The organism is Streptomyces sp. MS19 (assembly GCF_047200595.1).
GTDB lineage: Bacteria > Actinomycetota > Actinomycetes > Streptomycetales > Streptomycetaceae > Streptomyces.
In genome coordinates, this window is sequence record NZ_JBJZOH010000020.1 from 1 (window position 1) to 107,061 (window position 107,061).

Here is a 107,061-nt window from a genome sequence, read left to right on the forward strand (position 1 = left end):
TCTCGTCTGCTGCTGTCCGCTCATCCGGGCGCCGTGGTCAGGCGGCCGGTCCCGCCGCCGCGCGTTCCCGCTCCCCGGCGGCCGCGAGGAGCGACGCGTGGGTGGGCGCGTCCGGCACGTCGGCGGGCCGTCCCTTGGCGAACTCCTCGCGCAGCACGGGCACGACCTCCTCACCGAGGATGTCCAGCTGCTCCAGGACCGTCTTCAGCGGCAGGCCCGCGTGGTCGACGAGGAACAGCTGCCGCTGGTAGTCGCCGAAGGTCTCGCGGAACGTCAGCGTCTTCTCGATGACCTCCTGCGGGCTGCCGACGGTCAGCGGCGTCTGCTCGGTGAACTCCTCAAGCGACGGGCCGTGGCCGTACACGGGCGCGTTGTCGAAGTACGGGCGGAACTCGCGGACGGCGTCCTGCGAGTTCTTCCGCATGAAGACCTGCCCGCCGAGGCCGACGATCGCCTGCTGCTCGCTGCCGTGCCCGTAGTGCGCGTACCGGCGGCGGTAGAGGTCGATGAGGCGCTGGAAGTGCTCCTTCGGCCAGAAGATGTGATTCGCGAAGAATCCGTCGCCGTAGAACGCCGCCTGCTCGGCGATCTCCGGGCTGCGGATGGAGCCGTGCCAGACGAATGGGGGTACGCCGTCGAGCGGGCGCGGCGTGGAGGTGAAGCCCTGGAGCGGGGTGCGGAAGCGCCCCTCCCAGTCCACGACGTCCTCGCGCCACAGCTGGTGCAGCAGCGCGTAGTTCTCGATGGCGAGCGGGATGCCCTGGCGGATGTCCTGGCCGAACCAGGGGTAGACCGGGCCGGTGTTGCCGCGCCCCATCATGAGGTCGACGCGTCCGTCCGCGAGGTGCTGGAGCATCGCGAAGTCCTCGGCGATCTTGACCGGGTCGTTCGTGGTGATCAGCGTCGTGGAGGTGGACAGGATCAGCCGCTCCGTGCGGGCGGCGATCCAGCCGAGCATGGTGGTGGGCGAGGAGGGGACGAACGGTGGGTTGTGGTGCTCGCCGGTCGCGAAGACGTCGAGCCCGACCTCCTCGGCCTTGAGCGCGATGGCCGTCATCGCCTTGATGCGGTCGTGCTCGCTCGGCACCGAGTGGTCCGTCGGGTCGGGCGTGACGTCGCCGACGGTGAAGATCCCGAACTGCGTTCCGGCCTGCATGGCACCCACCTCCACATTGTTCATCGTTCAACTATCCAGCGGAACGATACCCGCCGCGCGGCTATTCCCTTCCTTCCAGGGGGAAGGGGCCCGTCAGCCGGGGCCGTACACCTCGCCGCCCAGTTCGAACCGCGCCGCGCCGCCCGTCGCCCCGGCCAGCCACGCGCGGAACGCCTCGACGTCCCCGGCGGGCAGGCCCACCCCGATGGTGACCTCGGCGCCGTACTCCACCTCCCGCACCGCGTGCCCGGTGGCCCGCAGGTCGTTCTCCAGACGCCCGGCCCGTTCGTGACCGACCGTGACGGTCGCGAGACGGAGCCTGCGGCGCGTGGCCGTGCCCGCCGCGTCGAGAGCCGCCCCCACCACGCCGCCGTAGGCGCGGATGAGGCCGCCGGCACCCAGCTTGATGCCGCCGAAGTACCGGGTGACCACCGCCGCGGTGAACCGAACCTCCCGGCGCAGGAGCATCTGGAGCATCGGCAGCCCGGCCGTGCCGCCAGGCTCGCCGTCGTCGCTGCTGCGCTGCACCCCGGCGTCGGCGCCGAGGACGTACGCCCAGCAGTTGTGGTTGGCGGCCGGGTGCGCGGCGCGGACCTCGGCGACGAACGCCTGGGCGTCCTCCTCGGTGCCGACGGGGGCCAGGGCGCACAGGAAGCGCGAGCGGTTGATCTCGGTCTCGTGGACGGTGCGGCCCGCCACCGTCTCGTACGCGTCACGCATCGGGCCAGCCTATGGGTCGGGGGAATGGCGCGGCCCGGCCGGTCGTTGTGCGGGGCATGTATGGCGACCGAGAGACCGCGCAGCGCATCCTGACCGAGTCCGGCGACACGTGGGCCGTCGTGGGGCTGTCCAGCAATCCGAGCCGGGCCGCGTACGGCGTGGCGGCGGTGCTCCAGCGGTTCGGCAAGCGCGTCGTGCCGGTGCACCCGAAGGCGGAGACCGTCCACGGCGAGCAGGGGTACGCGTCGCTGGCCGACATCCCCTTCCCCGTGGACGTGGTCGACGTCTTCGTGAACAGCTCCCTCGCCGGGGCCGTGGCGGACGAGGCGGTGGCGGCGGGGGCGAAGGCGGTGTGGTTCCAGCTCGGCGTGGTCGACGAGGAGGCGTACGCGCGCACCCGCGCCGCCGGGCTCGACATGGTGATGGACCGCTGCCCGGCGATCGAGATCCCGCACCTGCCCGCGCGCCCCTGACCCGGGCGGCGGGCCACCGGGCGGTCAGGCGGGGCCCGGGTGCTCCCCTGGACGACCAGCCGGGTCGCCGGCTCGGCCGTTCACCCAGGGCCTCGACACCTCGGGGCGACAGCTCTGTTGTGGTTCCGGCCGGACGCGGGCGCCACGTTCACCGCCGTCCACCACCGGATCGACGGCGGGCAGCAGCTCAACCACATGATGGCGTGGAACGCCGCCGCGCGGCGCTGGGAGCAGCCGGTCCCCGGGCTGCGGCCGGGGACCGAGGTCCGGTACTGGTTCGACCACCAGCCGGCCACGCAGACATGGGGGATCACCACCGGCGAGTTCACCGCGCGCCACTGAACACCGGGCCGCTGCCCGCCGCTCCCGGTGGCGGGCAGCGGCGCTCTCCGCTCACCCCGCCTGATGGGAAGTGTTTGATTCTCGGGCGTTCCTGATTGGTTCCGTTCGGCTCTGTCCCATGTTACGTTCCTCCCCGTCCGGACCACGCTCCCTCGTGGACCGGCACGCGGGGCCCGCCCCGCGCCCGCACCGCTCGCCAGCCCCGCACGGACCCCCGGCCGCTGCTCGTGCTGCGCCGGACTCCGCGCGCCCCCCCAGCCCTGGAGGAGTCTGATGCGACGCATCATCACCTTCCTGGCGGTCTTACTGGTGACGGCCGGAGGACTGTCCTTCGCCGGCACCGCCTCGGCCGCCATCATCCCCAAGACCCCGCCCCTGACGACCCCGTGGACCCACCAGGTGTCCACCACGAACCCGCTCCCCGAGTACCCGCGACCGCAGATGACGCGGCCGGACTGGCAGTCGCTCAACGGGGAGTGGCAGTTCCTCAACCCGGCGGTCGACAGCTCCGGCAACGTCAACCGCAACGCGGCGCCCCCCATAGGCCAGACACTGCCCGAGCGCATCCTCGTCCCCTACCCGGTCGAATCGGCGCTCTCCGGCATCATGCGCAACGACAACCGGGACCTGATGTTCTACCGGCGCACGTTCACCGTCCCGCCGGACTGGAACGGCGACCGCGTCCAACTGCACTTCGGCGCCGTCGACTACGAGGCCACGGTCTGGGTCAACGGCACCCAGGTCACCACGCACCGGGGCGGCTACGACCGGTTCGAGGTGGACATCACCGATCAACTGGGCGGTGGCACGAACGAGTTGATCGTGCGCGTCTACGACCCCACCGACGCGCGGGGTGAGAAGCAGCCGCTCGGCAAGCAGGTCAACAACCCCGGCGGCATCTTCTACACCCCCAGCTCCGGCATCTGGCAGTCCGTCTGGCTGGAGCCCACGCCCGCCTCGTCGATCTACTCCGTCGACATCAGGGCCGACCTGGCGACCAGCACCGCCCGGGTCAGGGTCTTCACGCGCGGCAACGTCGGCGGCCACACGGTCCTCGCCGAGGCGATGTCCGGCACGCAGGTGGTCGGCCAGGCCACGGGCGGCTTCACCGAGTTCTCGGTCCCGGTGCCCGACACAAGGCTCTGGTCGCCCGACGACCCGTTCCTCTACAACCTGCGCGTGACCCTGCGGGATCAGTCCGGGGCCGCCGTCGACCGCGTGACGAGCTACTTCGGGATGCGGGAGATCGGCACCCGGATGGTCAACGGGACGCTGCGGCCCACGCTGAACGGCGAGTTCGTCTTCCAGATCGGGACGCTCGACCAGGGCTTCTGGCCGGACGGCGTGTACACGGCGCCCACCGACGCCGCGCTGGCCTCCGACATCCAGCGGCACAAGGACCTCGGCTTCAACATGGTCCGCAAGCACATCAAGGTCGAGCCCGCGCGCTGGTACTACCACGCCGACCGGCTCGGTCTGCTCGTGTGGCAGGACATCCCCTCCACCCCCGCGTCCGGCCAGAACCGCACCGCCGCGCAGATCGCCCAGGTGGAGACGGAAGCACGGGAGATCATCGACGAACACCGCTTCTCCCCCGCCGTCGTCACCTACGTGCCCTTCAACGAGGGCTGGGGCGAGTGGGACCTCGCGGCCACCCGCCGCGTCACCACCGAGCTGGAGAACTACGACCCGTCGCGCCTGATGAACGCGCACAGCGGCTACAACTGCTGCACCTCGCGCGGCGACCCGGGCACCGGCGACATCATGGACTGGCACGTGTACACCGGACCCGACGCGCCACGGCCCTCGAACACCCGCGTCTCGGTGCTCGGGGAGTTCGGCGGCATCGGCCTGCGGACACCGGGCCACGAGTACAGCCCGAACGGCCAGTTCTTCGCGTACGAGCAGGTGTTCAGCCGTGAGCAGCTCGACAACCGCTACACCGGCATGGTCCGCGACGTGCAGCAGCTCATGACGACCAAGGGGCTCTCCGCCTACGTCTACACGGAGATCACCGACGTCGAGGGCGAGTACAACGGCCTGTTCACCTACGACCGGCAGGTGCAGAAGGTGGACACCGCGCCGGTGAGGGCGGCGCACAGCGCGCTCATCGCGGCCTCGCGCAACCTCAACGCGGCCGTTCCCCTCACCCTGGAGCACGTGCGGTCGTTCCGGGTGACCACGCCGGACCACACCAACCGCTACCTGCGGCACGCGGATTCCCTGGCCCGCACCGACGTGCTGACCTCCGCGTCCGCCGACGGCGCCCGCCAGGACGCGTCGTTCCGCACGGTGCCCGGCCTGGCCGATCCGCGCTGCTACTCGTTCGAGGCGGTCAACCAGCCGGGGCGCTACCTCAGGCACGCCGGCTACCGGGCGCGCATCGACGCGGACACGGGCGGCTCGTTCGCCGCGGACGCCACCTGGTGCACCCGCACCGGGCTCGCCTCCGGCGGCGCCTCCCTGGAATCGCTCAACTTCCGCGGCCACTACCTGCGGCACTACGCGGACAACGTGTACCTCGCCCGCAGCGGCGGACCGAACGCCTGGGACACCCCGGCCTCGTTCGCCGCCGACGCCACCTGGAACCTCGGCGAACCCGCGCTGTGGCGCAGCTCCGTGCCGCTCGCCACCGACGCACGCCAGTCGCTGCGCGTCACGACTCCGGGCTACACCGACCGGTACCTGCGGCACGCGGGCGGTCTCGCCTACACCGAGGTCGTCAACGCGGGGAGCGCCGCCCTGCTCCGGCAGGACGCGACGTTCACCGTACGGCGCGGGCTCGCCGACTCGTCCTGCTACTCGCTCGAATCGGTGAACCAGCCGGGCCAGTTCCTGCGGCACGCCGACAGCCGGGTCCGGCTCGCGGCGAACGACGGCTCGGACCTCTTCCGCCAGGACGCCACCTTCTGCGCGCGGCGCGGCGTGAACGCGACGGGCGTCACGTTCGAGTCCATCAACCAGCCAGGATCGTTCCTGCGCCACTACGCGTCGGAGGTGTGGATCACGAACGGCGGCGGGGCGGAGAACGCCTTCGGCCGGCCGCAGTCCCTGACAGCCGACAGCAGCTGGCAGGTCAGCACCCCCTGGGCGCCCTGACCGAGTCCCGCTGGAACGTGTGCCCCCGTCCTCGGCGGGGGCACACGCGTCGACCCGGCGGCGGAACTCCCCATGCGGCATGCCGCACGGGGCGCGGAACGTCACCCGGGACCGCCGGGAACGGCGACGGGCAGGCCCCGCGAGCCGCCGCGGTGCGCAGGCACCCACCCCTGGCAGGAGGCCGACGATGGCCAAGCAGCGCGACCTTCTGACCTTCGAGGCAGAGCGGCACACGATCACGGCACTGACCGCCGGTCCCGCCCGGCCGACCGGCAAACCCCTGATCGCCGCCCTCCACGGCGGCACGTACTCCGCGCAGTACTTCGACGTCGGGGGCGGGTCCGCAGGGTCCTTCCTCGACGCCGCCACCGCGCACGGCCACCGCGTGGTGGCCTTCGACCGCCCCGGCTACGGCGGCAGCACGCCGCTCGAACCGGACGCCAACACGTTCTCCCGCCACGCCGGACTGCTCGGCGGCGCCGTGGCCCAGGCGTCCGCGCGCTTCGGGGCCGAGGGCGTGCTCCTGGTCGGCCATTCGATCGGCGGCATGCTGGCCCTGATGATCGCCGCCGCCGGTCCCGGCCTCCCCCTGATCGGCGTGTCGGCGACCGGAATGGGGGCCGTCATGCCGAGCGGCGGCGCGGCCGAGGCCCTCGGCTCCCTGCCCCCGACCTGCCGTACGAGGAGCGGGACAAGGTGATGTTCGGACCGGCGCACGTTGCGGCCGAGCCGGTCGACCGCTGCGGCCACAAGCCCGTCGTACTTGCCCCGTTCGTCACGGAGCCACGGGCCGAGCTTCGGACGGGTCATCGGGTCGGTGGCGCCGGACACCTCCCAGTCGTCCGCCCAAGCGATGATGTGACCGCCTACGGCTGCGGCAGCCGTCAGCACGTCCTCACGCTGCCGCTCGGGCGAGGTCGTCGCCGCCTTGACCCGCGGCAGCCGACGTACGCCGAGCAGGCACTTTCCGCAGCCGTCGTACGGCCGCTCGATCCCGTGCATGCCGGTACCGCGCGACCTCGTCCCGTTTCGCCGGAGCGTGCGGAGATCCGGCGGCCACGCCCAGGACGATCCGGATCGGCCCGATCAGCCCAGGAAGGACAACCGGACCTGCCGGTCGGGGTTGTCACCGTTGGTGTCGACCAGGCAGATGGACTGCCATGTGCCGAGTTCCAGGCGGCCTGCGATGACCGGGAGGGTCGCGTGGGGTGGGACGAGGGCGGGGAGGACGTGGTCGCGGCCGTGGCCGCGTGAGCCGTGGCGGTGCCGCCAGCGGTCGTCGGGCGGCAGCAGGTCGCGCAGGGCGGCGAGGAGGTCGTCTTCGCTGCCCGCGCCCGTCTCCAGGATGGCGATGCCCGCCGTCGCGTGGGGCACGAAGATGTTCAGCAGGCCGTCCGCGCCCGCCGCGGTGTCGGCGAGGAACGACTCGCACTCGCGCGTCAGGTCCTTGACGGTCTCGCGGGAGCCGGTCGTGACGTGGAGGACCGTGGTCCTGAAGGCGTCGTTCATGGGGTCCACGCTACGAGGTGGCGGGCGGCTCAGCCGCGCGCGGGGCGGCTCGACTCGCGGACGACCAGCTCGGGGTCGAGGACGATCCGCCGGTGCCGGTGGGCGGCGGCCTCGCCCGTCTCCTCCAGGAGCAGTTCGGCGGCCTGGTGCCCCATCCGGGCGGCCGGCTGGCGTACGGAGGTCAGCGGGACGGCGGCCGCGGCGGCGAACTCGATGTCGTCGTACCCCACCAGGGCGATGTCACCGGGCACGCCCACGCCCGCCGTGAACAGGGCCTGGAGCACGCCGAGGGCCAGCAGGTCGTTCGCGCAGAAGACGGCGGACGGGCGCGGCGACAGCGCCAGCAGGCGGGCGCCCGCCGCGCGGCCTGAGGCCACGTCGAGCCGTTCCTCCTCGACGTGCTGGAGCGCCGAGGCGTCGAGCCCGGCCCCGGTGAGGGCGGCGAGCGCGCCGTCCCTGCGGTCGCGGCACTGCTGGAGCGACATGGGCCCGCTGACGTAGGCGACGCGCGTGTGCCCCTGGTCGAGCAGGTGGCGGACGGCCAGGGTGCCGCCGAGCACGTCGTCCACCGAGACCGAGCAGCCCTCCTCGCTGGGCAGGACGCGGTCCACCAGGACGAACGGGATGCCGTGCCGCCTGAAGCCGGCGACTGTGCGGCCCGACATGTCGGCCGGGGTGAGGAGGACGCCGCGGACGCGCTGCTCGGCGAACAGGCCCAGGTAGTCGGCCTCCTCCGACGGGCTCTGGGCGCTGTTGCACAGCATCACGCCGAGGTGCGCGGCGCGGGCGACGCGTTCGGCTCCGGCGGCGACCTCGACGAAGAAGGGGTTGGCCATGTCGAGGACGAGCAGGGCGATGATGCGGCTCTGCCCGGCGCGGAGCTGGCGGGCCGACTCGCTGCGGACGTAGCCGAGTTCGGCGATGGCGGCCTGCACGCGTCCGCGGGTGTCGCCGGCGACGGCGTGGGGGCGGTTGATGACGTTCGAGACGGTGCCGACCGAGACCCCGGCGTGCCGGGCGACTTCCTTGATCCCCACCGTCCGCGCCATGTGCTGTGTCCCGCTCCTCGTCGTCACGTGCCGCCCGCCGCCGGGTCATCGTACGCACCGGCGGGCGGAACGCGGTCGCATCTGGTCGGTGGCACCCCTGACCTGCGCAGTCTCCTTGCCAGTACCGGGCGGCGCCCCTGGCGTCACTTTCGATGAAACGATTCATTCCCACCATCGCCCAGGAGCCCTGATCGCACGCCCGTCCCTTCGGCCGTCACGGCGGCCCTGACCTCCCAGGCCGTGGAGACCCCCTCATGGGCCTACGGGAACTCCGGCACCCGCTTCAAGGTCTTCGCCCAGGAGGGCGTGCCCCGCACACCGCGGGAGAAGCTGGAGGACGCGGCCCAGGTCCACCGCCTCACCGGCGCCGCGCCCGGCGTGGCCCTGCACATCCCCTGGGACCGGGTGGACGACTACGCGGCGCTCGCCGCCCACGCGCGGGACCTCGGGCTGCGCGTCGGCACCATCAACGCCAACGTCTTCCAGGACGACGCGTACCGCCTCGGCAGCGTGTGCAGCCCCGACCCGGCGGCGCGGCGCGCGGCGCTCGCGCACCTGCTGGGCGCGTGCGTGGTGGTCGCGGATCTGAACGGTGACGCCGCCGCGCAGGTGGCCGGGGAACTGGGCGGTCCCGACAGGGCGGTGGCGGTCACGGTGGACGTCACGTCGGAGGAGCAGATCGGGCGGGCGTTCGCGGCGGCGCTGCTGGCCTTCGGCGGGGTGGACCTCGTGGTCAACAACGCGGGCATCTCGCTGTCCAAGCCGCTGCTGGAGACGGCGGCGGAGGACTGGGACCTCCAGCACGCGATCATGGCGCGCGGCTCGTTCCTCGTGTCCAGGGCGGCCGCCAGGGTCATGCTGGAGCAGGGCATGGGCGGCGACATCGCGTACGGCGCGGCGAAGGCCGACCAGGCGCACCAGGTGCGGCTGCTGGCCGCCGAGCTGGGGCCGCACGGTGTCCGCGTCAACGGGGTGAACCCGGACGGTGTGGTGCGCGGCTCCGGGATCTTCGCCGGCGGGTGGGGGGCGCGGCGGGCGGCGGTCTACGGGGTGCCGGAGGAGAAGCTCGGCGAGTACTACGCGCGGCGCACGCTGCTGAAGCGTGAGGTGCTGCCCGAGCACGTGGCGAACGCCGCGTTCCTGCGCTGACGCCCCCCGTCTGCACCCGAGGTGAACCGTGTCCCCTTCCCCCGCCGTCCCGGGCCGTCCGTTCGCGGCCGTCGACCTGGAGGCGTCCAGCGGGCGCGTGATGCTGGGAGCCGTGACGGACAGAGGCGTGTCCCTGCGGGAGGTGCACCGCTTCCCCAACCGGCCGGTACGGGTGGGCGGGACGCTGCACTGGGATGTCCTGGCGCTCCACCGCGGGGTGCTGGACGGCCTGCGCGCGGCGGGCAGCGCGGTGGAAGGGGGGCCGGCGGGGATAGGGATCGACTCCTGGGCAGTGGACTACGGGCTGCTCGACGGCACGGGGCGCTGCTGGGGAATCCGGTGCACTACCGCGACGAGCGGACGGCGGGTACGGCGGAACGGGTGGCCGCCGTGCTGCCGCCCGGTGAGCTGCACGGGGCGACGGGCGTGCAGCATCTGCCGTTCAACACGGTGTACCAGCTCGCGGCGGCGCAGGGCAGTCCGCAGCTCGCGGCGGCGGAACGCCTGCTGCCGAGACCTGATGGCCTACTGGCTGACGGGAGTGGCGGGCACGGAGCTGACCAACGCCTCCACGACCCAGCTGATCGACCCCCGCGTCCGCGACTGGGCGCGCCCGGTCGCGGACGCGCTCGGCATCGACCTGTGCATGTTCCCGCCGCTGCGCTCGCCGGGTGATCCCGCGGGGGAGCTGCTGCCCGGGGTGCTCGCGGAGACGGGGCTGACCGGGCCGGTGCCGGTGACGGCCGTGGGGTCGCACGACACGGCGTCGGCGGTCGCTGCGGTCCCGGCGGCCGACGGGCGGTTCGCGTACATCGCCACCGGCACGTGGTCGCTGGCGGGCGTGGGGCTGGACGCGCCGGTCCTCATGGAGGAGAGCCGCCGGGCGAACTTCACCAACGAGCTGGGGGTGGACGGGACCGTCCGTTTTCTGCGCAACGTCATGGGGCTGTGGCTGCTCCAGGAGTGCCTGCGGGAGTGGTCGGTGCCGGACGGCCCCGAGGGGCTCGCGCCGCGGTGGACGCGGGTGACCCGATGTTTATCGCCCCCGGGGACATGCCTGACGGAATTGTGGGAGCATGCCGCGACACGGGGCAGCCGACCCCGCGTGATCGGGCCGAAGTCGTCCGATGTCTACTGGACTCCCTGGCGCTCGCGCACAGGGCCGCCGTGCTGGACGCGCAGCGGTTGTCGGGCCTGGAGGTGAAGGCGGTGCACATCGTGGGCGGTGGCGCCAGGAACGAACTGCTGTGCCGGCTGACGGCCGACGCCTGCGGCCTGCCCGTGGTGGCGGGCCCGGCGGAGGCGGCGGCGGCGCTGGGCAACGTGCTGGTGCAGGCGCGCGCGGCGGGAGCGGTGCGCGGCGGGCTGACGCTGCGGCAGCATGAACCGTCGGGTGATCGGACGGCCTGGGACCGGGCCGCGGCCAGGGTCGCCGTGGCCGGGAAGGACTGAGGATGCGCGTCGCACTGTTCGTCACATGCGTCAACGACACGCTGTATCCACGCACGGGCCGCGCCGTGGTCACGCTGCTGGAACGGCTGGGCGTGACGGTGGATTTCCCCCTGGAGCAGAGCTGCTGCGGCCAGCCCCAGTTCAACACCGGGTACCGGCACGAGACGGAGCCCCTGGTCCACCGCTTCCAGCGGGCCTTCGAGGGCTACGACCACATCGTCACACCGTCCGGTTCCTGCGCCGCGATGGTCAGGGACAACTACCCGCGCATCGGCGCGAAGGCGGCGGCCGAGGAGCGGGGCGACACACTGACCCGCATCGCGGAGTCGGTCGTACCCAGGACGTACGAGCTGACCGAGTTCCTGGTGGACGTGCTGGGCGTGACGGACGTCGGCGCGTACTACCCGCACACCGTCACGTACCACCCGACCTGCCACGGCCTGCGCATGCTGGGCCTCGGCGACCGGCCGCGGCGGCTGCTCGGCGCGGTCGGGGGACTCGAACTCGTCGACCTGCCGGGCGCCGAGGAGTGCTGCGGCTTCGGCGGCACCTTCGCCGTCAAGAACGAGGCGGTGTCGGCCGCCATGGGCGCGGACAAGGCGCGCAACATCACCGCCACCGGCGCGTCGGCCGTCTGCACCGTGGACAACTCCTGCCAGATGCACATCGGCGGCACCCTCGCCCGTCTCGGCTCGACCGTCCGCCCCGTGCACATCGCGGAGATCCTGGCCAGCACCAAGGAGGCACCCCTGTGAGCGGCACCTACCTCGGCATGCCCCCCTTCCCCCAGGCGGCCGCAGTGTCGACCGAGAACACGCGGCTGCGCGCCAACCTCACCCACGCCACGCACACCATCCGCGACAAACGCGCCGCCGCCGTACGCGAACTGCCCGACTGGGCACGGCTGCGCGCCGCCGGGGCCGCCGTCAAGGACCGTACGCTGCGGCACCTCGACCACTACCTGGAGCAGCTGGAGGCCGCGGTCACGGCGGCGGGCGGCACCGTCCACTGGGCCGCGGACGCGCGTGAGGCCAACCGCATCGTGACCTCCCTGGTCCGCGCCACGGGCGAGACGGAGGTCGTCAAGGTCAAGTCGATGGCCACGCAGGAGATCGGTCTCAACGCCGCGCTGGAGGCGGCGGGCATCCGCGCGTACGAGACGGACCTCGCCGAGCTGATCGTGCAGCTCGGCGACGACCTGCCGTCCCACATCCTCGTCCCGGCGATCCACCGCAACCGGGACGAGATCCGCGACATCTTCCGGGAGCGGATGGCCGACTGGGGCCGCCCCGCGCCCGAGGGGCTGACCGAGGAGCCCGGGGTCCTCGCCGAGGCGGCGCGGCTGCACCTGCGGGAGAAGTTCCTGCGCGCCAAGGTGGGCGTCTCGGGCGCGAACTTCATGGTCGCCGAGACGGGCACGCTCGTCGTGGTCGAGTCCGAGGGCAACGGGCGGATGTGCCTGACGCTGCCGGAGACGCTGATCTCGGTCGTCGGGATCGAGAAGATCGTGCCGACCTGGCAGGACCTGGAGGTGTTCCTCCAGCTGCTGCCGCGCTCCTCCACCGCCGAGCGGATGAACCCGTACACGTCCATGTGGACCGGCACCACGGACGGCGACGGGCCGCGGACGTTCCACCTCGTGCTGCTCGACAACGGGCGCAGCGACACGCTGGCGGACACCGTGGGCCGCCAGGCGCTGCGCTGCATCCGCTGCTCGGCGTGCCTCAACGTCTGCCCGGTGTACGAGCGCGCGGGCGGGCACGCGTACGGCTCGGCGTACCCCGGGCCGATCGGCGCGATCCTGACGCCGCAGCTGCGGGGCGTCGGCAGCGAGCTGGACGCGTCGCTGCCGTACGCGTCGTCGCTGTGCGGCGCGTGCTACGAGGTGTGCCCGGTGGCGATCGACATCCCGGAGGTGCTCGTGCACCTGCGGGAGCGCGTCGTGCAGGGCGGGGAGGCGACGGTGCGCGGCGTGCGGACGCGCATCCGGCCCGCGAAGGGGCACGCGGCCGAACGCGCCGCCATGCGGGCCGCCCGCTGGGCGCTCGACCATCCGCGCACGGCGCTGCGGGCGGGGCAGTTGCTCGCGGCGCGGACGCGGCGGTTCCATCCGCGGCGGCTGCCCGGCCCCGGGCGCGCCTGGACGGCGAGCCGCGAGGTGCCCGCGGTGCCGGCGGAGTCGTTCCGCGACTGGTGGCGGCGCGAGCGCGGCGGGAACGGGCACGGCGGGAAGGCGACGCGATGAGCAGCAGGGACGCGATCCTCGGACGGGTGCGGCGGGCGCTGGCGGACGTGCCGCGCGACGAGGCGCCGGACGACGTGCCGGTGGTGCGGGACTACCTGCGCACCCACTCCCCCGCCGACGCCGTGGAGACGCTGGCGGAGAACCTGGCGGACTACCGCGCCGTCGTGCACCGCACCGACGCGGCGGGCCTCCCGGAACTGATCGGCCGGCTGCTGGCCGCGCGCGGGAGCCGCAGCGTGGTCGTCCCCGAGGGCCTGCCGGAGGAGTGGCTGCGGGCGGTGGAGGGTGTGCGGCGGGTGCCGGACGCGCCGGACGCGACGCCGGGCGAACTGGACGCCGTGGACAGCGTGGTGACGGGCTGCGCCGTGGCCGTGGCCGAGACGGGCACGCTCGTGCTCGACGGCTCGCCGGGCCAGGGCAGGCGGCGGATCTCGCTGATGCCGGACCACCACGTCTGCGTCGTGCGCGTACCCGGGCAGGTCGTCGACTCGGTGCCGCAGGCGCTGCCCCGGCTCGTGCCGACCAGGCCGCTCACGTGGATCTCCGGCCCCTCGGCGACCAGCGACATCGAGCTGGACCGCGTGGAGGGGGTGCACGGTCCGCGTACGCTTGAGGTCGTTCTGGTGACCGACTGATCGCACACCGACCCGGAGGAGAACGCACCGTGGAACTGCTCGACGGCTTCCGTCAGGGACTCGACGAATTCGGCACGCGCGTGCACGAGGTGGGTCCCGACCAGTGGGCGTCCGGCACGCCGTGCGCCGAGTGGTCGGTGCGCGACCTGGTGAACCACCTCGTGGGGGAGCACCTGTGGGCGCCCTGGCTGCTGCGCGGCGCGACGCTCGCGGAGGTCGGCGACCGGTTCGACGGCGACGTGCTGGGCGACGACCCGGTCGCGGCCTGGGACGCGGCGGTCGCGGAGTCGCGCGAGGCCGTGGACCGCCCCGGGGTGCTGGAAGGGACCGTGCACACCGGCGCGGGCGAGATCCCGGCCGAGGAGTACCTGCGCCAGATGACGCTCGACCTGACCGTGCACGCATGGGATCTCGCCAGGGGCACCGGCGCCGGCGACCGGCTCGACCCGGACCTCGTCGCACTCGTGTACGGCCACGCCGCCGAGCTGGCGCCCCGGTGGCAGGGTGTGGGGATCTTCGCGCCGCCGGTCCGGGTGCCGGAGGACGCGCCGCTCCAGGACCGGCTCGTGGGCCTCATGGGCCGCCGCCCCTGACCCGGGCCCGGCCTCCCGCCCGACCCCGGGATTGCATCATCATGCAAGAAGACGCATACTCTTTCTGTGTCCAAGGTTCTCACCTCCCTGCCCACCGGCGAACGCGTCGGCATCGCCTTCTCCGGCGGCCTCGACACCTCTGTCGCGGTCGCGTGGATGCGCGACAAGGGTGCCGTCCCGTGCACCTACACCGCTGACATCGGCCAGTACGACGAGCCCGACATCGCGTCGGTCCCCGGCCGCGCGACGTCGTACGGCGCCGAGATCGCGCGCCTCGTCGACTGCCGCGCGGCGCTCGTCGAGGAAGGCCTCGCCGCGCTCGCCTGCGGCGCCTTCCACATCCGCTCAGGCGGGCGCGCGTACTTCAACACGACGCCGCTCGGCCGCGCCGTCACCGGCACCCTGCTCGTCCGGGCGATGCTTGAGGACGACGTGCAGATCTGGGGCGACGGGTCCACGTTCAAGGGCAACGACATCGAGCGGTTCTACCGCTACGGCCTGCTCGCCAACCCGCACCTGCGCATCTACAAGCCCTGGCTCGACGCGGACTTCGTCGCCGAGCTGGGCGGGCGCAAGGAGATGTCGGAGTGGCTGCTCGCCCACGGCCTCCCCTACCGCGACAGCACGGAGAAGGCGTACTCCACCGACGCCAACATCTGGGGCGCCACGCACGAGGCCAAGACCCTGGAGCACCTCGACAACGGCGTGGAGACCGTCGAGCCGATCATGGGCGTCCGGTTCTGGGACCCGGCGGTCGAGATCGCGGCCGAGGACGTGACGATCGGCTTCGACCAGGGCCGCCCGGTCACGGTGAACGGCAAGGAGTTCGCCACCGCCGTGGACCTCGTCATGGAGGTCAACGCGATCGGCGGCCGGCACGGCCTCGGCATGTCCGACCAGGTCGAGAACCGCGTGATCGAGGCCAAGAGCCGCGGCATCTACGAGGCGCCCGGCATGGCGCTGCTGCACGCCGCGTACGAACGCCTGGTCAACGCGATCCACAACGAGGACACGCTCGCCCAGTACCACAGCGAGGGCCGCCGCCTCGGCCGGCTGATGTACGAGGGCCGCTGGCTCGACCCCCAGGCGCTGATGATCCGCGAGTCCCTCCAGCGCTGGGTGGGCGCGGCGGTCACCGGCGAGGTGACGCTGCGGCTGCGGCGCGGCGAGGACTACTCGGTCATGGACACCACGGGCCCGGCGTTCAGCTACCACCCGGACAAGCTGTCCATGGAGCGCACCGAGGACTCGGCGTTCGGCCCGGTGGACCGGATCGGCCAGCTCACGATGCGCAACCTGGACATCGCCGACTCCCGCGCGAAGCTGGAGCAGTACGCGGCGCTCGGCATCGTCGGCAACACGCACGCGGGGCTGGTCGGCGCCGCGCAGGCCGCGTCCACGGGGCTGATCGGCGCGATGCCGCAGGGCGGCGCCGAGGTCATCGCCTCCCGCGGCGAGACGGACGACGAGGACCAGCTGCTCGACCGGGCCGCGATGGAGCTGGGCAACGACTGACGTCCGGAACGGCGGGCGGCGCGCGGAACCACCGTGCGCCGCCCGCCGTTCCGCGTCCCGGGCCTCGTCCCGTGGCCCCGCGCCCAGCGGACTACGACCAACGGGCCGCGGGTCTGCGTCCGCCGCCCGTTCCGGCCCCCGCGGCGCGCGCATAGCGTGCCGGACATGAGGGAAACGACTGCCGCGCACGGCGACGGTGACACCGGGACGCTGGACGAGGCGCTGGAACGGCTGCACGCGACAGGACCCGAGTTCGAGGGCTGGCTCAGCAACCACGCCCCCATGGCCGTCGAGGCCCTGGTGCGGCACGGCCAGGGCGCGCGCGTCCACCGCTGGCTCGACGACTACGGCGACCGCCTGGAGGAACTGCCGGGCGCGTACGGCCGCATCACGTCGGAGAACTGGCGCGACGCCCTGGGCGACGCCCGCCATCTCGCGGACTGGCCTGTCTTCTTCGCCGAGCGCATCGGCGAACGCCCCTGGCGCGACGTCCTCGCCGAGTGGTGGCCCCGGCTGCTGCCCGGCATCACGGCGAGCGCCACCCACCCGGTGATCCGCGTGGGCCACGCCGTCCGCGCCCTGCGCGAGGGCGGGGAGACCGCGCCGCGCCTCGCCGAACTGGCCCACGCCCTGGGCTACTGGGCCGCCCGGCACCAGGTGCTGCCCCGCGACGTCGCCCCCCTGCCCGCGCCGGGCGCCCCGGGAGCGGCGCTGCGGGCGGTGCCGCGGGTGGCCGATCCGAGCGGCGGCATCAACCACCGCCTCGGCCAGATCACGGCCCTCCCCGCCTGGCCCGGCGGACTGGCGGGCGGCCCCGAGGCGGCCGAGGGGCACCTGCGGGCGCTGGTGCGGGACGCCGTCGGCCACTACGCCGCCCACGCCCACGGCAACCCGGTCATGCTGGTGCACGCCGCGACCGCGCCGAACGCCGTCCTGCGCGTCCTGCCCGACCTGCCGGTGGAGCTGTGGCCGGCCGGCGTGGCGGCGGCGTGGACGGCGAGCGCGGGCGTCGTCGCCGCGTACCGCCCGGACGCCCCGCGCCCCGAACCGGCGGAGGGCGCCCGTACCGGCGCCGGCGAGCTGTTCGACCGGGCCGCCGCGCACGGGGACGAGCACGCCATCAAGCTGGTGGACACGGCGCTCGACGTGGCGGCGTACGCGCCGGAGACGGCCGCCCGCGCGTACGGCGCCGGGCTGCGCGCCGTCGAACTGATCGCGCCGCTGGACTGAGCCGCCGGGCGCAGGAACGCTCAGCCGCGCCCCGGCAGTTCGGCGCCGAAGACGGCGAAGGCCCGTGCGTCGAACAGGACGAACCGCACCTCCTCGAACGCGCCGTCCGCCGTCTCCTCCCGCACCGTCCGCACGGCGATCCGCGCGCCGTCGTCCGGCGGCCAGCCGTAGACGCCGGTGGAGACGGCAGGGAACGCGACGGTGGAGGCGCCGAGTTCACGCGCGACGCGCAGCGACGACCGGTAGCAGGACGCGAGGAGCTCCGAGCGGTCCTCACCCGCCGCGTACACGGGCCCGACCGTGTGGACGACCCAGCGCGCCGGGAGGCGCCCGGCGGTCGTGGCGACGGCCTCGCCGGTGGGCAGCCCCTCGCGGTAACGGCCCGCCCGCAGCGCGCGGCACTCGGCGAGGATGCCGGGGCCGCCCCTGCGGTGGATCGCGCCGTCCACGCCGCCGCCGCCCAGCAGGGAGGAGTTGGCGGCGTTGACGATGACATCGACGCGCTGCTCCGTGATGTCGCCGAGGACCCGGGTGAGGGCGGTCACGGGGTCACTCCCCGATCCGGGCGGCCCACAGCAGGCCGCCGAGCAGGTGCTGCCGGAAGACGGGCTCCGCGTACGACTCGGCGCGGTGGCCGAGCGCCGTGTAGAACGACCTGCCGCCCGCGTTCTCGTGGCACCAGACGAGCGGGTGGTCGGCGCCCATGCGGCCGCCGGAGTACGTCGACTCGTCGGCGCTCGCGAGGACCCGTACGCGCCCGCTCGGGCTCGCCTTGAAGTCGTACCACTCGTCGGTGACCTCCCAGCGCTCGGGGAGGTGGGCGGTCGCCGGGTGGTCGCGGTCGGCGACCACGGCGGTGCCCTCCTGGACCGGCGGGTGCCCGTCGAAGACCGCGCCGACGAGGTCGTCGCCGTACCAGGGCCAGTCGTACTCGGTGGTGGAGGCCGCGTGCACGCCGACGAAGCCGCCGCCGCCCGCCAGGTGGGCGCGCAGCGCGTCACGCCCCGCGCCGGTGAGGACGGCGCCGCTCGTCGAGAGGAAGACGACGGCCGCGCTGCCCGGGATGCGGGCGGCGAGGACGTCGGGGTCCTCGGTGGCGGTCACGTCGATGCCGCGCCCGGCGGCCAGTTCGGAGAAGGCGGTGACACCGGCCGGGATGGAGTCGTGGCGGTATCCGGTGGTGCGCGAGTAGACGACGATGTGTGGTGCGCTCATGGGGCCCCATGGTAGGAGGGCGTGTCCCCGGGGGCGGCAACACGTTTGCGCGCGGATTCCCTTCGGGGCATATTCACCGGCCGGGTCTTCCGTTCCGCGGTCGTCGGGCCGCATGATCATGGGCATCGCCAGTGAGGAGTACAGATGCCCCGTGAACACGTTGCCCAGGTGTTCAGCCGGCAGGCCGACGCCTGCGGCCGGCTCGGTTCGCCGCTGTACGCGGCGCTGTTGGCCCGCGTGGCGCGGGACGTGCGCGACGGCGGACCGTGCGCCGGCGCGGTCATGGGGTACGAGGACAGCGGCCACGACGCCGCGCTCCCGCTGCGGTTCATGGCCGCCGTGCATTCCCTGGCGCTGACCGGACGGGCGCCGGAGGTCGCCGCCCATTTCCCGAGCGCGGGCGGCGAGTTCGACCCCGGGCGCCCGGACGCGGCGTGGCCCGCGCTGCTCGCGGCCGTCACCGCGCACCCCGAGTGGGTCGCCGACTGGCTGACGCGCCCGCCGCAGACGAACGAGGTGGGCCGCGCGCACCTGCTCGTCGCCGGGCTCCTGCACAGCGTGCCCACCGCGCAGCGGCCCATCCGGCTGTTCGAGCTGGGGTCGAGCGCGGGCCTCAACCTCCGCGCGGAGCAGTTCCGTTACTCCGCCGACGACTTCGCCTGGGGACCCGTCGACTCGGCCGTGCGGCTGACCGGTGTGTGGGAGGGCGAGGTGCCGGACTGGCTGCGCGCCGGCGCGGAGCGGCACCAGGCGCTGCGGATCGTGGAGCGGCGCGGCTGCGACCCGGCGCCCATCGACCCGCTGTCGTCCGACGGGGCGCTCGCGCTGCGGGCGTACATGTGGCCCGACCAGGTGGCGCGCATGCGGCGGCTCGACGGGGCGCTGGCGATAGCGGCGAAGGTCCCGGCCACCGTCGAGGCGGCGGGGGCGGCGGAGTTCCTGTCCGCGGTCGAGCTGGAACCGGGGACGCTCACCGTGGTGTGGCACTCCGTGATGCAGCAGTACGTGGCCCCGGAGGAGTGGGCGCTGGTGCGGGGGGAGCTGGACCGGCTGGGGAGGTCGGCGACGGCGGAGGCGGGCTTCGTGTACGTGTCGTTCGAGCCGCGGGCGGTGGACGGCGAGCACGCGTTCTGGCTCGCGCTGCGGGACGGGGCGGGTCCTGAGCGGCTGCTGGCCAGGGCGCAGCCACACGGGCTGCCCGCCCGGTGGCCGGTCGCCCGGGGATGACGCAGGATGGGCCCATGGCGCACAGGATGACGGACAGCGAGTGGCGGGCGTTCCTCTCGGGGGGTACGCGGACGGGGAAACTGTCCACCGTGCGGGCCGACGGGTCGCCGCACATCGCGCCCGTCTGGTTCGCCCTGGACGGCGGTGACCTGCTGTTCACGACCGGCAAGGACACCGTGAAGGGTCGGAACCTGCTGCGGGACGGGCGGGTGGCCCTCTGTGTGGACGACGAGCGGCCGCCGTTCGGCTTCGTCCTGGTGCACGGCACGGCCGAGGTGAGCGAGGACCTGCCGGAGATGCTGTTGTGGGCCACCAGGATCGCCGCCCGTTACATGGGCCAGGAGAAGGCCGAGGAGTACGGCGCGCGCAATGCCGTCCCCGGGGAACTGCTGGTGCGGGTGCGGCCGGACAAGGTGGTCGCGCTGGCCGACGTCGCGGACTGACGCGGCGCGCGAGGTGTCGGGCGACGTCACGGGGGCCGGGGAACGGGTGCGCCACCCCTGGTTCGCGCAGGCGTGGATGCGGGTGGGGCCGATGCTGGACAGGCGCGGGCTCGCTCCCTGGCGGTCCGCGCTGCTGGGCGGGCTGGCGGGCGAGGTCGTGGAGATCGGGGCGGGCGACGGGCGCAACTTCCCGCGTTATCCGCCCGCGGTGACACGGGTGGTCGCGGTGGAGCCGGAGCCGGTGCTGCGCAGGGCGGCACGGGTGCGGGCGGTGGAGTGCGGCCGGGGGCCCGGGGGGCGGCTGGGGCGGGTCGAGGTCGTCGAGGGGGTGGCGGGGCGGCTGCCCGCGGACGACGCGTCGTTCGACGCCGTGGTGGCGTGCCTGGTGCTGTGCACGGTCCCGGACCAGGAGGCGGCGCTGCGGGACGCGTACCGGGTGCTGCGGCCGGGCGGGACGCTGCACTTCCTGGAGCACGTCGAGGCGCCGTCGCGCGGGATGCGGGCGGTGCAGCGCGCCGTGGACGCGACGCTGTGGCCCCGGCTGGCGGGCGGCTGCCACACGGGCCGGGACACCGTCGCGGCGGTGGAGCGGGCCGGGTTCACCCTGGCGGAGGTACGGCGCTTCCACTTCCCCGTATGGCGCACGCCCGCGTCGTTCCACGTGCTGGGCACCGCGCGCCGTCCGCCCGCCGTGCCGGGCGGACCCGGGTCCGTCACGGTGCGTTGAGAGGGGTGCCGCTTTAAGCTCACGGCATGTCAGCAGCACGCTTCAAGGACCTGGCACTCGACGCCCTCGACCACAAGGCGCTCGCCGACTGGTGGTGCACGGCCATGGGGTACGAACGGGTGCCGCCCGCCGACGGCGCCGCCGACCGTCCCGGCAACTGGCCCGTACCCATCCGCGACCCCGCGGGCAGGGGCCCGCTCATCTGGTTCAACCCGGTGTCGGAGCCGAAGACCGTGAAGAACCGGATGCACCTCGACGTCTTCGGCGACCCGGACGCCCTGCTGTCGCTCGGCGCGACGCTGGTGCGGCGCAGGAGCGACGGCATCGAGTGGGACATCCTCGCCGACCCGGAGGGCAACGAGTTCTGTGTCTTCGCGCCGCGCCCCTGACGGGCGGGCGGGCGGGCCCGGCCGGGTGTCGGACCCCCGTGCCATGATCGGGGGCGGACGGCGCGGCAGCGCGGCGGTGTGACGGCGGAAGGGTGCGGGGCATGGACGCGACGGGTGTGACGGACGGCGTGGGCGGCGCGGAACGGGCGCGGCGGGTCATCGACACCGTGGCATGGGTGCACCTGTCGGAGGGCCGCATCCTCGGCGCGCGTTCGCGCGGCAAGGATGTCTTCTACATCCCGGGCGGCAAGCGGGATCCGGGCGAGAGCGACATCGAGACGCTGACGCGCGAGGTCCGCGAGGAGCTGACCGTGTCGCTCGTCCCCGGCACGGCCGAGCACGTCGGCACCTACACGGCGGCGGCCCACGGGCACCCGGACGGGACGCTCGTCACGATGGCCTGCTACACCGCGCGCTACGAGGGGACGCTCACCGCGAGCAGCGAGATCGAGGAGATCGCCTGGCTGCGCCTCGCGGACCGCGACCGGACCGCGCCGGTGGACCACGCGGTCTTCGACGACCTCGCGCGGGCCGGGCTGCTGCGCTGACGCGCCCGGCCCACCTGCCGCGGTCCGCCCGTACGATGGGCCGGGCAGACGGAGGGAGACACGCGGTGGCCGGTGCACGGACCGACGGGCGGGTGGCGCGGGGCGACGCGACGCGGCGCCTCGTGCTGGGCCGCACCATGGCCATCGCCTCGGTCGAGGGCCTGGAAGGGCTGTCGATCGGACGGGTCGCCGGGGACCTCGGGCTGAGCAAGAGCGGGGTGTTCGCGCTCTTCGGGTCGAAGGAGGAATTGCAGCTCTCCACGATCCGGGCGGCGCGGGCCGTGTTCGTGCAGCATGTGGCGCTGCCCGCGCAGGAGGTGCCGGCGGGGGCCGGGCGCGTGTGGCGGCTGTGCCGCGCGTACCTCGACTACTCGCGCGGGCGTGTCTTCCCCGGCGGTTGCTTCTTCTCCGCCGTCTCCGCCGAGTTCGGCGGCCGGGAGAGCCGGGTGCGGGAGGCGATCGCGGCGGCCCGTACGGAGTGGCTCGGCTACATCCGCACGGTGCTCACCGAGGCCCGGGACGCCGGCGGGCTCCGGGAGGGGACCGACCTCGACCAGCTGGTGTTCGAGATCTCGGCGCTGGTGGAGACGGCGAACACGACCTCCGTCCTGCACGGCGAGGACGGCGGCTACGACCGGGCGGCCACCGCCGTCCTCGCCCGGCTGCGGGCGGTGGCGGCCGATCCGGGCGAGCTGGACGGCGTCTGACGCGGACCGCTCAGGCCGCCAGGTCCGGCGCGTGGCCGCCCGCGGCCGCGAAGGCCAGGACCGCCTCGACGACGCCCGGGTCGGCGAGGATGCGCCGGTGGCCGAGGCCGTCGGTGGCGAACAGGTCGGCGCGGTCGGCGTAGGCGGCGACGAGCCGCTCGGCCTCCCCGAAGGGGACCGCGCGGTCGCGCCGGTCGTGGACGGCCAGCACCGGCAGCCGGAGCTGTTCGGGGCGGTGGACGGGCGAGAACCGGTTCCACAGGTCGTCCTCGCCGGGGAAGAGGCGGCGTTCGAGCGTGCGCCGCAGGGCGGGCTTCACGCTCTCGCCCACGCCGGTCATGGCGCAGAAGCTGTCGACGACGTGCGGGAAGGACGACGGGGTGGAGACGGTGACGAGCCGGTCGGCCGTCACGCGCCCGCGCAGCGCGAGGAACGCGCCGAGGCCGCCGACCGAGTGGCCGAGGACGGCGGCGAACCGGCCGTGGCGGGCGTGGAGCAGCTCGGCCGCCCGCACGTGGTCGAGGATCGTCGAGGCACGGCCGCCGGAGGCGCCGTGGCCGGGCGCGTCGAAGGCGACGGGGGTGAAACCGCGGGCCACCAGGGGCGCGACGAAGGCGCTGAAGCAGGCGGCGCGTGACTTCCAGCCGTGGATCATGAGGACGGGCCGGGCGCCGTCGCCCCAGGTGTGGACGGTGACCGGGTGGCCGCCGACCTGGATGACGTCCTGGGCGGCGAGGGCGAGGACCGCCGTCTCGTCCCGGCTCAGCGGCAGGCGGGCCAGGGGCCTGGAGAAGAAGGGCGCGACCGCGCGGGCGGCCAGCGAGGGGGCGACGCGGCCGGTGACGCCGACGGCGGCGTGGACGAGGCGGGTGGCGAGGGGCATGGCGGACGTCCCTTGGGTCGGCGGCGGAGTGCCCAGATATTAGCACGACCGTTCGCACACTTTTAGGGCCGCGGACGGCCCGGTCCGGGAAGGACCGGCCGGGATCAGGGGGTGACGGGGGCCGCCGCGCGCGTCTCGCTGTCGCGGCGGACCAGGGCGGCGTACCGGCCGTCGCGCGCGAGGAGTTCGTCGTGCGTGCCGCGCTCCGCGATGCGGCCCGCCTCCAGGACCACGATCTGGTCGGCGTCGCGGACGGTGGACAGCCGGTGGGCGATGGTGAGGGTCGTGCGCCCGGCCGACAGGGTGTCGATCGCCCGCTGGACGGCCTGTTCCGTGCGGGTGTCGAGCGCGCTGGTCGCCTCGTCGAGCACGAGGACGGGCGGGTCACGCAGGATCGTCCGCGCGATGGCGAGGCGCTGCTTCTCGCCGCCGGAGAACCGGTAGCCCCGTTCGCCGACGACCGTGTCGTAGCCGTCGGGCAGGGCGGCGATGTGGTCGTGGATCTGCGCGGCGCGCGCGGCGGCCTCGATCTCCTCGCGGGTCGCGTCCGGGCGGGCGAACCTCAGGTTGTCGGCGACGGTGGCGTGGAAGAGGTACGTCTCCTGCGAGACGACGCCGACCGCGCGGGCGAGCGAGGCGAAGTCGAGGTCGCGCACGTCCACGCCGTCGAGGGTCACGCGGCCCGCCGTGACGTCGTAGAGCCGCGGGACGAGGTAGCCGAGCGTGCTCTTGCCAGCGCCCGTCGGGCCGACCACGGCGAGCGAGCCGCCGGCGGGAACGGTCAGGTCGATGCCGTCGAGCGTGCGCGGGGCGGCGGGGTCGTACGTGAAGGAGACCCGCTCGAACCGCACCTCGCCGCGCGCCCGTTCGATGCCGATCGGGTCGGGGCGCTCGGTGATGTCCACCCGCAGGTCGAGGTACTCGAAGATGCGCTGGAAGAGGGCGAGGGACGCCTGGATGTCCACGCCGGTGGACAGCAGGGAGACGGCCGGGCGCAGCAGGCCCTGCTGGAGGCTGACGAAGGCGACGAGCGTGCCGATCGACGGCGGGGTGTTGCCCAGGGCGAGCATCGCGCCGGCCGACCAGTAGAGCAGGGCGGGGATGGCGGCCATGATCATGCCGATGGTGGCCATGCGCCAGCGCCCGGCCATGCTGGTGCGCACCTCCAGGCCGACGAGCCGCTCCGACTCCCCGGAGAACTCCTTCGTCAGCGCCTCGGCGCGGCCCATCGTGCGGCCCAGGAGGATGCCGCTGACGGACAGCGACTCGGTGACCATCGCCGCCATGACGGCCATCTGCTTCTGCCGCTGGGTGGTGATGCGCTTGCGCTCCCGGCCGACCCGGCGGGCGATCCAGACGAAGCCGGGCAGGAGGACGAGCGAGACGAGGGTCAGGCGCCAGTCGAGGGCGAGCATGGCGACGACGGTGGCCGTGACGGCGGTGACGTTGGAGACGAGGGACGTCGCGGTGGACGTCACCGTGGCCTGCATGCCGCCGATGTCGTTCGCGATGCGGGACTGCACCTCGCCGGTGCGGGTGCGCGTGAAGAACGCGAGCGGCATCTGCTGGAGCTTGCCGTAGACGGCGGTCCGCAGGTCGTGCATGACGTGCTGGCCGACCGTCGTGGAGACGAGGGTCTGGAGGACGCCGAAGACGCTGCTGGTCACGGCCGTGGCGATCATGCCGAGGGCGAGGAGGGCGAGGAGGCCGGTGCGGCGTTCCGGCAGCGCGGTGTCGATGATCTCGCGGAGGAGGAACGGGGAGGCGACGGCGACGAGCGAGGAGGCCCCGACCAGCAGGGCGACGAGGAGGAGACGGCCCCGGTAGGGGCGGAAGAGGCGGAGGACGCGGCGGATCTGCGCCGGTGGGACCGGCGGGGCCGGGGTGACCTGGATCCCGGCCTGGGCCGCCCTGGCCATGGTGTCGTGCGGCATGGGCTCCTTCGGGGCCGCGTTCGGGCTGATAGCCCTCCAGCCTACGTCGCCGGAGGGCCGGTCAGGAGCCGTCGCGCGGGTCGGCGAACGTGCGCCGGGCGTACACGATCTCCTCGAAGCGGACCGGGAGGCCCGCGCCGGTCGGCGACTGGGCGAGGAACCCGGCCTCCGGCGGTGTGCCGTCCGGGAGCGCGAACCAGCGCACGAGGTGCCGGAACCGGCCGTCCATGGCGGTGTGGAGGCGCACGCCCCGCCGACGCGGGCCGCGCGCAGCCAGATGCCGCCGCTCTCGACGGGGAACGCGGTGGCGTCGTCGGAGACGCCGCGGGTGACGACCGTGACGACGGTGGGCCTGCCCTGGGGGACAGTTCGAGGGCGAGCTCGGCCCAGGAGCCGGGGCCGGCGTACAGAGGAGGAGCGCGCCCGCGTCGTAGGTGGCGGACAGGCCGGCGCGTACGCGGGCGCTGAGGACGAAGTCCCCGGCGTGCGGTGTCGTGAGGAGCGCGGGCGCGTCAGTGAACCGGCCGGGACTGCCCGGGTCGGCGAAGAGGTCGGTGCACGGACCGGCGGCCAGAGTGAGGGCAGCCGGGCCGGTCACCCGCGCCTCGACCGGGCTGCCCAGGGGGCGCAGGGGCGCGGGCATCACCGGCAGCGTCAGCGTCAGCGGGTCGTCCATCGGTGGTCCTCCCGTCCCGGACGGCGAGCGTCGGGTGACGCCGGACCTTGGCGGGAGAAGGGGTGGCCGGCCAGGGGGCGGCGCCGGAGGGCGGCCGTGACACTGGCCGGGGGCCGCGGGGGCGTGCTACCAAGGGCCATGCCTGCTGCGACCGGATCTCCCGCCCTGTCCGCGTACGACGCCGTGATCGTCGGCGGGGGTCACAACGGCCTGGTGGCCGCCGCCTATCTGGCGGGGGCCGGCAAGCGGACGCTGGTGCTCGAACGGCTGGGGCGCACGGGCGGGGCGGCGGTGTCGGAGGAGCCGTTCCCCGGCGTGGCCGCGCGGCTGTCGCGCTACTCGTATCTGGTGAGTCTGCTGCCGCAGCGGATCGTGCGGGACCTGGGGCTGCGGATCACCCTGCGCAAGCGGGGCATCGCTTCGTACACCCCGGCGGTGCGGGGCGGGATGCCGACGGGGCTGCTGGTCGGGGGCGGCGAGGCGCGGACGCGGGAGTCGTTCGCCCGGCTGACGGGTTCCGACCGTGAGTACGAGGCCTGGCTGCGGTTCTACGCGATGACGGCACGGGTGGCCGAGCGCGTGTTCCCGACGCTGACGGAGCCGCTGCCGACGCGGGAGGAGCTGCGGGCGCGGGTGGGCGACGGGGAGGCGTGGGAGGCGCTGTTCGAGCGGCCGCTGGGCGAGGCGGTGGAGGCGGCGTTCGCGGACGACCTGGTGCGCGGCGTGGTGTTCACGGACGCGCTGATCGGCACGTTCACGCACGCGCACGATCCCACGCTGTTGCAGAACCGCTGCTTCCTCTACCACGTGATCGGCCAGGGCACCGGGGACTGGGACGTGCCGGTGGGCGGGATGGGCGCGGTCACCGGCGCGCTCGCGGCGGCGGCGCGCGCGGCCGGGGCGGAGATCGTCACGGGGCACGAGGTGACGGCGGTCGCGGCGGACGGCGCGGCGGCCGAGGTGACCTTCCACGACGGTCTGTGCGAGGGCCGGGTGGGGGCGGCGAAGGTGCTGGTGAACGCGTCGCCGCGCGAGCTGGCCGCGCTGCTGGGGCGGCCGGCGCCGCCGGTGGCGGAGGGCGCGCAGTTCAAGGTGAACATGCTGCTGGAGCGGCTGCCCGCCCTGCGGGACCCGCGCACCGATCCCCGGGAGGCGTTCGCCGGCACGTTCCACATCGCGGAGGGATACCGTCAGTTGGAGGACGCGTACCGCGAGGCGGCCGGGGGGACGCTGCCGCGGGTCCCGCCCGGCGAGGTGTACTGCCACTCGCTGAGCGACCCGACGATCCTCTCCCCCGCGCTGGCGGCGCGCGGCCGGCAGACGCTCACGCTCTTCGGACTGCACACGCCCGCGCGGCTGTTCGCCGGGGACGGGGCGGCGGTGCGCGACCGGCTGCTGGCCGACACCCTGGCCGCGCTGGACGCGCACCTGGCCGAGCCGATCGCCGGCTGTCTCGCGCGGGACGCGGACGGACGGCCGTGCGTCGAGGCGAGGACACCGCTGGACCTCGAACGGGAGCTGCGGCTGCCCGGCGGGCACATCTTCCACGGCGACCTGGCGTTCCCCTGGCGGGACCAGGCCGGTGCCGCGGAGGACGGGGCGGCGGAGGACGCGGCGGCCCGCTGGGGGGTGTCGGGCGGGTACGCGAACGTGCTCCTGTGCGGGGCGGGCGCGGTGCGCGGCGGCGGGGTGAGCGGCATCGGCGGGCACAACGCCGCGATGGCCGCGCTGGGCCGCTGACCGGGGCTTTCAGGGGCTGTTGAGCGCTGTGGGACAGGCGCGGCGTACCGCGCGCGGGCGTGCGGACGCCACCCTCCCATTGGTCTGGACATGACCAAAGAGGGCCAGTACCGTCAGACTTGGTCTAGACCGCACGACCCGACCCGAGCGCTCACCCCCCACGGATCTCCGGGAGCCAATCATGCGTAAAAGGATCACCACCGCAGTGGCCGGCGTTGGCATGGCCATGACCATGGTGCTGGGCACCGGCGGCAGCGCCCAGGCGCACGGCTACACCACCAGCCCGACGAGCCGTCAGCTCTTCTGTGCCCAGGGCGCGGTCAGCGACTGCGGCTCCATCATCTGGGAGCCGCAGAGCGTCGAGGGCCCGAAGGGCTTCCCGCAGGCGGGACCGGCCGACGGCACCCTCTGCGCGGGCGGCAACTCCCGCTTCTCCCAGCTCGACAACCCGCGGGGCGGGTCCTGGCCCACCACGCGCGTCAGCAGCGGCCAGCGGTTCACGTTCAACTGGACCTTCACGGCCCGCCACTCGACGACCGACTTCCGCTACTACATCACCCGCAACGGGTGGAACCCCAACCAGCCGCTCACCCGGGCCCAGCTGGACACCACGCCGTTCCTGACCGTCCCGCTGAACGGCAGGCAGCCCGGCCAGACCGAGAGCCACGCGGGCACGCTGCCCAGCCGCTCCGGCCGCCACGTGATCCTCGCCGTCTGGAACGTCGCGGACACGGGCAACGCGTTCTACTCCTGCTCCGACGTGCAGTTCTGACCGCACGGGCGGACGTGACCGGCCCGGCCGGAGGCGGACCGCCTCCCGCCGGACCGTGTCCGCCGGGCGTGCGACATGGAACGCGGGTGCGCGGGAAGGCCGCCGTCCTCTCCCCGCGCACCCGCCGCCTGAGGGGTGCGCGCTGTGCGGACCAGGTCATGTCGCGGGTCCTGCCTGGCGCGCGCGGCCCGGTCACCGCACTTCGCCGCGTTACCGCATCGCCCGGGTACGCCCGGTACGCGTGGCGATCCGGTGCCTTGCGAGGCACGGAGTCCGACGACGCGGACCGATCCGCCAAGACCCGAACGACACGGCCTAGCGGAGCCAGGAGTGGCGGCGGACCAGCGGGAGGCGCTCCCAGGCCGCGCCGAGACCCCAGACGCGCCCCGCGGAGCAGACGGCCGCTATCACCATCACCGCCGCGTAGACCACGTGCTGATCGACCAGCGGGTTGGTGGACATACTCGGCGAGCCGTCGGAGAGATGCCTCGCGGGCGGGAACTCGCCGAGCCACAGGAAGAGCATCATCAGCGGGCCCGCGACCGCCGTGACGCGCAGGCCGATCCCGGCGACGAGGGAGATGCCGACGCCCAGCATGCCCGCCATGTACAGCCAGTCGATGACGGCGACGCCCGCCCAGGAATGGTAGGTGGACTCCAGCGGGCCGGCCGAGACACCGGAGAGGTAGCCGCCCGCCGGGGAACCGCCGCTGAGCCAGGCACGCTCGGACGGCGTGGCGTAGCTGAGGCCCAGCAGCTTGTCGAAGAAGGTCCACAGGAAGATGACGCCGGTCGCGATCCGTAAGACGGCGAGGACCTTGAGCGCGGCGACGGGGATCGTGGCGGCCTGCGGCGCCGGCAGGACGGCCTGCCGGGACTCGCCGGTCAGGATGTGCTCGGGGACGGCCATGGTCGCTCCTGAATCTGTGCGATGGGTGCGAGGGGCAGGCCCTGCTGCCGGCCGGGGGAAGTACGGCGGCGGCGTGGAGCAGCGGGAGCCGGATCGGGCGCGGGGCGGGGAGTCGGCGGCGAAGCGGTACGGGCTCCGGCGCTGCGCCTCGGGGCCGCCGGGACGGCCGGGCGTAGCGGCGCGTGCACGCCCGGCGTAGGGCGCACGGGGCGGAACGGCGAAGGACGGCACCTGTCAGGGGCTGAGGCGTCGCCGGTCCCGGGCGCCGGACCGCGGCGGACGCACCCGCGGACTGCCCCGGGCCGCATGTCCGTTCGGCCGGGGGTGCCCGGGGGCGGGGACACGGCGGTCCGGCGGCGTCGCGTGCCGGGCGCCTCTCGTGGACAGCACATGGGAGCCCTTCTTGGTACGGCGGTCGCCGGGGAGGCGCACCGCCGCCGGGTGGTGACCGCCGCGCACCCCTTCGGTACGCGGCAATCGGTTGGGAGCGCTCCCACCCGGCGGCGGCAGTCAGTGGCGGAGAACCCGTCCCGGATGGCATCGGAACCCGTCGACGAGCCATCCGGGACGGGCGGCCGTCCGCGCTGCTCGTCCCCGGCAGCGTCGGGACGGCGCGGCACCCCCCGCCCGCCGGACACCCCCTCCCGCAGGGGGTCCTGAGCGGCCGGCACCATGGCGGGCGGCGGGGGTCGGGGTCAGCCTCCGCGCGGCACGCCCGGCGGCGGGGCGGGGCGGCCGGTCACAGGTCCGCGCCCCTGCTGCGCCGGTTGAAAGCGCTGCGGCGGTTGGCCTCGCGGATGCGCTGGAGCAGTGGAAGCCCGTGGTCGCCGCGCTCGGGCGGCGGGGGATCGCTCCGGACGGGGCCGTCCTGGCCGGACGGCGGACCGGCGCGCCGGGAGAACCGGCGCACGGCCGAACTGCCTGCGGGGGGTGACATGACGCGGCCCTTCTCGATGCTGCCGGGCGGGACCGCCGCGCGCGCCGGACGGGGCAGGCCCCGGCCCGGCACACCGCATGGGAGCGCTCCCACTCGGAGTGACGCAACTCATAGTGGGAGTCGCCCCGGGCGCCGTCAACACTTCGCGCATCCCCTTTTCGAAAGCACCAGGCCAAAGCGCCGCTCCCTGTCGCCCTTTCCCTTCCACGAGGTGAACGCGGCGGGGACAGAAGCGTGTCGGGGACACCGCCCGGGACGGTCCTCGCTTCGCCTTCCGAAGGCAGGCAGGCGCACCGAGCCCGCCACGGGAACCGGCAGCGACCCGGAGCGCGGGCTCCGGACCCACCGCCCGAGCCGGTCCGTGCGGCCCCCCACAACCGATGGCTGGAAATCGCCGTTGGTCGGAGGACGACGCCCCACCTGCCCCCTCGCCCATCCGCCAGAGCCGGGGGGCTCCCGCAGCGGCGGCCGCCCTCCGGAACCCGGTCCACGCCGGTCCCTGAACGCCAGGCGCGCCTTCGCGGTACCGGCCGTGGGCAGCCCCCTCACCAGCGCGGGCGTGGACGGGCCGCCGCGCCACCGCCACGGCTGCCCGGCGGCCTTCCGTCACTCCCCCGGGCGCCCGGCGGCGCGGCGGTCCGCCGCGCCGCCCGTCACCGTACGGGAGCGCGGCCCGGCGGGACGGCACCCTGCGGGTGTCCTCCGGACGGCGCCCGGGAGGTCTGTTCCCGTCACCCGCGCCCAACCGGCGCACCATAAGATCTTCACGTTATAGCAACGCAAAACTCGAGGTTCCCGCCCCCGGCCACCGACCGGAACGCCGGGGAAAAATCCGTTGATTTTCGCCACCCGGCGCGAGGACCCTTGCGAGGTTGTCCAGCTCCGCCCTCCCCCGTTCCGGGGCACCTTCCTCTGGGAAACCATGCACATTCGAGACCTCCCGCATCCCGACCCAGGCGAGCCGGACGTACGTTCCGGCTTCCGTTTCCTGGTCTGGCTCTTCCGGCGTCAGCTCGGCGGACAGGCCAAAGCCCTGCTCTGGGGCACCCTGCACATGGCGGCCATCGCGTGCCTGCCGGTGACCATGGGGCTCGCCATCGAGGCGGTGGTGGACGGCTCGGGCGGACGGCTGGCCCTCACCGGGCTGTTCCTGCTCGTCAGCACCCTGGTGATGAGCTTCGCCGACACCATGCTCCACCGCACGGCCGTCACCAACTGGATCACCGCCGCCGCCCGTGTCCAGCAGCTCCTGGCCCGTCGCACCGCAGAACTGGGCGGGCTCCTCACGCGCCGGGTGGCCGCCGGCGAGGTCGTCAAGGTCTCCACGGGGGACGTGGAGAAGATCGGCTGGTTCGTCGAGTCCTTCTCGCGGTTCGCCGCCGCCGTGGTCGTGACGACCGGGGTGTGCGCGGGCCTGATCGTGTTCGATCCCGGGATCGGGCTGCTCGTGCTCGGCGGCGTCGCGGTCGTCGCCCTGAGCGTGTGGCCGCTGCTCCCGGCCGCGACACGGCGGGCCGACGTCGAGCGCGGGAAGTCCGGGCGGGCCACCGAGCTGGCCTCCGACACCGTCGCCGGGCTGCGCGTGCTGCGGGGCATCGGCGGCGAGGAGCTGTTCCTCGAACGGTACCGGCGAGCCTCGCAGGAGGTCCGCGGCGCGTCCGTCCGCAACGCGCGGATGTGGTCGCTGATCGACGCGCTCCAGGTCGTCATGCCGGGGCTGCTGCTCATCGCGGTGGTCTGGCAGGGCACGCGGCTCGCGCTGGACGGGCGCCTGGAGGCGGGCGAACTGGTCGCCGTGTACGGGGCGGTGAGCTTCCTGATGTTCCCGCTGCGCCTGTTCCAGGAGGCGGCGATGGCGTTCACGTTCTCGCGTCCCTCCGCGAAGCGGGCCGTCCGCGTCCTCGGCCTGCGGCGCGAGGACGCCCCCACCGGCGGGGTGGAGCCCATGGCGGAGGGCCGGGCCGAGATGCCCGACGGGGACCTGTGGGACCCCTCGACCGGCCTGCTCGCCGAGCGGGGCAGGCTCACCGCCGTCGTGTGCGGCGACCCGGACTTCGCGGAGCGGCTCGCCGGGCGGCTCGGCGGCCACGCGCCGGACGCGGCGGGCGAGCCGTCCGCGCAGCTCGGCGGCTTCCCGCTCGACGGGCTGTCCCGGGAGGCGGCCCGCACGGCGGTGCTCGTCCAGGACAAGGACCCCGTGCTCCTGTCCGGCACGCTCGCCGAACTGCTCGGCGTCCCCTCGTCCGGTCGCGTCGCGGCGCGGGACGCCCTGGCGACGGCGCAGTGCCAGGACGTGCTGGCGACGCTGGCGCAGTCGGCGCCCGACGGCAGCGGCGACCCGATGCGCGCGCGGATCACCGAGCGCGGCCGCTCCCTGTCGGGCGGCCAGCGCCAGCGGCTGGCCCTGGCCCGTTCGCTGGTCACCGACCCCGGTGTCCTGGTGCTCGACGAGCCGACCTCCGCCGTCGACGCGCACACCGAGGCGCGGATCGCCGAGGGGCTCGGGGCGCTGCGGACCGGCCGTACGACGGTCGTGTTCACGTCGAGCCCGCTGCTGCTCGACCACGCCGACACCGTGGTGTTCCTTCACGAGGGCACCGTGGCCGCGACCGGGCGCCACCGCGACCTCGTCCGGACCGCCCCGGCGTACCGCGCGGTCGTCACGCGCGAGCCGGAGACCGCAGACCTTGCTGAGGAGATCGCATGATCGGCGTCCCACCCCCGGAGTACGACCCGTCGACCGCGGAGCACGTCGCGAAACTGCCCGTGGCGGGGCGGGAGACGGTGCGCCGGTACGTGCGCGCCCTGCTGCGCAGGCACCGCCGCGCCTTCGGCGGGCTGGTGGTGGTCAACGCCGTGGCCGTCGTCGCGTCGATGATCGGCCCGTACCTCCTCGGCCGGGTCGTGCAGGACCTGGCGGACGGCGAGCGGGAGCTGCACCTCGGGCGGACGATAGCGCTGTTCGCCGTGTCGCTGGCCGTCCAGGCGTTCTTCGTGCGGCTGGTGCGGCTGCGCGGCGCGGTGCTGGGCGAGCGGATGCTGGCGGACCTGCGGGAGGACTTCCTCGTGCGCGCCGTCGGGCTGCCGCCCGGTGTGCTGGAGCGCGCGGGGACGGGCGACCTGCTCGCCCGGATCAACACGGACGTCGACCGGCTGTCGAAGGCGATGCGCGAGGCCGTGCCGCAGATGTCCATCGCTGTGGTCTGGGCGGGCCTGCTGCTCGCCGGGATCGTCCTGACCGCCCCGGCACTCGGCATCGGTGTCGTCCTGGCGGTGCCGCTGCTGCTCTGCGTGTGCGTCTGGTACTTCCGCCGGGCGCCCGCCGGGTACCGTTCCGAGGCCGCGGGGTACGCGGCCGTCGCCGCGACGCTGGCCGAGACCGTGGACGCGGGCCGGACCGTCGAGGCGCACCGCCTGGAGGCGGAGCGCACGGCGCTCTCGGACCTCCAGGTCGGGCGCTGGACCGCGTGGGAGCGGTACACGCTGTGGCTGCGGTCGATCCTGCTCCCGGCGATCAACGTCTACCACGCGCTCATCCTGTCCGGAGTGCTGCTGATCGGCGGCTCGTTCGTCCTCCAGGGGTGGATGGGCGTCGGTGAGCTGACGACCGGGGCGATGCTGGCCCAGATGATGATCGAGCCGGTCGGGATGATCGTGCGCTGGCTGGACGAGTTGCAGGTCGCGCAGGTGTCGCTGGCGCGGCTGGTGGGCGTGCACGAGGTGGAGCCGGACGAGGGCGACGCCTCGGTGGTGCCCGCCGGACGTGATCTGACGGCCGACCGGGTGCGCTTCGGGTACCTGCCGGGCACCGACGTGCTGCACGACGTGTCGCTCGACGTCCCGCCGGGGACGCGGGTGGCGCTCGTGGGCCCTTCCGGTGCGGGCAAGTCGACGCTGGGGCGGCTCCTCGCGGGCATCTACGCCCCGCGCCGGGGCGAGGTGACCCTGGGCGGCGCGCGCCTGGCCGGGATGACGGCGGAACGGGTCAGGGAACAGGTGGCGCTGGTCAACCAGGAGCACCATGTGTTCGTCGGCCCGCTGCGCGACAACCTGCTGCTGGCGCGCACCGGTGCGACCGACGCCGAGTTGTGGGCGGCGCTGGGAGCGGTGGACGCGGCCGGATGGGTGCGCGCGCTGCCCGGTGGTCTCGACTGCGAGGTGGGGTCGGGCGCGGTGACCGTGTCCCCGGCCCAGGCGCAGCAGATCGCGCTGGCCCGGCTGGTGCTGGCGGACCCGCACACGCTGGTGCTCGACGAGGCGACGTCGCTGCTCGACCCGCGGGCGGCGCGCCATCTGGAGCGGTCCCTCGCGCGTGTCCTGGAGGGGCGGACCGTGATCGCGATCGCCCACCGGCTGCACACGGCGCACGACGCCGATGTCATCGCGGTGGTCGAGGACGGCAGGATCAGCGAGTTGGGCAGCCATGACGAACTGGTGGCGGCCGACGGCGCGTACGCGGCCCTGTGGCGGTCCTGGCACGGCTGACCGGCCATCCCGTGCCGTCCGTTCCCGCGCAGGGGGCGGACGGCACGGTGCCGTGGGGCCCCGGGCCGCGTGCCCCGTCAGAAGGTCATGACGGTCGCGCCGACGGCGCTGGCCGCGCCGATCACCATGAACAGCGGCATCAGGACCTTGTTCTCCACCGGGGCGCCGGCGCGGAAGCGCATGAACTGGGGGGTGCCGACCGGGTACCAGCGCTTGCCCGCGATGGGCAGCGGCCACAGGACGGGGCAGCCGGAGATGGTCAGGGCGTCGCCGATGGTGTGCACGATCGCGCCGAGGGCGATGGGCAGGCCGATCCACAGGTAGGGCTTGTCGGGGAAGAGCCAGGTGGAGCCGTTGCCCGGCTGGTCGAGGAAGTCGGCGATGAGCCAGGCGCTGGTGGCGCCGAGCAGCCACACCAGGACGTCGCTGGAGACGCGGGCCATGCGCCACAGCAGGCCCTCGACGGCGAGTACGAGGTGGACGAAGAGGGTGGCGAGGACGGCCCAGCGGCCCCAGGCGACCGCGGCAGCGGAGAACCCGGCGCCGAGGGCCAGTGCCCACAGCCAGGTGTGCGTGAGGGTGCGGTGTCCGCTGGTGCGGCGGCGTTCCCCCTTGGCGCGGGTGCTGTTGTAGACGGCTTCGGCGATCTTGTCGATGATGCCCGCGAGGATCTTGGAGAACGGTCCGAAGGCCCGGGATATCGTCGCCGACTTGTGGTCCAGGTCGGGTGCGAGTGCGGCTCCCGCGCATATCAGGGCGCCTGCCAGGAGGACGGGCCAGGGCATCGGGTGTTCCGCGTAGGCGGCCCCCGCGCCGACGACGAGCCAGGCCATCGCGCCTGAGAGTGAGTGTGCCGGTCCCATCATGGCTGTGCCCCGCCCCTTCGTGCCGCCCATGTCGTCCGGGCGGTGTGTCACCCGTGTCGGCCGGACAGCGTAATGCCTGTTGATCTTCCCATGTCCGGCCGGTTCCCCCTGGCGGGCCGGGGACGGGCAGTATGGGACGGTGACCCTTATCGATCAGATGCCGCCGCAAGCCGATCCTGATGCCCTCTTCGAGGCGTTCTCGTCGTGGACGAGTCAGCGTGGGATCACGCTGTACCCCGCGCAGGAGGAGGCGCTGATCGAGGTGGTGTCGGGATCGAACGTCATCCTGTCCACCCCGACGGGGTCGGGCAAGTCGCTGGTCGCGGCGGGGGCGCACTTCGCCGCGCTGGCCAGGGACGAGGTGACGTTCTACACCGCGCCGATCAAGGCGCTGGTGTCGGAGAAGTTCTTCGACCTGTGCAAGATCTTCGGGACCGAGAACGTCGGCATGCTCACCGGTGACGCGTCGGTCAACGCGGACGCGCCGGTGATCTGCTGCACGGCGGAGGTCCTCGCGTCGATCGCGCTGCGGGACGGCGCCGAGGCGGACGTCGGCCAGGTGGTCATGGACGAGTTCCACTTCTACGCGGAGCCGGACCGGGGCTGGGCGTGGCAGATCCCGCTGCTGGAGCTGCCGCGGGCGCAGTTCGTCCTGATGTCGGCGACGCTCGGCGACATGTCGCGCTTCGAGGAGGACCTCACGCGGCGGACCGGGCGGCCGACGGCGGTGGTCCGCTCCGCGACGCGGCCGGTGCCGCTGAGCTACGAGTACCGCACGACGGCGCTCACCGAGACGCTGACCGAGCTGCTGGCCACCCACCAGGCGCCCGTCTACATCGTGCACTTCACCCAGGCGCAGGCGGTCGAGCGGGCGCAGGCGCTGATGAGCATCAACATGTGCACGCGGCAGGAGAAGGACGAGATCGCCGCGCTGATCGGCAACTTCCGCTTCACCACCCGCTTCGGCCGGAACCTGTCCCGTTACGTGCGGCACGGCATCGGCGTCCACCACGCCGGGATGCTGCCGAAGTACCGGCGGCTGGTGGAGAAGCTGGCGCAGGCCGGGCTGCTGAAGGTGATCTGCGGTACGGACACCCTCGGGGTGGGGGTGAACGTGCCGATCAGGACGGTGCTGTTCACCGCCCTGACGAAGTACGACGGGAGCCGGGTGCGGGTGCTGCGTGCCCGGGAGTTCCACCAGATCGCGGGGCGTGCGGGGCGGGCGGGCTTCGACACGTCCGGGTTCGTGGTGGCGCAGGCGCCTGAGCATGTGGTGGAGAACGAGAAGGCGCTCGCGAAGGCGGGTGACGATCCGAAGAAGCGGCGCAAGGTGGTGCGGAAGAAGCCGCCGGAGGGCTTCGTCAACTGGAGCGAGGACACGTTCACCCGGCTGATCGCGGCGGAGCCCGAGCCGCTGACGTCTCGGTTCCGGGTGACGCACGCGATGCTGCTCGCGGTGATCGCCAGGCCGGGTGACGCGTTCGAGGGCATGCGCCGCCTGCTGGAGGGCAACCACGAGCCGCGCAGGCAGCAGTTGCGGCACATCCGGCGGGCCATCGCCATCTACCGGTCGTTGCTGGACGGCGGGATCGTGGAGCGGCTGGAGACGCCGGACGCGCAGGGCCGCAGGGTACGCCTCACGGTGGACCTCCAGGCCGACTTCGCGCTGAATCAGCCGCTGTCGACCTTCGCGCTCGCCGCGTTCGAGCTGCTGGAACCGGAATCGCCCTCCTACGCGCTGGACATGGTGTCGGTGGTGGAGTCGACGCTGGACGACCCCCGGCAGATCCTGGCCGCGCAGCAGAACAAGGCGCGCGGTGAGGCCGTGGCGGCCATGAAGGCCGACGGCGTCGAGTACGAGGAGCGGATGGAGCGGCTGATGGACGTCGGCTACCCCAAGCCGCTGGAGGAACTGCTGTTCCACGCGTACGGGGTGTACAAGAAGAGCCATCCCTGGGTCGGTGATCATCCGCTGTCCCCCAAGTCGGTGGTGCGGGACATGTACGAGCGGGCCATGACGTTCTCCGAGTTCGTGTCGCACTACGAGCTGGCGCGTACGGAGGGCATCGTGCTGCGCTATCTGGCGAGCGCCTACAAGGCGCTGGAGCACACGGTCCCCGACGACCTCAAGTCCGAGGACTTCCAGGACATCGCCGCCTGGCTCGGCGAGATGGTCCGCCAGGTGGACTCCAGCCTGCTGGACGAGTGGGAGCAGCTCGCCAATCCGGCGGACGAGGACGCGGAGACGGCCAGGGAGCGGGCGGACCAGGTCAGGCCGGTCACGGCGAACGCGCGCGCGTTCCGCGTGCTGGTGCGCAACGCCATGTTCCGGCGGGTGGAGCTGGCCGCCCTCGACCACGTGGACGAACTGGGCGAGCTGGACGGCGAGTCGGGGTGGAACGCCGACGCCTGGGCGGCGGCGCTCGACGGCTACTGGGACGAGTACGACGAGCTGGGGACGGGACCCGACGCCAGGGGGCCGCGGCTGCTGGAGATCGAGGAGCGTCCGGAGGACGGCCTGTGGCGGGTCCGCCAGACCTTCCACGACCCGGCGGGCGACCACGACTGGGGCATCTCCGCCGAGGTGGACCTGACGGCGTCGGACGCCGAGGGCCGGGCGGTGATCAAGGTGATCGACGTAGGACAGCTCTGATCGTCACGGCGGGTCCGGCGGGTCCGGCGGCGCCGCGGGCCTCGGCCAGTGCCCGGCGCAGGCCGTCGCGGTAGCGGCGCGTCTCGTCGGGTCCGGCCGCCGTGAGCAGCGGCCAGGCGCCGCGCCCCGGCCCCGGGCGGGGCCGCCCCTCCGGGGCGCGGCACGGGGCCTCCAGCGGCGGCCTGAGGCGGTGGAGCCGCAGGCGCTCACCGGGGTCGGGGACATCGGCCGCCAGCAGGTGTGCCGGGAGCACCGCCGCGTACACGGCGGCGCGCAGCCACGGGTCTTCCGCCTGGGTGACCAGTTGGGTGGTGCGACGGGCGCGCCAGTGCGGGCCGCGCCAGTCGTGGCAGCGTTGCAGGGCCCGGCGCATCCCGTCCGGCAGCCGTCCGCCGAGAAGGGCGGGCCGGTGCGCCGCGAACGCGCGGAGTTCGGCGGCGGGGTAGCGCCAGACGGCGGCGCGGTGCCCGTGCGCGTGGAAGTCGAGCGGTACGAGGCAGCCGCCCCGGGCCAGCCGGGCGAAGCGGGCCGGGCTGATGCGGAGCAGTTCCGCCCCGGTCGCGGCGTTGACGAGGCGGGCGGCCTCGCGGAGCGCGGCGGTGAAGCCCGGTGCGGCGCGCAGCCGGTCCAGTTCGGCGCGGGCGACCCGGCGCTCCCACGGGCGGGCGCCGGGGACGGTGCGGATGCGTCCGAGGCGGACGGCGGCCTCGAACTCGGCGGCGCCGAGTCCGAGTTCGTGGGCGGCCCGGCGGGGGCTCGCGGAGTCGCGGCCGGGGCGGGCGGCGCCGCGTCCGGCATCGGTGGCGACGCGGCGCCGGACGCACCGGGCCGACGGAGGGTGGCCGGCGGACGGGACGGTCCGTACGATCGGGGCGGTCATGGTTTCCTCCCTACAGGCGATCACTTACTGTGACCACAGTAGGCGGAAGTTCCCGCCCTTCGCCACTCTGGGTAGTCAATTAGCTCGAACGAGTGAACGGCACGTCGGTCACCGGTCCCGGGCGGCCAGCCCCATGTGCTCCCCGACCTTGTTGACGAGGAGTGTCATCTCGTACCCGACCTGCCCGATGTCCGCGTCGGCACCGGTCAGCACGCACAGGCAGCTGCCGTCCCCGGCCGCCGTCACGAACAGCATCCCGTCGTCGAACTCGATCATGGTCTGTAGGACCTCGCCGCAGGCGAAGTGCTCCCCCACCCCGCGGGCGAGGCTGTGCAGGCCGGATGCGACCGCCGCCAGATGCTCGGCGCTCGCCCGTTTCAGCCCCTGGCTCACCGAGGTGACCAGGCCGTCGCTCGACAGCAACAGCACATGGCGGACGCGGGGCAGACGTTGCGCCAGATCGTCAAGCAGCCAGTCGAGCGTGGTACTCAGTGCCATCCCCAGCTCCCCCTTCTCGTAAGGCGACTGCTGTGTCAGCCTTCCCCAGGAAGAGGGGCTCGACAACCATCCTGACGGGACCGCTGTACGGAATCAGCCGTACCGTTCCTTCTCCCCCGCGCCGTCACCGGGCCGGGCGGCACACGACGCGGCGCGGGACGGCAGTCCGCCCCGCGCCGACGCGCCGCCCCCGCCGGTACGGGGCGTCACGCCCGGCCGGCGCGCTCCGTCCGCTTCCCCTCGCGCAGCGGCGCCCCGACGCTGTGCATGTGGGCGAGCGCCTGCCGGTACGAGTCGATCACGCCCGTCTCGGTGTACCGGACGCCGATCTCCCGGCAGTAGTGCCGCACCAGCGGCTGCGCCAGCCGCAGGTGCGGACGCGGCATGCTCGGGAAGAGGTGGTGCTCGATCTGGTAGTTGAGCCCGCCCATGGCCCAGTCGGTGACGGGACCGCCCCGCACGTTGCGCGACGTCAGCACCTGGCGGCGCAGGTGCCCCCAGCGCTCGCCGTCCGATGTCGGCATCTCCATGCCCTTGTGGTTCGGTGCGAACACGCTGCCGAGGTGCAGGCCGAAGAGGCCCTGGTGGATCAGCGCGAAAAGCACCGCCTTGCCCGGCGACATGGCCACGGCCAGCAGCGTCACATACGCGGCGAAGTGGAGGACGAGCAGGAGTCCCTCGACCAGCCGGCCGCGCTTCTCGCGCTCCCAGCCGTCGGACGAGATCACCATCTGCACGCTGGCGACCTTGAGGGCGATGCCTTCGAGGAGCAGCAGCGGGAAGAAGAGCCAGGCCTGGTTACGGGTCAGCCAGCGGGCGAAGCCCTCGCGCTTCTCGGCCTGGTTCTGGGTCCAGACCATGACGCCCTCGCCGACGTCCGGGTCCTTGTCGATGTGGTTCGGGTTGGCGTGGTGCCGGTTGTGCTTGTCGTTCCACCAGGCGGAGCTCATGCCGAGCAGCAGGTTGCCGTGGAAGAGGCCGAGGAGGCGGTTGACGCGCCGGGTGGCGGCGACCTGCGAGTGCCCGGCGTCGTGGCCGTAGAAGCCGCTGCGCGTCGAGAAGAGCGCGAAGGGGACCGCCAGCAGCAGCGTCCACCACGAGTCGCCGGCCGCGAGCACCGCCCAGACGATCCCGGCGAGCGCCAGCGCGTTGACGGCCATGCCCACCGCGTACCACCCGCGACGGCGCGCGAGCAGCTGCTGCCCCTTGATCTGCCGCAGCAGCGGCGGGAACTCACCGGCGTCGCCGTCTCCCTTCCGCCGCTGCTGCGGCACAGGTGCAAGGACGAGCTGGGCATCGGACATGTCGCCTCCGGGAAAAACCTGACGTGGCTCCCACGCTAGGGACGGGCCGATGCGGCGGCCATGGGCGCAGCACCCGGCCGATGGTGTACCCAACCCCCCTGTCGCGTGGCGGCGCGTTCCTGTACTGGGAAACGGGCCGGGGACGGGGAGAAAGCCACCGTTTCCGGCGACAACCGGTCATGGGGTACTCTCGGCGTCCGCATCGACTGATCAAATTTGAGGAGTGCGCCTCTCCGTGCGTGCGAGTCCGCCCAACGCCGCCCTCACCGCCGCCCTCGCCGCCTGCGCGGCCGTCTTCCTCCCCGCCGACCCGCCACGTTCCTCCCGCGTCGCCTTCTGGCGGCCTGACGGCACCCCGCCCGTCCCCGCGGACGACGACGACGCCACCGAGGACCTGACCGTGGCCCTGCCCGCGGCCGGGGGCGGTACGGCCGCCCTCACGGCCGTCCCCGCGTACGTCCTGCCGATCGCCGACGCCGTGCCCGTCCTCACCCGCGCCCGTTCCGCCGTGACAGGATCGGCCGCCGCCTACTGGGGCGCCGCCGCCGTCCTGGCCCTCCAGGTCGCCGCACGCGGCCGGCTCCTCCCCGGGCTCACCCCCGCCGACCACGACGCCTGGCGCCTCGGCCCGCTCACCACGGCGGACGCCGAACGGCTGCGCGCCCTCGCCGACGCCATGCCCCCGCACGCCCACGCGACGCCCCTGGACACGCCGCCGGGCGACGGCGGGCCGCTCCTCCCCCACCCCGAGGCGCTGCTCCGCGCGTTCCTCGACGCCGTCGCCGACACGCTGCCGCGCAGCCCGGCCGCCGCGCTCGCCGCCGGGGGCACCGCGTTCGCCTCTCCCGCCCCCCACCACCTCCCCGCCCGCCGCGGCTGGGCCACCGAACTGGCGGCCGGACACGACACGGGCGTACGGATCTCCTTGCGCGTCGAGACCGTCCCCGTCCTCGGCGCCGAGGCCCCCGGCTTCCGCGCCGTGGTGCAGCTGCACAGCCTCGGCGACCCCCTGGCGGTCGCCGACGCCGCCGACGTCTGGGCGGGCGCCGCCGACGCGTTCGGCCCCCGCGCGCGCACCGAAGCGCTGCTCGCCCTGCGCCGCGCCGCCGCCGCGTGGGAGCCGCTGGCGCCGCTGCTCACCGCCGCCGTGCCGGCCGCCGTGGACCTGGCCGACGAGGAGATCGGCGAGCTGCTCGGCTCGCCCGCCACCCGGGCGCTGGACGCCGCGGGTGTCGAGGTGCACTGGCCGAAGGCGATGGTCAGGCGGCTGCGCACGCGCGCGGTGGTCGGCCAGGACGACGACGCGCGGGCGCCGTTCCCCACCGCCCCCGGCGCCGCCGCGTCCTCCGGTCTGCTGGGCCACGACGCGCTGCTCACGTTCTCCTGGCGCTTCGCCCTGGGCGACACGCCCCTGACCCGCGCCGAACTCGACCGGATCGCCGAGGCGGGCCGCCCGGCCGTCCGGCTGCGCGACCAGTGGATGCTCCTCGACCCCGAGGAGATACGCCGCGCACGCCGCCGCGCCGACCGCAAGGTCACCGTGCTCGACGCCCTCGGCGCCGCGCTCACCGGCAGCGTCGAGGCGGACCCCGCCGGAGGCCCGGACGGGGAACGGGTCGAGGTCGACGCCACCGGCCGGCTCGCCGCGCTCCGCGACCTGCTGGCCGACCCCGAGGGCCAGGAGCCCCTCCCGCCGCCGCCCGCCCTCGCCGCCACCCTGCGCGGCTACCAGGCACGCGGCTTCACCTGGCTGCACCGCATGACGTCCCTGGGCCTCGGCGCCTGCCTGGCGGACGACATGGGCCTCGGCAAGACGATCACCCTGATCACGCTCCACCTGCACCGCCAGCTCGACCCCGCCACGGCCGGACCGGCCCTCGTCGTCTGCCCCGCCTCGCTGCTGGGCAACTGGCAGCGCGAGCTGGCCATCTTCGCGCCCGGCACGCCCGTGCGCCGCTTCCACGGCCCGGCCCGCGACCTGGCCGGACTCGCCCCCGGCGAGGTGGTCCTGACGACCTACGGCACGATGCGGCTCGACACGGACCGGCTGGCGTCGGGCCCCGACTGGTCGCTGGTGGTGGCGGACGAGGCGCAGCACGCGAAGAACCCGTTCTCCGCCACGGCCGCCGGGCTCCGTGCCATCCCGTCCCGCGCCCGGGTGGCCCTCACCGGCACCCCGGTGGAGAACAGCCTGTCCGAGCTGTGGGCCATCCTGGACTGGACCACCCCCGGGCTCCTCGGGCGCCTGCCGGCCTTCCGCCGCCGCTACGCCGACGCGGTCGAGGACGGCGGCGACCCGGCGGCGGCCGAACGGCTCGCCCGGCTCGTGCGCCCGTTCCTGCTGCGGCGGCGCAAGTCCGACCCCGGCATCGCGCCCGAGCTGCCGCCCAAGACCGAGACCGACCGCGCCGTCCACCTGACGCCGGAACAGGCCGGGCTCTACGAGGCGGTGGTCCGGGAGGGCCTGGGCGAGGTCGCGGGCACCGACGGGTTCGCCCGGCGCGGCCTGGTCGTCAAGCTCCTCACCGCCCTCAAGCAGATCTGCAACCACCCGGCGCAGTACCTCGCCGAGGACGAGCCGCGGCTCGCCGGGCGCTCCGGCAAGCTGGAGCTGCTCGACGAACTGCTCGACACGATCCTGGCCGAGGGCGCGAGCGTCCTGGTGTTCACGCAGTACGTGCGGATGGCGCGGCTGCTGGAGACGCACCTGACGCGGCGCGGTGTGCCGAGCCTGCTGCTGCACGGCGGTACGCCGGTGCCGCGCCGCGAGGAGCTGGTCCGCCGCTTCTCGGACGGCGAGGTGCCCGTCTTCCTGCTGTCGCTCAAGGCGGCGGGCACCGGGCTGAACCTCACCCGCGCCGAGCACGTGATCCACTACGACCGCTGGTGGAACCCGGCGGTCGAGGCGCAGGCCACCGACCGCGCCCACCGCATCGGCCAGGACAAGCCCGTGCAGGTGCACCGGCTCGTCGCCGAGGGCACGGTCGAGGACCGCATCGCCGCGCTCCTGCGGCGGAAGCAGGACCTGGCGGACGCCGTGCTGGGCGCGGCGGGCGAGTCCGCGCTGAGCGGGCTCGGGGACGACGAGCTGGCCGATCTGGTCGCCCTGCGCGACCCGGACGAGCAGGGGAACGGGCTGTGACGCACGACGGTGAGCTGGTCTTCGCGGCCCTGCCGCCCGTGGGTGGCCGGGGGTTCGCGGTCACCTGGTGGGGCCAGGGCTGGGTGAAGGCGCTGGAGGACACGGCGCTCGACAACGGCACGCTCAAGCAGGGGCGCAAGGCGGCGCGCGCCGGGGCGGTCGGCGCGGTCTCCGTGCGCCCGGGGCGCCTGACGTCGGTCGTAAGGGCGGGTGACGGCACGCCGTACCGTGCCGATGTCCTGCTGCGGCGGCTGACCGGCGCGGAGTGGGACCGGCTGCTGGACACGGCCGCGCGGGAGGCGGGGCACGTCGCCGCGCTGCTCGACCACGAGATGCCCGCGCACCTGGCGGCGGACGCGGCGGCGGCCGGGGTGGACCTGCTGCCCGGCATCGGCGACCTGGAGCCGGAGTGCGAGTGCGGCGAGTGGGACCACTGCGCGCACACGGCCGCGCTCGCCTACCAGGTGGCGCGGCTGCTGGACGCCGACCCGTTCGTCCTCCTGCTGCTGCGGGGCCGCGCGGAGGGCGATCTGACGGCGGAGCTGGAACGGCGCAACGCGGCCCGCGCCCCCGCCCAGCCGCCCGTTCCCGCGTCCGTGCCCGCCGCGGAGGCGTACGCGCGGGCCGTGCCCCCGCTGCCCCCTCCCCCGCCGCCGGTGACCGACGCGCCGCACACGCCCGACCTCGGACCCGACGGGGACAGGGACGGGGACGGGGACGACGGCGTACCGGGCCTGCGGGACCTGGAGTTCCTGATCTCCGACACCGCCGCGCGCGCCCGGCGCGCGCTCGCCGACGCCCTGCGCCCCGACCACGCCACCAGCGCGCCCCCCGCGCCGCTGACAGCGTGGCAGGACACCGTGCGGATCGCGGCGGGCCGTCCGCCCGCACGCGTCGCCGCGCGGCTCGCGGCGGGCTGCGGGCGGCCGTCCGACGACCTCTCGGCGGCGTCCGACGCCTGGGCGTACGGCGGTGCGACGGGGCTCGACGTGCTGGAGGACGAGGCGCCGCGCACCGCGCCCGAGGCCGCCGCACGGCTGGCCACCGCCTGGCCGGACGGCGCGGCGCCGCCGCCGGCGCGCACGGGCGTCAACCGCTGGACGACGCAAGGGGACGCGGCCCAGCTGCGGTTCGGCCCCGACCGGCGCTGGTGGCCGTTCCGGCGGCGCGCGGACCGCTGGTGGCCCGCGGGTCCCCCGGACGCGGCACCGGCCGTCGCCCTCGCCACCGCACTGGGTGACGCGGACGGCGGCCGGCAGGAGCCGCCGGGCCGTCAGGCCAGCGTCTCGAACACGGAGTAGTAACCGCCGGACTGCCCGGCGGCGTTGGGGTGGTACGAGTCGCCGACCGGCAGGGTGACGCTGTGCAGCCACTCGTCGTCGGAGCAGATCTCGTGCCCGGTGAAGGCGGGGCGCACGTCGCCGTACGCGAAGCCGTGGTCGGCGGCGCGCTTGGAGATGGTCGTGTGCAGGTTGTCCGACGCGCCGTTGACGGCGGCGCGCGACTCCTCGCTGATGCCGAACAGGCAGCTGCCGCCCAGCTCGTACATGCGCGGGTAGCCGAGCACGACGACCTGCGCGTTCGGCGCGGCGGAGCGGATCGCGCCGTACACGGCGTCGAGTTCGCCCGGCAGGGTGTCCGCGATGTACTGGTTCGCGGTCTCGATCGCGGAGAGGCATGCGCTGGTGCCCGACAGCACGCAGGTCTGCATCGTGCTGCCGAAGCCCGCGTCGTTGCCGCCGATGCTGATGCTGACCAGCGTGGTTCCCGCGTCCAGGGGGGCGAGCTGGCCGGCGAGGACGTCGTCGGTCGTGGCGCCCGAGCAGGAGGTGTTGTCGAAGGTGTCCGGGCCGTTGGCGGCGGCCCACAGGGCCGGGTAGGCGGCCCTGCTGCGGCGGCAGTCGCCGCTCGACTCGTCGTAGTCGCCGGCGCCGTTGCCCGAGGAGTAGGAGTCGCCGAGCGCGACGTACGCGCTCGCGGCGGTGGGGGTCTCCCCGGCCGCCGCGGCGGCGGGGGCGAGGGCGGTGACGCCGATGGCGAGGAGCGCGGCAGCGGTCCTCGCCGCCAGGCGGCGCAAGGTCATGGAACCTCCCAGGGAAGGTCGTGTGGGGGGACGTGGTGCAACTGCGCCTTACCCTCGCCGGGTTCCGTCCATGCCGCGGGGGCGTCCCTCCGGCGCGGACGGGCGGGCGGGTGCGGGCGCGCGTCCTTACCGGGGCAACGAGCGGGCGCGCCGTGAGTGACGGGCGCGCCCCGTCCGGTGGACGGAAGGGGCGTTCCGGGGCGACTCACCCGGGGCCTTGTGGGGGAACGCGCGGCAGATCTAGCGTGATCGAACAGCTAGGCACAGAGAGCAACATCGCGGGGCGGCGGGCGTCCGCCCGGCGGCGAGGAGACCCATGCGCACCCGGCCAGCGGACGACCGGCTCCCCTACCACGAGGACCCCACGCCCGGCAGCGGCACGCTCCCGCCGCGCGCCTGGTACGCGGCGTCCGACGCCGCCCGGCTGTCCCTGGACGGCACCTGGGCGTTCCGCCTCACCGCCGCCGCGGACGGCACCGGCGCCGCCTTCACCGGCGACGACCCCGACGGCACCGCCACCGCCGGGTGGGACGCGATCACCGTCCCGGGCCACTGGGTGCTCCAGGGCCACGGGGCGCCCGCCTACACGAACGTCAACTACCCCTTCCCCGTGGACCCGCCGCGCGTCCCCAGCGAAAACCCCACGGGCGACCACCGCCGCGTCTTCGACCTCCTCGGCGACTGGCCGGACGGGGGCGACAGCGTGCTGCGCTTCGAGGGCGTCGAGTCGTGCGCGCGGGTGTGGCTGAACGGCGAGGAGCTGGGCACGTTCCAGGGCAGCAGGCTGCCGCACGAGTTCGCCGTGGGGCGGCTGCTGCGCCCGCGCGGCAACGTGCTGGCCGTCCGCGTGCACCAGTGGTCCGCGGGCAGCTACCTGGAGGACCAGGACATGTGGTGGCTGCCGGGCATCTTCCGCGACGTCACCCTGCTGCACCGGCCCGCCGGCTCCCCCGCCGACTTCTCCGTCCACGCGGGGTACGACCACACGACGGGCGAGGGCACCCTGCGCGTGGACTGCGAGCCCGCCGGGCGCGTCACCGTCCCCGAGCTCGGCCTCGACCTGGCCACCGGCGAGGAGATCACCGTCCCCGTCGAGCCGTGGACCGCCGAGACGCCCCGCCTGTACGACGCGGTCCTCGCCACCGACGGCGAACGCGTCCCGCTGCGCGTGGGTTTCCGCACGGTCCGCGTCGAGGACGGCGTCTTCAAGGCGAACGGCAGGCGCGTCCTCTTCCGCGGCGTCAACCGGCACGAGTTCCACCCCGAACGCGGCCGCGCGCTCGACATGGAGACGATGCGGCAGGACATCCTGCTGATGAAACGCCACAACATCAACGCCGTCCGCACCAGCCACTACCCGCCGCACCCCGCGTTCCTCGACCTGTGCGACGAGCTGGGCCTGTGGGTCGTCGACGAGTGCGACCTGGAGACGCACGGCTTCACGTCCTTCGAGGGCTGGCGCGGCAACCCGGTCGCCGACCCGCGCTTCACCCCCGCGCTGCTGGACCGCGCGCGCCGCATGGTCGAGCGCGACAAGAACCACCCGTCCGTCGTGGTCTGGTCGCTCGGCAACGAGTGCGGCGCCGGGACCGGCCTGTCCGCCATGGCCGCCTGGATACGCGAGCGCGACCCGTCGCGCCCCCTCCACTACGAGAACGACCCGTCCTGCCCCGACAGCGACTTCTACTCGCGGATGTACGCGTCGCACGAGGAGGTCGAGCTGATCGGCAGGCGGGCCGAGGAGCCGCTGGGCGACCCGCTCGCGGACGCGCGCCGCCGCTCGCTGCCGTTCGTCCTGTGCGAGTACGCGCACGCGATGGGCAACGGGCCCGGCGGACTCGCCGAGTACCAGCGGCTGTTCGAGACGTACGAGCGGCTCCAGGGCGGTTTCGTCTGGGAGTGGATCGACCACGGCCTGCCCCGGGTGACCCCCGAAGGGCGTCCCTACTGGGCGTACGGCGGCGACTTCGGCGAGGAGCTGCACGACGGCAACTTCGTCTGCGACGGCCTCCTCTTCCCCGACCGCACCCCGTCGCCCGGCCTCGTGGAGTACAAGAAGGTCGTCGAGCCGGTGCGGATCACCGTCGACGCGGCGGCCGGGACCGTCCGCGTCACCAACGGGCACGACTTCCGCGACCTGGCGCACCTCGCGTTCGGCTGGCGCCACGAGGTGGAGGGCGTCGCGGTCGCCTCGGGAACGCTCGCTGTCCCCGCGCTCGCGCCCGGCGACAGCGCCTACGTGCCCCTGCCGCCCGCCCCCGCGACGGAACTGGCGGGCGAGCCCGTGTGGACGGTGACCGCCGCCCTCGCCGACGACACCCTGTGGGCCCCGGCGGGCCACACCGTGGCCTGGGCCCAGGCCACGGCGCCGGCCGCCCCGCGCCCGGCGGCAACGGGCACCGCGCACGCGCCGTCCCGCGACGCCGACGGCATCCGCCTGGGCGCCGCCCGCTTCGACCCGCGCACCGGCACGCTCCTCGCCCTCGGCGGCCTCGCGCTGCGCCAGGGCCCCCGGCTCGACCTGTGGCGCGCCCCGACCGACAACGACCTGGGCGCCGACTGGCAGGACGACGTCCGGCACGCGCCGCTGTGGCGCCAGGTCGGCCTGCACCGCCTCCAGCACCGCGTCGAGGCCGTGGACGCGGCCGGGGACGCGGCCGGGGACGCGCTGCTGGTCCGCGCCCGCGTCGCCCCGGCGGCGAGCGACCTCGGTCTGTTCGCCGAGTACCGCTGGACGGCCGTGGGCGACGAGCTGCTTCTCGCTGTCACGGTCACACCGGACGGGGGCGCCTGGCCGTGCACGCTGCCGCGCGTCGGCCTGCGCCTCGGGCTACCCGGCGCGTACGGCGACGCGACGTGGTTCGGCGGCGGCCCCGGCGAGGCGTACCCCGACAGCCGCGCCGCCTCGGTGACGGGCAGGTACGCCATGCCGGTGGACGCGCTCCAGACGCCGTACGTCCGCCCGCAGGAGAACGGCGCCCGCGCCGGCGTGCGCTGGGCCGAGCTGCGCGCGGCGGGCGGGGCGGGGCTGCGGATCGCGGCCGGGGACGACCCGTTCTGGTTCACCGCGCGGCGCTGGACGAGCGAGCAGCTCGACGCGGCGGAGCACACGACGGACCTCGTGCCGGGCGACACGGTGTGGGTCAACATCGACCACGCGCAGCACGGCCTCGGCAGCCAGTCGTGCGGCCCGGGGCCGCTGCCGCGCCACCGCCTGGAGGTGGCGCCCGCCGCGTTCTCCTTCCGGTTCTCCGCGCTGGGCGGTCCGGCCGCCTGAGCGGCCGGGGACGGGCGCACATGGAGCCCGTGGCCGGTGCACGGCCACGGGCTCCACGCCCCCTCCGCGGCTCCCCTCCGCGGCGCGGGAGGGCGTCGGCGCGTCCCGGCGGGCCCCCGACCGCCGGGACGTCAGCGCTTGACGCCCACTCCGCAGTAGAAACCGAGCCCGTGCAGCTCGGGGTCGTCGGGCACCGGGCTCGCGGGCCGCCAGAACGGTGGCTGCACGATGCCGGGTTCGAGCAGGTCGAAGCCGTCGAAGTAGGAGCGCACCTGCGCGTACGGACGGAGCGTCAGGTTGGCCGTGGCGTTGTCGTACACCTTGCGGACGGAGGCCAGCTGCTCGGCGTCGTGGAAGTCGGACGTCGCGTGGCTGAGGACCAGGCAGCTGCCGGGCGGCAGCGCGTCGGTGAGGGCGGCGACGAGGGCGCGGGGGTCGGCGGCGTCGTCGATGAAGTGCAGGATCGCGACCAGCAGCAGCGCCACCGGCTCGTCGAAGTCGATCAGCCCGCTGATCACCGGGTGCTCCAGGACGGCCCCGGGGTCGCGCAGGTCGGCGAGGACGAACCCGGCGTCGCCCGCGCTGGTGAGCTTGGCACCGGCGTACGCGCTGACGATCGGGTCGTTGTCGACATACGCGACGCGGACGGCCGGGTCCACGGTCCTGGCGACCTCGTGGGTGTTCGGCGAGGTCGGGATGCCGGTGCCTATGTCGATGAACTGCCGTATGCCGCGCGCGGCGACGATCCGGGTGGCGCGGTGGAGGAAGCTGCGGTTCTCCCGCGCGGCGGTGCGGATGTCGGGCAGCAGCGTGATGACGCGTTCGGCCGCGGCGCGGTCCACCTCGTAGTTGTCCTGGCCGCCCAGGTAGTAGTCGTACATCCGCGCCGGATGGGGCCGGCTGGTGTCGATCTGCTCGGCGGTGAATCCCTCTTCGCCCACGCCCTGCTCCGTCTCTGTGCCGTGTCGTGCCGTGCCGTGCCGTGCCGCAGTGCCGCCGCGTTGTCCCCGCCCCCCGCGCGGGGACAACGCGGCGCGGCAACCTGCCCGTGCGCCGTCCGCACGGGCAGGCCGCTCATACCAGGAAGTCCGCCTCCCCCGACTTGACGCCCTGGATGAAACTCTCGATCTCGTGTGACGTGCAGATCAGCGCCGGGCCGTCGGGATCGGTGGACTGGCGCAGCGCGACGCGGCCGTCGCCCAGCCGCAGCGCCTCGACGCAGCTGCCGCCGTTGCCCCCGCTCCATGGCTTCCGCCACCCCTCGGTGCCGAGGTGCGTGGCGGGCATGCCGTTGTATATGCGATCCATGGCTCAGATCTCCTTGCGAATACCACTGAGGATGGCCTCAGTGCGGTGCACGGGCGCGGCTTGCGCGCACATCCGGTCGAGCGCCTCGCGGAACGTGGAGACGTCGTCGCGCTGTTCGAAGTAGGCGGCGCCGACCAGGCTCTCGGCGCAGGCCACGTCGGGCAGTTCGGGGAGCGGGAACCGGAAGAGGTGGAACGGCCCGTACATCGCGGGGTGCGGCCCCGCCGAGAAGGGCATGATCTGGAGCCGGACATGCGGCTGGGCGGTGACCTCGATCAGCCGGGTGATCTGGGCCCGCATCACGTTGGGGCGGCCGATGGGGCGGCGCAGGACCGTCTCGTCCATCACGACCCACAGCAGCGGCGGGCGGCTGCGCACCAGGAGGTCCTGGCGGGCGAGGCGGAGGGCGACGAGGCGTTCGATCTCGTCGGCGGGTGCGTGCGGCATCCCGGCGCGCAGCACGGTCGCGGCGTACGCCTCGGTCTGGAGGAGGCCGGGGATGTAGTGCGGCTCGTACGCGCGGATCTGGTCCGCCTCCGCCTCCAGGCTGACGAAGGCGCTGAACCAGTCCGGCAGGACGTCGCGGTAACGGTGCCACCAGCCCGGCCTGTTGGCCTCGCGGACCAGGGTGAGGAAGGCGTCCACGTCCTGCTGCCGCGTGACCCCGTAGATCCGCAGCAGCTTCTCGACGTAGGGCACCTTCAGCCCGACCTGCGCCTTCTCCATCCGGCGGACGGTCGCGTGCGTGACATCGAGCGCGGCGGCGGCCTCCTCGAACGAGAGGCCCGCGGCCTCGCGAAGGTCCTGCAAGCGCTTGCCGAGCACGAGCCGGAGCGCGGTCGCCGCCCCGCCTCCCTGTCCGCCCGCCACGTCCCCGTCCCTCCGGTCGCCGGTCCCGCCCCAACTGCCCTGCCGCAGCGGCAGTCTGCCACGCGGGAGGTGCCGCGCAACAGAGTGCAACGAATGATTCTGTAATTTGCAGGATGCCCCTTGCCGGATGCGAGGGACACGGCCCACAGTAGGAACGTGGCCTCCTCTCCGCACCTCCAGTCCCTGGAGCGGAACGCGAGCACCGGTTGTCCCCCCGGGCCGCTCCGCTTCCGGCTCCCCGCAGTCGACGCCTCGGCCGCCGAGGCACGGCGCCGCGCACGGCAGCGGCTGCGGGAGTGGGGGGCGTCGCCCGACGCCTGCGACACCGCGCAGCTCGTGATCTCGGAGCTGGTCACCAACGCGCTGCGGCACACCGGCAGCACCGCCTTGGGCTGCGAACTGCGGCTGAACGGCCCACTGGTGCGCGTGGCCGTGGCCGCCGAGGGGCCGGGGCCGCGCCGCACACCGCAGGTGGCCGACATGGACGACGAGTCGGGCCGTGGGCTGCTGCTCGTGTGCACCCTGGCGGACATGTGGGGCGTACGGCCGTGGGACGGCGGCCGGGGACACGTGGTCTGGGCCGACCTGCGGCTCGACGGCACGACCGGCTGACCGGACCGCCGACCGACCGCGTGCGGCGGGGAGTTCAGGCCGCGCGGACGATCCTGGTCACGGCCATGACACGCAGGTGCCGCGCCCCCAGCGCGCCGACCAGCAGTGCGGCGCACCCGCAGGCGAGCGTCAGGACGTAGCCCCAGCGCGGGCCGTACGCGTCGACGACGACTCCGGCGCCGAGCACGCCGACCGCCTTGCCGACGCCGATGGCGGTGGACAGCCAGGTCATGCCCTCGGTGAGCGCCGTCGGCGGCACACCCTGCCGGACCAGGCTGTACCCGGCGATGATCATCGGCGCGATGAGGAAGCCGGAGAACAGGGAGTACACCAGCAGCGCCGTCACCCCGGGCATCGCCCACAGCGGCGCGACGCCGACGACGACGGCCGCCAGCGTCAGCAGGAACCGCCTGTCGAGCGTGAGCCGCCACTGCCGCGCGCCGTACCACAGCCCGCCCACCCCGCTGCCGAGCGCGTAGGCGGCCATGACGCCGCCGGACATCCACGGGCTCCCGTAGGCGTCCGCGAAGGCGATGGTCGACAGCTCCCAGCCGGCCATCATCGCGGCCATGCAGACGTAGACCGCGCACATCAGGCGCAGCCCGTGCACCCGCAGGGCACCACCGCCCCCGCCCGCGGGGAGGGTGATCACCGGCGGCTCGGTGCGCCGCTGGGCCGCCAGCAGGAGGCTGCCGACGGCCCCGGCGAGTGCCACTGCCGCCACCCCGGCGCCCGGGTGGAGGAGGACGACGGCGGAGACGACCAGCGGGCCGATGACGAAGATCAGCTCGTCGGCGACCGACTCGAAGGAGTAGGAGGACGCGACGAGCGAGGCGTCGCTGCCCGCGAGGTGACTCCAGCGCGCCCTGACCAGCGCGCCGACCGGGGGCATGGTCGCCATGAACGCGGCACCGGCGGCGTACAGGGTCCAGCGCGGGCCGTCCAGCCAGGCCGCCAGGAGCAGCAGGCCGCCCAGGGCGCCGAAGGCGAGCCCGAGGGGCCGCAGGACCCTGCGCTGCCCGATCCGGTCGGCGGCGCGGCCGAGGCGGGGGACGACGAACGCGTAGCAGAGGGCCCCGGCGGAGGCGACGGCCCCGGCGGTGGCGTAGCTGCCGGTCTCGGCCTCGACCAGGAAGACCGTCGCGAGGCTGAGCATCGCCGCGGGCAGGCGGCCGACCAGGCTCGCCGACACGAATCCCCCGGCGCCGGGGATGCGAAATATCTCACGGTAGGCACGCAGCCCGGCGGGTACTCCCATGGGGCCGCATCATGCCTGATCAGAGCGGTTCGGCGCACCCCCGCACGGCCGCCGTTCCCACCCCGGGGACCGGGAACTCCGGGCTTTTCCAAGATCCAACCGGTCGTCGCGGGCTCGTGGTTCGCGCGCGGGCCGGTCGATGTCCCCCTGAAACACCGGGAGTGACTTTACTATTTGATTAATCTAGCGTTGCACCTTCTTGGTGTACGCGACAGCCGGAGGACCGGAGGAACAGTGGACGTCTCGTTGACCATGTGGGTGCTGACGGTGGTGGTGCTCTGCGCCCTCATCGCGGTCGACTTCTTCTTCGGGCGCAAGCCCCACGAGGTCTCGCTCCGGGAAGCAGGGACCTGGACGGTGATCTGGGTGATCCTGGCCTGCCTCTTCGGCGTCGGCCTGCTGGTCTCCGGGAACGGCGAGGCCTCCGGCGAGTTCTTCGCCGGCTACATCACCGAGAAGTCGCTGAGCGTGGACAACCTCTTCGTCTTCATCCTGATCATGACGAAGTTCGCGGTGCCCGCCCGGTACCAGGCGCGGGTGCTGCTGGTCGGCGTGCTGATCGCGCTGGTCCTGCGCGCGGCGTTCATCGCCGCGGGCGCCGCGCTGATCGCGAACTTCTCCTGGGTCTTCTACATCTTCGGCGCCTTCCTGATCTGGACGGCGTGGAAGCTGGTCCAGGACGCCCGCGCGGACACCGAGGACGAGGAGTACGAGGAGAACCGCTTCATGCGGATCGTGGAGCGGCGCTTCCCGGCGACCGACCGCTACCACGGCACGAAGCTCACGATCAGGGAGAACGGACGCCGGCTCATCACCCCGATGCTGATCGTCATGCTCGCGATCGGCAGCACGGACATCCTCTTCGCGCTCGACTCGATCCCGGCGATCTTCGGCCTCACCGACGACCCGTACATCGTCTTCACCGCCAACGCGTTCGCCCTCATGGGGCTGCGGCAGCTGTACTTCCTCATCGGCGGCCTGCTCAAGAAGCTGGTCCACCTGTCGTACGGCCTGTCGATCATCCTGGGCTTCATCGGCGTGAAGCTGGTGCTGCACGCGCTGCACGAGTCGGGCGTCCACGTGCCCGAGATCAGCATCGCGGTCTCCCTCGGCGTCATCTGCACCGTGCTGGCCGTCACCACCGTCACGAGCCTGTACGCGACGCGCGGCGAGCGGGCGGACGGCGGCCCGGGGACGGGCGGCGAGGGCCAGGGGGACGGGCACGAGGCGAAGGCCTCCGGCTCCACCCGGTGATCCACCGCGCGGTACGGTGACGCCGCCCGCCGTCCGGCCGGGAACCGGAGGACGGCGCGCGGCGTTCACCCGGTGAGGTATTCCGCGCACCGAAGGTGGACGGAGGCAGCCCATGAGCGGCGAACAGGCGGGCCAGGACGGCCCGGGTCGCGACGACTGGGACGACATCGTGCTCGACGAGAGCTTCGTGCGTGGCGCGGAGGTGAAGGAGCCGACCGCCAGGACACGCATGCTCCAGGAGCGCTGGAAGAACGGGGCGCCCGCGCCGCAGCCGTGGCGGTCGGACGAGCCGCCGGCCGGCTGGATACACGCCCCGGGCCGCCGGAAGCGGTCCGGCGGCGGCAGGCGCCGGTGGTTCCGCAGGAAGGGCAAGAAGGACGACGGCGGGGAGTGACCCGCCGCGCCCGTCGTCCGCACGACAGCGGTGGTGACGGCCCCTGCCGGGGAACGCGCGCGTTCCCCGGCGGGGGCCTTCGCGTTCCCCCGAGACACTGCGCGATGGTCAGATAAGCTGCCCGTCATGGATTCGGTTTCCGCGCCTTACCGGCACCGCGTCACCCCGCCGCCCGCCGCCCGCTGAGGGCGCCGCCAGGCCGCGTTCCACGCCTCCGGGCGGATCCTCCGGGCCCGCGCCGCATGCCGTCGCGCCCTCATTCCGCTGATTCCCGGCCGGAACCCAACGGAGCAGGACGCGTACCGTCATGTCGTCATCCGGATCTTCCCTTTCCCCTCTCTCCCCGAGCCAGGCCCGCCGCGAACGCGGCGGCGCCCCGTACGTCCTCGCCGCGGCGGCCCTGTGGGGGACCACCGGCACCGCCGCGAGCTTCGCGCCGCCCGCCGCCTCGCCGCTGTCCGTCGGAGCCGCCACGATGGGGCTCGGCGGACTGCTCACCCTGGCCCTGGCCGGCCGGTCCGCGTTCGCGGTCCTGCGCGGCGGCCGGAGCCTGCTCGCCCACCTCCTGGCAGGCGCCCTCGGCATCGTGGTCTATCCGCTCGCCTTCTACACGTCCATGGACATGGCCGGGGTCGCCGTGGGCACGGTGGTGTCCCTCAGCTCCGCGCCGGTGTTCGCCGCGCTGCTCGACCGGCTGCTGCACGGCAGCCCGCTGACCGGCCGCTGGCTGGCCGCCACGGCGGCGGCCACCGGCGGGTGCGCCGCCCTCGCCCTCGACGGCCGGGGGGCTGCGACGGGCGACGGCATCGGCCCCGGCGTGGCGGCGGGGCTGCTGTCCGGCGCGGCGTACGCGGTGTACGCCTCCTGCGCCGCCGCCGTCATCAGACGCGGCCACCCGGCGCGGGCCACGATGGGCGCGCTCTTCGGCCTCGGCGCCTGCGCGCTGCTGCCGCTCCTCGCCGCGACGGGCGACGCGCTCGCCGCCGAGCCGCGCGGGATCGCCGTGGCCGCCTACCTGGCGGTGGTCCCGATGTGCCTGGCCTACGCGCTGTTCGGCGCGGGTCTCGCCCGCGTCCCGGCGGGCACGGCGACGGTGCTCACGCTCTTCGAGCCCGTGGTGGCGGCGGTGCTCGGCGTCGCCGTCGTCGGGGAGCGGTTCGGCGCGGCGGGCTGGGCGGGCGTCGGGCTCGTCGTGTTCGGGCTGCTGGTGCTGACGGCGCGCCGGCCGCGCGGCTGACGCCCCGGCGCGGCGCGGGGTGCGCGTACGGGCACCCCGCGTCGCGCCGGAAGGCGGGCCGTGTCAGCCGCGCACGCCGAGGAGGTGGTCCATGGCGAGCTGGTCGAGCGCCTCGAACGCGAAGCCGCGGGCGGCCGCCGCGTCCACGTCGAAGTCCTCGAAGGCGCCGCGGTCCGCCAGCAGCGCGGCGGCCGTCTCGCCCTCGGCGAGCGTCGGCGTGGCCAGCTCGTCGAGGCGGGCGGCGCGCAGCGCCTCCTGGACGGCCGGGTCGGCGCGGAAGGCCGCGGCGCGCTCCCTCAGAATCAGGTAGTTGCGCATGCAGCCCGCGGCCGAGGCCCAGACGCCGTCGGAGTCCTCGGTCCTCGGGGGCTTGAAGTCGAAGTGGCGCGGGCCCTCGTAGCCGCCCGTCTCCAGCAGGTCCACGAGCCAGAACGCCGAGCGCAGGTCGCCGGCGCCGAAGCGCAGGTCCTGGTCGTACTTGATGCCGTTCTGCCCGTTGAGGTCGATGTGGAACAGCTTGCCCGCCCACAGCGCCTGCGCGATGCCGTGCGGGAAGTTGAGGCCGGCCATCTGCTCGTGGCCGGTCTCCGGGTTGACGCCGAACAGCTCGGGGCGCTCCAGGCGCTCGATGAACGCGAGGGCGTGCCCGACGGTCGGCAGCAGGATGTCGCCGCGCGGCTCGTTCGGCTTGGGCTCGATGGCGAAGCGGATGTCGTAGCCCTGGGAGGTCACGTAGTCGCCCAGGAGGTCGAACGCCTCCTTGAAGCGGTCGAGCGCGGCGCGCACGTCCTTGGCGGCGCCGCTCTCGGCGCCCTCGCGGCCGCCCCAGGCGACATAGGTCTTGGCGCCCAGCTCGGCGGCGAGGTCCACGTTGCGGATCACCTTGCGCAGCGCGTACCGGCGGACGTCGCGGTCGTTCGAGGTGAAGCCGCCGTCCTTGAACACCGGGTGGGTGAACAGGTTGGTGGTCGCCATCGGCACGACGAGGCCGGTGCTGTCGAGGGCCTGCTTGAAGCGCTTGACGGTGGCGTCGCGCTCGGAGTCGGACGCCCCGAAGGGGATCAGGTCGTCGTCGTGGAAGGTGACGCCCCAGGCGCCCAGCTCGGCGAGGCGGTTGACGGACTCGACCGGGTCGAGGGCGGGCCTGGTGGCGTCGCCGAAGGGGTCGCGGCCCTGCCAGCCGACGGTCCACAGACCGAAGCTGAACTTGTCCGCGGGGGTGGGCTGGTACGACATGGCGGCTCCTTCGGTGCCCGGGTGTCCTGACGGCGGCGTACGACAGGTGTGCCGACGACTATTTCGTCAGCGCCGTTTACAAATTAGTATGCGGGAGCCCGCTGTGAAAACCCCCCTGCCCCTGGCCCGCGGAGAGGACGCCCCATGGCCGTACCGGACGGACCCCTTGTCATCGGCGTGGACAGCTCCACGCAGTCCACCAAGGCGCTGGTCGTGGACGTCGCCACCGGCCGCGTCGTCGCGCGCGGCTCGGCGCCGAACGTCGTCACCGCCGAGCGCGACAGCGACCCGGAGCAGTGGTGGCAGGCGCTGCTCGACGCCGTCGGGCAGTGCGGCCCGGCCGCCGCCCAGGCCGCGGCCGTCTCGGTCGCCGGGCAGCAGCACGGCCTGGTGACGCTCGACACGGACGGCCGCCCGGTGCGCGGCGCGCTGCTGTGGAACGACACGCGCTCCGCGCCGCAGCGCGACCGGCTGCTCGACGAACTGGGCGGCCCGGCCGCCTGGGCGGAGCGCACGGGCAGCGTGCCGGCCGCCTCGTTCACCGTCACGAAGTGGGCCTGGCTGCGCGAGAACGAGCCGGAGGCCGCGGCGCGGACCCGCGCCGTGCGCCTGCCGCACGACTACCTGACCGGCCGCCTCACCGGCCAGGAGGTGACGGGCGGCACGACCGACCGCGGCGACGCCTCCGGCAGCGGCTGGTGGTCCACCGCCACGGAGGACTACGACGGCGAGATCCTCGGCCACGTCGGGCTCGACCCGGCGCTGCTGCCCCGCGTCGTCCGGGCGGGCGAGGCGGCCGGGACGACGCGTTCCGGCCTGCCGCTGCCCGCGGGCATCCCCGTGGCGGCCGGGACGGGCGACAACATGGCGGGCGCCCTCGGGCTCGGTCTGACGCCCGGCAGCCCGGTCCTCAGCCTCGGCACCTCGGGCACGGTCTACGCCGTCACGCACCGGCGCCCGGCCGACCCGTCCGGCATCGTCGCGGGCTTCGCGGACGCGGCCGACGCCTGGCTGCCGCTGGCCTGCACGCTCAACTGCACGCTGGCCGTCGACCGGTTCGCCGCGCTGCTCGGCCTGTACCGCGAGGCGGTCGAGCCCGGCGGCGAGGCGGTCGTGCTGCCGTTCCTCGACGGCGAACGCACCCCCGACCTGCCGTACGCGGCGGGGCTCGTGAGCGGCCTGCGGCACACCACCACCGGCGGCCAGCTGCTCCAGGCCGCCTACGACGGCGCGGTCTTCGCGCTCCTCGAAGCGCTCGACCGCGTGCTGGACGACAGCGCGGACCCCTCGTCGCCCATCCTGCTGATCGGCGGCGGCGCGCGCGGCACGGCCTGGCGCAACACCGTGCGCCGCCTGTCGGGCCGCCCCGTGCGCGTGCCGCGCGCCGAGGAGCTGGTGGCCCTGGGCGCCGCGGCTCAGGCCGCCGGGCTGCTCCTCGGCCGCGACGCCGCGTCCGTCGCCCGCGACTGGGGCACGTCGGACGGCCCCGAGTTCGACGCGCTCCCCCGGGACGACGCCGCGCTGGAGCGGCTGGCGGCCACCCTGACCGACGCCGGCGCGCTGCTGCGCCGCCACTGAGCCGGCCGGCGAACGTGACAGCCACCGCCCCGAAGGCGCAGGCCGAGATGCGGCAGCGCAACCTCTCGCGCGTGCTGCACACCGTCGCCGCCGAAGGCCCGCTCTCCCGCGCCGACGTCGCGGCCCGGATCGGCCTGACGCGCGCCGCCGTGTCCACGCTCGTGGACGAACTGCTGCGCGGGGAGCTGCTCGTGGAGCGCGGCCCGGGGCGGTCCGGAACGGTCGGCCGGCCCGGCACCCAGCTGCTCGCCGCCGACCGGGGACCGGCCGGTGTGGGGGCGGAGATCGGCGTGGACCATCTGGCGGTCTGCGTCATGGACCTGCGCGGGGACGTCCGCGTCCGCGCGGTCCACGAGACGCGCAACCAGGGCAGCGATCCGGCGGAGGTCCTCGGCGCGCTCGGCGGCATGCTGCGCCGTGCGGTGGAACGGGCCGCGTCCGCCGGACTGCGGCCCGCCGGGCTGGCGGTGGCCGTGCCGGGGCTGGTCGTCCGCGACACCGCGACGGTCCTGCGCGCCCCCAACCTCGGCTGGCACGGCGTGGACCTCGCGGACCTCCTGCCGTCCGGACTCGGTCCCGTCACGGTGGAGAACGAGGCGAGCCTCGGCGCGCTCGCCGAACTGTGGGGCGGCTCGGGCGGGCCCGGCGGCGCGCCGGACAGCTTCGTCCACGTCTCGGCGCAGATCGGCATCGGCGCAGCCGTCGTCGTGGACGGCGAACTGCTGCGCGGCGCCCAGGGGTTCGCGGGCGAGCTGGGCCACGTGCCGGTACGCCCGGAGGGCCGCCCCTGCACCTGCGGCGGGCGCGGCTGCCTGGAGGCGTACGCGGGTGAGGACGCGGTGCTGCGCGCCGCCGGGATCGAGCCGGGTCCCGGCGTGCGCATGGGCGCGCTGACGGCGCGCTGCGAGGCGGGCGAGCAGACCGCGCTGCGCGCCGTGCGGCAGGCGGGGACGGCGCTCGGCATCGCCCTGTCGGGGGCGGTCAACCTGCTGGACCCGCGCCGGATCGTGATCGGCGGCAGCCTCGCGCGGCTCGCCCCCTGGCTGCTGCCGCCGGTGGGCCGGGAGCTGGCCCGCCGCACCGCCGTCGCGGCGGGCGGCCGGGAGACGCCGGTGCCCGTCACGCCCTCGCCGCTCGGCCAGGACGGGCCGCTGCTGGGCGCGGCGCGGTCGGCCGTACGGGCGGCGCTGGACGCCCCGGCGGCGCTGCTGGGCGGGTGACGGCGCCTCAGGTCGTGCCAATGGCGGTGTCTTCGCCCACTTGGCAGACGTCTGGCCCGGCGTCAGCATGAGTCCCATCGGTTGTCATGTCCAGGCCGCAATCTCGGCCCGACACCCCCGCGACGCCGTGCCCAGACACCGGGAGCCCTCATGCCGAAGCCCACCGAGCCGACGCCGTCCCCGTCCCGCCGCGCCCTGCTGCGCGGCGGCGCCGCGGTCGCCACCGCCGCGACCGCCCTCACGGTCACCGCGGGCCACGCGCTTGCCGGCCCGGGGGCGGGCCCGGCCCAGCGCCCGTCGGGCGGTGCCGCCGCCGCGCCGGGGGCGGCGGGCCCGATCCGCACCGCCGACTACGCCTACTCCGAGTGGGTGCCCGCGGCGTCGTCCAACTACACGGTCGCCAACCGGCCGCGGACGTATCCGGTCGAGTACGTCGTCATCCACGTGACGCAGGAGACGTTCGCCGACACGCTCGGCATCTTCACCGACCCGGCGGCGCGCGTGTCGGCCCACTACGTCGTCGCGTCGGACGACGGCCGCGTCGCGCAGTGCGTCGAGGAGAAGAACGTCGCCTGGCACGCGGGCAACTGGTCCTACAACACGCGCAGCATCGGCATCGAGCACGAGGGCTGGGTCGACCAGCCGCGCTGGTTCACCACCGCGATGTACGAGGGCTCGGCGCGGCTGACGGCCTTCCTGTGCGGCTACTACGGCATCCCGGTGAACCGGTCGCGGATCATCGGACACAACGAGGTGCCGGGCGCCACGCACATCGACCCGGGCCCGCTGTGGGACTGGACGCGCTACCTCCGCCTGGTGAACGGCTACCTGAACGCCGCCTGACCGCCCGCGCACCACCCCGTTCCCACACAATCCCCACCAGACCGCTTTTCATCACATCGGGCGAACCGGCACCCGTTCGGCCCCGCCCCGCGCGCCGCGCCGCCACGATCGCCCCGTGGACACATGGCAGCGCGTACGCCGCGCGGGCGCCGGGGCCCTCTGTGCCGCGTTCCTGCTGACGGGCGCGGCCTCGGTCGCGGCGGCACGCGGCGGAGCGGGTGACGGGGACGGCGGGGACGACGGGCGGGACCGGTGGTGGGACTGGTACTGCCCCGTCGTGATGGTGGCCGAGACAGGTCACACGCGGGTCGTCGCCCCGGCGCACCCCCACTGCTTCCCCTGGCCGCACTGGCCGTGGCCGCCCCACCCGAGCCCGAGCCCGACGCCGTCGCCGTCACCCACACCGACACCGTCGCCGTCACCCACCCCGTCGCCCTCGCCGACGCCGGAGCCGACACCCGCGCCCGCGCCCGCGCCGTCGCCCTCCCCCGAACCGCCTCCGCCGGCCCCGCCGCCCCCGCCCGCGCCGGAGCCGCCGCCCGCCGAGCCCGACCCGGCCCCCGTGCCCGCGCCGCCACCGCCGCCCGCGCCCCCGGCGGACGACCCGCTCCCGCTGACCGCCGGGCTCGCCGCGCCCCCGCAGCGCGAGACGCCGGACAACGGCGGCTCCGTCGTGAGCCGCACGCTGCTCGTCGTCGCCCCCGCCGTCCTCGCGGCGGCCACCCTGCGCCCGCGCGGCGGCGGCTCGTCCGCCCGTTCCTCACGTTCCAGCACCGGCTAGGAGACCACGGTGTCCGAATGGCTTGCCCTGACCATCATCGTCGCCGCGACCACCGGCGTCGTGCTCCTCCTCGCGCTGCTCAGGCGGCGCCACACCGATCAGCCCGACGACCCGTCGGAGACCCCCGACGTCATCGAGTACATGACGATGATGCTCGGCGTCGTCTACGCCATCGTCCTCGGCCTCGCCATCGCGGGCGTGTGGGAGGCCAGGGGCGAGGCCGAGGCATGGGTGCAGCAGGAGGCGCAGGCGCTGCACGAGATGGACGAACGGGCCGCCGTCTTCCCGCCGGACGTCCGCGACGCGATCCGCGCCGACATCCACGCGTACGTGGCGTACGCCTCGGGCGACGAGTGGGGCGAACTGCGCGAGGAGGGGCAGCTGACACCGGAGGGCGACCGGCTGCTCGGCGACCTGCGCGCCACCGTCACGGACCGCGAGCCGGAGACGGTGCGCGAGGTCGAGTCGTATCAAGGGCTGATCGACCAGGCGGCCACCGTGGCGGACGCCAGGTCGGGGCGTGTCCAGGCCGCCGAGCCGACGATGCCGGTCGAGGTGTGGATCGGGCTGCTGACCGGGGCGGCGGTCGTCGTCGGCATGGTCTTCGCCCTCCAGATCCAGCGGTCCGCGCGGGAACTGGTGCTCGCCGGGCTCTTCAGCGCGATGATCGCCTTCCTGCTGTTCCTCGTCTGGCACTTCGACGCGCCGTACGCGCGGGCGCTCGGCGACAGCGCGACCGAGCCGTACGCGCTGCTGTTCCCGGGGATCGCCGCGGACTAGCGTGCCGGGGCCGTCAGCCGTAGTAGCCCGCCACCACGGCGGCGGCCTCGTCGTGGAGCGCCGGGCCCTCGGTGCGCGGCGCGGGCGGCTCCGCCGGGGGCTTGAGGGCGAGCAACTGCGCGGTGGACAGGGCGTACACCACGCGGCCGAGGAACGAGCGTTCGATGGCGCCCGCGCACATGCCGCACGGCTGGCAGCTGGTGTACAGGGTGGTGCGCGCGGCGGTGGCGGGGTCGAGTTCACGGGCGGCCCAGACCGCGAGCTTCAGTTCGGGGTGCAGGGAGATGTCGGCCTCGGTGACCGTGGTGTTGTGCGCCTCGGCCAGCACCTCGCCGCCCGGACCGACCAGCAGCGAGCCGAACGGCGGGTCCCCGCCCTCCCGTGCCAGGGCGGCGAGCGCGACGGCGCGGCGCAGGTGCCGTTCGTCCGCCTCGGTGAGGGGGCGGGGCGCGTCGGCGGGTGGCTGTGTCATGGTCGCTCCAGGTCGGGGAGGTGGGCGGCGACCGCCGCGACGGCCCGCCAGGCCGCCTCGGGGCGCAGGGTCTCGTCCGGGGCGCCGTTGTACGGGTCGAGCAGCACGGTGTCCGGGTCGAGCTTCCGCAGCCCGTCGAGGTCGGCCACGATCTGCTCGACCGTGCCCTCCCCCGCGAGTCGGCCCGGCCCGGTGACGGGCCGGTCGGTCAGGCGCAGCGCGATCCGGGGCGCGAAGGCCGGTGCCGGGCGCCCCAGCTCGTGCGCGGTCGCGCGTAGCCGGTCGGCTGCGGCGGCCAGCCAGCCGGAGGTGGCGCGCAGCGGGTGCCAGGCGTCGCCGAGGCGGATGGCGCGGCGCAGTCCCGCGTCGCTGTTGCCGCCGACCCAGACGGGGATGTGCCCGGCGCGGTAGTCGTCCTGGTCGGCCCACGCCGCGCGGATCACCCGCAGGTGGTCGTCGGTCAGGGCGCCACGCCGTTCGAACGGGACGCCGAGCGCCGCGAACTCCTGCCGTGCCCAGCCCGCCGCCACGCCGAGCACGAGCCGGCCGCCGCTGAGGTCGTTGAGGTTGGCGGCCATCCTGGCGACCAGCAGGGGGTGCCGGTAGGGCACGATGACGACCGTCGTGCCGATCCTGATCCGCCCGGTGATCCCGGCCATCCAGGCCAGGGTGGTGAAGGGGTCGTAGAACGGCGGCCGGTACTGCTCGGTGACGTCGGGCGTCAGCACCACGTGGTCCGAGAGGGTCAGCAGGTCGAACCCGTGGCCCTCCACGCGCTCCGCCCAGCCGCGCAGCACACCGGGGTCGGTGCCGGGGCCGAAGTTGGGGATGTTCACTCCGATTCGCACCGGGTGAATGTATCCGGGGCGGGCGGCCGGGTTGAAGGGATTGCTCACGGCATCAGGGGCGTCCGGCCGTGGATCTGCCGGTATCGTGGCCCGATGACCGAGACTCTCGATCCGACGGACTGGTCGATCCTCGCGGAGCTGCAACGAGACGGGCGCCTGCCGCTGACCGAGCTGGGCAAACGGGTCAGGCTGAGCGCGTCGGCGGCCACCGAGCGGGTGCGGCGTCTGGAGGCGCTCGGCGTGATCACCGGCTACCGGGCGGAGCTCGACCTGACGCGCGTCGGCTATCCGGTGCTGGCCGTGGTGCGGCTGAAGTACCCGGGCAGCCGCCACCAGCCGCTGCACGCGCTGCTGGGCGAGCGCGCCGAGATCCTGGAGTGCCTGCGGACCACGGGCGACGACTGCTACGTCCTGAAGGTGGCCGCCACGTCCATGCAGCACCTGGAGAAGGTGGTGGACGAGCTGGCCGGGTTCGGTAGCACGACGACCAACATCGTCTACAGCCAGACCCTCCCCTACCGCGGCCCCGCCCGCCCTTGACCGCCCGGGGCGGGTCAGGCCCCGGCGACCGCCGGGTGGGCGGCGGGCGTCAGTCCGGCGAGCCGTGCGAGGCGGCGCGTCGAGTCGAGACGGTCCGCGGCGCTGTGCGTGGAGAGGGTCACCAGCACCTCGTCGGCGCGGGTGCGGGATATCAGGCGGGCCAGGGCGCGTTCCATCCCGCCCTCGTCGCCGTGCAGCTGCCCGGCGCGCGCCTGGGCGAAGTAGGTCCGCTCGCGTTCGGTGAGGTCCCTGGCGAGGATGTCGTCCGCCGGTTCGAGGGGGGCGAAGACGCCGCGTGTGCGGGAGTGCACGGTGGCCCACGCCTCGGGGACCTGGAGCAGGGCGGCCTCCTCCGCGGTGGCGGCGACCGCCGCGTTCACCGCGATCACGACGTACGGGCGCTCGCCGTACGGTCCCGGGACGAAGTCCCGCCGGTACGACTCGACGGCGGTGAGCATCCGTTCCTCGTCGTCCCGGTACGCCAGCACGACCGGCAGCCCGTGCGCGGCGGCGATCCCCGCGCCGGAGCCGACCGCGAGGACGAACGGCGGCACCCGCAGCCCCTCGGCGGGCAGGGCCCGCACGGGGCCGCCGCCCTCGAAGTAGCCGAGCAGTTCCGCGATCTGCTCGCCGAACCGGTCGGCGGCGTCCTTGTCCGCCCCGAGGGCGCGCCGTACGGGCCCGACGAAGCCGACCGAGCGGCCGAGCCCCATGTCGATCCGGCCGGGGAAGAGCGACGCCAGCACGCCGAACTGCTCGGCGACCACGAGCGGCCGGTGATTCGGCAGCATGACGCCGCCGGTGCCCACGCGGACGCGCCGCGTGGCCGACGCGACGGCGGCGGCGAGCACCGTGGGGGCCGATCCGGCGACGCCCGGCACGCCGTGGTGCTCTGCCACCCAGAAACGGTGGAAGCCGAGCGCGTCCGCCTCCCGGGCGTACGCGACGGTCCCCCGCAGCGCCTCGTCGGGCCGCTGCCCCTGGCGGACGAGGGCCCGGTCGAGGACCGACCAGCGGACCGACCGCAGCGCCGCCGCGTCCGTCCCCGTGTCCGTGTTTCCGCCCTGGTGTGTGCTCACCCTTGTGCCAACGCCGTGGAGCGCTCAGGATTCCCGCCGCCGCTCCCCCACTCCCGTACGGAGTCGCACCATCTGCCGAGCAGCACGCGGTCGTGGCCGACCGCGAGCAGCGCCGCGCCGTGCTCCCTGCGGTAGTCCTCGACGAGGGCGACGAGCGCGGCGGTGGTGGAGGCGTCGAGCATGGCGGTCATCTCGTCGCAGATCAGCAGCCGGGGGCGGAGCAGGAGGGCGCGGGCCAGGCAGGCGCGCTGGAGCTGCCCGTCGCTGACCTCGTGGGGGCGGCGGCGCAGCAGTTCGGTGCCGAGCCCCGCGGCGTCGGCGAGGGCGGCGGCGCGGCCGGCCAGCTCGTGGCCGCGTCCGGTGGCGCGGGCGGGTTCGGCGATGAGGCCGCCGAGGGTGAGGCGCGGGTCGGCGGCGAGGCGCGGCTGCTGGAAGACGACGCCGACAGCGGTGCGCAGGTGCCGTGGCGCGCGGAAGCGGTAGCCGGTGACGGTCTCCCCGGCGAGGCGCACCGTGCCCTCCCACGGCCGGTGCAGCAGGGCGGCGACGCGCGCGAGGGTGGACTTGCCACAGCCGCTCGGGCCGAGGAGTCCGAGCGCCTCGCCGTCGGCGACGGTCAGGGACAGGTCGCGGACGACGGGCGTGCGGCGGTCGTATCCGGCGGTGATGCCGGTCAGCTCAAGCATCGGCGGCCTCCGGGGCGGTGGCGTGGTGGCAGGCGACGCCGCCGTCGAGGGGCGGGCGGGTGGCGCACGCGGCGTCGGCGCGGGCGCAGCGGGGGGCGAACGCGCAGCCGCCGGGGAGTGCGTCCAGTTCGGGCGGCAGGCCGGGGATGGGGGTGAAGTCGCGTTCCGGCAGGGCGGCGAGGAGTCCGGCGGCGTACGGGTGGCGGGGGCCTGGGCGGCCGAAGAAGGCGGGGGCTTCGGCGAGTTCGACGATGCGGCCCGCGTACATGACGGCGACGCGGTCGGCGATCCGCTCGGCGGCGGCGAGGTCGTGCGTGATGACGAGGAGGCCGCGTCCCTCGTCGGCGTGGCGGCGCAGTCCGGCGACGGTGCGGTCCACGAGATCGCGGTCGAGTCCGGTGGTCGGCTCGTCGGCGATGAGGAGGGGCGCGTCGCCGACGAGGGCGAGGGCGGTGGCGGCGCGCTGGGCGAGGCCGCCGGAGAGCTGGTGCGGGTGGTGGCCGAGGTGGCCGGCGGGGAACGCGGCCCGTTCGGCGGCGGCGGTGACGGCGGGCGGCAGCGCGTCGCGGCGGGTGCCGGTGAGGGCCTTCACGGTCTCGGTGAGGTGGGCGCGGACCGTCCGTACGGGGGTGAGGTGCGCCGCCGGACTCTGCGGGACCAGGCCGATGCGGCGTCCGCGTACGGTCCTGGCGAGCGTGCGTTCGCCCGCGGTGAGCAGGTCGACGGCGGGCTCGCCCGGCGCGGCGGGCGGGAGGACGGCGCTGCCGCGCGTCTGGGCGTTGGCGGGGAGGAGGCCGAGGAGCGCGCCGGTCAGGACGGACTTGCCGCAGCCGCTCTCGCCGACGAGCGCCAGGCACTCCCCCGCCGCGAGGTCGAACGAGACGTCGCTGACGGCGGCGACGTGGCGGCCGCGCGGCATGCGGAAGCGGACGGACAGGCCGCGCACGGACAGCAGGGGCGTCACAGGACCAGCTCCGATCGGCGGCGCGGGTTGATGCGTTCCCGCCAGGCGCCGGCGAGTCCGGCGATGGCGAGGGTCGGCAGGATGATGAACAGGCCGGGGAAGAGCGTCGGCCACCAGTCGCCGGCGGCCAGGGGGCCCCGGGCGGCGTTGATCATCGTGCCGAGGCTGGCCTGGTGGGCGGGGATGCCGAGGCCGAGGAACGACAGCGCGGACTCGTGCCACAGCGCGTGCGGCACCATGAGCACGGCAGCGAGTCCCGCCTGGGGCAGCACGGCGGGCATCAGGTGGCGCAGGACGACGCGGCGGCGTCCCGCACCGCCGGATATGGCGGCGTCGATGTAGGGGCGGGTGCGCAGTGACAGCACCTCAGCGCGGACGATACGGGCGGTGGAGACCCAGTGGGTCAGCCCCACAGACACGATGACGGGCCACACGCCGGGGCGGAACATGGCGACGATGAAGATGCCCATCAGCAGGTGCGGCACGGCGGAGAACGTGTCCACCAGCCGCATCAGCAGCCGGTCGGTACGGCCGCCCGCCGCGCCCGCGACGCAGCCGATGGCGAGGCCGAGTACGGCGGCCACCAGCGCGGCGACGACGCCGACGGTCAGGGAGACGCGCAGGCCGTAGACGCTGCGCAGCAGGAGGTCGCGGCCGACGTCGTCGGTGCCGAAGGGGTGGTCCCAGGACGGCGGGATGAGCCGGGCGGTCAGGTCGATGGCCTGCTGGTCGAGGGGGAAGAGCAGGGGCACGAGCAGGACGGCAGCCACAGCGGCGGCGACCAGTACGGCCGACGTGGCGACGCGGACCTTGCGGGTGCCGCGCCGTTCGGCCGCCGGGGTGTGCCAGGGCTGCTCGGCGGGGTCCGCCGCCTCGGGGGTGGGGCGTTCAGTGGTGGCCATGGGGATCACATCTCGTCGTGGCTGACGCGGGGGTCGGCCAGGCCGTAGAGCAGGTCGGCCAGCAGGTTGCCCACCAGGACCGCGATCGCGGACAGCACGGTGAGGGCGGCCAGCAGGGGGAAGTCGGACGCGGTGGCCGCGCGCACGGTGGCGGACGCTATGCCCGGCCAGCTGAAGACGGTCTCCACCAGCAGGGCGCCGGTGATGAGTTCGGGTATGCGGGTGCCGATCAGGGTGAGCACGGGGAGGAGCCCCGAGCGGAGGGCGTGGCCGAGGAGGACGGTCCGCTCGTCGAGGCCGCGCGCACGGGCGCCGCGTACCGGGTCCTCGCGCAGGGCGTCGAGCACGCCCTGCCGTACGTACAGGACGAACCAGGGCAGCTGGGAGACGGCGAGGACGGACGCGGGCAGGACCAGGTGCCGTAGCAGGCCGCCGGGGGTGACCGCGTCGCTGCCCGGGTCGGTCAGGCCGCCCGCGGGCAGCAGGTCGAGCCGGACGGCGAAGCACCAGATGGCCAGCAGGGCGAGCCAGAACGGCGGCGCGGCCTGGAGGGTGTAGCCGAGCGAGGTGACGGTCCGGTCGAGGAGGCGGCCCGGCCTGCGCGCGGCGGCCACGCCGAGCGCCGTTCCGCCGAGCACGGCGGTCACGAAGGCGACGGCGCACAGCAGCGCGGACCAGCCGAGCCGTTCGCCGATGACCTGGGCGACGGGCTGGCGCAGGGACAGGGAGTGGCCGAGGTCGCCGGTGGCGGCGGAGCGCAGCCATGTCCACCACTGCTCGGCGAAGTTGCCGTCCGCGCCGAGGTTGGCGCGCAGGCGGTCCAGCGTCTCGGCGGACGCGCCGACACCGCTGCCGACGTACTGGCGCACGGGGTCGAAGGGGGACGCGGCGGCGACGGCGAACATGCCGAACGTCACCAGGGCGAGCACCGGGACGGCGGCGAGCAGCCGCCGCCCCGTGAGCCGTGCCATGGCGCCCCAGGGGAGCGCGGGGGTCACGCGCGGGCCTGCCAGGACTCCACGTTCCACCACGGGCCGTGGCCGAGGCCGTGGTCGTGCGGCTCGGGCTGGGTGGTCACGCCGTCCCAGCGGTCGGCCATCACGTAGACGTGGTCGATGTGGGTGAGGAAGGTGTAGCCGGGGTCGTCGGCCAGCTCGCGCTGGACGGCGTCGTACGCCTCCTGGCGGGCGTCGCGGTCGGCGGTGCGGCGCCCGGCGTCGAGCGCTTCGTCCACGGCGGGGTTGGTGTAGTGCGCCATGTTGTTCCAGCCGTCGCCGGCGAGGCGGGAGTGCAGCAGGCCGTAGAGGTCGAAGTCGGGGTCGGCCGGGTTGCCGCCGCCGGAGAGCACGGCGTCCTCGGCGAGGCGGTCGTCGATGACCTCCCAGGAGCCGGACTCGACGGTCGCGTCGATGCCGATCTCGCGGGCGTCGGACGCGTAGGCGAGGGCGTGGTCCTGGCGCAGGCGGTCGCCCGCCGGGTACCAGAGGGTGAACTCGGCACGCAAACCGTCCCGTTCACGGATGCCGTCGTCGCCCTCGGTCCAGCCGGCCTCGTCGAGGATGCGGCGGGCCTCTTCGGGGTCGTAGGCGCGTTCGGTGCCTTCGGCGAACCAGGGGCTGGTCGTCGGCACGGGCCCGTACGCGGGGCGTCCCGCGCCCTGGAGAATGCCCTCCACCATCAGGTCGCGGTTCACGGCGACGTCGAGGGCGCGGCGGACGGCGGTGTCGCCGGTGACGGGGTTGCCGGTGGGGAGGGTGACGGCGCGGAAGTCGGCGCTGACGGCCTGGTGCGTGACGAGGCCCTCCTCGTCCGCGAAGCCCTCGGCGAGGCTGGGCGGGAGGACGGCGGCGTCGATGTCGCCGGAGCGCAGGCGGGTGACGCGGACGTCGTCGTCGGGGATGATCGCCATGGTGAGGCGCTCGACGGTGGGCGCGCCGGCCCAGTAGTCCGGGTTGGCGCGCAGGCTGATGCGCTCGCCGGGGGTCCAGTCGGTGAGGACGTACGGGCCGGTGCCGACGGGCTCGGTGTTGTACGGGCCGGTGTTGGCGTCCTGGCCGCCCGCCGCGTCGGCGGAGGCGATGGGCAGGACGGTGCGCTCGGCGAAGGGCGCGTACGGGTAGGCGAGTTCGAAGACGACGGTGTGGTCGCCCTCGGCGCGGACGCTCTCGATCGCGTCGAGTTCGTCCTTGTAGGGGTAGTTGGTGCCGTCGTCGAGCACGGTCTCGTAGGTGAAGACGACGTCGCGCGCGGTGAAGGGGCTGCCGTCGCTGAACTCGACGCCCTCGCGCAGCGCGTACGTGTACGTGAGCCCGTCGTCGCTGACCTGCGGCAGGTCGGTGGCGAGCGCGGGCTGGAGCGCCAGTTCCTCGTCGTGGCGCAGGAGGCCGTCGAAGATCTTCGAGTTGCCGTCCTTGCCGTAGCCGAGGAGCGGGCTGAGCGAGTCGGGTTCGGTGGCTATGCCGACGACGAGCGTGTCCTGCCCGCCCGGCGCGCCGCCACCGTCGCCGTCGCCGCTCTCCCCGTCGGACGGGGCGGAGCACGCCGCCAGCGCCAGCAGCGCGGCTGCCGCGGCGAGTGTCGTCCGGAGCGTCCTGACCGTCATGAATACCCCTGCCGAGCCTCGTACGTTGTTGCGAATTCTTCGCAATTAAACAGTAAAGGCGTCTGCGGGGGTAGCGGCCCCGGGGCCCGGCCCCCGGCTGTTCGCGCGTCTCCCACCCCCCGTTTCCCGTGCGTTCCCTGGCCCGGCGGGGCACCGGGAACACACGGGCGGGAACGCGTCACACGGCGGCGGGCGCGCCTCCCAGGCCGTGCGCGGCGAGCCACGCGTACTGGGCACGCTGCTGCGCCGGCCCGCCCCCGCCGTGGTCGCCGAACTCCCACACGGACATGTCCGCCGCGCCCCCGTACCGGTTGTACGCGGCGTAGACCGTGGACGGCGGGCACACCGGGTCCATCAGCGCCGCACTGAACAGCGCGGGCGCGCTCGCCCGCGCCGCGAAGTGCACACCGTCGAAGTACGCCAGCGTGCCGAACACCCGCTCCGCCGCCTCCCGCCGGTGCCGCTGCAAGTACTGGACGATCTCCATGTACGGCCCGCCCGACGCGACCTCCGCACCCCGCCGGAAATGGCACAGGAACGGTACGTCCACGAGCGCACCCGCCACCGCGTCCCCCGCCAGCCCCGCCGTCGCCAGCGCCAGCCCACCGCCCTGACTGCCCCCGGAGACCACCACGCGCGAGGCGTCCACCGCAGGGTGCTCGCGCAGCACCTCCACGGCCCGCACGCAGTCGGTGACCACACGCCGGTAGTAGTGGTCCTCCGGGCTCTCGATACCCCGCGTCATCATCCCGCCCACCCACTGCGCCGAACGCGCGCCGACCGGGTCGGGGGTGTCGTGCCCCTGCCCGCGCGTGTCCACCACGAAGTGGGCGTACCCGGCGGAGACCCACTCCAGGTGCTCGAAGTGCAGACCGCGCCCACCGCCGTAGCCGATGTAGCCGACCACGGCGGGCAGCGGCCGTGCGGCGCCGCGGGGCAGCAGCAGCCAGCCCGCTATGGGGTGGCCGCCCCAGCCGGGGAAGCGCACGTCGTACACCTCCGCCGACACCAGCGGGGTGTCCTCCACCCGCCGGAAACCGGGCGGCGCACCGGCTGCCTCGCGGGCGTCGCCGAGCGTCTCTCTCCAGAACGCGTCGAAGTCGCCGGGAGCCTCGACGGCGGGCCGGTAGTCCCGGAGTTCGTCGATCGGCATATCGGTCAGCGGCATGCTTCCCGCCCTTCCTCGTAGGTGCCGCCGGAAAGCTACGCGCCGCCGCGTGCCTGGTCAACGGCCGTTCGGCAGCCCCCGGACGGCCCCGGATGGTAGGCAGGGCACATGGACTGGATCGCCGACCCCGACGCCTGGCTCAGCCGTCTGGTACTCCAGCGCGGACTGGCCGTCGTGTACCTGATGGCATTCCTCTCGACGGCGCGCGAGTTCCCCGCGCTCGCGGGCGAACGGGGCCTGGCCCCCGCGCCCGCCCTCGCGCGCCGCGCCCCGGGCCTCTTCCGCTGGTGGCGGTACACGGACCGGCGGCTGCTGGCCCTGGCCTGGACGGGCGCCGCGCTGTCGGCCGCCTTGGCGGCGGGCCTCGCCGACATCGTTCCGCTGTGGGCGTCGATGCTGCTGTGGGCCGTGCTGTGGGCGCTGTACCTGTCCGTCGTGAACATCGGCGGCGTCTGGTACGCGTTCGGCTGGGAGTCGCTGCTGCTGGAGGCGGGCTTCCTGGCCGTCTTCCTGGGCAACGACGACATCGCGCCGCCGACGTCCGGCATGTACCTCATGGTGTGGCTGGCGTTCCGCGTCGAGCTGGGCGCCGGGCTGATCAAATGGCGCGGCGACCCGTGCTGGCGCGACCTGACCTGCCTCTACCACCACCACGAGACCCAGCCGATGCCGGGACCGCTCAGCCGCCTGTTCCACCTGCTGCCCAGGCCGCTGCACCGCGTCGAGGCGGCGGCCAACCACGTGTGCCAGCTGATCGTCCCCTTCGGCCTCCTCCTCCCCCAGCCCGTCGCCACGTGGGCGGCGCTGCTGGTGATCGTCACGCAGCTGTGGCTGGTGGCCTCGGGAAACTTCGCCTGGCTGAACTGGCTGACGATGCTGCTCGCCCTCGCCGCCGTCCACCCCGCGCGCCTGCCGTTCCTCCCCGCACCACCCACCGGCCAGGAGGACGCGCCGCTGTGGTTCAGCGTCACGGTGTGGGCCGTGGCGCTGCTGGTCGCCATCCTGAGCTACCAGCCTGTGCGCAACCTGTTCTCCCGCCACCAGTCGATGAACCGCACCTACAACGGCCTGCACCTCGTCAACACATACGGCGCCTTCGGCAGCGTCACGCGGGCACGGCACGAGATCGAGCTGGAGGGCACGCAGGACGGGGAGCACTGGCGGGCGTACGGGTTCCACGGCAAGCCGGGGGACGTACGACGGGCCCCGCGCCAGTTCGCGCCGTTCCACCTGCGGCTGGACTGGCTGATGTGGTTCGCGGCATTGAACCCGTCCGTCCCCCGCCCGTGGATGCGCGCCCTGATCCGGCGCCTCCTCGACAACGACCCGGCGATCCTGCGCCTGCTCCGCGTGAACCCCTTCCCCGACGCACCCCCGGCACAGATCCGCGCCCGCGTCTACCGCTACCGCTTCTCGACCCACCGGGAACTGCGCGAGACGGGCGCACGCTGGCAGCGCACCTACGCCCACGACCACATCCCACCGACCCAGGCCAGCGGCGATTAGGCAGGCACCCACACGGATGCGGTATGGTTCTGCTGCGCGGTCGGCGAGGGAAACCCCGAGCCGGACAAGCACCGGGACGTGGCGCAGTTTGGTAGCGCACTTGACTGGGGGTCAAGGGGTCGTGGGTTCAAATCCCGCCGTCCCGACGGTGGAACAAGCGCTCTGACGGGGAGAGGAATCCCAGGTCAGGGCGCTTTTCGCTGTGTACCTGCCAGTACGCTCCGGGCCAGGACGGCTCCGGGGACCGGCTGGGACCGAGGGCTCCGCGGCCCCCTCCTGACCGCCGCCGGCCCACTGTGTCGAACGTGTGACTGGTCCAGTAGGAGCCGAGCCGCCCGCCATCCCGGCGCCCGGGGAGGCCGCGCGGGCCGCGTCCCCCTCGGCCCGTGCCCCGGTCGTGCGCCACAGACAGTGGTGGCGCACGCACCGGTTGTCCGTGCCGGCCCGCCGGGCAAGCCGTTCCGCCGGTCCCGGCAGCGGTGAGGTGACGAGCAAGCTGTCGGCGGGCTCCGCACAGACCGGCGACCTGACAGGCCGGCGGGGCACGCCATCGGACCGCCGACTGCCCCGGACCGAGACGCCGTTCAGCCGGCCGGTGAAGGTCAGGCGGGTTGCGAGCCGATCAGTATGCCGATCTTGTCTATCCGGTGTTCCGGATTGTCGAACTCGTCGGACCAGAAGTTTCCGACAGCGTGGTCCTCCTGGGTCGCGCACGTCGAAAGGGTGATCACGGCCTCGTGCGGAGTGCGGCCGGGATAGCCGGGAACGGCGGCCTGTTGCTCCGCCAGGGACCGCTCCGAACGGAACGACGTCCGTCTGGTCTCGTACACCTCATACACGAAAACGCGTTCCTCGGTAGCTATTTCGACTCGTGCGCCGTTTTCGAGGTCGGGTATCGAGAAGAACGGTGCGCCGGCCGAGTTGCGATGCGCCGTCACCTGGTAGTTCCCGACCCCTCCCGGGCCGACTCCCCCGGACGGGCCGTGCGGGCTGGCCGCGATGCCGCGGTCCTGGATCACCGTTCCCGGGGCGTCGTCGGTCTGCCCCTCATAGGGCTGGATGCGCAGGCGCTCGATACCGATGTCCGGAATCGTCAGGAAGGCCTCCTGCGGACGGCCGTCGCCGGCGGGCGGCGCTTCCTCCCCGCCGCTCCGGTCCTGGCCGGGAGCCGGCGTGTCGGCGGCGACATCGCCTGGGGGCGGCGGTTCCTCCGCGGGGCTCGGGTCCTGGCCGGGAGCGGGCGCCTCGGCGGCGACATCGCTGGAGTCCTGTCGGTTCTCCGGCGTGGACGGTGTCTCGTCGGCACTTGAGGTGCATCCGCCGACGGCCATGAGGACGGTGACCAGTCCGGTGACGAACAAGGTGGTCAGGCGGCGCGGACGCATGGCGACGGGGGCTAACTCGAAGGGCCCGGGTCTTGTCAGCATGGTGCTGCTCATTTCGGTTCGGGATCGCCAGGAGACGACGGCATACGGGTAAGGAGCGCCGACCACCGCGGCCGGCGTGGTATGTCCTCGCGGTATCAGCCGGACGGTATGCGGCATGGGCACCCGCGACGGGCATGGCTCGTCGCGGGTGCCACGGATCGTCAGGACGGACTCGGTGACGCCGTCACAGTACGGTCGGACCGGCATGGCTCGCCAGGCCACCGAGTTCTCGCCGGGTCTGCCATGGCGGCTCGCGCACCCGTCGCCGGTAGCCGTCCGGAGGCCGCGGACACCGTGGGCCAGACTATGGCGGCATGCCAGGGCATGACTTCACGAACAGCCGGGACTTCGACAGTGCGGGGAAGGACAGCGAGTTGCTCGCCGCGATCGGTGGCGCACTGGGGCTGGGAGCCCCGTACCGGGAATGGGCCGCTCCTCGCAGCTGGTGGGGAGCGCCCTCGGACAGCGATCGGGGCCGCCTGGCGGCGGACCCGCGATATCCGTGCTGGGCTGGGCTGGGCTTTCGACGGTGAGCACCGCCGAGTCGCCTGGGTCGAGCGATACATGCATCCTCCGCAGGTCGTCCCCGGTGAACCGTGGGTGACGGTCTTGCTCAACGTCTGCGGGCCTGCCCTGCTGCGGACACCTCGCGCATGGCTGCACGCACATGCCGGCATGCCGCACCAGCCGGAAGTCTCCGTAAACCCGGCGGAGGACCGGGCCGATCGCATGCACGAAGTCAGCGAGGTGCGATTCGCCCCCGACGACCGCCTGGACATCGACTGCGCCTGTGGGAGACGGCTCGCGGAATGCCGGCTGTGGCTGCCCACGGCCGAACGCACGACGCCCCGGCAGACTTGGTTGACCCGTCCCTGGCAGTGATCGCGCACCCGAAGGCCCGCAGACCGCTCGGGCGGCCTCCGCGGTCCGTTCTCGACCTGGTCCGGGTCGGGTCCGGTTCCGGCGGCCAGGGCCCCGCCGCAGCCCCGAACGGCTGATCCCGGGCCGCGGGTTGCCATAGGTGTTCCTCCGCAACGGCGGGTACCACGCGCACTACACCGCCGGCTCTCACCCCGGCCCTCTTGGGCAGGCGCGCCTGGCAGGGACCTCGCCGGCTTCTCGCATCAGGGCGCGAGCGGCGGCCACATCGCCTTCGTCGATCCAGTGGGGAGTCCGATTCGTTCCCCCGGGGCAGTCCGGCTCCGGGGTCGTGAGGTAATCCCAAGCAGCACCTACCTCGTCACACTCCGCCAGGCCCGGTCCGTTCGCGAGCCACTCCCCCCAGCGGTCCCTCATGCCCCAGTCGAGCCGGGCCACTTTGTACGCGATAGCCACAGCACGTTCGGCGAACGGCTCCGGACTGCCCGCGTCGAGAAGCGCGTTCCACAGCCGGACGTCGGTTTCGGTGTGGTGCGCCACGGTCGCCAGCAGCAGGACATCCGGGAGGGGTGCTCCGGCAGGTACTCCTCGCCGGGCGGATCGCACAGTTCCTCCGCCGGAAGGCCGGTCTCCTCGCGCACCGTGCCGCTGTCGGGGTCATAGAACTGGATCAGGCCGGCGCCGGCGAGTTGGAAGCGGCCGTCCGATCGCGGGGACGGTGCGGTCACGAACCGGTCGGGGCAGCCGACGGGGATCTCGGCCGGGCCCGCCCTGCACGGCGGTCGGGTGGGGGTGGGTGTGCGGAAGTGTGGGGGATGGGTGGAGCATCGCGTGGTTCGGTGTCTTCCGCTTCAGCTGCGGCGTAATTAATCTCAAGTGACAAGCACATGAGTATCCGTCACCGAGGGCTGGGACACCGCTCAGTCGTCCAGAGAATGGTTGACTTCGATGACAGACCCCACGAGCTCATCCGTGCGTCCCGCCCCCGGAAGGCCCAGGACCGCCAAGCGGTTCGACTGGGGCGGTCTGAAGGCGGACCTGCGCGCCGCGGTGCCCGACGCCAGCCTCGCGCTGGTCATCACCGGACTGATCTTCTGGTGGCTGTGGGCCCGGATCGAGAACGGCAGTTCGCCGAGCCTGCGGATCATGCCGCCGTTCGAGACACCGTCCGAGTACTGGTGGTACTGGCTGTGCCAGGCCTTCGGCTGGTCGGCGCTGCTGTGGGCCTACATCACCGTCGTCTTCGGACTGCTCAGGTCCGGCAGCCGTCCGCCGTGGCGGTGGATGTCCGCGGCCCGCGTGGAGAAGTGGCACCGCACGACCAGCCTGACCACCATCGGGCTGATGTTCCTGCACATGGCCACCTTCTACGGCGCCGAGTTGCAGACCAACTTCGAGAACCAGCCGATGGGTGAACTGGCACGCCAGACCCTCGTCAAGGTCTTCGTGCCCGGCGGCTACGCCACCGGAACGGGCCGGATCGCCATCCTCATCGGCCTGCTCGCGTTCTACCTCGCCATCATCCTGGGACTGGCCTTCTACATACGCCAGACCACCGGCTCCCGCCTGTGGCGCGCCCTGCACCGCTTCATCATCGTCGTCTACGTGCTCAGCGCATGGCACACCCTCATGTACGGCACGAACGTCTGGTACGAGGGCTCCTTCCGCACCCTGGTATGGGCCCTCCAGATGCCGCTGGCCGGGTTGCTGCTGCTGCGGCTGCTGACACCGGCCCGGCCCAGTGAACGGCTGCGGCTGCGCGGACCCCGCAGGGAGACGCGCCCGCTGCCGCTGACCGCCCGGCTGGCCGGACGGCTCGCCGTCGTCGCCACGGTGGCCGGACTCGCGGTCGTCATCATCTCGGGGGCGGACGGCGGCAGGAGCGGCGACGGCCACTCGGCCGGACCGTGGCCCGAACGCTGGGTCATCTGGACCGGCCTGCTCGTCTTCACCCTCGCCCTCGTCGCCGTCATCCACCGGCTGCGGCCTGTCCCCCGCGCGGCGGCCGGCAAGCGGGACGGCAGAACCGGCGAGGAGCGGCCCGCCGACGAACCGCAGCCTGCCGGCTGACGGAACACAGACGCGCGTACGGGCGGCGTCCCCCACCGGAACACCGCCCGAACGCACGCCGCCGGCCCGCGGATCACCAGGTGACGGGCAGCCGGTCCAGGCCGCGCACCATCCGGCCCCGCCGCCACGTGAGCCGGCTGACGTCCTCGGCGAGCCGCAGTGCGGGAAAGCGGCGCAGCAGTGTGCCGACCGCCACCCGCAGTTCCGCCTTGGCCAGTTGCGCGGCGACGCAGAAGTGCGGGCCGAAGCCGAACGCGAGGTGGGGGTTGGGGCGGCGGGTGAGGTCCAGTTCGTCCGGCCGTTCGAACACGCGCCCGTCACGATTCGCGGCGTCGATCTGCACCATCACCGCCTCCCCGGCCCGTATCAGCACCCCGCCGAGTTCGATGTCCTCGCGGGCGATGCGGGTGAAGCCGGCCGAGGTGACGATGGGCGTGAACCTGAGCAGCTCCTCGACGGCCCGCTCCAGCAGTCCCGGGTCGGCGCGCAGGGCCGCGAGCTGGCCTGGGTGGGTGAGCAGGACGTGGATGAAGTTGCCGATGTGGTTGGACGTGGTCTCCAGGCCCGCGTAGAGCAGCGTCACCCCCAGGACGACCAGTTCGTCCTCGCTGAGCCGCCCCTCCCTGTCCCTCGCCTCCACCAGCGACCCCAGCAGGTCGTCGGAGGGCTCGCGACGGCGCGCCGCGACGAGTTCCGCCAGGTACTCCTTGAGCCGGGTGAACGCCGCGTGGATCTCCTCGCTGGAGAAGGCGCTGGTGGCCAGGGCGACGTCGATCCAGCCGGTGAACCGGTCCCGGTCGGCGAGCGGCACGCCGAGCATCTCGCAGATGACCGCGATCGGCAGGGGCGCGGCCAGTCCGGCGACCAGGTCCGCCGGCGGTCCCTGCGCCTCGGCCTCGTCGAGCAGCCCGTCCGTGACACGCTGGGCGTGACAAGCGAGCCGGTCGATCTGACGCGGGCTGAACGCGGCCGACACCAGGCGGCGCAGCCGGTTGTGCTCCGGCGGGTCCACGGTGTGCAGCGTCGCGTCGGTCAGCCGGCGCGGCGACGTGCGGGGAACGTCCCGGTCGAGCAGGGCGGCACGGCTGAACCTCGGATCGCTCAGCACGATGCGGACGTCCTCGTGCCGCACGGCGAGCCAGGCGTCCCCGCCGTACGGGAGAGTGATCCGGCTGAGCGGCTCGTGCTCCCGCAACCGGGCGTACTCCGGCTCCAGCGCGAGCGCGGTGGGCTCCCGGAACGGGTAGGGGCAGGCCGCGGGTACAGATCGGGTCATGAATCCTGAGTCCCTTCAGACGGCGTGGCGACGGCGCTCGGCGCGTCCTCGCGCCCGGGGATGCCGAGCCGGTCCTGCGTCCCGCACCGGGCGGCAGCAACCGTCGCCTCACAAGTCGGCGGAGCCCACCGGCGGGTTCCCGGACCCACCCGCCCGTGCGGACGCGGACGCGGCCCGTTCGCCCAGGTCCTCCACGCGGGCGCCGCGCGGCTGAGCGGCTGTCCCCCGCCGGCGCCCGAGGGGCGGTTCGTACACTGACAAGGGTGGAGGAGCATACGACCACCATGATCGAGGCGCGTCCGGCCCCTGCCTTGCGGCGGTACGTCGCCTCGTATGCCGGTTTCGACCTCCGCGGCTTCCCGGCGGGGGTGCACTGCGGTCCGCCGGGCCGCGTGCTCACCGCGGTGATCAGCCTGTCCGACCCGTTGGAAGTTGCCGCGGGCGTGGACGACGGGTCACCGGTCACCCGGTTCGGCAGCGTGGCCGGCGGTCTGATGTGCCGGTCCGTCGCGATCCACCACGACGGACGCCAGCAAGGCGTGCAGGTGTCGCTGACACCGCTGGGGGCCCGAGCCGTCTACGGCGTGCCCGCCGCCGCGCTCGCCCACCGGCTGGTGCCGCTCGACGCACTTCTCGGAGCGCTCGGCATCGAGCTGGTCGATCGGCTCCGGGCGGTGACGGCCTGGGCCGCGCGGTTCGCCGTGCTGGACGCGTTGCTCCTGCGGGCGGTCGGCCGCGGCGTGGGCGGCGACCCCCTGGCACGGGTCCGCCCCGAGGTGGCCGGGGCCTGGCGCCTCCTCGTCGCCGCGCGGGGCCGCGTCCAGGTCGGGGCGGTGGCCGCGGAACTGGGCTGGAGCCGCCGGCACCTCACCGACCGGTTCCGCGGCGAGGTGGGCCTGTCGCCGAAGACCTTCGCCCGGGTTCTGCGGTTCGAGCACGCGCACGAACTGGCGACGGCGCACGACCCGCTCCCGTGGACCGAGGTGGCGACCGCCGCCGGCTATGCCGACCAGGCCCATCTCGTCCGCGACTGGCGCGAGTTCACGGGCCGGTCGCCGACGGTCTGGCGCCGCGGCGAAGTCCTCCTCCAGGCCGGACAGCCCCCGTTCCCTTTCCTTCAAGACCACCCGGGCGCCGACCTGTGACGATCGTCGGCATGAGACTTGTCGACCACGAACACAGCGCCATCGACCTGCGGACCGCCCCCGTGCACCTCGGGCTGGGATCGAGAGCGCGATCCATCGACGGCTTCGCCTGGGACCCGGAGATGCTCCAGGCCTACAGCGCCGCGGTCGCGGCGGACGGCGCCGAGGGCCGGATGGTGACGATCATCGACGGCGACGGCCCCGACGACCATTGGGAGCGCCACCCCTCCGGCGACGAAATGGTCGTCTGCCTCAGCGGGTCGGTGACGGTCACCCGCGACGTGGACGGGGTGTCCGACCGCGTTGTGCTGGGGCCGGGCGAGGCCACCGTCAACCCGGCCGGGGCATGGCACGCGGTCGACATGGCGGGGCCGGGGTCCGTCCTGACCATCACTCCCGGCCTCGGCACCGAGCACCGTCCCCGGACCGACACCGGCCCGGCCGAGCACGCCGGCACGCCCGGCCCCCAGGCGCTGTGACGACACGCGTCGCCTGCCTCGGCGACAGCCTCACCCGCGCGCAGATCAGCACCGACTACCTGGACCTCGTCGAACGGCGCCACCCGCCGGGCGAGGTGCGGCTCACCCGCTTCGGCGCCAACGGAGACTACGCCTACAACCTCCTGCAACGCCTCGACGCCGTCGTCGCGGACCCACCCGACGTGATCACCGTGCTGATCGGGATCAACGACGCCCGGGCGAGCCTCCCCGGCTACCCCGTCGAGCAGGCCATGAAGCGCAAACAGCTCCCCCGGCGCCCGTCGGACGGCTGGTTCCAGCAGTGCCTGGGAACCATCGTCGAACGGCTGCGCGCGGAGACGGACGCGACGATCGGTCTGCTGTCGCTCCCGGTCCTCGGCCAGCAACTCGACGGCGCGCCGGCGCAGGCATCGCAGGCGTACAGCCGGTTGATCGCGGAGGTCGCCACCGCACACACGGTGGCCTACCTCCCGCTCCACGAACGCCAGGTCGAGGAACTGCGCCGGGCGGACCCGCCGCCGGTCCCCTACCGGGAGCCGACGCCCGCGGCGGGCCTCGGCGTCTTCATCCGGCACACCGTGCTCCGCCGCAGTCTGGACACGATCTCGCGCCGCCGGGGTCTCGTGCTGACGACCGACCACATCCACCAGAACAGCCGCGGTGCCGCCCTCGTCGCCGAGGTCATCGACACCTGGCTGCCGACCGGGAGCGCATAGCCGGTTCCGGCGGGGCGGCTCCTGTCGGACGTACACCGTTCGACCGGCCGCCCCGAAGGCTCCCGGCCACCACGACGGCCACCACCCGCCGGACTCGCCGCACACGCCGGGTCGCCCTTCAGGCGCGACCCGGCCGTACGCGGCCCGTCCCGCCGCACGCGCCGACGCCCGGCGCGTGCGCCCCGGAAGCCGCGGCAGGAGCCGACTCGCCTGCACAACTGGTCGCCGCCCCACTCCGAGGCGGCCCCCGACCATCCCTGCCGGTCACCCGCGCCGGGGCAGACGACCGCGTGGCACACGCTCAGCACTTCGTCAGCGGCCCCCTGAGGTGGCCGGACCTACGAGAGTTGCTTGCGCATCAACGTGCACATCGTTTCGCGGCGGCGCAGCGATCCGTCCGGGGCCTGCTCGTCCCACGAGTCGGGCTGACGGTCGTACGCGACGTAGCCCAGTCGTTCGTACAGCGTCCGAGCCCGGGGGTTGTCCTCCTCCACGCCAAGCTCGGCCTGCCGCAGACCGCGGTTCCTGATCCGGAGCTCCGCGGCTCCGACGAGGAAGGTGCCGATCCCGCACGACCGCAACGCCGGATGGACGGCCAGCTGCCAGAGGGTGCCGGCACCCTCCTTGACCCGGTAGTCGACGCCGCCCTTCGCCACGGGAATGTCCGTCGCGGGGCAGACCGCCAGGTAGTCGACCTCGCCGAGCCGGGCACGCTCCAACTGCGTCGCGACACCGGCCAAGTGGAGTGCGGAACCCGACCACCCGCACGACACGAGGTCCGCGTGCACGAAATCGCGCGCCGACAACTTCAACACCACGTCGGTCACCTTCACCGCCTCCGGCCAGCCAGCTTCCCTTCCGGGCACGCGGGCCGCAAGGCCGTTTTCCGTCCGTGCGGCCGCCGACACGATCCCGTGCGCCGCACGTGGAACAACGGCGACACCGTCGTCCTGCGGCTCCCACAGCGCATCACGGTCCGCACCTGGGCGGCCGACGGCAATCCCGTCATGGTCGACCGCGGCCCGCTGAGCTGCGCCCTGCGGAGCCGAGACCGTCACCCTCGTCCCGCTCGGCGCGGCCAGGCCGCGGATCTCCGCGTTCCCGCTCGCCTCGCCGACGGGACGGCCGTGGTCGGCGCCCGGAGCCGCCTTCCGCGTCGGCAACCGGTCCAGCGGCGAGGTCCTCGGCGTGGACGGGATGTCGCGGGCCGACAGCGCCCAGGTCGTCCAGTTCGGCGACACCGGCACGGCGGACCACCTGTGGCGTCTGCTGTGATGCCTGGACTGCCCTGAGCCATCGGGGCAGCGGTCACGGGTGCCCTCCTCCTTCGTGCACGTCGGGGTCCTGGCACCGCCTCCGAGGAGTGGGGTCACAGCATTCGGTCGACCAGGCCGTCGACGTAGTCCGGCGTGAGCGGGCCCATGCCGAACAGGACGCGGATGTACATGGGGGCCAGGATGTGGTCCAGCACCTCGTACGCGTCAGGTGCGTCCTCGCCGCGTTCGCGGGCGCGGTCGAGCATGGATTGGAGTTGCCGGGTGCGTTCGGCGCGCAGGGTCTCGCGAGCCTGCGCGCCCTGCTGACCGTTGCCGGCCAGCGCGATGGCGAGGTGCAGCACCGCAGGACCGTCGGGTCCGGTGATCTCGCGGGCCACCTGGGCCGCGTACGTGCGCAGGTCGCCGGACAGGCTCCCGGTGTCGGGCATCGGCGACCGCGCGTTGAGGCGGGTGAGCACCACCTCGCCGAGCAGGGCCTCCAGGCTGCCCCACCGGCGGTAGACACTGCTGTCGGCCACGCCCGCGCAGGCCGCCACGTCGCCGACGGTGAAGTTGCCGTAGCCGCGCTCGCCGACCAGTTCGGTGACGGCCTGGTGTACCTGCGCGCCGACGCGGGCGCTGCGCCCGCCGGGCCGCCGGGCCCGCTCCTTCTCGTCCACGCCCCCCACTTTAACGCAGTCAGCGCTTGCGTTTGCGAGGCGATATCCCTACAGTCCCCTAACGCAGTGCCCGACTGCCTTAAGTCCTCGGGTGCACCACCGGTCGAGAGGAATTCCCATGACGGCTTCGTCCACGGCCGCAGGCGGTCGTCCGCACCGGGCCGTGCTGCTCACGGTGACCTGCCTGGGCCAGTTCATGGTCCTGCTGGACAATACGATCGTCGGGGCGGCGCTGCCCGACATGCAGCACCGGCTGCACGTCCAACTGACCGGTCTGCAATGGATCGTCGACGCGTACGTGCTGCTGGTCGCCATGCTGCTGCTGTCCGGCGGGGTCTTCGCCGACCGGTTCGGCCGCAAGCGCGTGTACCTGACCGGCGTGGCGGTGTTCACCGCCGCGTCCGTGCTGTGCAGCCTCGCGCCCTCGCTCGGCTGGCTGGTCACCGGCCGGGTGTTGCAGGGCATCGGCGCCGCCGCTCTGAGCCCGGCCTCGCTCGCACTGCTCGTCGCCGCCCATCCCGTACCTCAGGAACGCGTCAAGGCGATCGGGCTGTGGGCCGGACTCAGCGGAATCGGTCTGGCCGCGGGCCCCGTGGCCGGCGGTGCGCTGACGGACGCCTTCGGCTGGCCCGCCATCTTCCTGGTCAACCTGCCCGTCGGCGCGGCCCTCCTGCTGGTCGGTCTGCGCGGCCTCGAAGAGTCCCGCAATCCCGGCGCCCCCACGATCGACATCCCCGGCACGGCGCTGTCCGTCCTGGGTGTCGGGGCGATGACCTACGGGCTGATCGAGGGCGGTGCCCGCGGCTGGACCTCGCCGCTGATCCTGGGCAGCTTCGCCGCGGCGGCGCTGCTCCTCGCCGCCTTCGTCGCCGTCGAGGCGCGCCGCTCCGCGCCGATGCTGCCGCCGCGGCTGTTCCGGCAGCGCCTGTTCACCGTGTCCAACACGGCCATGGTCGTGGTCGGGTTCGCGCTGATGGGCTCGTCGTTCTTCTTCTCCCAGTTCTTCGTGTACGTCCAGGGCAGCTCGGTCCTGCGCGCGGGCTTGCAGACCCTGCCGGTGTCCGCCGCCATGGTGATCGTCAGCCCGTACGCGGGCAGGCTCGCCGCCCGGTACGGCTTCCGCGGCGTGGTCACCGCGGGCCTGGCGCTGGCGGGCCTGGGACTGCTGGCGCTCGGCACCGTGCACGCCGACACCGGCTACGGGGACGTGTGGTGGCGGCTGGCGGTCGTCGGCACCGGCTTCGCCCTGACCATGTCCCCGCTGACGGGAGCCGCCGTCCAGGCGGTCAGCCCGCAGGAGGGCGGCCTCGCCTCGGGTGTCAGCAGTACCACCCGGCAGATCGGCGCGGTACTCGGTGTGGCGGTACTGGGAGCTGTCGTCCGCACCCGGCAGGCAGGCGGCGCCTCCTTCGGGACCGCCCTCGGCGACGCCTTCCTCGCGGCCGGGACCGTCACGCTGGCCACCGCCGTGTTCACCGGCCTGTGGCTGGCGAGGTCCGCGCCCGCGGAAGGCCCCAGGGCCCCGCGACGGGCCGCCGGTCCAGGTGCGGTCCCCACGGCGAACGAGGCGTCCGCGAACAGCCCGGGGCGGACAGCGGCTTGCTTCCCGCCGCCGCCCGGGACCGGGGGCCGCGACCGCTGACGGACAACGGACCACCGGACCGCTGACAGCCGGGGATGGAGCGTGTCCGGGCGGGGGGCCGAGGGGTCGCGGGTCCACGTCCCGTCCGGCTCCGTCACGGGTCAGGTGACCTGGGGCGGAGCCGTTCCCGTTCCGAGGCGGGCGTCGGGACCGACTCCACCGCTCACCCGCCGGGGTGGGCGAACCGGCGCGCCGTCGTCGCGGCGGCGGCGAGGGAGCCGCCCTGTGCCTGTTCGACGATCAGCGGCATGGCGGCCGGGATCTCCGCGGACGTCCAGGGTGTCCCGAGGCCCGCCGGGTCCGGCAGGACGCCGACCGCCGCCGACACCTGTTCCAGCCGTACCCTGCCCAGACCGCCCACCATGACCGCGATGTCCGCCATGGCGGAAGGACCGCACGGCGGGGGACGGCGCGGCCATGGGTCTACAGGTCACCCACCGGTGCCCGCCACACCAGGGTGGTGCCGCCGCCGGGCGGGCTGCGCAGGTCGAGTTCCCCGCCCGACTGGCCGGCTCGTTCCGCCATGTTGCGCAGGCCGCTGCGGCGGCCGTCGGGGGGAATGCCGACGCCGTTGTCCGAGACGGTGAGGCGGACCTCGCGGCCGTCGGTCTCCAGGACCACCGCGGCGCGGGTGGCCCTGGCGTGCCGGGCGGTGTTGGTCAGGGCCTCGGAGAGCACGGCCACCACATGGTCGGCGGTCTCCCTGGGAACCTGGGTGTCCACGAGGCCCTCCATCCGCAGGCTGGGCGCGAAGCCCAGCAGCGGCGCCGCGTCGCCGACCACGCGCACCACGCGGGCCCGCAGGCCCGGGGCCGTCGCACCCTCTCGCGCGCGCAGGCCGAAGATCGTCGATCTGATGATCTTGATCGTCTCGTCCAGGTCGTCCACCGCCCGCGCGACGCGTTCGGACGCCTCGGAGTGCTCGATGAAACGGCCCGCGCTCTGGAGGGTCATCCCCGTGGCGAACAGCCGTTGGATCGCCAGGTCGTGGAGGTCACGGGCGATCCGGTCACGGTCCTGGAGCACCGCGATCTCCTCGGCGTCCGCGCGGCGTTCCGCCAGTTCCATCGCGACCGCGGCCTGAGCGGCGAAGCCTTGCAGCGCCTCGGTCTCCTTGCCGGTGAACTCCGCCCGGCCGCGCCCGCGCGCCAGCAGGACGATCCCCCGCACGCCCTCGCCCGCGCCGATGGGGATGCCCACCGCCGGGCCGAGCCCGGCGAACCGCGCCTGGTCGGCGGTGTGTTCCCCGGCCGCGATGTCGGGGGTGCCGACCGAGGTGGCCCGGGAGAACGCACGGCCGATCAGTCCGTGGTCCGACGGCAGCACGAGGCCGCGATGCGCCTCCGCGCCCGCCCCGATGGCGAGTTCCACCGTGAGCGCGCCGGTGTCCGCCATGGGCAGGGCGACCACGGCCAGGGCCGCCGACGTGATCTCCCTGGCGCGTTCCGCGATCAGGCCGAGCACCTCGCCGCGGTCGCTGCCCGACATCAGCCGGTGCGTGATCTCCGCGCTCGCCTGGAGCCAGCGTTCCCGCAGCCTCGACTCCTCGTACAGGCGGGCGTTGTCGATCGCCACCCCGGCCGCCACCGCCAGCGTGGACAGGACCGACTCGTCCTCCTCGTCGAACTGCGCCCCGCCCCGCTTCTCGGTCAGGTACAGATTGCCGAAGACCTGGTCCCGCACCCGGATCGGGACACCCACGAAGGTGTTCATCGGCGGGTGGTGGGGCGGGAAGCCGTACGAAGCGGGGTGCGCGGAGAGCTTCTCCAGCCGCAGGGGCTCGGGATGGCTGATGAGCTGGCCCAGGATGCCGTGCCCCTCCGGGTAGGGGCCGATCTCGGCGATCCGCCGCTCGTCGATCCCGACGGTGTGGAAGGCCGACAGGCGCCTGCCGTCCGGCCCGATCACGCCGAGGGCGGCGTACTCCGCGTCCACCAGCACCGCCGCGGCCTCCACGATGCTGTGCAGCGCCTGCTCCAGGTCGAGTTCCCGGCCGACGGAGAGCACGGCCTCCAGCAGGCTGTGGACCCGGTCGCGGGTGCCGCGGGCGGCGTCGAGCCTGGCCTGCAACTCCTCCAGCAGTTCGTCCAGCCGCAGCTGCGGCAGCCGTACGCGGGCCTGACGGGACTCCTCGGAGCTTCCCACCGGTCGTTCCTCCAGGTGCCTCGGCGCACGGGCGGCAGATGCCCGGGTCGTGGGCCACGGTATCGGTCGGGCGCGGGGGAGCACACGGGTCACCGGGCGCGGTGCCCGGGTGGGCGTCAGCGTCCCTCGTTCCGTGCCCGGGTGGCGATGACGGCGGCCTGGATGCGCCGTTCCACGCCGAGCTTGGCGAGCAGCCGGGAGATGTGGTTCTTCACGGTCTTCTCGGCGAGGAAGAGCCGCTGGCCGATCTGGCGGTTGGTCAGCCCTTCGCCGACGAGGGCCAGGATCTCCCGTTCCCGCTCGGTCAGGCCGGGCAGGGCGTCCGGTTCCTCCTTCGGCCGGTCCCCCGCGCGCAGGCGGGCCATCAGCCTGGCGGTGGCGCTCGGGTCGAGCAGGGACTGCCCGGCGGCCACGGTGCGGACGGCCGACACCAGGTCCGAGCCCTTGATCTGCTTCAGGACGTAGCCGGACGCCCCGGCCATGATCGAGTCGAGCAGGGCCTCCTCGTCGTCGAACGAGGTCAGCATGAGGCAGGCGAGGTCCGGTACGCGGGAGCGCAGTTCGCGGCAGACGGTCACGCCGTCGCCGTCGGGCAGGCGGACGTCGAGGACCGCGACGTGGGGGCGCAGGGCGGGGACGCGTGTCAGTGCCTGTTCCACGGTGGCGGCGTCGCCGACCACCGTGATGTCCGGTTCGTCGTCCAGCAGGTCGTGCACCCCGCGCCGCACCACCTCGTGGTCGTCCAGCAGGAAGACCCGGATCGGGCTGTCGGGGCCGGGCCGTTCGCCATCCGCCATCGGATGATCCCTCTCGTGCGCATGGCGCCGGTGTCCGCACCCGCGCGCGTACCGGCTTCCTCCGTCCCGCATCCTTCCCTCTTCCGGGGCGGACGACCAGGGCCGGTTCGCCGGCCGCGCGGGGACGGCCGGACGCGGACGAGGGCCGAACGGCCCCTGGTGCGCGGCGCACCGGCCCCGGTCCAATGGCCTGACCGCGCACGCGCCGTGTGCAACGACCCGCTACGGAACCCGCCATGTCCCTCGACAACGCCGAACCGTCCGTCTCCCGGCCCCGTCGGAGCATCGCCCTCGACAGCGCCGAGGCCCTGCGGCTGCTGGGCAGCGTGTCACTGGGAAGGATCGTCTTCACCCGGTACGCGCTCCCCACCATCCGCCCGGTCAACCACGTACTCGACGGCGGCGACGTCGTCATCCGCACCCACGAGGGGGCGGCCATGACCTCGCGGACCCGGCAGGCCGGCGGTCCCGGGGTGGTCGTCGCCTACGAGGCCGACGCCATCGACCCGGTCACGCACCTCGGGTGGAGCGTGGTGGTCACCGGTTACGCCCACCTGGTGACCGACACGGACGAACTCGCCCGCTACCGGCGGCTGCTCCGTCCCTGGGTGGAGCAGTCCATGGACTACGCCGTCCGTATCCGGCCGGATCTGATCACCGGCGTACGCCTCACGGCCGCCGGGCGGCCGGCGGCCTGACCCGGCGCGCGTGCCCGAAGTGCCGGGGCACGTGGCGCCGTTCATCCGGTCGGCACGACGAGCACGGGGCAGTGGGAACGGTGCAGCAGGGTGTGCGCCACCGGGCCCAGATGCGGTCCGAGGCGGCGGGCGCGGTGGTGGGCGCCGATGACGACGAGGCCGGCCGCGCGGGTCGCTTCGAGCAGTGCGTGCGCCTGGCCGGTTCCGGCGGCGGGGTGCCGCTCCCGCGGAACGGGCTCCTCCGCCGTGGCGGCACCGGGCCGGACGCGGCTCACGCGGCGGGACAGGTAAGCGTGCACGGGGCGCTGGTCACGGAAGTGCAGGACGCGGAGCCCGGCTCCGCGCCACTCCGCCTCCCGGAAGGCGCAGGCGGCGACCTCCTCGTCGGCTTCGCCCGCCAGGCCGAGCAGGACCTCGCCGCCGTCGCCGGACGTGTGGTCACCGCGTACGACCAGCAGCGGTCCGCGCACATGCGCCGCCAGACGCAGGCTCACGGAACCGAGCAGCAGGCCGGTGAGGCCGCCGAGGCCGCGCGTCCCGACGACGGTGAGCGCGGCGTGCCCGCTCTCCCGCACCAGGGCCCGTACGGCGCTGCCCCGGACGGCCATGGTCGTGACCGGCAGTCCGGGGTGACGCGCGTGGACCCGTGCGGCGGACACCGCCAGTATCGGGGCGGCCTCGTCGAGATCGGGCACGGTGTACACGACGCGCAGCGCGGCGGCGCGGCGCACCGCCTCGTCCGCGGCCCGGTCCAGCGCCCTCATGGAGGCCGGCGAGCCGTCCACACCGGCGACCACCCGATCGGCATTCATCGTCGTGCTCTCCTCGTAGCCGGGGCGGTCGGACGTGAGGGTGGAGGGGGTGCGCGGGTCGACGTCCAGGACGCCCTTGCGGCGCTTCTCGGGGAACAGCGCGCTGACCTTGTCCCAGACGGCCAGGGTGCGTTCGGTCGGGCCGGCGAGGAATGCCTCGTCGCCTTTGTACGGGGTGTGGTCGGCCTGGATGAAGTCGCGTACGCCGATGCGGCTGCGCCACGGCGTTCCGGCGAAGCCGCGCCATGCCTCGGCCCGTCGCCTGCCGGCCCTCACGGTCGCGGTCATGACCGGTCGTCCTCTCCCTGTTCCACCTGTGCGTGTGCTGCTCGCTCTCCATGCCTGTCCGGCACGGCCGCCGCGAGCAGGGCCCGGCAGCACCGGCGGGTGGCCCGTCCGGCCCCGGAGCGACGGGGCCGGGCGGTCCGCCCCCTCGCTATACGCGCGGCTCCTGCCCGCCCGGCCGGGAGCGGACGTCGTCGCGCCGGACGCCGAGCCTGTCCACGACCGCGACCACGCCGTCCACCCGGCGCGTCACGGAGACGGCGATCTTCACGTCGCTCCTGCGCTCCACGTGGCCGGACAGCGTGACCACGCCGTCGGCCACCGAGACCTCGATGGTCCCCGGCGCCGGGCGCAGCGCCCGTACGAGCACCTCGTCGATCACGTCCCAGCGGATCTCCCGGTCGGGCCGCAGGAAGACCCGGAGGAGGTCGCGGCGGGTGACGATGCCGACGAGCCGGTCCTCCTCGTCCAGGACGGGCAGCCGTTCCACCCGCCGGGCCGCCATGGTGCGGGCCGCCTCGGCGATGGTGTCGTCGGCGTGCACCGTCACGGGCGGGCCGGTCATCAGCTGCCCGGCGGTACGCGCCCGCGCCTTCGCGGCCTGCCCGCCGGTGCCGCGCCTCGGACGGGCCAGGCGGCGCGTCGGCACCTCCGCGGGCCGTGCCTGGCGGGCCATCAGGTCGGTCTCGGAGACGACCCCGAGGACCTTGTCGTCCTCGTCCACGACGGGCAGGCCGCTGATGCGGTGGTCTGCCAGCAGCCGGGCCACCTCCTTGAACGGGGTGCCGTACTCGGCCCGGACGACCTCCGTGGTCATCACGGAGCCGACCTTGTCGTGCTTCATGGGGGGTTCCTTCCTCAGCGTGGTCGGCGCTGACGCGGGTCACGGGTCCGGCGCGGGGCCTCCCGGGCGGGCGGCGCGCGCGCCCGGGGGCGAGGGGCGGACTCGGCACGGGGGCGTTCGGGTGTCGGTGCGATCCGGTCCGACGGCCGACGCCCCTCCTCCGTCGTACGCGTCAGTCGTGCGCCACGACGGCCACGGGGGCCGTGGCGTGGTGCAGGACGCTGTGCGTGACCGGGCCGATGTGCACGCCGAACGGGCTTCGGCGGACCCGGCGGCCGACGACGAGCAGGGACGCCTCACGGGACGCGTTCACCAGGTGGTCGGCCACGCTGCCGTTGCGGGACCGCTCGGTCACCTCGACGGTCGGGAACCGCCGCCGCCACGGGCGCAGTGCCTCGGCGAGGGTCTCGGCCCGTTCTTTGGACAGGTCGTCCAGGAGCCCGGGGTCCGCCGCGAGTGCGTACGCGGAGGAGGGCGGCGGGTTCCAGCCGTGGACGACCGTCAGGCCGGTCTCGCGCCGGAGCGCGGCGTCGAAGGCGAACTCGATCACGGCGCCGTGCGGGCTGCCGGTGTCGAGGCCGAGGACCACGGGCCGGACGGGCGTGCCCGCGGGGGACCCCGTGTGTGCGGCGGGGGCCCGCTCCCCCGCGCGGACCAGGACCACGGGCTGTTCGCTCCGGGCGACGACCGCCTGGCCGACGGAGCCCAGCAGGAAGCCACCGACGCCGCTCAGGCCCCGGGAGCCGAGGACGATCAGTCCCGAGTCCCGCGCCGCACCGGACAGCACCTCGTGGGGCAGGCCGTCCAGCTGTTCCACGGTCACGTCCACGCCGGGGTGGCGCAGGCGGAGGCGGTCGGCGGCCTCCCGCGGGATGCGTTCCGACCAGGCGTGCTGCGTCTCGGCACCGGCGGTCGGCGCCTGGACCAGGAAATCGGAGACGGGCTCCCGGGCGTGGACGAGCCGCAGCGGCAGGCCGCGCAACTCCGCCTCGCGGGCCGCCCACTCGGCGGCTGCCAGGCTCTCGGCCGATCCGTCCAGACCCGCGACTACCGTGCTGACCATGATCCCGCCTCCAGTGCGGTGAGGTGATGCGGCCTTGCGGCCCGAGGGGTTCGTGACGCGGGGCCGGACGGCCCCGTGCGCTGTCCGGCGGACGCGGCGGACCCGTTGGGCGGGCCGCCGCGCGCGCCCCGGTCAGCGCAGCCAGGCATGGTCCCGGACGACGGGCAGCCGCGCCCAGACCCTGCCCAGGCCCCAGGTGGCGCCGGCCCCTGCCACGGCAAGGGCGATCAGGGCCACCGCGTAGATCACGTGGTAGTCGACGAACGGGTTCGTCGACATGCTCGGCGTACCGTCCGACAGGTGCTGCGCCGGGGGCCATTCGGCGATCCACATCAGCGCCATCATCGCGGTGCCCGCCAGCGCGGCCGGTCGCAGGGCGACGCCGGCCATGACGGCGATCCCGACGCCGAGCAGGCCGAGCATGAACATCCAGTCGGCCCAGGCGGCCCCGGCCCAGTCGTGGAACGTGGACTCCATCGGCCCGACGGCCACGCCGCTGAGGAACCCCCCGGTCGGCGAGCCTCCGTCGACCCAGCCGCTGCCGGAGGGCGTGGCGTAGCCGAGGCCGAACGCCTTGTCCAGGAAGGCCCACAGGAAGACGAAGCCGGTCAGCAGCCGCAGCGACGCGAAGGCGCGGGCGCGGGCGGTGTGCGTGTCGGCGAGTGCCGACGCCGTGTCTCCGGACGCCGGGGTGGTCCGGTCCCCGCGCGACGAGAGCGGGCGGAATCCTGAACTCCGGTGAGGGTGCTCGTGCACGGTCATGGTGGTGATCCCTTCGCGGTGGGCCCGGTCGGTAGCTGGCACCTCCTACTCTCGGCTCACGGAGCGCTCCGCGCCGGATGCCGAAGGTCCGCGGCCATGGGGCTGAACGGCCCTGATGTCAGGGCCCGTTGGGCGCCGACCACCCGGACGTGCGCCGGTGGGCGGGCGCGGCGTGACCGCGCAACGGGACCGCGGGGCACACGCGTCATCGGCCTCTCAGGCGGAAGAGGCGTCGTGTCAAGGGCCGTTGCGGCTGTCCGTGTCGTCATATGTGCGCGGATGTGCTCGATGCGGGCCGACGCGGGAGTCCGGTCCGGCCGTTCGTGCGGCGGTGCGGTATGAGCGGGCCGACCGGGCCGACCGGGCCGGTTCGTCGGCGACGCGCGGGGCGTTCCCGGCCATCCCGTGCGTGGACCGGTGGCCGCTGGAGGACGGTCCGGAGCACGTCGAACGCCGCGGCGGAGGTGCGGCTCGCCCGGCTCGGGTGTTCACGGCGCGCACCGGCTCCCGCTCCGTTCGCCCTCAGGGGTGACCCGGGCTGCCGGGTGGGTCACCCGCCCGTGCGAGCCCGGCCGCGCCTCTCCCTCTGCCGGTGCGGGTGGCCGGGGTCTGCCCACCGAAACGATTCCCCTCCCCTGCCTGCCCGTGCCGCGGAGCGGAGGGAGGGCGACGGAGGGCGGCTGAGCGGCCGGTCCGCCGCCCCGCACGCCTCACGAGGTGCCCGGTCGCGGCCGTCAAGCTGAGCGAGTGGCGTCGGCAGGTACGACCACGGTTCCCTCCTGGCCGCCTCCCGCCGGCGCCGCGAGACGTGACTGCCGGACAACCGTCAGCTAAGGAGAACGATGTTCACGTTCCGCCCCCACCGTGCCCTCACGGCGGCCGCAGCCGCGGTCACCCTCCTTTTCGCCACCTTCGGCGCGGGAAGCGCCTCCGCGGCCGACCGCACCGGCCAGGACCTGATCAACCGGACCGACGGGAGCCGCCTCGCGCTGTACGGCGACTCCACCGCGGAGGGCGCCACCGCGGTCTCCCTCCGCGACCCGGGATGGAAGCACAGGACCGAGGTCTGGGACGAGGTCGGCGGCCAGTGGGAGAACGGCCGCTACACGCTGACCTTCAAGAACCAGGCCGCCGGCAAGTGCCTCCAGCCGGCCGACGCGGAGCCCACCCGCGGCACCACGATCGTCGTACGGACCTGTGACGGGTCCGACCTCCAGCGCTGGGTCCTGCGTCCTGAGGGCGACAACACCTCCCGCTGGTGGATCTGGCAGCCCAAGGTCGACACCGGCCTCGCCATGACCCTCAACCGCTACAGCGACGGCAGCTGGAACAGCCTCTACCTGGACACCTCCTACCCGAGCGCCGACCGCCTCTGGCACCTGGCGGACGACAACACCAGCTGGTGAGGGCGACCGCGCCTCCCTCGCGACCGGACTGAGCGGAGGCGCGGACCGCTAGGGTCTGTCCGGCGGATCTTGTCGCGGCTCACGGCGTCGGATGCGGTGCATCGCAAGGCGCCGGATCGCAGCTCATACCTGGCCGTCTTCGCGTGATTCGGCAACGCAGCGAGGTGCCGTAGCCGGCGTCGTGAGACAGGCAAGATCCGCCGGACAGACCCTAGGTGTGCCGTTCGGCTCTTTCCTGGCGCCCTACGCGTGGCGATCCGGTGCCTTGCGAGGCACGGCGTCCGACGACGCGGGCTGATCCGCCAAGACCCGAACGACACGACCTGGTCCATCGGAGTCCCCGGCCGCGTGGCCGGGGACTCCGTGCCCCTGCGCGTCCACGTCCGGACGTGCCGTCAACGCGTGGCTCGGCACAACTCCTCGACCGACCGTGCCGACATGAGTCCGGTCCAGCGGCTCGGCCGTCGGGCCGGTAGGCGCGAACGGTCGTGCCCCGGGCGGACGTCCCGGCCGAGACGACCGGCCGCAGCGGGGTGACGTCCTGGCGACGCCTACACGGACAGGCCGAGTGCCCCGGTGAGGAGGCGGTGGGCCGTGGTCCGGTCGGGGAGGCCGTCGGTGTCGCCGGGGTGGGCGACGACCCCGGCGGCGATCCGTGCGCCCAGGACGGCGGCGGCGTGCGGGCGGGCGCCCGCGAGGCGCCCGGCGAGGAACGCGCCGAGGAAGGCGTCGCCCGCGCCCACGGTGTCGACGGCCCGCGTGGGGTGCGCGGGGACGTGCCGCAGCCCTTCGTCCCACAGCCAGCAGCCGCGTTCCCCGCCTTTGAGCACTGTCTCGCCGACCCCGGCGGCACGCGCCGCGGCCAGCACCTCCGCGGGGTCGGTCGTGCCGAACAGCGGGCCTGACTCGTCGTCGCCGAGCACCAGGAGGTCCACGTGCGCGAGGAGCCGCCGCATCGTGGACAGCGCGTCGTCGATGCCGAGGGCCGGCCGCAGATTCACGTCGAGCACCACGGCCGTGCCCGCGTCCGCCGGCTCCCGGACCAGCCGTTCCAGCAGGCGGCGCGGGCCAGGGCCCAGGGCGGCGGTCAGTCCCGAGACCACCACGGAACGCGGGGGCTCCTGGGCGGCGAGGAGATCCGCGGCGGGAGTGTCGAGGGCCGACGCGGCGGAACCGGCGCGGTAGTAGGTCACCCGCCGTTCCCCGTCGGCCGGGGTCTCGCGGAGGAAGAGGCCCGTCGGACGGGCGGGGTCCTCGCGCAGCAGCGTGTCCTCGACCCGGAGGTCGCGCACGGCGCGGCGTACCCGGCGCCCGGGGGCGTCCGTCCCCACGGCGGAGAGGAACGCGGCGCGGCCGCCGAGCCGGGCGACGGCGGCGCACACGTTCAGCTCCGCCCCGGCGACCGACACCGACAGCGTGTCCGCCTGCTCGATCGGCGACGGCGGGGGCGCCTGGAGCAGGAGCATGGCTTCGCCGACACCGACGACGTCGAGGCGTGTGCCGAGTGGTGCGGGCGCGGGCGGCCAGGTCACCGTGCCTCCCCGGAGTGCTCCCGCGCGCCGGTGCGCCAGGCGGCGGTCAGTTCGGCGGCGCGTGCGCGCAGGCCGTCGAAGTCGCCGGCCGCCACGGCGGCCTGGGAGACGAGGGAACTCCCCACGCCGACCGCCCGGCAGCCCAGGGCGGCGTAGGCGCGGGCGGCGCGGGCGTCGACGCCGCCGGTCGGTACCAGGGGGATGTCGGGGAGCGGCGCCTGGAGGGCCTTGACGTACGCGGCTCCGCCGAGGGCGTCGGCGGGAAAGACCTTGACCGCTGCCGCGCCGAGCTGCCAGGCGGCGTCGATCTCGGTGGGTGTCAGGGCGCCGCAGAGCACGGGGACGTCCAGCTCGGCGGCGGTCGCGAGGACCGCGGGCGAGGTGGTCGGGGTGACGAGGAACTGCGCGCCGGCCCGCGCCGCGCGGCGCACGTCGTCGGCGGTGCGGACGGTGCCCGCGCCGACCGCGGCGGCCACGCCCGCCTCCCGCCACCGCGCGATGGCCGCCTCGGCGCCCGGGGTGGTGAGGGTGACCTCCAGCGCCGGGACCCCGGCGTCCACCAGCGCGGCGCAGACGTCGTCCGGCGGGGCGGTGCCGAGGCGGACGATGGCGACGACGCCCGCCGGGCCGGGCCGCGCGTTGTCGTGCCGCGCGGTCATCCCTTCACCGATCCCGTGGTCATGCCCTTGGTCAGGAACGGTTCGAGGAGCAGGAAGAGGAGGACCATCGGCAGCATCGAGACCAGGCCGGCGGCCATCAGGCCGGACCAGTCCACACTGAACTCGCCGATGAAGGAGGCGATGCCGACGGTGACGGTCCAGCCGTCGGGGTTGCCCATGAGCGTGCGGGCGAAGAGGAAGTCGCCCCAGGTGAGGATGGAGGCGTAGGTGAACGTCGCGGCGATGCCCGGTTTGAGCAGCGGGACGATCACGCGCCACAGGGCGCCCATCCGCCCGCAGCCGTCGATCATCGCGGCCTGCTCGATCTCGACCGGGACCGCGTCGACGAACCCCTTCATCAGCCAGGTCGTGAACGGGACGGTGGCCGCGGTGTTGACCAGGGTGACCGACCAGAGGTTGTTGACCATGCCGAAGTGGGCGAAGAGCACGAAGACCGGGATGATCAGCAGCGTGCCCGGCAGCATCCGGCTGAACAGCAGGGTGAAGCCCATCGCCTGCTGACCCTTGGTGCGGAAGCGGGAGAGGCTGTAGCCGCCCAGCGTGCTGACCACGGTCGAGATGACGGCGGCGCCGAGGGTGGTGATCGCCGAGTTCCGCAGCCAGTCCCAGAGGGGCACGTCGCGGAACACGGAGGTGTAGGCGTCGAGGGAGGTGGCGTCGGCGGGCGGGACGAGGGGCGGATCGGAGACCAGCAGACGTTCCGAGGGGACGATCGAGGTCATGATCATCCAGTAGATGGGGAACATCAGTACGGCGGTCACCGCGATCGCCAGGGCCAGCAGGGACCACCGGCGGGGGCGGGAGAGGGAGGTGGACATGGGGTGCTCCTGTGGTGACGGGCCGGTTCAGCCGAACTCGCGGCGCACGGACCGGCCCGCGGCCATCAGCAGGGCGCCGCAGATGGCCATGGTCACGATGCCGAGCGCGGCGGCGGTGCCCATCTCGAAGAACTGGAAGGCCTCGTTGTAGATCCGGATGGCGAGCGTCTGGGTGGCGTCGTTGGGTCCCCCGCCGGTGAGGGGGAAGATGAAGTCGAACTCGCGGAAGACGCCGATGCCGGTGATCACGATGGCGAGCGCGGAGGCCGTGCGGACCGCGGGCCAGGTGACGTGGGTGAACTGCCGCAGCGGCGACGCGCCGTCCACCCGTGCCGCTTCGTAGAGTTCGCCGGGCACGGACTGGAGCTGTGCCAGCAGGACGAGGACGAAGAAGGGGTAGTACTTCCAGATCGTCGGCAGGATCACGGCGACCATGGCGGTGTCGGGGTCGGCGAGCCAGGCGACGTTGCCGTCGATGAGGCCGGTCGAGCGCAGCAGGGAGTTCACGACGCCGTACGAGGCGTCGAGCATCCAGCTGAACGCGGCGCTCACCACCACGCCGGGCACCGCCCACGGCAGCAGGACCAGGGGCCGGATGATCCGGCGCCCGGGGAACGCCTTGTTGAGCAGGACGGCGAGGCCCAGGCCGATGGCGAAGGCGGGGACGACGACGCCGAGCGTGTAGACCATCGACCGCACGATGTCGTTCACCAGACCGGGGTCGGTGAGGACGTCGCCGTAGTTGTCGAAGGTGAGCGGGTTCTGCTCCAGGTTGAGCAGGTCGGATATCTGGCCGCCGCGGAGGCTGAGGTCGATCGCCACGTAGAGCGGGTAGGCCATCAGCAGGCCGACGACGGCGAGGGTCGGCGAGAGGGTCACGTACGCGAAGAGGCTGCGGCGCCGGTGCTCGCGCCGCAGTGCGGGCGAGGGCCGGGACGGCGGCCTGGTGCCTGGCTCGGCGGCGTCGTCGCGCAGGGTGGGCGGTGGTGTGGTCGTCATCAGGACTCCATGGCTTGCTCAAGCTCGTCCTGGAGGCGGGCTGCGATCGAGGTGGTCGGCTCGTCGGTGGTGATCAGGGACGTGGCGGCGGCCGACACGATGTCGCTGATGCGGCCGAACTGCTCCCGGTGGGCCTGGTCGCCCGGGAAGATCGACACGGCCTCGTCGGCGAGCTGCTGGAAGAGGGCGAGCTGCGGGGTCTCGGCGACGGCCCGGTCGGTGACCGAGCCGGCCCGTGGGGCGGGGTTCGCGGTCAGCTCGGTGTAGCGGCTCTGCCAGCGGGGGCTGGCGGCCAGTGCGATGAAGTCCCAGGTGGCGTCCGCCTTGCGGGGGTCGATGCCCGCGGGCATGTGGATGCTGTTCGAGACGCCGCCGGGTACCTGGGGGAACGGGGCACGCGCGACCTGGAGCGCGGGACGGACCGCGTCGGACGCGCTGGCAAGCTCGCCCAGGAAGAACGGGCCGTCCAGGAGCATCGCGACCTTCCCGGTGAGGAACAGTTCGTTGCGCTGCTGGGACTGGATGCCGCGCGGTGCCTGGGCGAGCGCCCGGCGGTAGAGGTCGAGACCGGCGATCGTCGCGTCGCTGTCCGCGGTGAAGCCGCCGTCGTCGGTGGACAGCGCGGCTCCGCTGCCGACGACGAAGGCGGCCAGCTCCGTGTAGTTGTCGGGGTTGGGCGCGGTCGTGGCGCCGAACCCGTAGATCCCGCCGCCGGTGATCGCCTCGGCGGCCCGGATCATCTCCTCGGCGGTGACCGGGACCGGGGCGCCGGCGGATTCGAGCAGCTGCTCGTTGTAGTAGAGGCTGTAGCCGTAGCCGAGCAGCAGGACGCCGTAGTCCTCGCCGTCGAGCGCCATCTCCTCCTGGAGCGGGGTCCAGGTGCGCGGGATGTCGGTGGACCGCATGCGGCCCTCCAGCGACGTGAGCCATCCGCGACCGGCGAACTCGGCGGCGTTCCGCGCCGGGAGGTGCACGATCTCGGGGCGGTCGTCGGCCGCGAACCGGATCGTGAGCTGGTCCACGTAGCTGTCGAACGGCAGTGAGTAGAAGTCCACCTTCACGTCCGGGCGTTTCCGTCCGAACTCGGCTATGAGTTCACGCCACCACAGCGCGAACGAGCCCTCGGCCGCCTGCCAGGAGGGGAACTCCAGCGTGATCCTCCCGTCCGCCGATCCGTCGCCGGAGCCGCAGCCGGAGAGTGCGGCGCCCGCGGCGGCGGCCAGGCCGAGCGAGAGCACCCGCCGCCGGGACGGTCTGAAGGACGGTGCCGGCACCGGGCCGGTGAGCGGCGCCATCAGTGCGCACCGCCCGGCGTACGGGGTGCGGCGACGGCCGGGCCGGGGAGGTGCGGGTGCACGGTGGGGCCGGTGTAGCCGAGCGCCGTGCTGATCTCGTCCGCGGTCTCGATCACCCGCCCGGACAGTTCGCCCTCGCGGCTGTCGAGGTCCATGGCGGACAGGGAGCCCGAGATCGAGATGGCCGCGGCGATGCCCCCGGTGGTGTCGCGGATCGGCGCGGCCACGCAGGCGCGGCCCAGGGCGAGTTCCTCGACCTCCGTGGCGTAGCCGCGTCCGAGGACGGACTCGACCTGCGCGTCGAGTTCCTCGTGGGTGCCGATGGTCCGGCCGGTGAACCTGGGCAGGTCGGGCAGCATGGCGCGCCGCTGGTCCGGGGTGGTCCCCGCGAGGAGGCACTTGCCCATGCCGGTGGCGTGCAGGGCGTTGCGCTGCCCGGCCAGCGTCATGGACTTCGGCGCGAGCGCCCCCTCGAAGTTGGCGAGGTAGAAGACGGTGCCGCGGTGGAGGACGGACACGTTGACGCCGAGCCCCAGCAGCGCGGCGGCCTCCTGGGCGTGCTGCCGGGCGGCGCGGTGGACCGGATGCTGGTTGAGCGCGGACCCGGCCAGGGTGATCAGCCCGGTCCCGAGCCGGTAGAGACCGGACTCCGCGTCCCGTTCCACGTACTCAAGGGCTTCGAGCGTCGCCAGCATGCGCGACGTCGTGGACTGGCCGAGTCCGGCGCGGGAGGCGACGTCGGCGCCCCGGAGGGGCCGTCCGTCGTGGAACGCCGCGAGGACGGCAGCGGCGCGCTCCACGCTCTGGTTCGTACTGGTGCCCTGCTCAGCTCCCATGGACAGCTCTCCCGCATCCGAAACACTTGCGTTACGCAACGGATACTGCATTAGAGTATCCGCTCAGCGCAAGACCCCAACCGAAGAATGGATGCACAGATGCAGATCGCCTCGGTCGAGACGTTCGTCCTCAAGGTCTTCCACGAGGAGCCCTACCTCGGCGTCCTGCCGGACGGCAGCGAGGTACCGGCGGGCTACCAGGTGCGGGCGCCGTGGCGCAGCCTGTACTCGCGCCGGTTCGAGACCCTCCTCGTCAAGGTGACCGCCGAGGACGGCACGGCGGGCTGGGGCGAGGCGCTGGCGCCGGTCGCCCCCGAGGTGCCCGCGGGCATCGTCGATCTGCTGCTCGCGCCCGTCCTGCTGGGGCAGGACGCGCTCGCGCCCCGGCCCGCCTGGGTGAGGCTGCGGGACCTGATGCGCGAGCGCGGGCATCTGGTGGGCCATCAGGCCGACGCGCTGGCGGCCGTGGACATCGCGCTGTGGGACCTGGCCGGGCGGCTGCGCGGCGCCCCCGTCGCCGCCTTGCTCGGCGGGGCGTTCCGCGACCGGCTGCCGACGTACGTCTCCGGGCTGCCCCGTGCCACCGACGGGGAACGGGCCGAGCTCGCCGCCGACTGGGCCGCCCGGGGCGCCGGGGCCGTCAAGCTGCACCTCGGCCACGGCGTGGACGCCGACCTGGCCACGGTGGACGCCGTCCGCGCCGCCGCGCCGGATCTGCGGATCGCCGTGGACGCGCACTGGGCCTACGGTCCCGCCGAGGCCCGGCGGCTCGCCGCCGGTCTCGCCGACCGCGGCGGCTGGTTCCTGGAGGCGCCGCTGGCCCCCGAGGACGAGGACGGCCACCGCCGGCTCGTCGCGCGAGCGGCGGTGCCCGTGGCGGTGGGCGAGACCCTGCGCAACCGGTACGAGTTCGCCCGCTGGCTGCACGGCCCCGCGCTGGAGATCGCCCAGCCGGACGTGGCGCGCACCGGCATCACCGAGGCGATGGCCATCGCCGAACTGTGCGCGGCGGCCCACGTCCCGGTGGCGCCGCACCACTCCGTCGGGCTCGGTGTCGCCCTCGCCGCCGGACTGCACCTGGCGGCGGCGGTCGAGGACCTGGCGGTCTTCGAGTACCAGCCGACGTCGACCGAGGTCGGACAGCGCGTGCTGAGCACCCCGCTCACGGTCCACCCCGACCACTTCCCCCTCCCCGCCGGGCCCGGTCTCGGCATCGACATCGACGAGCGGGTCGTCCGCGACCTCGCCGGAAAGGACTGATCCCCATGTCCCTCGTCCAAGGGCTCGTGCCGATCCTGGCGACCCCCTTCGCACCTGACGGCTCCCTCGACCTGCCCTCGCTGCGCCGCGTGGTGGAGTTCAACCTCGCCAGCGGCGTCGACGGGGTGGCCGTCTCCGGCATGGCGAGCGAGACGTTCGCGCTCACCGCCGAGGAGCGGGCACGCGTACTGCGCGAGGTCGTGGACGTCGCGGCGGGCGCCGTCCCGGTGGTGGCCGGGGTCAACGCGACCTCGACGGTCACCGCCGTCGAGCAGGCCGGGGCGGCCGCGGCGGACGGCGCGGCCGCCCTCATGGTGCTGCCGCCGTACATGGTCAAGCCCACTCCGGCGCAGGTCGCCGACTTCTACGCGGACGTCGCGGCCGCCACGGACTGCGAGGTGATGGTCCAGGACGCCCCCGGGGTCACCGGTGTGGCCATGACGCCCGCGACGCTGGCCGCGCTCGGCAGGCTGCCGGGCGTCACCTCCGTCAAGGTGGAGGCGCCGCCGACACCGGCCAAGGTGACCGCCGTCCGCGACGCGGCGGACGAGGACTTCGCGGTGCTGGGCGGGCTCAACGCGCAGTTCTGCCTTGACGAGTACGCCCGCGGCGCCATCGGCACCATGCCGGCCTGCGAGTTCCCCGACCTGCTGCGCCCCGTGCTCGACGACTGGAACGCCGGACGCCGCGCGGAGGCACGGGAGGGCTTCGCCCGGCTGCTGCCCCTGATACTGCACGGACTCCAGCAGGGCTGGGCCTGGGCGATACACAAGGAGGTGCTCGTCGCCAGGAAACTCATCGCCGACGCGACCGTCAGGGCCCCCGCACGCCCACTCGACACCCCGACCCGCACGGCACTCCACGAGATCCTGACCCCCCTGGGCATCACCCCCAGCTGAGCCCCGTTCCCTCCCCACCACCCCCGGCCCCACCGGGTGTCCGGGCCTGGCCGCCCGACCGGGCGGCCAGGCGAGGAACCGGACTCCGGGCCGGCCGTCCCCTTCCACCGGAGCGACCGACCCCATCGTGAACGGGGGAGCAGCAGCGGTCGCCGCAGACGGCGACGTCCGGGTCCGCGTACCGGCCGTCGGCGACGGGGTCGCCGGACTCGGCGGCCGGTCGGACGTCATCCGGACGCCGCCGCCTCCCGCCGTCCGCTCACGTCAGCCGCGGCGGCGCGGCCGTGCTGTCCCTGACGACCAGTCGGGTGGGCACCAGCGTCGTGCCCCGTTCCGCCGACTCCGTGCGGATCTGCCGCAGCACGCCCTCCACGCACAGCCGCCCGACCGCCGCGAAGTCCTGGTGGATGGTGGTCAGCGGCGGGACGAACGAGGCCGCCTCGGGGATGTCGTCGAAGCCGACCACGCTCACCTCGTCCGGCACCGACCTGCCCTTCTCGCGGAGCGCCCGCAGGAGTCCGAGCGCCATCTGGTCGTTCGCGGCGAACACCGCCGTGCACGCCGGGTCCCCGGCCAGCAGCAGCCCGGCGCGGTACCCGGACTCCGCCGACCAGTCGCCGCGCACCGGCGGCGGCACCTCGCGCCCCGCCGCCGCCAGCGTCGCCCGCCACGCGTCGGCCCGGCGCTGGGCGGCGAACGACTCCTCGGGTCCCGCCAGGTGCCACACCGTCCGGTGCCCCAGGCCCAGCAGGTGGCGCACCGCCTCCCGCGTCCCCATCGCCTGGTCGGTGTCCACGACGCTGTAGCGGTCGCCGGCGTCCGAGTCGACGACTATCACCTGTGCGGCGGGCGGCAGCGAGACCGTCGCCGCGTCGAGCAGGTGCACCTCCATGATCGCGATGACGGCGTCCACGGCCAGTTCGCCGAGGCGGTGGAACGCGCCGCGCACCTCGTCGTGGGTCGGCACGGCCACCGGCAGCAGCGTGATCGCGTACCCCTCCTGGGCGGCCGAGGTGGCGATGGCTTCGAGGGTGCGTACGTTGCCCGTCGTGGACAGCGTGAACAGGATGACGCCGATGGTGCGGAACTCGCCGCGCTTCAGGGCGCGGGCGGCGCTGTTGGGCCGGTACCCCAGCTCCCGCATCGCCGCGAGGACCTGCTCCCGCGTCGCCTCGACGACACCGGGGTGGCCGTTCGAGACACGGGACACCGTCTGCGACGAGACGCCCGCCAGCCGGGCCACGTCCGCCATGGACACCCGGCGCTTCCTGCCCTGCATCGAGCATCCCCTCTGCTCTTGACGGTTGTCAGCAAGAAGTGTAAACATCTCGCGACATCGATGTTTACGTAAACATACCTCTCGGGCCACTCCGTCCCCGCGCGTCATGTTTACGCAAACATCGGCGCACCGGAACAACCACCAAGGCGGGTGACCGACCGCCGCGGAGAGCGAGGGAACCGTATGGCAGCGATGTCACCGCCCGTGGCAGCGGGGCGCCGGGCCGCACGCGGGAGGGCGCGCCGGCGCGCCTTGCTGGGCTGGGGCTTCATGGGCCCGTTCATGGCCGTCTTCGCGCTGGTCTTCCTCGCGCCGATCGCGTACTCGGTGTACCTGAGCCTGTACAAGGACCAGCTCGTCGGCGGTACCTCGTTCGTCGGCCTGGACAACTACCGGCAGGCGATGCAGGACTCCCAGTTCTGGGAGGCGCTCGGCCGGGTGACGCTGTTCCTGGCCGTCCAGGTGCCGGTCATGCTGTTCCTCGCGCTGCTGGTCGCCCTGGCCCTGGACTCGGGGCGGCTGTACGGGCGCAACTTCTTCCGCATCGCGATCTTCCTGCCGTACGCGGTGCCCGCCGTCGTCGCCACGCTCATGTGGGGCTTCATGTACGGCACCCGCTTCGGGCTGATCGCGAACATCAACGACGCCTTCAACACCTCCCTGCCGAACCCGCTTTCGTCCGACTGGATCCTCGCCTCCATCGGCAACATCGTGACCTGGGAGTTCGTCGGCTACAACATGCTGATCTTCTACTCCGCGCTGCGCGTCGTCCCCCACTCCCTCTACGAGGCGGCGGAGATCGACGGAGCGGGTCAGCTGCGCGTCATCACGTCGATCAAGCTGCCCGCCATCCGGGGCGCGCTGGTCATCGCGACGATCTTCTCGGTCATCGGGACCTTCCAGCTCTTCAACGAGCCGAGCATCCTCCAGAACCTGGCCCCCAACGTGATCACCACGGACTTCACGCCGAACCTCTTCACCTACTCGCTGTCCTTCTCCGGCCAGCAGCACAACTACGCGGCCACCGTCGCGATCGTCATGGGGCTCCTGACCATGGTCATCGCCTACGTCGTGCAGCTGCGCGGAATGCGAAAGGAAGGGTGACCACCGCATGAGCGCCCCCGCCACGCCCGCGCGCACGCCGTCCCCCAGGAGCGCCGTCCGGCTGCGCACCCAGCGCGCCCCGCGCCCCCGCGGCCGGGCCGCGTCAGGTGACCGCCGCCCCCGCCGGAGCGTGCTGCTCACCCTGCTGACCGGCCTCGTCCTCCTGTACGCCCTGGTGCCGCTCGTCTGGCTGTTCATCAACTCCACCAAGACGCAGGGCAGCCTCTTCGACTCGTTCGGGCTGTGGTTCAGCGGCGACTTCGCCTTCTTCGACAACATCGCCGACACCTTCACGTACGACGACGGGGTCTTCACCCGCTGGCTGCTGAACACGGTGCTGTACGTCGTCGCCGGCGCGGGCGGGGCGACGCTGCTGGCCGTCCTGGGCGGGTACGCGCTCGCCAAGTTCGACTTCCCCGGCAAGCGCGCCGTGTTCGCCGTCGTGATCGGCGCGGTCGCCGTCCCGGGCACGGCGCTGGCGGTGCCGACGTTCCTGATGTTCAGCGAGATGGGCCTGACCAACACCCCCTGGGCCGTGATCATCCCGTCGCTGATCTCGCCGTTCGGCCTCTACCTGATGTGGGTGTTCGCCACCGACGCGATCCCCACCGACCTGCTGGAAGCCGCCAGGATCGACGGCGCGGGCGAGCTGCGCACGTTCTTCCGGATCTGCCTGCCGCTGCTCGCGCCCGGCATCGTCACGGTGTCGCTGTTCACCATGGTCGCCACCTGGAACAACTACTTCCTGCCGCTGATCATGATCAAGGACCCGGACTGGTACCCGCTGCCCCTCGGGCTCAACTCCTGGAACGCGCAGGCGTCCACGGCGGGCGGCGAGGCCATCTTCAACCTGGTCATCACCGGCTCGCTGCTGACCATCGTGCCGCTGATCGCCGTGTTCCTGCTGCTCCAGCGGTACTGGCAGTCGGGGCTCGCCGCCGGAAGCGTCAAGGAGTGACCCCGGCCGCGCGCACCCCGCTCCTCCCCCTCCCCCGCTTCCCCTCCCTTTCCCAACCCTTGTCCCCTCTTTCGACGACGAAGTGAGACGACCATGATCACCACCAAGCGCGCGCGTCATCTGCTGCGCGGCACCGGTCTCGCCGGCGCGCTCGTCCTGGCCGTGTCGGCCTGCGGCGGCTCCGACGACGGCGGCTCGGACGAGGCCTCCTCCCCCGACGCCGTGCAGGCGGCCCTGGAGGAGGGCGGCGAGATAACGGTGTGGGCCTGGGAGCCCACCCTGCAACAGGTCGCCGACGACTTCATGGACGCCCACCCCAACGTGAAGGTCGACCTGGTCAACGCCGGTACGAGCGCCGATCAGTACACCGCGCTGACCAACGCCATGGAGGCCGGTGACGGCGTGCCGGACGTGGCGCAGATCGAGTACTACGCGCTGGGCCAGTACGCCATCTCCGACGGCCTCACCGACCTGTCCTCCTTCGGGGCCTCGGACCTGGAGGGCACCTACACGCCCGGCCCGTGGAGCGCCGTGCACGCCGGGACCGACGGGGTCTACGGCCTGCCGATGGACTCGGGCCCGATGGCGATGTTCTACAACGCGACCGTCTTCGACCGGCTCGGCGTCGAGGTGCCGACCACCTGGGACGCGTACGTGCAGGCGGCCCGCGACCTGCACGCGGCCGACCCGGACGTGTACATCGCCTCCGACACGGGCGACGCCGGGTTCACCACCAGCATGATCTGGCAGGCCGGCGGCCACCCGTTCAGCGTGGACGGCACCGAGGTCGGCGTGGACCTGGCCGACGAGGGCTCCGCGAAGTTCGCGGAGACCTGGCAGCAGCTCATCGACGAGGGGCTGGTCAGCGACATCGCCGGCTGGAGCGACGAGTGGTACCAGGGCCTGGGCGACGGCAGCATCGCGACGCTGAACGTGGGCGCCTGGATGCCCGCGAACTTCGAGTCCGGCGTGCCCGGCGCCTCGGGTGACTGGCGCGTCGCCCCGCTGCCGCAGTGGGAGGCGGGCGGCACCGTCAGCGCCGAGAACGGCGGCAGTGCCCTGACCGTCCCCGCCGCCGGTGCGAAGAAGGACCTGGCCTACGCCTTCGTCGAGTACGCCAACGCGGGTGACGGCGTGGCGACCCGGCTGTCCGCCGGCGCGTTCCCCGCGACGAGCGCGGACCTGGAGTCCGAGGAGTTCCTGAACACCGAGTTCCCGTACTTCGGCGGCCAGCAGGCCAACCGGATCTTCGCCGAGTCGGCCGCGAACGTCGCCAAGGGCTGGGACTACCTGCCCTTCCAGGTGTACGCGAACTCCATCTTCAACGACACGGTCGGCCAGGCGTACATCTCCGGCACCACCCTGTCCGAGGGCCTCGCCGACTGGCAGCAGCGGCTCCTCGACTACGGCCGCGACCAG

96 protein-coding genes, 1 tRNA gene and 4 pseudogenes are annotated in these 107,061 nt (G+C 73.9%); 52 read left to right on the plus strand and 49 right to left on the minus strand.

Annotated features, from left to right (window positions below; all coding sequences use genetic code 11):
- Positions 1-37: 37 nt before the first annotated feature.
- Together ACL02R_RS19140 and ACL02R_RS19145 are read right to left on the minus strand one after the other, a co-directional pair.
- Positions 38-1,180: an LLM class flavin-dependent oxidoreductase gene (locus ACL02R_RS19140; protein WP_412798164.1), complete on the minus strand. Its 1,143-nt coding sequence runs from the start codon at positions 1,178-1,180 to the stop codon at positions 38-40.
- A 69-nt stretch (positions 1,181-1,249) separates the two neighbouring features.
- Positions 1,250-1,876, minus strand: a complete 627-nt coding sequence (locus tag ACL02R_RS19145) for a YigZ family protein (protein WP_412798165.1) — start codon at positions 1,874-1,876, stop codon at positions 1,250-1,252.
- Between the two features lie 56 nt (positions 1,877-1,932).
- Between ACL02R_RS19145 and ACL02R_RS19150 the strand changes: the two genes are divergently transcribed.
- From ACL02R_RS19150 to ACL02R_RS19170, 5 genes and pseudogenes are all read left to right on the plus strand, one after another.
- The gene (locus ACL02R_RS19150; protein ID WP_412798166.1) at positions 1,933-2,349 is read left to right on the plus strand and encodes a CoA-binding protein; all 417 of its coding nucleotides are present in this window, start codon (positions 1,933-1,935) and stop codon (positions 2,347-2,349) included.
- Positions 2,350-2,466: 117 nt separating this feature from the next.
- Entirely contained in the window at positions 2,467-2,691 is a 225-nt protein-coding gene (locus ACL02R_RS19155) for a hypothetical protein (RefSeq protein ID WP_412798167.1), read from the plus strand.
- Between the two features lie 273 nt (positions 2,692-2,964).
- Positions 2,965-5,292: pseudogene (locus tag ACL02R_RS19160) on the plus strand (AbfB domain-containing protein); the annotation flags it as partial.
- 60 nt (positions 5,293-5,352) lie between these two features.
- Positions 5,353-5,790, plus strand: a pseudogene (locus ACL02R_RS19165) (AbfB domain-containing protein); the annotation flags it as partial.
- 187 nt (positions 5,791-5,977) lie between these two features.
- Positions 5,978-6,490, plus strand: a complete 513-nt coding sequence (locus tag ACL02R_RS19170; RefSeq protein WP_412798168.1) for an alpha/beta hydrolase — start codon at positions 5,978-5,980, stop codon at positions 6,488-6,490.
- A 20-nt stretch (positions 6,491-6,510) separates the two neighbouring features.
- On the opposite strand, the pseudogene ACL02R_RS19175 reads toward ACL02R_RS19170, so the two are convergent.
- The 3 genes and pseudogenes from ACL02R_RS19175 to ACL02R_RS19185 all read right to left on the minus strand — a co-directional run.
- Positions 6,511-6,792, minus strand: a pseudogene (locus tag ACL02R_RS19175) (recombinase family protein); the annotation flags it as partial.
- Between the two features lie 84 nt (positions 6,793-6,876).
- Positions 6,877-7,299, minus strand: a complete 423-nt coding sequence (locus ACL02R_RS19180; protein WP_412798169.1) for a secondary thiamine-phosphate synthase enzyme YjbQ — start codon at positions 7,297-7,299, stop codon at positions 6,877-6,879.
- Positions 7,300-7,328: 29 nt separating this feature from the next.
- A complete protein-coding gene (locus ACL02R_RS19185) occupies positions 7,329-8,348 on the minus strand; it encodes a LacI family DNA-binding transcriptional regulator (protein ID WP_412798170.1) in 1,020 nt (339 codons plus the stop codon).
- Between the two features lie 225 nt (positions 8,349-8,573).
- Here ACL02R_RS19185 and ACL02R_RS19190 point away from each other — a divergent pair, with 225 nt between their 5' ends.
- The 8 genes and pseudogenes from ACL02R_RS19190 to ACL02R_RS19225 all read left to right on the plus strand — a co-directional run bounded on the left by ACL02R_RS19190 (position 8,574) and on the right by ACL02R_RS19225 (position 17,167).
- A complete protein-coding gene (locus tag ACL02R_RS19190) occupies positions 8,574-9,497 on the plus strand; it encodes an SDR family oxidoreductase (protein WP_412798253.1) in 924 nt (307 codons plus the stop codon).
- A 100-nt stretch (positions 9,498-9,597) separates the two neighbouring features.
- A pseudogene (locus ACL02R_RS19195) lies at positions 9,598-10,949 on the plus strand (rhamnulokinase).
- 2 nt (positions 10,950-10,951) lie between these two features.
- Complete coding sequence (locus ACL02R_RS19200; RefSeq protein ID WP_412798171.1) at positions 10,952-11,704, plus strand: (Fe-S)-binding protein; 753 nt, start codon at positions 10,952-10,954, stop codon at positions 11,702-11,704.
- Positions 11,701-13,194 carry a lactate utilization protein B gene (locus tag ACL02R_RS19205; RefSeq protein ID WP_412798172.1) on the plus strand — a complete coding sequence of 498 codons (1,494 nt, stop codon included), beginning with the start codon at positions 11,701-11,703 and terminating at the stop codon, positions 13,192-13,194. The genes ACL02R_RS19200 and ACL02R_RS19205 overlap by 4 nt, the downstream gene beginning before the upstream one ends.
- Positions 13,191-13,829, plus strand: a complete 639-nt coding sequence (locus ACL02R_RS19210) for a LutC/YkgG family protein (protein WP_412798173.1) — start codon at positions 13,191-13,193, stop codon at positions 13,827-13,829. The genes ACL02R_RS19205 and ACL02R_RS19210 overlap by 4 nt, the downstream gene beginning before the upstream one ends.
- 29 nt (positions 13,830-13,858) lie before the next feature.
- Complete coding sequence (locus ACL02R_RS19215; protein ID WP_412798174.1) at positions 13,859-14,422, plus strand: TIGR03086 family metal-binding protein; 564 nt, start codon at positions 13,859-13,861, stop codon at positions 14,420-14,422.
- A gap of 66 nt (positions 14,423-14,488) precedes the next feature.
- Positions 14,489-15,937, plus strand: a complete 1,449-nt coding sequence (argG, locus tag ACL02R_RS19220) for an argininosuccinate synthase (RefSeq protein ID WP_362966831.1) — start codon at positions 14,489-14,491, stop codon at positions 15,935-15,937.
- Between the two features lie 165 nt (positions 15,938-16,102).
- Positions 16,103-17,167 (plus strand): questin oxidase family protein, encoded by a 1,065-nt coding sequence (locus ACL02R_RS19225; protein ID WP_412798175.1) that lies wholly within the window; start codon positions 16,103-16,105, stop codon positions 17,165-17,167.
- Positions 17,168-17,187: 20 nt separating this feature from the next.
- Here the strand turns inward: ACL02R_RS19225 and ACL02R_RS19230 are convergent, their stop codons facing one another.
- Both ACL02R_RS19230 and ACL02R_RS19235 read right to left on the minus strand, forming a co-directional pair.
- The gene (locus tag ACL02R_RS19230; RefSeq protein ID WP_412798176.1) at positions 17,188-17,712 is read right to left on the minus strand and encodes an O-acetyl-ADP-ribose deacetylase; all 525 of its coding nucleotides are present in this window, start codon (positions 17,710-17,712) and stop codon (positions 17,188-17,190) included.
- 4 nt (positions 17,713-17,716) lie between these two features.
- Positions 17,717-18,382 carry a ThuA domain-containing protein gene (locus ACL02R_RS19235; protein WP_412798177.1) on the minus strand — a complete coding sequence of 222 codons (666 nt, stop codon included), beginning with the start codon at positions 18,380-18,382 and terminating at the stop codon, positions 17,717-17,719.
- A 144-nt stretch (positions 18,383-18,526) separates the two neighbouring features.
- Here ACL02R_RS19235 and ACL02R_RS19240 point away from each other — a divergent pair, with 144 nt between their 5' ends.
- The 6 genes from ACL02R_RS19240 (at position 18,527) to ACL02R_RS19265 (ending at position 22,423) form a co-directional block, all read left to right on the plus strand.
- Positions 18,527-19,609 (plus strand): DUF2332 domain-containing protein, encoded by a 1,083-nt coding sequence (locus tag ACL02R_RS19240; protein ID WP_412798178.1) that lies wholly within the window; start codon positions 18,527-18,529, stop codon positions 19,607-19,609.
- Between the two features lie 14 nt (positions 19,610-19,623).
- Positions 19,624-20,052, plus strand: a complete 429-nt coding sequence (locus ACL02R_RS19245) for a PPOX class F420-dependent oxidoreductase (protein ID WP_412798179.1) — start codon at positions 19,624-19,626, stop codon at positions 20,050-20,052.
- A 13-nt stretch (positions 20,053-20,065) separates the two neighbouring features.
- Positions 20,066-20,779 carry a methyltransferase domain-containing protein gene (locus ACL02R_RS19250; RefSeq protein WP_412798180.1) on the plus strand — a complete coding sequence of 238 codons (714 nt, stop codon included), beginning with the start codon at positions 20,066-20,068 and terminating at the stop codon, positions 20,777-20,779.
- Positions 20,780-20,805: 26 nt separating this feature from the next.
- A complete protein-coding gene (locus tag ACL02R_RS19255; protein WP_412798181.1) occupies positions 20,806-21,168 on the plus strand; it encodes a VOC family protein in 363 nt (120 codons plus the stop codon).
- A gap of 101 nt (positions 21,169-21,269) precedes the next feature.
- Complete coding sequence (locus ACL02R_RS19260) at positions 21,270-21,716, plus strand: NUDIX hydrolase (RefSeq protein WP_412798182.1); 447 nt, start codon at positions 21,270-21,272, stop codon at positions 21,714-21,716.
- 65 nt (positions 21,717-21,781) lie between these two features.
- Complete coding sequence (locus ACL02R_RS19265) at positions 21,782-22,423, plus strand: TetR/AcrR family transcriptional regulator (RefSeq protein ID WP_412798183.1); 642 nt, start codon at positions 21,782-21,784, stop codon at positions 22,421-22,423.
- A 10-nt stretch (positions 22,424-22,433) separates the two neighbouring features.
- On the opposite strand, the gene ACL02R_RS19270 is transcribed toward ACL02R_RS19265, so the two are convergent.
- From ACL02R_RS19270 to ACL02R_RS19280, 3 genes are all read right to left on the minus strand, one after another.
- The gene (locus ACL02R_RS19270; protein WP_412798184.1) at positions 22,434-23,306 is read right to left on the minus strand and encodes an alpha/beta fold hydrolase; all 873 of its coding nucleotides are present in this window, start codon (positions 23,304-23,306) and stop codon (positions 22,434-22,436) included.
- A gap of 104 nt (positions 23,307-23,410) precedes the next feature.
- On the minus strand, positions 23,411-25,225 hold the full coding sequence (locus ACL02R_RS19275) for an ABC transporter ATP-binding protein (protein WP_412798254.1): 1,815 nt from the start codon (positions 25,223-25,225) through the stop codon (positions 23,411-23,413).
- 76 nt (positions 25,226-25,301) lie between these two features.
- Complete coding sequence (locus ACL02R_RS19280; RefSeq protein ID WP_412798185.1) at positions 25,302-25,916, minus strand: hypothetical protein; 615 nt, start codon at positions 25,914-25,916, stop codon at positions 25,302-25,304.
- Positions 25,917-26,054: 138 nt separating this feature from the next.
- Here ACL02R_RS19280 and ACL02R_RS19285 point away from each other — a divergent pair, with 138 nt between their 5' ends.
- Both ACL02R_RS19285 and ACL02R_RS19290 read left to right on the plus strand, forming a co-directional pair.
- Positions 26,055-27,656, plus strand: a complete 1,602-nt coding sequence (locus tag ACL02R_RS19285; protein ID WP_412798186.1) for a phytoene desaturase family protein — start codon at positions 26,055-26,057, stop codon at positions 27,654-27,656.
- A 181-nt stretch (positions 27,657-27,837) separates the two neighbouring features.
- Positions 27,838-28,428: a lytic polysaccharide monooxygenase gene (locus ACL02R_RS19290; RefSeq protein WP_412798187.1), complete on the plus strand. Its 591-nt coding sequence runs from the start codon at positions 27,838-27,840 to the stop codon at positions 28,426-28,428.
- A gap of 315 nt (positions 28,429-28,743) precedes the next feature.
- Here ACL02R_RS19290 and ACL02R_RS19295 read toward each other — a convergent pair whose 3' ends face one another.
- Together ACL02R_RS19295 and ACL02R_RS19300 are read right to left on the minus strand one after the other, a co-directional pair.
- Positions 28,744-29,337 carry a hypothetical protein gene (locus tag ACL02R_RS19295; protein WP_412798188.1) on the minus strand — a complete coding sequence of 198 codons (594 nt, stop codon included), beginning with the start codon at positions 29,335-29,337 and terminating at the stop codon, positions 28,744-28,746.
- A gap of 739 nt (positions 29,338-30,076) precedes the next feature.
- On the minus strand, positions 30,077-30,274 hold the full coding sequence (locus ACL02R_RS19300) for a hypothetical protein (protein ID WP_412798189.1): 198 nt from the start codon (positions 30,272-30,274) through the stop codon (positions 30,077-30,079).
- Between the two features lie 922 nt (positions 30,275-31,196).
- Here ACL02R_RS19300 and ACL02R_RS19305 point away from each other — a divergent pair.
- Positions 31,197-32,981: an ABC transporter transmembrane domain-containing protein gene (locus tag ACL02R_RS19305; protein ID WP_412798190.1), complete on the plus strand. Its 1,785-nt coding sequence runs from the start codon at positions 31,197-31,199 to the stop codon at positions 32,979-32,981.
- A complete protein-coding gene (locus ACL02R_RS19310; protein ID WP_412798191.1) occupies positions 32,978-34,759 on the plus strand; it encodes an ABC transporter ATP-binding protein in 1,782 nt (593 codons plus the stop codon). The genes ACL02R_RS19305 and ACL02R_RS19310 overlap by 4 nt, the downstream gene beginning before the upstream one ends.
- Before the next feature lie 77 nt (positions 34,760-34,836).
- On the opposite strand, the gene ACL02R_RS19315 is transcribed toward ACL02R_RS19310, so the two are convergent.
- Positions 34,837-35,625, minus strand: coding sequence for a metal-dependent hydrolase (locus tag ACL02R_RS19315; protein WP_412798192.1), 789 nt, complete (start codon positions 35,623-35,625; stop codon positions 34,837-34,839).
- A 139-nt stretch (positions 35,626-35,764) separates the two neighbouring features.
- On the opposite strand from ACL02R_RS19315, the gene ACL02R_RS19320 reads away from it, so the two are divergent.
- Positions 35,765-38,278 carry a DEAD/DEAH box helicase gene (locus ACL02R_RS19320; protein ID WP_412798193.1) on the plus strand — a complete coding sequence of 838 codons (2,514 nt, stop codon included), beginning with the start codon at positions 35,765-35,767 and terminating at the stop codon, positions 38,276-38,278.
- On the opposite strand, the gene ACL02R_RS19325 is transcribed toward ACL02R_RS19320, so the two are convergent.
- The 3 genes from ACL02R_RS19325 to ACL02R_RS19335 all read right to left on the minus strand — a co-directional run bounded on the left by ACL02R_RS19325 (position 38,250) and on the right by ACL02R_RS19335 (position 40,960).
- On the minus strand, positions 38,250-39,158 hold the full coding sequence (locus ACL02R_RS19325) for a DUF6397 family protein (RefSeq protein WP_412798194.1): 909 nt from the start codon (positions 39,156-39,158) through the stop codon (positions 38,250-38,252). The two genes, ACL02R_RS19320 and ACL02R_RS19325, sit on opposite strands and share 29 nt — an antisense overlap.
- 108 nt (positions 39,159-39,266) lie before the next feature.
- On the minus strand, positions 39,267-39,656 hold the full coding sequence (locus tag ACL02R_RS19330) for a roadblock/LC7 domain-containing protein (protein WP_412798195.1): 390 nt from the start codon (positions 39,654-39,656) through the stop codon (positions 39,267-39,269).
- A 206-nt stretch (positions 39,657-39,862) separates the two neighbouring features.
- Positions 39,863-40,960: a fatty acid desaturase family protein gene (locus ACL02R_RS19335; protein ID WP_412798196.1), complete on the minus strand. Its 1,098-nt coding sequence runs from the start codon at positions 40,958-40,960 to the stop codon at positions 39,863-39,865.
- Between the two features lie 235 nt (positions 40,961-41,195).
- Between ACL02R_RS19335 and ACL02R_RS19340 the strand changes: the two genes are divergently transcribed.
- Positions 41,196-44,102, plus strand: coding sequence for a DEAD/DEAH box helicase (locus ACL02R_RS19340; protein ID WP_412798197.1), 2,907 nt, complete (start codon positions 41,196-41,198; stop codon positions 44,100-44,102).
- Positions 44,099-45,403 (plus strand): SWF or SNF family helicase, encoded by a 1,305-nt coding sequence (locus tag ACL02R_RS19345; RefSeq protein ID WP_412798198.1) that lies wholly within the window; start codon positions 44,099-44,101, stop codon positions 45,401-45,403. The genes ACL02R_RS19340 and ACL02R_RS19345 overlap by 4 nt, the downstream gene beginning before the upstream one ends.
- Here ACL02R_RS19345 and ACL02R_RS19350 read toward each other — a convergent pair.
- Positions 45,376-46,185 carry an SGNH/GDSL hydrolase family protein gene (locus tag ACL02R_RS19350; protein ID WP_412798199.1) on the minus strand — a complete coding sequence of 270 codons (810 nt, stop codon included), beginning with the start codon at positions 46,183-46,185 and terminating at the stop codon, positions 45,376-45,378. The genes ACL02R_RS19345 and ACL02R_RS19350 overlap by 28 nt on opposite strands.
- A 316-nt stretch (positions 46,186-46,501) precedes the next feature.
- Here ACL02R_RS19350 and ACL02R_RS19355 point away from each other — a divergent pair, with 316 nt between their 5' ends.
- Positions 46,502-49,462, plus strand: coding sequence for a glycoside hydrolase family 2 TIM barrel-domain containing protein (locus tag ACL02R_RS19355; RefSeq protein ID WP_412798200.1), 2,961 nt, complete (start codon positions 46,502-46,504; stop codon positions 49,460-49,462).
- Between the two features lie 131 nt (positions 49,463-49,593).
- Here the strand turns inward: ACL02R_RS19355 and ACL02R_RS19360 are convergent, their stop codons facing one another.
- The 3 genes from ACL02R_RS19360 to ACL02R_RS19370 form a co-directional block, all read right to left on the minus strand.
- Positions 49,594-50,403, minus strand: a complete 810-nt coding sequence (locus tag ACL02R_RS19360; RefSeq protein ID WP_412798201.1) for an SAM-dependent methyltransferase — start codon at positions 50,401-50,403, stop codon at positions 49,594-49,596.
- 133 nt (positions 50,404-50,536) lie between these two features.
- A complete protein-coding gene (locus ACL02R_RS19365; RefSeq protein ID WP_412798202.1) occupies positions 50,537-50,770 on the minus strand; it encodes a DUF397 domain-containing protein in 234 nt (77 codons plus the stop codon).
- A gap of 3 nt (positions 50,771-50,773) precedes the next feature.
- Positions 50,774-51,640, minus strand: a complete 867-nt coding sequence (locus ACL02R_RS19370) for a helix-turn-helix domain-containing protein (protein ID WP_412798203.1) — start codon at positions 51,638-51,640, stop codon at positions 50,774-50,776.
- Positions 51,641-51,796: 156 nt separating this feature from the next.
- On the opposite strand from ACL02R_RS19370, the gene ACL02R_RS19375 reads away from it, so the two are divergent.
- On the plus strand, positions 51,797-52,252 hold the full coding sequence (locus tag ACL02R_RS19375; protein WP_412798204.1) for an ATP-binding protein: 456 nt from the start codon (positions 51,797-51,799) through the stop codon (positions 52,250-52,252).
- A gap of 34 nt (positions 52,253-52,286) precedes the next feature.
- Here the strand turns inward: ACL02R_RS19375 and ACL02R_RS19380 are convergent, their stop codons facing one another.
- Positions 52,287-53,510, minus strand: a complete 1,224-nt coding sequence (locus tag ACL02R_RS19380; protein ID WP_412798205.1) for an MFS transporter — start codon at positions 53,508-53,510, stop codon at positions 52,287-52,289.
- Between the two features lie 234 nt (positions 53,511-53,744).
- Between ACL02R_RS19380 and ACL02R_RS19385 the strand changes: the two genes are divergently transcribed.
- From ACL02R_RS19385 to ACL02R_RS19395, 3 genes are all read left to right on the plus strand, one after another.
- On the plus strand, positions 53,745-54,764 hold the full coding sequence (locus ACL02R_RS19385) for a TerC family protein (protein WP_412798206.1): 1,020 nt from the start codon (positions 53,745-53,747) through the stop codon (positions 54,762-54,764).
- Positions 54,765-54,876: 112 nt separating this feature from the next.
- The gene (locus tag ACL02R_RS19390; protein ID WP_412798207.1) at positions 54,877-55,158 is read left to right on the plus strand and encodes a hypothetical protein; all 282 of its coding nucleotides are present in this window, start codon (positions 54,877-54,879) and stop codon (positions 55,156-55,158) included.
- Between the two features lie 307 nt (positions 55,159-55,465).
- The gene (locus ACL02R_RS19395) at positions 55,466-56,395 is read left to right on the plus strand and encodes a DMT family transporter (RefSeq protein ID WP_412798208.1); all 930 of its coding nucleotides are present in this window, start codon (positions 55,466-55,468) and stop codon (positions 56,393-56,395) included.
- A gap of 63 nt (positions 56,396-56,458) precedes the next feature.
- Here the strand turns inward: ACL02R_RS19395 and xylA are convergent, their stop codons facing one another.
- Positions 56,459-57,631 carry a xylose isomerase gene (xylA, locus tag ACL02R_RS19400; RefSeq protein ID WP_412798209.1) on the minus strand — a complete coding sequence of 391 codons (1,173 nt, stop codon included), beginning with the start codon at positions 57,629-57,631 and terminating at the stop codon, positions 56,459-56,461.
- 144 nt (positions 57,632-57,775) lie between these two features.
- Here xylA and xylB point away from each other — a divergent pair, with 144 nt between their 5' ends.
- From xylB to ACL02R_RS19425, 5 genes are all read left to right on the plus strand, one after another.
- Positions 57,776-59,209, plus strand: coding sequence for a xylulokinase (gene xylB, locus ACL02R_RS19405; protein ID WP_412798210.1), 1,434 nt, complete (start codon positions 57,776-57,778; stop codon positions 59,207-59,209).
- A 47-nt stretch (positions 59,210-59,256) separates the two neighbouring features.
- On the plus strand, positions 59,257-60,429 hold the full coding sequence (locus tag ACL02R_RS19410) for an ROK family protein (protein WP_412798255.1): 1,173 nt from the start codon (positions 59,257-59,259) through the stop codon (positions 60,427-60,429).
- A gap of 150 nt (positions 60,430-60,579) precedes the next feature.
- On the plus strand, positions 60,580-61,272 hold the full coding sequence (locus ACL02R_RS19415; protein ID WP_412798211.1) for an N-acetylmuramoyl-L-alanine amidase: 693 nt from the start codon (positions 60,580-60,582) through the stop codon (positions 61,270-61,272).
- Positions 61,273-61,387: 115 nt separating this feature from the next.
- Positions 61,388-62,053 carry a hypothetical protein gene (locus tag ACL02R_RS19420; RefSeq protein WP_412798212.1) on the plus strand — a complete coding sequence of 222 codons (666 nt, stop codon included), beginning with the start codon at positions 61,388-61,390 and terminating at the stop codon, positions 62,051-62,053.
- Positions 62,054-62,062: 9 nt separating this feature from the next.
- The gene (locus tag ACL02R_RS19425) at positions 62,063-62,833 is read left to right on the plus strand and encodes a hypothetical protein (RefSeq protein ID WP_412798213.1); all 771 of its coding nucleotides are present in this window, start codon (positions 62,063-62,065) and stop codon (positions 62,831-62,833) included.
- Between the two features lie 13 nt (positions 62,834-62,846).
- On the opposite strand, the gene ACL02R_RS19430 is transcribed toward ACL02R_RS19425, so the two are convergent.
- A complete protein-coding gene (locus ACL02R_RS19430; protein WP_412798214.1) occupies positions 62,847-63,305 on the minus strand; it encodes a nucleoside deaminase in 459 nt (152 codons plus the stop codon).
- A complete protein-coding gene (locus ACL02R_RS19435) occupies positions 63,302-64,153 on the minus strand; it encodes an LLM class flavin-dependent oxidoreductase (RefSeq protein ID WP_412798215.1) in 852 nt (283 codons plus the stop codon). Before ACL02R_RS19435 ends, ACL02R_RS19430 begins: the two co-directional genes overlap by 4 nt.
- Positions 64,154-64,246: 93 nt before the next feature.
- On the opposite strand from ACL02R_RS19435, the gene ACL02R_RS19440 reads away from it, so the two are divergent.
- Positions 64,247-64,693 carry an Lrp/AsnC family transcriptional regulator gene (locus ACL02R_RS19440; protein WP_412798216.1) on the plus strand — a complete coding sequence of 149 codons (447 nt, stop codon included), beginning with the start codon at positions 64,247-64,249 and terminating at the stop codon, positions 64,691-64,693.
- A gap of 14 nt (positions 64,694-64,707) precedes the next feature.
- Here ACL02R_RS19440 and ACL02R_RS19445 read toward each other — a convergent pair whose 3' ends face one another.
- From ACL02R_RS19445 to ACL02R_RS19475, 7 genes are all read right to left on the minus strand, one after another.
- Positions 64,708-65,772 carry an MsnO8 family LLM class oxidoreductase gene (locus tag ACL02R_RS19445; protein WP_412798217.1) on the minus strand — a complete coding sequence of 355 codons (1,065 nt, stop codon included), beginning with the start codon at positions 65,770-65,772 and terminating at the stop codon, positions 64,708-64,710.
- Positions 65,769-66,458, minus strand: coding sequence for an ABC transporter ATP-binding protein (locus ACL02R_RS19450; RefSeq protein WP_412798218.1), 690 nt, complete (start codon positions 66,456-66,458; stop codon positions 65,769-65,771). The genes ACL02R_RS19445 and ACL02R_RS19450 overlap by 4 nt, the downstream gene beginning before the upstream one ends.
- Positions 66,451-67,377, minus strand: coding sequence for an oligopeptide/dipeptide ABC transporter ATP-binding protein (locus ACL02R_RS19455; protein ID WP_412798256.1), 927 nt, complete (start codon positions 67,375-67,377; stop codon positions 66,451-66,453). The genes ACL02R_RS19450 and ACL02R_RS19455 overlap by 8 nt, the downstream gene beginning before the upstream one ends.
- Positions 67,378-67,418: 41 nt before the next feature.
- Positions 67,419-68,324 (minus strand): ABC transporter permease, encoded by a 906-nt coding sequence (locus tag ACL02R_RS19460; protein WP_412798219.1) that lies wholly within the window; start codon positions 68,322-68,324, stop codon positions 67,419-67,421.
- Positions 68,325-68,329: 5 nt separating this feature from the next.
- Positions 68,330-69,295 carry an ABC transporter permease gene (locus ACL02R_RS19465; RefSeq protein WP_412798220.1) on the minus strand — a complete coding sequence of 322 codons (966 nt, stop codon included), beginning with the start codon at positions 69,293-69,295 and terminating at the stop codon, positions 68,330-68,332.
- Between the two features lie 23 nt (positions 69,296-69,318).
- On the minus strand, positions 69,319-70,926 hold the full coding sequence (locus ACL02R_RS19470) for an ABC transporter substrate-binding protein (RefSeq protein WP_412798221.1): 1,608 nt from the start codon (positions 70,924-70,926) through the stop codon (positions 69,319-69,321).
- Positions 70,927-71,104: 178 nt separating this feature from the next.
- On the minus strand, positions 71,105-72,094 hold the full coding sequence (locus ACL02R_RS19475) for an acetylxylan esterase (RefSeq protein ID WP_412798222.1): 990 nt from the start codon (positions 72,092-72,094) through the stop codon (positions 71,105-71,107).
- A 108-nt stretch (positions 72,095-72,202) separates the two neighbouring features.
- On the opposite strand from ACL02R_RS19475, the gene ACL02R_RS19480 reads away from it, so the two are divergent.
- Complete coding sequence (locus tag ACL02R_RS19480) at positions 72,203-73,600, plus strand: lipase maturation factor family protein (RefSeq protein WP_412798223.1); 1,398 nt, start codon at positions 72,203-72,205, stop codon at positions 73,598-73,600.
- Between the two features lie 72 nt (positions 73,601-73,672).
- Positions 73,673-73,746, plus strand: a tRNA-Pro gene (locus ACL02R_RS19485).
- A gap of 456 nt (positions 73,747-74,202) precedes the next feature.
- Here the strand turns inward: ACL02R_RS19485 and ACL02R_RS19490 are convergent.
- Positions 74,203-75,039 (minus strand): sortase domain-bontaining protein, encoded by an 837-nt coding sequence (locus tag ACL02R_RS19490; RefSeq protein ID WP_412798224.1) that lies wholly within the window; start codon positions 75,037-75,039, stop codon positions 74,203-74,205.
- 588 nt (positions 75,040-75,627) lie between these two features.
- Between ACL02R_RS19490 and ACL02R_RS19495 the strand changes: the two genes are divergently transcribed.
- Positions 75,628-75,909: a hypothetical protein gene (locus ACL02R_RS19495; RefSeq protein ID WP_412798225.1), complete on the plus strand. Its 282-nt coding sequence runs from the start codon at positions 75,628-75,630 to the stop codon at positions 75,907-75,909.
- A 936-nt stretch (positions 75,910-76,845) separates the two neighbouring features.
- Positions 76,846-77,976 (plus strand): ferric reductase-like transmembrane domain-containing protein, encoded by a 1,131-nt coding sequence (locus ACL02R_RS19500; protein WP_412798226.1) that lies wholly within the window; start codon positions 76,846-76,848, stop codon positions 77,974-77,976.
- Between the two features lie 73 nt (positions 77,977-78,049).
- Here ACL02R_RS19500 and ACL02R_RS19505 read toward each other — a convergent pair whose 3' ends face one another.
- Positions 78,050-79,252, minus strand: a complete 1,203-nt coding sequence (locus ACL02R_RS19505; RefSeq protein WP_412798227.1) for a cytochrome P450 — start codon at positions 79,250-79,252, stop codon at positions 78,050-78,052.
- 284 nt (positions 79,253-79,536) lie between these two features.
- Here ACL02R_RS19505 and ACL02R_RS19510 point away from each other — a divergent pair, with 284 nt between their 5' ends.
- From ACL02R_RS19510 to ACL02R_RS19520, 3 genes are read left to right on the plus strand one after another with little or no spacing between them, the layout of a single operon-like run.
- Positions 79,537-80,397 carry a helix-turn-helix domain-containing protein gene (locus tag ACL02R_RS19510; protein ID WP_412798257.1) on the plus strand — a complete coding sequence of 287 codons (861 nt, stop codon included), beginning with the start codon at positions 79,537-79,539 and terminating at the stop codon, positions 80,395-80,397.
- Between the two features lie 11 nt (positions 80,398-80,408).
- Positions 80,409-80,876, plus strand: a complete 468-nt coding sequence (locus ACL02R_RS19515; RefSeq protein WP_412798228.1) for a cupin domain-containing protein — start codon at positions 80,409-80,411, stop codon at positions 80,874-80,876.
- Complete coding sequence (locus tag ACL02R_RS19520) at positions 80,873-81,592, plus strand: SGNH/GDSL hydrolase family protein (protein WP_412798229.1); 720 nt, start codon at positions 80,873-80,875, stop codon at positions 81,590-81,592. Before ACL02R_RS19515 ends, ACL02R_RS19520 begins: the two co-directional genes overlap by 4 nt.
- Before the next feature lie 338 nt (positions 81,593-81,930).
- Here the strand turns inward: ACL02R_RS19520 and ACL02R_RS19525 are convergent, their stop codons facing one another.
- Together ACL02R_RS19525 and ACL02R_RS19530 are read right to left on the minus strand one after the other, a co-directional pair.
- Entirely contained in the window at positions 81,931-82,419 is a 489-nt protein-coding gene (locus ACL02R_RS19525; protein WP_412798258.1) for a GNAT family N-acetyltransferase, read from the minus strand.
- Between the two features lie 542 nt (positions 82,420-82,961).
- Entirely contained in the window at positions 82,962-83,528 is a 567-nt protein-coding gene (locus tag ACL02R_RS19530; RefSeq protein ID WP_412798230.1) for a TetR/AcrR family transcriptional regulator, read from the minus strand.
- A 118-nt stretch (positions 83,529-83,646) separates the two neighbouring features.
- Between ACL02R_RS19530 and ACL02R_RS19535 the strand changes: the two genes are divergently transcribed.
- The gene (locus ACL02R_RS19535; RefSeq protein WP_412798231.1) at positions 83,647-85,170 is read left to right on the plus strand and encodes an MFS transporter; all 1,524 of its coding nucleotides are present in this window, start codon (positions 83,647-83,649) and stop codon (positions 85,168-85,170) included.
- Positions 85,171-85,333: 163 nt separating this feature from the next.
- Here ACL02R_RS19535 and ACL02R_RS19540 read toward each other — a convergent pair whose 3' ends face one another.
- From ACL02R_RS19540 to ACL02R_RS19550, 3 genes are all read right to left on the minus strand, one after another.
- Complete coding sequence (locus ACL02R_RS19540) at positions 85,334-85,552, minus strand: hypothetical protein (protein ID WP_412798232.1); 219 nt, start codon at positions 85,550-85,552, stop codon at positions 85,334-85,336.
- A 41-nt stretch (positions 85,553-85,593) separates the two neighbouring features.
- Positions 85,594-87,315, minus strand: a complete 1,722-nt coding sequence (locus tag ACL02R_RS19545; protein ID WP_412798233.1) for a GAF domain-containing protein — start codon at positions 87,313-87,315, stop codon at positions 85,594-85,596.
- A gap of 116 nt (positions 87,316-87,431) precedes the next feature.
- Complete coding sequence (locus ACL02R_RS19550; protein WP_412798234.1) at positions 87,432-88,112, minus strand: response regulator; 681 nt, start codon at positions 88,110-88,112, stop codon at positions 87,432-87,434.
- Positions 88,113-88,348: 236 nt separating this feature from the next.
- Between ACL02R_RS19550 and ACL02R_RS19555 the strand changes: the two genes are divergently transcribed.
- A complete protein-coding gene (locus ACL02R_RS19555) occupies positions 88,349-88,810 on the plus strand; it encodes a pyridoxamine 5'-phosphate oxidase family protein (RefSeq protein ID WP_412798235.1) in 462 nt (153 codons plus the stop codon).
- A 41-nt stretch (positions 88,811-88,851) separates the two neighbouring features.
- On the opposite strand, the gene ACL02R_RS19560 is transcribed toward ACL02R_RS19555, so the two are convergent.
- From ACL02R_RS19560 to ACL02R_RS19575, 4 genes are all read right to left on the minus strand, one after another.
- Positions 88,852-89,910, minus strand: a complete 1,059-nt coding sequence (locus tag ACL02R_RS19560; protein ID WP_412798236.1) for a universal stress protein — start codon at positions 89,908-89,910, stop codon at positions 88,852-88,854.
- 148 nt (positions 89,911-90,058) lie between these two features.
- Positions 90,059-90,751, minus strand: coding sequence for a CBS domain-containing protein (locus ACL02R_RS19565; RefSeq protein WP_412798237.1), 693 nt, complete (start codon positions 90,749-90,751; stop codon positions 90,059-90,061).
- A gap of 172 nt (positions 90,752-90,923) precedes the next feature.
- Positions 90,924-91,814, minus strand: coding sequence for a universal stress protein (locus ACL02R_RS19570; protein WP_412798238.1), 891 nt, complete (start codon positions 91,812-91,814; stop codon positions 90,924-90,926).
- A gap of 132 nt (positions 91,815-91,946) precedes the next feature.
- Complete coding sequence (locus tag ACL02R_RS19575) at positions 91,947-92,576, minus strand: hypothetical protein (protein ID WP_412798239.1); 630 nt, start codon at positions 92,574-92,576, stop codon at positions 91,947-91,949.
- 842 nt (positions 92,577-93,418) lie between these two features.
- On the opposite strand from ACL02R_RS19575, the gene ACL02R_RS19580 reads away from it, so the two are divergent.
- On the plus strand, positions 93,419-93,982 hold the full coding sequence (locus ACL02R_RS19580) for an RICIN domain-containing protein (RefSeq protein WP_412798240.1): 564 nt from the start codon (positions 93,419-93,421) through the stop codon (positions 93,980-93,982).
- Between the two features lie 551 nt (positions 93,983-94,533).
- Here ACL02R_RS19580 and ACL02R_RS19585 read toward each other — a convergent pair.
- Genes ACL02R_RS19585 through ACL02R_RS19610 form a run of 6 tightly spaced genes read right to left on the minus strand, consistent with a single transcriptional unit; the run spans position 94,534 to position 100,142 of the window.
- Positions 94,534-95,514 (minus strand): sugar kinase, encoded by a 981-nt coding sequence (locus tag ACL02R_RS19585; RefSeq protein WP_412798241.1) that lies wholly within the window; start codon positions 95,512-95,514, stop codon positions 94,534-94,536.
- A complete protein-coding gene (locus tag ACL02R_RS19590; RefSeq protein ID WP_412798242.1) occupies positions 95,511-96,173 on the minus strand; it encodes a bifunctional 4-hydroxy-2-oxoglutarate aldolase/2-dehydro-3-deoxy-phosphogluconate aldolase in 663 nt (220 codons plus the stop codon). The genes ACL02R_RS19585 and ACL02R_RS19590 overlap by 4 nt, the downstream gene beginning before the upstream one ends.
- Entirely contained in the window at positions 96,170-97,012 is an 843-nt protein-coding gene (locus ACL02R_RS19595) for a carbohydrate ABC transporter permease (protein WP_412798243.1), read from the minus strand. Before ACL02R_RS19595 ends, ACL02R_RS19590 begins: the two co-directional genes overlap by 4 nt.
- 27 nt (positions 97,013-97,039) lie before the next feature.
- Positions 97,040-98,011 (minus strand): carbohydrate ABC transporter permease, encoded by a 972-nt coding sequence (locus ACL02R_RS19600; RefSeq protein WP_412798244.1) that lies wholly within the window; start codon positions 98,009-98,011, stop codon positions 97,040-97,042.
- Positions 98,011-99,306: an ABC transporter substrate-binding protein gene (locus ACL02R_RS19605; RefSeq protein WP_412798245.1), complete on the minus strand. Its 1,296-nt coding sequence runs from the start codon at positions 99,304-99,306 to the stop codon at positions 98,011-98,013. The genes ACL02R_RS19600 and ACL02R_RS19605 overlap by 1 nt, the downstream gene beginning before the upstream one ends.
- The gene (locus ACL02R_RS19610) at positions 99,306-100,142 is read right to left on the minus strand and encodes an IclR family transcriptional regulator (RefSeq protein WP_412798246.1); all 837 of its coding nucleotides are present in this window, start codon (positions 100,140-100,142) and stop codon (positions 99,306-99,308) included. Before ACL02R_RS19610 ends, ACL02R_RS19605 begins: the two co-directional genes overlap by 1 nt.
- A gap of 99 nt (positions 100,143-100,241) precedes the next feature.
- Here ACL02R_RS19610 and ACL02R_RS19615 point away from each other — a divergent pair, with 99 nt between their 5' ends.
- Positions 100,242-101,402 (plus strand): mandelate racemase/muconate lactonizing enzyme family protein, encoded by a 1,161-nt coding sequence (locus ACL02R_RS19615; RefSeq protein ID WP_412798247.1) that lies wholly within the window; start codon positions 100,242-100,244, stop codon positions 101,400-101,402.
- A 5-nt stretch (positions 101,403-101,407) separates the two neighbouring features.
- Positions 101,408-102,301 (plus strand): dihydrodipicolinate synthase family protein, encoded by an 894-nt coding sequence (locus ACL02R_RS19620; RefSeq protein WP_412798248.1) that lies wholly within the window; start codon positions 101,408-101,410, stop codon positions 102,299-102,301.
- A gap of 259 nt (positions 102,302-102,560) precedes the next feature.
- Here ACL02R_RS19620 and ACL02R_RS19625 read toward each other — a convergent pair whose 3' ends face one another.
- The gene (locus tag ACL02R_RS19625; RefSeq protein WP_412798249.1) at positions 102,561-103,580 is read right to left on the minus strand and encodes a LacI family DNA-binding transcriptional regulator; all 1,020 of its coding nucleotides are present in this window, start codon (positions 103,578-103,580) and stop codon (positions 102,561-102,563) included.
- 183 nt (positions 103,581-103,763) lie between these two features.
- Between ACL02R_RS19625 and ACL02R_RS19630 the strand changes: the two genes are divergently transcribed.
- The 3 genes from ACL02R_RS19630 to ACL02R_RS19640 form a co-directional block, all read left to right on the plus strand.
- A complete protein-coding gene (locus ACL02R_RS19630; RefSeq protein WP_412798250.1) occupies positions 103,764-104,684 on the plus strand; it encodes a carbohydrate ABC transporter permease in 921 nt (306 codons plus the stop codon).
- Positions 104,685-104,691: 7 nt separating this feature from the next.
- On the plus strand, positions 104,692-105,642 hold the full coding sequence (locus tag ACL02R_RS19635; RefSeq protein ID WP_412798251.1) for a carbohydrate ABC transporter permease: 951 nt from the start codon (positions 104,692-104,694) through the stop codon (positions 105,640-105,642).
- A gap of 93 nt (positions 105,643-105,735) precedes the next feature.
- Positions 105,736-107,061 (plus strand): ABC transporter substrate-binding protein (locus ACL02R_RS19640; protein ID WP_412798252.1); only part of this gene is annotated, 1,326 nt, incomplete at its 3' end.

Bases quoted from the DNA above. Each gene is read 5' to 3' on its own strand.
- ACL02R_RS19580 (WP_412798240.1), top strand. From the start codon at position 93,419: ATGTTCACGTTCCGCCCCCACCGTGCCCTCACGGCGGCCGCAGCCGCG.
- ACL02R_RS19600 (WP_412798244.1), bottom strand. From the start codon at position 98,011: ATGACGACCACACCACCGCCCACCCTGCGCGACGACGCCGCCGAGCCA.
- ACL02R_RS19365 (WP_412798202.1), bottom strand. From the start codon at position 50,770: ATGGATCGCATATACAACGGCATGCCCGCCACGCACCTCGGCACCGAG.
- ACL02R_RS19555 (WP_412798235.1), top strand. From the start codon at position 88,349: ATGTCCCTCGACAACGCCGAACCGTCCGTCTCCCGGCCCCGTCGGAGC.
- ACL02R_RS19595 (WP_412798243.1), bottom strand. From the start codon at position 97,012: ATGTCCACCTCCCTCTCCCGCCCCCGCCGGTGGTCCCTGCTGGCCCTG.
- ACL02R_RS19390 (WP_412798207.1), top strand. From the start codon at position 54,877: ATGAGCGGCGAACAGGCGGGCCAGGACGGCCCGGGTCGCGACGACTGG.
- ACL02R_RS19535 (WP_412798231.1), top strand. From the start codon at position 83,647: ATGACGGCTTCGTCCACGGCCGCAGGCGGTCGTCCGCACCGGGCCGTG.
- ACL02R_RS19210 (WP_412798173.1), top strand. From the start codon at position 13,191: ATGAGCAGCAGGGACGCGATCCTCGGACGGGTGCGGCGGGCGCTGGCG.
- ACL02R_RS19615 (WP_412798247.1), top strand. From the start codon at position 100,242: ATGCAGATCGCCTCGGTCGAGACGTTCGTCCTCAAGGTCTTCCACGAG.
- ACL02R_RS19290 (WP_412798187.1), top strand. From the start codon at position 27,838: ATGCGTAAAAGGATCACCACCGCAGTGGCCGGCGTTGGCATGGCCATG.
- ACL02R_RS19415 (WP_412798211.1), top strand. From the start codon at position 60,580: ATGCCGAAGCCCACCGAGCCGACGCCGTCCCCGTCCCGCCGCGCCCTG.
- ACL02R_RS19440 (WP_412798216.1), top strand. From the start codon at position 64,247: ATGACCGAGACTCTCGATCCGACGGACTGGTCGATCCTCGCGGAGCTG.
- ACL02R_RS19630 (WP_412798250.1), top strand. From the start codon at position 103,764: ATGGCAGCGATGTCACCGCCCGTGGCAGCGGGGCGCCGGGCCGCACGC.
- ACL02R_RS19200 (WP_412798171.1), top strand. From the start codon at position 10,952: ATGCGCGTCGCACTGTTCGTCACATGCGTCAACGACACGCTGTATCCA.
- ACL02R_RS19625 (WP_412798249.1), bottom strand. From the start codon at position 103,580: ATGCAGGGCAGGAAGCGCCGGGTGTCCATGGCGGACGTGGCCCGGCTG.
- ACL02R_RS19300 (WP_412798189.1), bottom strand. From the start codon at position 30,274: ATGTCACCCCCCGCAGGCAGTTCGGCCGTGCGCCGGTTCTCCCGGCGC.
- ACL02R_RS19455 (WP_412798256.1), bottom strand. From the start codon at position 67,377: ATGCCGCGCGGCCGCCACGTCGCCGCCGTCAGCGACGTCTCGTTCGAC.
- ACL02R_RS19315 (WP_412798192.1), bottom strand. From the start codon at position 35,625: ATGATGGGACCGGCACACTCACTCTCAGGCGCGATGGCCTGGCTCGTC.
- ACL02R_RS19480 (WP_412798223.1), top strand. From the start codon at position 72,203: ATGGACTGGATCGCCGACCCCGACGCCTGGCTCAGCCGTCTGGTACTC.
- ACL02R_RS19330 (WP_412798195.1), bottom strand. From the start codon at position 39,656: ATGGCACTGAGTACCACGCTCGACTGGCTGCTTGACGATCTGGCGCAA.
- ACL02R_RS19380 (WP_412798205.1), bottom strand. From the start codon at position 53,510: ATGGGAGTACCCGCCGGGCTGCGTGCCTACCGTGAGATATTTCGCATC.
- ACL02R_RS19235 (WP_412798177.1), bottom strand. From the start codon at position 18,382: ATGAGCGCACCACACATCGTCGTCTACTCGCGCACCACCGGATACCGC.
- ACL02R_RS19145 (WP_412798165.1), bottom strand. From the start codon at position 1,876: ATGCGTGACGCGTACGAGACGGTGGCGGGCCGCACCGTCCACGAGACC.
- ACL02R_RS19410 (WP_412798255.1), top strand. From the start codon at position 59,257: ATGCGGCAGCGCAACCTCTCGCGCGTGCTGCACACCGTCGCCGCCGAA.
- ACL02R_RS19260 (WP_412798182.1), top strand. From the start codon at position 21,270: ATGGACGCGACGGGTGTGACGGACGGCGTGGGCGGCGCGGAACGGGCG.
- ACL02R_RS19350 (WP_412798199.1), bottom strand. From the start codon at position 46,185: ATGACCTTGCGCCGCCTGGCGGCGAGGACCGCTGCCGCGCTCCTCGCC.
- ACL02R_RS19275 (WP_412798254.1), bottom strand. From the start codon at position 25,225: ATGGCCAGGGCGGCCCAGGCCGGGATCCAGGTCACCCCGGCCCCGCCG.
- ACL02R_RS19550 (WP_412798234.1), bottom strand. From the start codon at position 88,112: ATGGCGGATGGCGAACGGCCCGGCCCCGACAGCCCGATCCGGGTCTTC.
- ACL02R_RS19240 (WP_412798178.1), top strand. From the start codon at position 18,527: ATGCCCCGTGAACACGTTGCCCAGGTGTTCAGCCGGCAGGCCGACGCC.
- ACL02R_RS19395 (WP_412798208.1), top strand. From the start codon at position 55,466: ATGTCGTCATCCGGATCTTCCCTTTCCCCTCTCTCCCCGAGCCAGGCC.
- ACL02R_RS19170 (WP_412798168.1), top strand. From the start codon at position 5,978: ATGGCCAAGCAGCGCGACCTTCTGACCTTCGAGGCAGAGCGGCACACG.
- xylB (WP_412798210.1), top strand. From the start codon at position 57,776: ATGGCCGTACCGGACGGACCCCTTGTCATCGGCGTGGACAGCTCCACG.
- ACL02R_RS19540 (WP_412798232.1), bottom strand. From the start codon at position 85,552: ATGGCGGACATCGCGGTCATGGTGGGCGGTCTGGGCAGGGTACGGCTG.
- ACL02R_RS19505 (WP_412798227.1), bottom strand. From the start codon at position 79,252: ATGACCCGATCTGTACCCGCGGCCTGCCCCTACCCGTTCCGGGAGCCC.
- ACL02R_RS19355 (WP_412798200.1), top strand. From the start codon at position 46,502: ATGCGCACCCGGCCAGCGGACGACCGGCTCCCCTACCACGAGGACCCC.
- ACL02R_RS19610 (WP_412798246.1), bottom strand. From the start codon at position 100,142: ATGGGAGCTGAGCAGGGCACCAGTACGAACCAGAGCGTGGAGCGCGCC.
- ACL02R_RS19325 (WP_412798194.1), bottom strand. From the start codon at position 39,158: ATGACCGCCCCGATCGTACGGACCGTCCCGTCCGCCGGCCACCCTCCG.
- ACL02R_RS19515 (WP_412798228.1), top strand. From the start codon at position 80,409: ATGAGACTTGTCGACCACGAACACAGCGCCATCGACCTGCGGACCGCC.
- ACL02R_RS19450 (WP_412798218.1), bottom strand. From the start codon at position 66,458: ATGCTTGAGCTGACCGGCATCACCGCCGGATACGACCGCCGCACGCCC.
- ACL02R_RS19180 (WP_412798169.1), bottom strand. From the start codon at position 7,299: ATGAACGACGCCTTCAGGACCACGGTCCTCCACGTCACGACCGGCTCC.
- ACL02R_RS19280 (WP_412798185.1), bottom strand. From the start codon at position 25,916: ATGGACGACCCGCTGACGCTGACGCTGCCGGTGATGCCCGCGCCCCTG.
- ACL02R_RS19620 (WP_412798248.1), top strand. From the start codon at position 101,408: ATGTCCCTCGTCCAAGGGCTCGTGCCGATCCTGGCGACCCCCTTCGCA.
- ACL02R_RS19185 (WP_412798170.1), bottom strand. From the start codon at position 8,348: ATGGCGCGGACGGTGGGGATCAAGGAAGTCGCCCGGCACGCCGGGGTC.
- ACL02R_RS19490 (WP_412798224.1), bottom strand. From the start codon at position 75,039: ATGAGCAGCACCATGCTGACAAGACCCGGGCCCTTCGAGTTAGCCCCC.
- ACL02R_RS19590 (WP_412798242.1), bottom strand. From the start codon at position 96,173: ATGACCGCGCGGCACGACAACGCGCGGCCCGGCCCGGCGGGCGTCGTC.
- ACL02R_RS19470 (WP_412798221.1), bottom strand. From the start codon at position 70,926: ATGACGGTCAGGACGCTCCGGACGACACTCGCCGCGGCAGCCGCGCTG.
- ACL02R_RS19465 (WP_412798220.1), bottom strand. From the start codon at position 69,295: ATGGCACGGCTCACGGGGCGGCGGCTGCTCGCCGCCGTCCCGGTGCTC.
- ACL02R_RS19335 (WP_412798196.1), bottom strand. From the start codon at position 40,960: ATGTCCGATGCCCAGCTCGTCCTTGCACCTGTGCCGCAGCAGCGGCGG.
- ACL02R_RS19295 (WP_412798188.1), bottom strand. From the start codon at position 29,337: ATGGCCGTCCCCGAGCACATCCTGACCGGCGAGTCCCGGCAGGCCGTC.
- ACL02R_RS19570 (WP_412798238.1), bottom strand. From the start codon at position 91,814: ATGGTCAGCACGGTAGTCGCGGGTCTGGACGGATCGGCCGAGAGCCTG.
- ACL02R_RS19510 (WP_412798257.1), top strand. From the start codon at position 79,537: ATGATCGAGGCGCGTCCGGCCCCTGCCTTGCGGCGGTACGTCGCCTCG.
- ACL02R_RS19150 (WP_412798166.1), top strand. From the start codon at position 1,933: ATGTATGGCGACCGAGAGACCGCGCAGCGCATCCTGACCGAGTCCGGC.
- ACL02R_RS19460 (WP_412798219.1), bottom strand. From the start codon at position 68,324: ATGGCCACCACTGAACGCCCCACCCCCGAGGCGGCGGACCCCGCCGAG.
- ACL02R_RS19225 (WP_412798175.1), top strand. From the start codon at position 16,103: ATGAGGGAAACGACTGCCGCGCACGGCGACGGTGACACCGGGACGCTG.
- ACL02R_RS19270 (WP_412798184.1), bottom strand. From the start codon at position 23,306: ATGCCCCTCGCCACCCGCCTCGTCCACGCCGCCGTCGGCGTCACCGGC.
- ACL02R_RS19475 (WP_412798222.1), bottom strand. From the start codon at position 72,094: ATGCCGCTGACCGATATGCCGATCGACGAACTCCGGGACTACCGGCCC.
- ACL02R_RS19575 (WP_412798239.1), bottom strand. From the start codon at position 92,576: ATGACCGTGCACGAGCACCCTCACCGGAGTTCAGGATTCCGCCCGCTC.
- ACL02R_RS19430 (WP_412798214.1), bottom strand. From the start codon at position 63,305: ATGACACAGCCACCCGCCGACGCGCCCCGCCCCCTCACCGAGGCGGAC.
- ACL02R_RS19285 (WP_412798186.1), top strand. From the start codon at position 26,055: ATGCCTGCTGCGACCGGATCTCCCGCCCTGTCCGCGTACGACGCCGTG.
- ACL02R_RS19560 (WP_412798236.1), bottom strand. From the start codon at position 89,910: ATGACCGCGACCGTGAGGGCCGGCAGGCGACGGGCCGAGGCATGGCGC.
- ACL02R_RS19605 (WP_412798245.1), bottom strand. From the start codon at position 99,306: ATGGCGCCGCTCACCGGCCCGGTGCCGGCACCGTCCTTCAGACCGTCC.
- ACL02R_RS19565 (WP_412798237.1), bottom strand. From the start codon at position 90,751: ATGAAGCACGACAAGGTCGGCTCCGTGATGACCACGGAGGTCGTCCGG.
- xylA (WP_412798209.1), bottom strand. From the start codon at position 57,631: ATGTCGTACCAGCCCACCCCCGCGGACAAGTTCAGCTTCGGTCTGTGG.
- ACL02R_RS19310 (WP_412798191.1), top strand. From the start codon at position 32,978: ATGATCGGCGTCCCACCCCCGGAGTACGACCCGTCGACCGCGGAGCAC.
- ACL02R_RS19255 (WP_412798181.1), top strand. From the start codon at position 20,806: ATGTCAGCAGCACGCTTCAAGGACCTGGCACTCGACGCCCTCGACCAC.
- ACL02R_RS19140 (WP_412798164.1), bottom strand. From the start codon at position 1,180: ATGAACAATGTGGAGGTGGGTGCCATGCAGGCCGGAACGCAGTTCGGG.
- ACL02R_RS19245 (WP_412798179.1), top strand. From the start codon at position 19,624: ATGGCGCACAGGATGACGGACAGCGAGTGGCGGGCGTTCCTCTCGGGG.
- ACL02R_RS19635 (WP_412798251.1), top strand. From the start codon at position 104,692: ATGAGCGCCCCCGCCACGCCCGCGCGCACGCCGTCCCCCAGGAGCGCC.
- ACL02R_RS19305 (WP_412798190.1), top strand. From the start codon at position 31,197: ATGCACATTCGAGACCTCCCGCATCCCGACCCAGGCGAGCCGGACGTA.